This window comes from Pseudomonas sp. 14P5.3.2 (assembly GCF_057799175.1).
Window position 1 is genome coordinate 1 of sequence record NZ_JBYOKU010000017.1, and the last position, 111,360, is coordinate 111,360.

The window sequence follows — 111,360 nt, forward strand, 5'->3', positions numbered from 1 at the left end:
CCCCCCCCCCCCCCCCCCCCCCCCCCCCCCCCCCCCCCCCCGCTCCCACAGGGGAATATGTATGGCCAAAAAAAGCCCCGCCTGACTCAGTCAGGCGGGGCTTTTGCGTTACTGCGTGACGCTTAGTTCGAGCTGACGGCCGAACGTGGCAGCACTGGCTGGTTGTCGTTGGAAATGGTCACTTCCACACGACGGTTCATCGCACGGCCCGAGACGCTGCCGTTGTCGGCAACCGGGTATTCCTTGCCATAACCCTGAACCACGATGCGCGAAGGATCTACGCCCATCTTGATCAGTGCGACTTGAACCGAGGTCGCACGACGCTCGGACAGCGACTGGTTGTAAGACGCCGCGCCGGTGCTGTCGGTGTAGCCTTCGACGATCACTTTGCGATCAGGGTTTTCCTGGAGGAATTGCGCCAGTTTGTTGATGTTCACCAGACCGCTGGATTTCAGGTCAGCCTTGTTGGTGGCGAACAGCACGTCACCGAAGGTCACCAGGGTACCGCGATCAGTCTGCTTGGCGTTCAGGCTGTTCTGCAGCTGTTTGATCTGCTGATCGCGAGCGTCCAGACGGGCCTGGGCACGTTGCGCGGCAGCGTTCTTCAGGTTGTTTTCAGCGGTGCGCAGGGCGATGGTCTGCTTGGCCACTTCCACGCGCTGGTTGGTCAGGTAGGCCAGTTGGTCAACCTTGGCAGCGTCTTGCTTGTCCAGATAAGCCTTGTCGGCCTTGTCCAGGTAATCGCTGGCGTCCTTGGTTTCCAGGGCAGCGACTTTGCTGGCCTGTGGGTTGGCCTGCAGGCCGGCGTAGTTGGTGCGCGCCTGTTCCAGGTTCGGGTTAGGCGGAGTGGAGCAGGCAGCCAGGGCAACGCTTGCGGCCAGAAGAGCGGGGATCATCAGTTGCTTACGCATAATTTGTCGTCCTTTCTATCGATAAAAGTTTCAGCTTTGCGATTCGGGATGCGCGCTTACTGCACGGTGCGCTGACTTTCCTGACGCAGTTCCTGAACACCTTTCTGGGAATCCTTCAGAGCCTGTTCGGCCTTGGCGGCCTGAGCCTTGCGTTCTGCTACACGCGCATCCCATTCGGCCTGTTCGGCGAGGGTGCGAGCTTGTTCATACTTCTTGTCGTGCATGGCGATTTCGGCTTGTTTCAGCTTGTCCTGCGCCTGCTTCATTTCCACCGCAGCAAACTCGGTACCACCGGCGCTGACGGCGCTGTTGACCGCCGATTGGGTCACGGCGTACTGCTCGGTCGGTGGGTTACCGGCGCAACCGGCCAGAACGAAGCTGGTACCGATAGCCAGAGCAGCCAGTTTCAGACCGCGCAGGTGGGAGAACGAGGTTTGGGTCTTCATGGTCTTCAACTCCATTGTTTAACTCCTGATAAAACTGAAAATCCATCCTGGTCGAGGAGCCGCGAGCGTCGTGTAAAGCGAGTTTTTGAAACGCTCGTTCCAGGCGTGGTTACAGCTTCCGACCGGAGGCGTTTTTCAAAAGTTCAGAAAAGATGGCCTATCGCCAAATTTTTTTTTGACCAAACGGACAAGGCTCTAAACCGGGAACTTTGGAGGCGGGGAGAGGTACGCGCGAGTAAAAAATGTACGATTTTTGAAATTGAACACGATCAATGTGGGAGCGAGCTTGCTCGCGAATGCGGTGAATCAGTCGCTATCAATGTCGGCTGAAATACCGCATTCGCGAGCAAGCTCGCTCCCACAGTTTGATCTTTGTTGTGTCAGTGTTTTTGCTTGCCGGCAGCGGCGGACAAGTCCTGCAGATGCCGGCGAGAAAGCGCCAGAAACCGCGGTGTCGGCCCGACGTCTTCGTACAGCGGATCACCTTCCTCATCGGTGGCGACCACGGTCGAACCTTTCACATACGGCAGGCTCGCCTCGAATTCTTCGAGCGCGGCGCCGATCAGTTCGCCGAGCAGTTCTTCCGGGTGGCGTTTGGGGTACATCTCGGCAATCGCCGCCAGCCGCGCAGCGGCCTCGACGTCCAGATGAATCGTGTAGCCGGTGTCGGTCAGGCGACCCTTGGCGTTTTCTTCCCAATGCTGGGCGAGTTCACGAATTTTCATGATGACCTCATTTCGCGCCTGCTCGTGGCAGGCCTGGGTGAGTGTCCGGCGGGGCCGGGGGCAAGCCGTTGTACGGCTTGCTATTGAGACTAGCTCCAAGCCCCAAGGTTTAAAGTCCCTTCGTCGTCTGCTTGTAAGAAGCGCCGTAGAGCGGCACTCTCTGGGCAAAGCATTCGTTTCTGAGCCGTCCCGATTACCGCTGGAGAACTGCTGATGACCGATATTGATGCACGCTTGCGCGAGGACGTTCACCTGTTGGGTGAGCTGTTGGGCAATACCATCCGCGACCAGTACGGCGAGGAATTTCTCGACAAGATCGAGCAGATCCGCAAGGGCGCCAAGGCCGACCGGCGTGGCTCGATGGACGCCGAACTCAGCGCCAGCCTCAATCAGTTGAGCGAAGACGAACTGCTGCCGGTGGCGCGGGCGTTCAACCAGTTTCTCAACCTGGCGAACATCGCCGAGCAGTATCAATTGATTCATCGTCGCGAAGAGTCGCAGCCGGCGCCGTTCGAATCCCGCGTGCTCCCGGAACTGCTCGCCCGCCTGCGCAATGAAGGCCACAGCGCCGAATCCCTGGCCCGGCAACTGGCGCGCCTGGAAATCGAACTGGTGCTGACCGCACACCCGACCGAAGTGGCGCGGCGCACGCTGATCCAGAAGTACGACGCGATCGCCGCGCAACTCGCCGCGCAGGATCATCGCGACCTGACCAGCGCCGAGCGCGAACAGATCCACAACACCCTGCAACGGCTGATCGCCGAAGCCTGGCACACCGAAGAAATCCGCCGCACCCGGCCGACCCCGGTCGACGAGGCCAAGTGGGGGTTTGCGGTGATCGAACACTCGCTGTGGCAGGCGATTCCCAACCACATGCGCAAGGCCGATCAGGCGTTGTTTGCTGCCACCGGCCTGCGTTTGCCACTGGAGGCGGCGCCGATCCGCTTTGCTTCGTGGATGGGCGGCGACCGTGACGGCAACCCGAACGTCACGGCAGCGGTGACCCGCGAAGTGCTGTTGCTGGCGCGCTGGATGGCTGCCGATCTGTACCTGCGCGATGTCGATCACCTCGCTGCTGAACTGTCGATGCAGCAGGCCAGCGACGCGCTCAAGGCCAAGGCCGGCGACAGCGCCGAACCTTACCGTGCGGTGCTCAAGCAATTGCGCGAACGCCTGCGCGCCACGCGCAACTGGGCACAGGCGTCGCTGACGGCCAACACGCCGGCACCGGCTGACGTGTTGCACAACAACCGCGATCTGCTCGATCCGCTGGAACTGTGTTTCAACTCGTTGCACGAATGCGGCATGGGCGTGATCGCCGATGGGCCGTTGCTCGATTGCCTGCGTCGGGCGGTGACCTTCGGCCTGTTCCTGGTGCGCCTTGATGTGCGTCAGGATTCGACGCGACACAGCTCGGCGATGACTGAAATCACCGACTACCTCGGCCTCGGTCGCTACGAAGACTGGGACGAGGAACAGCGCATCAGCTTCCTCACTCGCGAATTGAGCAATCGTCGGCCACTGCTCCCGGCGCATTTCAAACCGTCCGCCGACACCGCTGAAGTGCTCGCCACCTGCAAGGAAATCGCTGCCGCACCGAGTGCATCGCTGGGTTCCTACGTGATCTCGATGGCGGGCGCCGCCTCCGACGTGCTAGCGGTGCAACTGCTGCTCAAAGAGTCCGGTGTGCTGCGGCCGATGCGCGTGGTGCCGCTGTTCGAAACCCTCGCCGACCTCGACAACGCCGGGCCGGTGATGGAACGTCTGTTGCTGTTGCCGGGCTACCGCGCCAGGCTGCAAGGCCCGCAGGAAGTGATGATCGGTTATTCCGACTCGGCCAAGGATGCCGGCACCACCGCTGCGGCCTGGGCGCAATATCGCGCCCAGGAGCGGCTGGTGGAGATCTGCCGCGAGCAGCAAGTCGAACTGCTGCTGTTCCACGGTCGCGGCGGCACCGTGGGCCGAGGCGGCGGTCCGGCGCACGCGGCGATCCTGTCGCAGCCGCCGGGGTCGGTGGCGGGGCGGTTCCGCACCACCGAGCAGGGCGAAATGATTCGATTCAAATTCGGCCTGCCGGACATCGCCGAGCAGAACCTCAATCTGTATCTGGCTGCCGTGCTGGAAGCGACGTTGTTGCCGCCACCGCCACCGACGCCCGAATGGCGCCACCTGATGGATGAACTGGCCGCCGACGGCGTCGCCGCGTATCGCGCCGTGGTGCGGGAAAATCCGCAGTTCGTCGAGTATTTCCGCCAATCGACGCCGGAGCAGGAACTGGGGCGCTTGCCCCTTGGCAGCCGTCCGGCCAAGCGCCGTGCCGGTGGGATCGAGAGCCTGCGGGCGATTCCGTGGATCTTCGGCTGGACCCAGACCCGTCTGATGCTGCCGGCCTGGCTCGGCTGGGAAACCGCGTTGAGCAAGGCGCTGGAGCGTGGCGAGGGCGAACTGCTCGGGCAGATGCGCGAACAGTGGCCGTTCTTCCGCACCCGTATCGACATGCTGGAAATGGTTCTGGCCAAGGCCGACGCCGACATCGCGCTGTCGTACGATCAGCGTCTGGTCGAGCCGGACTTGCTGCCGTTGGGCGCGCAGTTACGCGACCTATTGTCGCAGGCGTGCGCGGTGGTACTCGGCCTGACCGGCCAGTCGCAGCTGCTGGCACATAGCCCGGACACCCTGGAATTCATCCGTCTGCGCAACACCTATCTCGATCCGCTACATCTATTGCAGGCCGAGCTGTTGGCCCGTTCGCGGCAACAGAATGTCGAGCAGGGCAGCCCGGTGGAACAGGCGCTGCTGGTGTCTGTGGCGGGGATCGCCGCCGGTTTGCGTAATACCGGCTAAGGTTTCTGCGCTGGTATCGGGCGCCCGGTGCACAGGCCGGGTGCCGCTTTGTACACAGGGAGAAAGTGCGGTCAGGCGACAGTTAGTGATGGGGTTGCGACTTGGCTCACCGGGTCGCAAGGTCGCGGCAGGCGGCGGTTTCTCCGACTTTTGGCGTCTTGTGTGGGCGCAGCCTGCTGTGTATCTTGATCAGCCTTTGGCCGTTTGTGCGGCCACGACCCATATTTTTAAGATCCGCCCCAAGAGGCGAATCCTGTTGTTTTCTATATAAAAAATTGAGGAGCACATCGATGCGCGTCATTCTGCTGGGAGCTCCCGGGGCCGGTAAAGGTACTCAGGCTAAGTTCATCACCGAGAAATTCGGCATTCCGCAAATCTCCACCGGCGACATGCTGCGTGCTGCGGTCAAGGCCGGCACTCCGCTGGGCGTTCAAGCCAAGAGCATCATGGATGCCGGCGGTCTGGTGTCGGATGACCTGATCATCGCGCTGGTGCAGGATCGCATCGCTCAACCAGACTGCGCCAACGGCTTTCTGTTCGACGGTTTCCCGCGCACCATTCCACAGGCCGAAGCACTGGTAACCGCCGGTGTCGAGCTGGACGCCGTGGTTGAAATCGCTGTTGAAGACGAAGAAATCGTTCAGCGTATCGCCGGTCGTCGCGTTCACGAGGCCAGCGGCCGCGTTTACCACATCGTCTACAACCCGCCGAAAGTGGCTGGCAAAGACGACGTTACCGGCGACGATCTGGTGCAGCGCAAGGACGACACCGAAGAAACCGTGCGTCATCGCCTGTCGGTCTACCATTCGCAGACCAAGCCGCTGGTGGACTTCTACCAGAAGCTCTCCGCTGCCAACGGCAAGCCGAAGTACAGCCACATCCCGGGCGTTGGTTCGGTGGAAGCGATCACCGCCAAGGTGCTCGAAGCGCTGAGCTGAAAAAGCTGATTGGCTGCATCATCCACGGCCCGCTTGCGGGCCGTAGTTGTTTATACTGACGCACTTTTTCCACCACCTGTTTTGGATACATCGATGAGCACCTTGCTGGCCCTGGACACCGCGACCGAAGCTTGCTCCGTTGCCTTGCTGCATGACGGCAAGGTCACGAGCCATTACGAGGTGATCCCGCGTTTGCACGCGCAGAAACTGCTGCCGATGATCCAGCAACTGCTGGCCGATGCCGGCACCACGCTGCAAGCGGTGGACGCCATCGCGTTCGGTCGCGGGCCGGGTGCGTTTACCGGCGTGCGGATTGCCATCGGCGTGGTGCAGGGGCTGGCGTTCGCGCTGGATCGTCCGGTGCTGCCGGTGTCAAACCTCGCTGTACTGGCGCAACGTGCGTATCGCGAACACGGCGTGAGCCAGGTCGCAGCGGCCATCGATGCGCGGATGGATGAAGTGTATTGGGGCTGCTACCGCGAAACGGCGGGCGAGATGCGTCTGGTCGGTGTCGAAGCGGTACTGCCGCCGGAAGTCGCGGCATTGCCGGCCGATGCCAGCGGTGAGTGGTTCGGTGCCGGTACCGGTTGGGGCTATGGTGAGCGGATCGCGGTCAGTCTGTCTGGTCAGGACGCCGGCATGCTGCCTCACGCTGAAGACCTGCTGACCCTGGCGCGGTTTGCCTGGGAACGCGGTGAGTCGATCCCTGCCGATGATGCGCAACCGGTTTATCTGCGCGATAAAGTTGCCACCCCGAAGGCTCGCTGATCACCACAAAACCTGTGGGAGCGGGCTTGCTCGCGAAGAGGCCATGTCAGTCTCTATCCAGGTGCCTGACACACCGCTTTCGCGAGCAAGCCCGCTCCCACATATCCGGTGTTCAATTAAAGTCACTGCCAATCGTCAGTTTCCAACCCCGCGCTTTAAACCTTTTACGCTTTATGTGTTCTAGTTATCACTCGGCAGTTTGCTAAGTCGGTCAAGTGCCGCTAAATTGCCATCATCGATACCGAGCATGAATTTATGCGTATAGACGGCCTCTCCTCTCAGTCCTACCCCATCAAGCGCAAGCCTCGCAAAGGCAATGTGGCGCTGGATGAATCCGTCGACGATATCGACGGCGAGCTGGAATTCCCGACTGAAGAGCAACTGGCCGCCCGCGCTGCCAAAGCCTCCGCACAACGCCTTGCCAATCTGCCTGCCCGTCAGCAAGACATGATTTATCACCGCGCCATGAGCAAAAGCGTAGCAATGGCCCTGGCCAGCTACCTGAGCACCGCCGGTTTTGTCGATTGGGATGCGGATGTGTTGGGCCTCGACTTGTACATCTGATGGATCTGCCTTACTACCTCGGTTGTCCGTCCTGGAGTGAAAACGCCTGGCGCGAGTATCTGTACCCCGAAGACGCCAAGACCTCCGACTTCCTCGCTCTCTACTCCCAAGTGTTCAACGCCGTCGAAGGCAACACGACCTTCTACGCCAGCCCCTCGCCGGTCACTGTGCAGCGTTGGGCCGAGACCATGCCCGAACACTTTCGCTTCACCGCCAAGTTTCCCGGCGACATCAGCCACAGCGGTGACCTGCGCGATCAACTGACCGCCGCCGAAACTTTCGTAAACCTGCTCAGCCCGCTCGGCGAACGTGTTTCGCCGCTGTGGCTGCAATTGTCGAAAAGCTTCACCCCGCATCGACTGCCGGAGCTGACCGCGTTCATCGACGCGCTGGACCGGCCGCTGGCGGTGGAAGTGCGTCACGAACAGTTCTTTGCCAAGGGTGAGAGCGAACGCCTGCTCAATCGCTTGCTGCTCGACCGTGGCGTAGAACGCATCTGCCTCGATCCACGGGCGCTGTTCAGTTGCCTGTCGACCGAGTCTTCGGTGATCCACGCGCAATCGAAAAAGCCCCGGGTACCGACCCGTCCGGCGGCGTTCACCCAGTTCCCGCAGGTGCGCTTCATCGGCCACCCCGAGCTTGAGGCCAACGACCCGTTCCTGGTGCCATGGGTGGCGAAAATTGCCGAGTGGATCGAAGAGGGCCGCACGCCCTACATCTTCCTGCACACCGCCGACAACGTCATGGCGGCGAAGCTGGCGCAACGTTTTCACGCACAATTGATGCAACGTTTGCCTGGCCTGCCATCCCTGCCTGAGCTATACAGAGAACCCGCCGCCGAGCAACTCGGCTTGCTCTGAGGCGGATTTTCCCTGCTCAGGAGCCTGCCGATGGACGCCCACGCCCGTAACGAACAAGCCCGCAAAGCCCAAGCCTTCAAAGCCCTGCATGAAGGTGCGGGGATTTTCGTGATTCCCAACCCGTGGGATGCCGGCTCGGCGAAGATGCTCGCCAGTCTGGGCTATCAGGCGTTGGCGACCACCAGTGCCGGTTACGCATTTTCCCAAGGCAAGGCCGACGGCGCCTTGAGTCTCGATGACACCCTGGCCAATGTCCGGGCAATTGTCGCGGCCACCGATCTGCCGGTGGCGGTGGACCTGGAAAACGGTTTCGCCGATGACCCGGCCGAGTGCGCCAAAAGCTTGCTGCGTGCCGCCGAGGCCGGCGCGGTGGGCGGTTCGATCGAGGACGCCACGGGCCGTGCCGACGCACCGATCTACTGCTTTGAACATGCCGTGGCACGCATCGAAGCTGCTGTCGCCGCCGTGCGCACACTGCCATTTCCCTTCACCCTTACCGCTCGCGCGGAAAACTACCTGCACGGCAATCCCGATATCCACGACACCATTCGCCGCCTGCAAGCCTTCGCCGAGGCCGGCGCCGACGTGCTATACGCGCCAGGTTTGCGTAACGCCGAAGAAGTGCTGGCGGTGGTGCGCGCAGTGGCGCCGAAGCCGGTCAATGTGTTGATGTCCGGCGGTTTGAAACTGACCGTGAAGGAGCTCGAAGAAATGGGCGTGCGGCGCATCAGTACCGGTTCGGCACTGGCCCTGGCGGCGTTCGGTGAGTTCTTCCGCGCGGCAGAAGAAATCCAGCAGCACGGCACGTTCGGCTTCACGTCGCAATCGATGCCGTACGCCAAGGCCAATCAATTTTTCAAAGGCTGAGCATGGGCCGCTGGATCGCGCTGTCGGTACTGTTGGTGATTGCTGGCGCCGTGGTCAGCGTCTGGCGCGGCTGGCTCGACGTACCGGCCGAGTGGAATCCGTGGGCGCCGCTGGACGTGAAGGCCGCGCCGAACTGGCTGACCGGTTTCAAACTGATGCGCCTGCGCGGCAATCCCGAGTTATGCGCACAAGTCCTGAGCAGCTCGGGTCTGCGCGTCACAGCGCAAGCCGACAGCCCCGACGCCAAGTGTCCTTTGGTTGACGCCGTGCGCGTGCAGGGCGGCGAGGTGGCGCTGAGCAGCAGCTTCCTCGCCAGTTGCCCGCTGGCGGTGGCTTACGCGATGTTTGAGCGGCATACCCTGCAACCCGCCGCGCAATCTGTTTACGGGCAGAGGGTGGCGCGGCTTGATCACCTCGGCAGCTTTGCCTGTCGCAATGTCTATAACCGCGAGAGCGGGGCGCTCAGCCGGCATGCCAGTGCCGATGCGCTGGACATTGCCGGTTTTCGTCTGGCGGACGGGCGCAGCATCAGCGTGCTCAAGGACTGGCCGAAGCAGAATCAGGACGCACGGTTTCTGCGGCAGGTGCGCGACGGCGCCTGCGAGGCGTTCAGTGTGGTGTTGAGTCCGGATTACAACGCCGCCCATCGCAATCACTTCCATGTCGATGTCGGGCGCTGGAGCGTGTGTCGCTGAGGTGTCAGGCGGCGAGGCGCAGGTTCTGCAGGACGATCGGGCGCGCCCAGCCGTTATCGAAGTTCAGTGCCTTCTGTTGCTCGGCAATTTCTTCCGGCGGGAACGGCGGATAAGGTTTTTGCAGCAGATCGAGATCGAATTCGGCAATCGGCAGGTACAGCGGCTTTTTCTGCGGCGCCGGGCCAGGCTCTGGCACAGGCTGACCGTTGTTGATCACGATCGGCCGGACCCAACTGCTGTCGAAATCCTGCTGCTCTTGCTGAGCCTTGAGTTCTTCTGGCGGGAACGGTGGGAACGGCTTGTCCAGCAGGTCGGTTTCGAACTCGGCGATCGGCAGGAACAGCGGCTCCGGCGGACGCACTTCGGTGTCGACCACGTCGCACTGACGCTGCTCGACGATGTGCGCGTGCAGCTCGCTGCCCAGGGTCGGTTCTTCCGGGCTGTTCAGGTCAACCGGTGGAAAGGTGCCACAGGCCGGCACCACATCACTCGTCTGTTCGGCCAGAGCCTGGGCAAAGAAATCCTGCCACAGGTGACTGACGCCGCCCAATGCTTGAGTGTTATGACGGCTGAAGTCGCCCTTGGGCGAAATGTAGCCAATCGATGTGGGAAGAATGCCTGACATTTTTTTCGGTTGACGCTCAGCTCTGGCAAAATGCGCGTTGATTGTTTTATCGGCCACTTTTTGCCGATCCTTAACTTTTTTGAGCGTGTTTTCATGATTGAGCAACCCGCGGCCTGCCGCATCCATGTCCAGGCCCTTGCCCCGACGTTTGAAGCGCAGGCCGAGCAGTGGGCCGAGCGTCTGGGCCTGCCGCTGCAGGTGGACGACGGCGAGTTTGCCTTGCAGGTCGGCGAGCAGGGTTTGCAGCTGCAACAGCTCGGCCCGGATGCCCCGGGGCCGGTGCGCGTGGACTTCGTCGAGGGTGGCGCGGCGCATCGGCGTCTGTACGGTGGCGGCAGCGGGCAGATGATCGCCAAGGCGGTCGGCATCGCCCAGGGCGTGCGCCCACGGGTGCTGGATGCCACGGCGGGGCTGGGCAAGGATGCGTTCGTGCTGGCCAGTCTGGGTTGCGAGATGAGCCTGATCGAGCGTCAGCCACTGATCGGTGCGCTGCTGGAGGATGGTCTGGCGCGGGCGGCGGAAGATTTCGACGTGGCGCCGATTGTCGCGCGGATGAAGCTGCTCAAGGGCAACTCCATCGAAGTCATGCGCAACTGGGAGGGCGAGCCGCCGCAGGTGATCTACCTCGACCCGATGTTCCCGCACCGCGAGAAAACCGCGCTGGTGAAGAAGGAAATGCGCCTGTTCCGGCCACTGGTCGGGGATGATCCGGATGCACCGGCGCTGCTCGAAGCGGCATTGGCACTGGCGACGCATCGGGTGGTGGTCAAGCGTCCGCGCAAGGCGCCATGCATCGAGGGGCCGAAACCGAGCCATGCGCTGGATGGTAAATCCAGTCGATATGACATTTACCCGAAGAAAGCGTTGAAACCCTGAGACCGAGTTGCGTCCATTCGCGAGCAAGCTCGCTCCCACATCTGAAATGCAATCCAATGTGGGAGCGAGCTTGCTCGCGAAGGCGTCCGCAAAAACACCGCAGAATCAGGGCCGATACGCCCGCATGAACAACCCCACCACTTCCTGCACATGACTCTCTGAAGCCTCTTCGCTCAGCGGCTCACCGCAGCAATACAGCAAGCGAAAATTCCCCGCGCCCTTGATCAGGCAGAAGAAATGCTCGGCCGCATTACGCGGCTGATCGATGCGCAGCGCGCCGGTCTCGTCGATGCGTTTCAGCAGCCGCTCCATCCCTTGCACCATGCGCTCGGGACCGGCTTCGAAGAAAATCTGCGACAGCTTCGGATCTTGCGTACCCAGCGCCATCATCAAGCGGTGCAGATTCACCGACTCGTCGCTGTTGATCAGCTGATGAAAGCCCCGGGCAATGTTCAGCAACACTTTTTCCACGGGGATTCCGGCGGGCAATTCGAAGAACAGCGGCGGTAGCTGCTCCTCGCATTTGGCCATCACGGCGGAGGAGAACAGCGTCTCCTTGTCATTGAAGTGGCTGTAAACCGTCAGTTTCGACACGCCAGCCTCGGCGGCCACCGCGTCCATGCTGGTGTTGGCGTAGCCGTGACTCAGAAACAGGGTTTTCGCCGCATCGAGGATCGCCCGGCGCTTGGCCGGGTCCTTCGGACGGCCCGGGCCGTTTGGAGCTGAAAGATTGTTCGACATTCTTCGCTTTTAATACTGGACTGGTGAGTTTGCTATTAATACCATACCGGCCAGTATAAATATTCCAAGCACCATTAGCGAAAGGTCCGTCACCATGTTCCGCCATGCGTTGTCGTTTGCCGTGCCAGTCAGCCTGGCTTTTTTATTGTCCGCGTGCGGTCAGGAAGAGGCGACGCAAGTCAGCGTTCGACCGGCCATGGTGGTGCAGCCAGAGCCTTCGGCGCAGGCGATGGAAAGTTATCCGGGCGAAGTACGCGCGCGCTACGAACCCGATCTGGCGTTCCGCATTGGCGGCAAAGTCAGCCGACGACTGGTCGAAGAAGGTCAGCGGGTCAAAGCCGATCAGCCACTGGCTGAACTCGATCCGCAGGATGTGCGCCTGCAGCTGGAAGCCACCCGTGCACAGGTCGCCGCCGCTGAAGCCAATCTGAATCTGGTGCGCGCCGAGCGTGACCGCTACAAGACCCTGATGGAGCGGCAGATGGTCAGCCGTTCCGCCTATGACAATGCGGAAAACCTCTACCGCTCCGGCGAAGCCCGTCTCAAGCAGATCAAAGCCGAATTCAACGTCTCGACCAACCAGGCCAGTTACGCCGTGCTGCGCGCACCGCAGGACGGCGTGGTGGCCAAGCGTTCGGTGGAAGTCGGGCAAGTGGTTGCCGCCGGGCAAACCGTGTTCACCCTCGCCACTGATGGCGAGCGCGAAGTGTCGATCAGCCTGCCGGAGCAGAGCTTCGGACGGTTCAAAGTCGGCCAGCCAGTGACCGTTGAACTGTGGACCCAGCAGAACCAGCGCTTCGCCGGGCAGATTCGTGAACTGTCGCCGGCAGCCGATCCGAAATCCCGCACCTTCGCTGCACGCATCTCGTTCACCAGTGGCAAGGTCCCGGCGGAACTCGGGCAGAGCGCCCGGGTGTTTGTGCAATCGGCGGATGCCGTGCCGCTGTCGGTGCCGCTCTCGGCGCTCACCGCGGAAAACGGCGCGACCTACGTCTGGGTCGTCAGCGCCAACAACACCCTGAAAAAGACCCCGGTGCGCATCGGCCCGTTCGGCGAGAAAAGCGTGCCGGTGCTCGAAGGCCTCAACGCCAGCGACTGGGTAGTCGCCGCCGGCGTTCACGTATTGCTCGAAGGTCAGCAGGTGCGGCCTGTGGATCGCTCCAACCGTGTGGTCAATCTGGCGGACAAGGAGTAAGTCCCGATGCGCTTCAACCTTTCCGAATGGGCGTTGCGTAATCGCCAGATCGTACTGTTCCTGATGCTTTTGCTGGCCATCGTCGGCGCCTTGTCCTACACCAAACTCGGCCAGAGCGAAGACCCGCCGTTCACCTTCAAGGCCATGGTCATCCAGACCCGTTGGCCGGGGGCGACCGCGCAGGAAGTCTCGCGTCAGGTCACTGAACGCATCGAAAAGAAACTGATGGAAACCGGCGAGTACGAACGCATCGTGTCGTTCTCCCGCCCGGGTGAATCCCAGGTCACCTTTATTGCCCGCGACTCCATGCATTCGGTGGACATTCCCGACCTCTGGTATCAGGTGCGCAAGAAGGTCAGCGACATTCGCCAGACCTTGCCGCCGGGGATTCAAGGGCCGTTTTTCAACGATGAATTCGGCACCACCTTCGGCAATATCTACGCGCTGACCGGCGACGGTTTCGACTACGCGGTGCTCAAGGATTACGCCGACCGTATCCAGATCCAACTGCAACGGGTCAAGGATGTCGGCAAGGTCGATCTGCTTGGCTTGCAGGACGAGAAAATCTGGGTCGAGCTGTCCAACGTCAAACTCGCCACCCTTGGCTTGCCACTGGCGGCGGTACAGCAGGCGCTGGAAGAGCAGAACGCGGTGTCCACCGCCGGCTTCTTCGAGACCGGCAGCGAGCGTGTGCAGCTAAGGGTCTCGGGGAATTTTCAGACGGTCGACGAGATCAAGAATTTCCCGATCCGGGTCGGTGATCGGACGTTCCGCATTTCCGATGTCGCCGACGTGCGTCGCGGTTTCAACGATCCACCGGCGCCCCGCATGCGCTTCATGGGCGAAGACGCCATCGGTCTTGCGGTGGCGATGAAGGACGGCGGCGACATTCTGGTGCTGGGTAAAGCGCTGGAGGGCGAATTCTCGCGCCTGCAAAAGAACCTCCCGGCCGGCATGCAGCTGCGCAAGGTGTCCGACCAACCGGCAGCGGTGAAAACCGGTGTCGGCGAATTCGTCCAGGTGTTGGTCGAGGCACTGGCGATCGTGTTGCTGGTGAGCTTCTTCTCCCTCGGTGTGCGCACCGGCATGGTGGTCGCGCTGACCATTCCGCTGGTGCTGGCGATGACCTTCGCTTGCATGTATTACCTCGGCATCGGTCTGCACAAGATTTCCCTCGGCGCGTTGGTACTGGCGCTGGGGCTGCTGGTGGACGACGCGATCATCGCCGTGGAAATGATGGCGATCAAAATGGAGCAGGGCTTCGATCGGATCAAGGCTGCGAGCTACGCCTGGACCAGTACCGCGTTCCCGATGCTCACCGGCACGCTGATCACCGCTGCAGGCTTCCTGCCGATTGCCACCGCGCAGTCCGGCACCGGCGAATACACCCGTTCGATCTTCCAGGTGGTGACCATCGCGTTGCTCGCGTCATGGGTGGCGGCGGTGATGTTCGTGCCGTATCTGGGGGAAAAACTCTTGCCGGATCTGGCGAAGATTCATGCCGCCAAACACGGCACGACCGACGGGCAGGCCGACCCGTATGGCACGCCGTTCTATCAACGGGTGCGACGTCTGGTGGAGTGGTGCGTGGCGCACCGCAAAACCGTGATTGTGCTGACGGTGGGGCTGTTTATTGCGTCGGTGATGCTGTTCCGTTTCGTGCCGCAGCAGTTCTTCCCGGCCTCCAACCGGCTCGAATTGATGGTCGATCTGAAACTGGCTGAAGGGGCTTCGCTGGCCAACACCACGGCCGAGGTCAAACGGTTGGAGGCGATGCTCAAGGATCACGCCGGCATCGACAACTATGTGGCGTATGTCGGCACCGGTTCGCCGCGGTTCTACCTGCCGCTGGATCAACAACTGCCGGCGGCGAGCTTCGCCCAGTTTGTGGTGTTGGCGAAAAACATCGAGGAGCGCGAGACCCTGCGCACCTGGTTGATCGACACGTTGAACGAGCAATTCCCGGCGTTGCGTTCGCGGGTCACGCGTCTGGAAAACGGCCCGCCGGTTGGCTATCCGGTGCAGTTCCGCGTCACCGGTGAACACATCGAAGAGGTCCGCGCCTTGGCGCGCAAAGTGGCGGCCAAGGTGCGCGAGAACCCGCACGTGGTCAACGTGCACCTGGATTGGGAAGAACCGAGCAAGGTGGTGTACCTGAACATCGATCAGGACCGTGCCCGGGCGCTCGGTGTGAGCACGGCCAATCTCGCGAAATTCCTCCAGAGTTCGCTGACGGGTTCGAGTGTCAGCCAGTACCGCGAGGACAACGAACTGATCGAGATTCTGCTGCGCGGCACTGTGCATGAGCGCACCGAGTTGTCGTTGCTGCCGAGTCTGGCGGTGCCGACGGATAACGGTCGCAGTGTGGCGTTATCGCAGATTGCCACGCTGGAATATGGGTTTGAGGAAGGCGTCATCTGGCATCGCAATCGGTTGCCAACGGTGACGGTGCGCGCGGACATTTACGGCAAGGAGCAGCCGGCGACGCTGGTGCAGCAGATTCAGCCGACGCTGGATCCGATTCGCGCCGAATTGCCTGACGGGTATCTGCTGGATGTTGGCGGTACGGTGGAGGACTCGGAGCGTGGGCAGAAGTCGGTGAATGCCGGGGTGCCGATGTTCATTGTGGTGGTGCTGACGTTGCTGATGGTGCAACTGCGCAGTTTTTCGCGCACGGCGATGGTGTTTCTGACGGCGCCGCTGGGGTTGATCGGGGTGGTGTTGTTTCTGATGGTGTTCCGCCAGCCGTTCGGGTTTGTGGCGATGCTGGGGACGATCGCGCTGTCGGGGATGATCATGCGTAACTCGGTGATTCTGGTGGATCAGATCGAGCAGGATATTGCCTCTGGTCTTAAGCCTTGGCAGGCGATTATCGAGGCGACGGTGCGGCGGTTTCGGCCGATTGTTTTGACGGCTTTGGCGGCGGTGTTGGCGATGATTCCTTTGTCGCGCAGTGTGTTTTTCGGGCCTATGGCGGTGGCGATTATGGGGGGGTTGATTGTGGCTACGGCTTTGACGCTTTTGTTTTTGCCTGCTTTGTATGCGGCCTGGTTCCGAGTGCGTCGCGACGCTTGATGGTTTTGGACTTGGCGGCCTTTGGGCCGACCAGGTTCTGGGGGGGCTTTGTGAATATCCATTGCTTCGGGTGCTGCCGCTGGCGGTTTCGCTTTTACAGCGACTCCCTTTGGCAAACGCCCCAAAGGAAGCAAAGGTCTTGGCCCCGGCGTACGGCCCTCGCTTAGGCTCGGGTTCCTTCGTTGCGGGGTTCATCCGGGGGCATCGCCTCCGGTTTGCTTCGCTGCACCTCCTCTCGATGCATTTGGCTTCGCCAAACGGTCGCTGCGCTCCCACCCCCGGATGAACCCCTCCACTCAGCCTGCCGATGGGGCCGGCACGGCAAGATCAAGAGCTGCAGCCGAGCTTGCGCTCATCCTGTTGAGTGGTGAAAAGCATGTGGTCGGCTTTTGCTTTTCTGTAGGAGTGAGCCTGCTCGCGATGGCGGCCTACGAGCCGACCAATCTCCAACTACCTGCACCCAATCCAAATGTGGGAGCTGGCTTGCCAGCGATGGCGGCCTATGAGCCGATCAATCTCCAACTGCCTGCACCCAATCCCATTGTTGGAGTGAGCCTGCTCGCGATGGCGGCCTGACAGCCGACCAATCTCCAACTGCCTGCACCCAATCCAACTGTGGGAGCGGGCTTGCTCGCGAAGAGGCCCCCTCAGCCCCCCTACCTCTTTGGTCTGTTTAAAAATCGCTCGCTGAGCTCACGGTTAACCGCGTCCTCGATCAAGTCGATCCGCAAGGCAGACCCACAATAAAAAGCCCGCTGACCTTCACAGGTTCAGCGGGCTTTTTCGTGCCGCGGCAAAAATTACAAGGTGCCGAACACTTTCTTCGCCAGACCCGTCGCTGCAGCGGCGGGATTCTTGCGGATGGTTTCTTCCTGTTTGCCGATCATTTCGAACAGGCCGTTCAGCGCTTGTTCGGTGACGTAGTTTTCGACGTTGGCGCTTTTCGCATCCACCACGCCCAGGGTCGCGGCCTGTCCGGCGAAGGCGTTGTACTTTTGTGCTACGCCGACTTTGTCGGTGGCTTGTTTGACGATGGGCAGGAACTTGGCGCGGATTTGTTCGCGGCTGGTTTTGTCCAGGTATTGGGTGGCCGAGTCGGTGCCGCCGCTGAGGATGCCCTTGGCGTCGGCCACGGTCATTTTCTTCACGGCGTCGACGAGGATCGGCTGGGCCTGGGTCACGGCGCTTTCCGCGGCTTTGTTCATCGCGGTTTCGAGTTCGTCGACCTGGGCGCCCATGCCGAAGGCTTTCATCTTGCCGGCGACTTTACCGAGTTTGCCCGGCAGTTCGATTTTCACTTCCGGGTTGTTGCTGAAGCCGCCCGGAGTGCCGAGTTGTTTGACGGCGATTTGCGCGCCTTGGGTCAGGGCGTCCTTGAGGCCGCCGGTGGCGTCTTGTTGCGAGAGGTCGCTGAGCGACAGTGCCAGGGCGCTGGCAGAGATCATCAAGCCCGCGCACAGGCCGGCGAAGCGAAGGGTAGGGCGGAGCATGGCAGCTTCCTTGAAAGACAATTAGCGAATGGCGTCGACGCGGATTTTCAGCGGCTGCGGATCGTTGCCGTCCAGTTGCACGGCGTGGTTCTCGGTGGTGATGAACATCAGCTCGCCGTTGACTTCGATGCGCGCGCTGACCGAGTAGCGGTGGCCGGGTTTGACCTGGGCCGGATCGTAACTCAAGTGGAACGGCAGTGGCACCTGGCCTTTGACCGGGCCTTTCTGTTCGTCGAGGACCACCGCCGGGGCGTCGGCCAGCGATACGTCCTGCAGGCTCACGCTCAGGGTCGCGCTCGGTGGCAGGGCGATGCGTTGCAGGTAGAACACTTCGCCATCGAGGCCGACCTTGCCGGCGGGGGTGGTCGACTGGCAGGCGCTCAACAGGGTGGCTGCGGCGAGGAGGGTGAGTTTTTTCATTGGGGACCTCTGAGACGTTTGCGCCGGAAGAATCCCGGCGCCGAAGGAAATCTAGCGGATTTTGGCGTCAGCGTCAGTGAACAAACGTAAGGGTTTTTCCAGCCAATGCATCAGGGCCTGAAATGACCACGCCTGTTGTTCGCGTGTGACAGGGGACAGTTCAATCGATCCCGGTGAAACCGGAACCGCTTGGTGGTAGCGGTTTTCAACGGCGCTCAGCACATAACGTTTGCCAGGGATGACACTGTCCGGATCGTATTTCAGATAAAACGAAGTGGCGGTCTGTTCGTCATGGTTGACGCGTACCAGTTCAACTTGCGGCTGCTCGAGTTCATGCAATCTGATGGTCACGGCTTCTTCAGCCGGGACCGTCGTGGGTTCCTGTACTTCGACATAAAGTTGCCCGATCGGGCTCAAGTGCAAGGTCTGGCGATGCGGCGCCTTGTTGACGGTGACGAAGTAGTCCAGCTCGATCAGCAACGGTTGGCGGTTGTGAAGCATCTGGACATTGACCTGATACTTCACGCCCACATCGCTGTAAGGGTGGGGAAAGTCAAACTTCCATCCGGCGTCATAGAGCGAAGCATGGCGCCAGTCCTTGATCGTGACGGGCGCTGCAGAGTTGACGCGTTTGACGCTGACCCGCGTTTCGCTGATGCCGCCCTGTGGGGCAACAAAGTCCGCTGGCAGACTGAAGTTCAAAGTGACGCTGGGGGGTTGTTGATTTAACAGGCTCATCTCGATATCCGTATCGTGATTGGTTGATGGCGCCTATTAATTCATGAATCAACTAACGGGGCCATTGCAGGGCGTCCCCGTTAGTTGTCGGCAAGTTTCAGACTTGCGGCGCATCCGCTGTTTCGGCGGCATCTTCACTGCGATGCAGGGCTACCTGACGAATCGACAAACGAATCTCCGCCGGCAATACGCGTTTGGCCGCGCCTTCGGCCAGTTCGCCGAGCAGTTCGTGGTAGCTCAGCTTGCCGGCTTCGTCGCGGCGCAGCACGTCGAGGTCGAGCAGGGTCTGGATGAAGTGGCGGAACAGGCTCTTGTCGAAGAACTCCGGGGCGTTCAAACCGTGGAGGATCGACAGGCGCTGGGCCATGACCGTGCACAGGTCTTCCAGCTCTTCGGCGCTGATGCTGTGCTGGCCGCTGTTGAGCAGCAAGGACACGGTCATGTAGAAGCGCTGCAGGGTCTGGGCGATGCTTTTCGACAGCAGGGTCAGCAGCACAAAGTGCCGCGAACTTGGCGCCGGACGCATATACACGTCCTTCTCGAAGCGCAGCAGGCCTTGCTCGACGAAGGCTTCCAGCCATTGATCGACCACGGCGTCGAGTTCGTCCAGGCTCCAGCGAATGAACAGCTCCGCCTGCAAGTACGGATACAGCGCGCGGGTGTAGCGCAGGATCTGTTCGCGGCTCATGCGCGAGGTGCTCTGGAAGAAGCTCGCCAGCAGCGCCGGCAGGGCGAAGATGTGCAGCACGTTGTTGCGGTAGTAGGTCATCAGGACGGCGTTCTGCTCGTCCAGATAGAGAATCTTGCCCAGCGCATCGTTCTGCTCGGACAGCAGATCCATGTCCTTCACGTGTTCGATCAGCGCACGGCCATCGCCTTCCGGCAGGGTCGTGTGTGGCGAGTACGGGACTTTGCGCAGCAGCGCCAGATACAGATCCAGCACCCGCGCCATGGCCCGATCGTCCAGTGCCAAGCGAGTGGTCGAGAGCAGCGCCAGCGCCACCAGATTGACCGGGTTGATCGCCGCCGCTTCGTTCAGGTGCTGTGCGACTTTCTCGCCGAGGCGATTGGTGGCTTCGTTGAGCCACGCCGGTTTGTACTGAGGGCCGAGTTCCTGTTGGCGCCAATCCGGCTGTTCGCTGTCGAGGAACTCCGCGAGTTTGATCGGCTCGCCGAAGTTCACCGCGACCTGACCGAAGCGCTGCTTGAGCGCGCCGATGACTTTGAAGATGTCGAAGATCGACTCTTTCTTCTTGCTCGCGCCACGCAGTTCGCCGAGGTAAGTACGACCTTCAAGCACGCGCTCGTAACCGATGTACACCGGCACGAAGACGATCGGCATGCGCGACGAGCGCAGGAAGCTGCGCATCGTGATCGCGAGCATCCCGGTTTTCGGTTGGAGCATGCGCCCTGTGCGCGAGCGGCCGCCCTCGACGAAGTATTCGACCGGGAAGCCTTTGGTGAACAGGGTGTGCAGGTATTCGTTGAACACCGAGGTGTACAGCGGATTGCCCTTGAACGTCCGGCGCATGAAGAACGCGCCGCCACGCCGCAGCAGGCTGCCGATCACCGGCATGTTGAGGTTGATCCCGGCGGCGATGTGCGGTGGGGTCAGGCCGTTGCGGAACAGCAGGTACGAGAGCAGCAGGTAGTCGATGTGGCTGCGGTGGCACGGCACGTAGATCACTTCGTGACCCTGAGCGACCTTCTGCACGCCTTCGATGTGGTTGACCTTGATCCCGTCGTAGATCTTGTTCCAGAACCAGCTCAGCACCACTTCGAGGAAGCGGATCGCGGTGTAGGTGTAGTCCGAGGCGATTTCGTTGCCGTAGCGCAACGCCTGGGCCTTGGCTTTTTCCAGAGAGATGTTCTCGCGCTCGGCCTCTTCAACGATTGCTTGCTTGACCAGTGGCTGGTTGAGCAGGCCCTTGACCAGATTGCGCCGGTGGGAAATGTCCGGGCCGATCACCGCGGCTTTGAGGTTGCGGAAATGCACGCGCAGGATGCGCTGGGCCATGCGCACGGTGCGCTCGTGGCCCTTGTTGTGGTCGATCAGTTCGCGCAGGTGGATTGGCGCTGAGAACTGCACGCGCGTCTTGCGCCCGAGGACGATGATGCTCAGCAGCCGGCGCAAACGCCCGGTGACCGCCCAGCTGTCGGCGAACAGCAGCTTCCACGGGCTGTTTTCGCTGTCCGGCGACTGGCCCCAGAACACGCTGACCGGAATGATCTGCGCGTCTTCGGCGGCGTTCTGGGTCAGGGCGCTGACCAGGCGGGTCAGGGTCGGCGGTGCGCCGCGCTTGTCTTGACGGCCGAGCCAGTCCGGGTCCGGCGTCAGGTAGAAAAACGCCGCCGGTTCGATCAACGGCCCGACCGACACCGGCAGCACCGGACGCGGCAGGCCGGCCTTGGTGCACTCGGTGTCGACTACTGCCAGATCGGTGAGCGATGGATTTTGCAGGACGTAGAACACCGGACGACTGCGGTCGAGGTTGAGGGTGAACGACGACTGGTTGATCGTCTCCGAGCGAACCCAGAGATACAACAGTCGGCGCAAGGTGCCAAACACAAGACGGCGGAACGGGGAACGGGTCATACGGCTTCTGCGTGAGTTGATAAAACCGAGCAGATGCTCGGGGGCGGACAGTGTGCCGGATTCATCGAAAATCGGCAAAAAAGCGGCGAAGTAAACTCCTGTTGAGAGTTTTCGTGCCTGTCATATACTCGGCAATCTGTCGCCGGGGCCCTTTATGGACGTCGGGCGCAGTCTGACGTTCCGCAAAGGCTTTCCTGCGAAAAGCCTGTTCAATAATAAAAAAGGAGTATGAACAGATGGCAACACGTGAAACCGGCAATGTGAAGTGGTTCAACGACGCCAAGGGCTACGGCTTCATTCAGCGCGACGACGGCGTGGACGTGTTCGTGCACTACCGCGCGATTCGCGGTGAAGGGCATCGCTCGCTGACTGAAGGTCAGCAGGTTGAATATGCGGTGGTGACGGGGGAGAAGGGGTTGCAGGCTGAGGATGTGGTAGGTCTGTAATACAACGCTCCAAAACACCCCAAAACCAAATGTGGGAGCGGGCTTGCTCGCGAATGCGTCGTGTCATTCAGCATATCTGTAGCTGATACACCGCAATCGCGAGCAGGCTCACTCCTACATGGGATCTTCGTTTAAGCGGTCTTCCAGGTGATCTCTTCTTCACCGTCTTCGCTGATGCGAATCCAGCGATCCGCCGTCTCTTCGCCTTCTTCCTCGACCCACGTGCCCGGTGCGCAACGCACTTCGACGTTCAGCGCGGCAAAGGCTGCGCGGGCGCAGGCGATGTCGTCGTCCCATGGGGTCGCATCGCTTTCCAGGTACAGGCTGTTCCACTTGCCCACGGCTTTCGGCAACCAGGTCACCGGCACATTGCCGGCCTTGCATTTGTAGGTCTGGCCTTTCTGTACCCAGTCGCTGCACGGGCCCAGGGCTTCGCCGAGCCAGGCGGAAATCGCCTTGTGGTCGACGTCGGCGTCTTTCAGGTAAATCTCGATATCCGGTTGGCGCATGGATGTCCTCACTGCGGGTCTGAAAAATCCATTCGCGGATTTAGCCGGCCCCGGGCACTCGCCCGAGACCCAAAGTTATTGAAGAACGAAATAATCGTAGCGCATCGACACGGTGGTCACGAACGGCTCGGCCTGTTCGATCACTGCGGCGCGGCGTTCGGCACTGGCGCGCCAGCCGTGGGGTGTCATCGCCAACAGGTTGGCGCGATCCTCGGGCTTGTCCAGCGTCAGTTTGAATTCCAGGGTTTCGCTGTGCGCCAGCGCCATGCCTTCCGGCACCAGGGCCAGATGCTTGTCGTCGGTGTATTCGCGCACTTCGTCGTACAGGCGTTCGCGCAGTTCCATCAGGTGGCCGCTGGTCGGGCCGACCTTCATCAGGCCGCCGCCGACGCTGAGCAGACGCTTGGCTTCTGCCCAGTCCAGCGGACTGAAAACGCTGGCGAGAAACTGGCAACTGCCCGACGCCAACGGCACGCGGGCCATGCTGGCAATCAACCAGGTAAGCGCCGGATTACGTTTGCAGGCACGTTTCACCGCCTCGCGCGAGATGTCCAGCGCGTAGCCATCGGCTTCCGGCAGGGCCTCGGCGATCTGCGCGGTGTAGTAACCCTCACCGCAACCAATATCGACCCATCGTGCCGGCGCATAACTCGCCGCCAGCTCGGCCAGACGCTTGGCCACCGGCGCGTAATGCCCGGCGTTCAGGAAGTCGCGGCGCGCCTCGACCATCGCCTGATTGTCGCCAGGGTCGCGACTGTTCTTGTGCTGCACCGGCAACAGGTTCAGGTAGCCCTGACGCGCACGGTCGAAGCGGTGGCCGGCGGGGCAGACCACGCCGTTGTCGAGGCTGTTCAGCGGTTCACTGCAGATCGGGCACGCGAGCATCAGGCGAGCAACTTGATCAGGGTCTGGTAGTAGATCTCGGTCAGCACGTCGAGATCGGCCGCCAGCACACGCTCGTTGACCTGGTGAATGGTCGCGTTGACCGGGCCCAGCTCAACCACTTGCGTACCCATGGTCGCGATGAAACGACCGTCGGAGGTACCGCCGCTGGTCGACGCCTTGGTCTCGCGGCCGGTGATGTCCTTGATGCTCGACGACACCGCGTCGAGCAGCGCGCCCGGCTCGGTGAGGAACGGCAGACCGGACAGCGCCCAGTCGATGTGCCAGTCCAGATCGTGTTTGTCGAGGATGTCGGCCACGCGCTTCTGCAGGCCTTCGACGGTGGATTCGGTGGAGAAGCGGAAGTTGAACACCGCCACCAGATCACCCGGGATCACGTTGGTCGCGCCGGTGCCGGAGTTGAGGTTGGAAATCTGGAAACTGGTCGGCGGGAAGAAATCGTTGCCGTGATCCCAGTGCTCGGCGGCCAGTTCGGCCAGCGCCGGAGCGGCGAGGTGAATCGGGTTCTTCGCCAGATGCGGGTAGGCCACGTGGCCCTGCACGCCGCGCACGGTGAGCTTGGCGCCGAGCGAGCCGCGACGACCGTTTTTCACCACGTCACCGACCAGCGTGGTGCTCGACGGTTCGCCGACGATGCACCAGTCCAGACGCTCCTTGCGCGCCACCAGACGTTCCACCACCGCTTTGGTGCCGTGGTGCGCCGGGCCTTCTTCGTCGCTGGTGATCAGGAACGCGACCTTGCCCTTGTGGTTCGGGTAGTCGGCGACAAAGCGCTCGGCGGCGACGGTCATCGACGCCAGGCTGCCTTTCATGTCGGCCGCGCCGCGACCGCAGAGCATGCCGTGTTCATCGATCACGGCGTTGAACGGTTCGATCTGCCAGGCAGTCACCGGACCGGTCGGTACCACGTCGGTGTGGCCGGCGAAGCACAGCACCGGGCCGTCGTCGTTGCCGTGGGTGGCCCAGAAGTTGTCCACGTCCTCGATGCGCATCGGCTCCAGGGTGAAACCGGCATCGCCCAGGCGCTGCATCATCTGCTTCTGGCAATCGGCGTCGACCGGCGTCACGGACGGACGGCGGATCAGGTCGATGGCGAGTTGGAGGGTCGGCGAAAGGTCGGCGTGGGCCGTCATGGAAAACTCCGGAGTCATGAATGTGGGCTGGGGCCACTGTGGGAGCGAGCTTGCTCGCGAAAGCGGTGTATCAGGCAACTTAAGGGTTGAATGTTACAAAGCCTTCGCGAGCAAGCTCGCTCCCACAGGGATTGGGTTCGGTCGGTTACACCGTGTATCCCGCCAAGCCCTGCAAAATGGCGGTTATCTTAAAGCAAAACGGCGACCATTGGCCGCCGTTTAGTACTTCGTCGAGGAATTAGACGACAGGCGCCGGTTCAGGCGCTGTCGCAGGTTTTGGCAGCGACGAGAGGAACGCCATGATCAACGCGGCCAGGTACGGCAGCGACTGCACCAGCAGCATTGCGACCCAGAAGCGCATGTCGTTGCTCGGAATGCCCTGCACCAGGTAGATCCCCAGCGCTGCGCCCCACAACAGCAGCATGATGAACAGCTCTTCGCGCGCTTCGGAAATCGCCACCCAGAAGCCATGGTTGTCGGCGTTTTTCGGCGTGCGGAAGAACGGAATGCTGCTGGTGAAGAAGCCGTACAGCACCGCTTTGGCGATGGTGTGCGACAACGCCAGGCCAGCCAGTGCCGCGCAGAACGCATCCTTGAGGTTCACGCCCACGGCGCGACGGTAGAGGAAGATGATCTTGCCGACCTTGAACACGAACAGCGCCAGTGGCGGGATTGCGAAGATCAGCAGCGGCGGATCGACCCGTTGCGGCACGATGATCATCGCCGCCGACCACAGCAGGGCGCCGACGGTGAAGAAGATGTTCATGCCGTCCGCGACCCACGGCAGCCAGCCCGCGAGGAAGTGGTAACGCTGGCCACGGGTCAGCTCGGTGTCCTTGCCGCGCAAGAGACTGCGGGTGTGGCGCTTGATGATCTGGATCGCGCCGTAGGCCCAGCGGAAACGCTGTTTCTTGAAGTCGATGAAGGTGTCCGGCATCAGACCCTTGCCGTAACTGTCGTGGTAATACGCCGCCGACAGGCCTTTCTCGAACACGCGCAGACCCAGCTCGGCGTCTTCACAGATACACCAGTCGGCCCAGCCCAGTTCTTCCAGAACTGAACGGCGGGTCATGGTCATGGTGCCGTGCTGGATGATCGCGTCGCGGTCGTTGCGGGTGACCATGCCGATGTGGAAGAAACCTTTGTATTCGGCGTAGCAGAGCTTCTTGAAAGTGCTTTCGTTCTGGTCGCGGTAATCCTGTGGTGACTGCACCACGGCGATTTTCGGATCGGCGAAGTGCGGCACCATGTGCTTGAGCCAGTTCGGATGCACGCAGTAGTCGGAGTCGATCACCGCGATCACTTCGGCGTCCTTGGCGGTATGCGGAATCAGGTAGTTCAGCGCGCCGCCCTTGAAACCGGCCAGGGGCGAGACGTGGAAGAACTTGAAACGCGGGCCGAGGGTTGCGCAGTAGTCGCGCACCGGCTCCCACACGGCTGGGTCTTTGGTGTTGTTGTCGATGATCAGGACTTCATAGTCCGGGTAATCGAGGGCGGCCAGGGCGTCGAGGGTCTGTTTGACCATCTCCGGCGGCTCGTTGTAGCACGGTACGTGGATCGAGACTTTCGGTCTGTAGTCCGAGTCGCCCACCACCGGCAGGAATTCACGCCGGCGCTTGTGGGTCCAGACTGCTTCGGCCAGTTCATGCGCCTCGGTCAGCAACACGATAAACACCCCGAGCGCACCCAACGCCAGCAGGAAACCCACCGTCAGGCTGAACCACGTGCTGTATTGCTGGCTGTAGTCGTAACCGATCCACACCAGCACCGAACCGCAGAGGAACGCGATAAAGGTCAGGAAGGTGCGGCCACGCTGGCGCAGGGCCGAGCCGTCGATCATCAGCAGGGTCAGCGACAGCAGCGCCAGCACCACCGAACCGATGGCCAGCACGCGCCATTGCGGTATGGCGACGACCGGGCCTTCGAAGTTGAATTTCTGCTGGCGGGCGGCGTTGAACACGCCCCAGTAGGCGCCCACCGAACCTTCGTCACTGGCCTTCCACGGCTGGTCGAACGCTTCGATCACGAAGTAGTTGAAGCCTTGGCGGTTGAGCTTGTTGACCAGTGTGCGCAGGTAGATCGCCTGATCCGCCGGCGACGCGTCGGCGCCACCGCGCATGCGACCGTTGCTCGGCCAGCCGACTTCGGACAGCAGCAGCGGCTTTTTCGGGAACAGCTTTTTCAGGTCGCGGGCGCGGTCGAAGACGAACTGCCCGGCCTTGTCGACCGGGATGAATTCCCAGTACGGCAGGACGTGCGCAGCGATCAGGTCAACGTGCTTGGCCAGTTCCGGGTGTTCTTCCCAGACGTGCCACTGCTCGGAGGTGGTCACCGGCACTTTCACCGCCGCGCGCACCCGATCCAGCAGCACGCTCAGTTGCTCGGCAGTGATTTCCTTGCGGAAAATCGCCTCGTTACCGACCACCACACGAACCACGCTGCGCGAAGTGTTGGCCAGTTCGATGGCGCGCTGGATTTCCCGCTCGTTGCGTTCCTGATCGGGGCTGATCCAGATCCCGAGGGTCACGCGCAGACCGAATTCTTCCGCCAGTTTCGGGATGTCCTGCAGCGAACCGTCGACCGAGTAGATGCGGATGTTGTCCGTCAGCTTGCTCATGATCTCCAGGTCGCGGCGCATTTCGTCGTCAGTCGGATACTGATCCTTCTGCGGGAACTGGCCCTGCTGGAATGGCGAATAGGAAAAACCGGAGATCTGTTCCGGCCAGTTGGGCGCGGAGACCGGGCGGTTGATCAGCGCCCAGAAACCGGTGAACAGGGCGGCGATTGCCAGAACCACCACCAGGTTGAGACCAAATTTACGCGATGACATAGCTATTTCGGGTTCCAAAGGCTGTGGAACGAAGGAACGGATCGGCTTACGCCAAAAGGGCGCGAATCCTACACCGGCAGTTCACTGCTCGTACACCGGGCAGGAAAATGCCCGACATTGGGCAGTCCAACCTGATTTAAGTTCTTTAGTAACAGCTTGTAAGAGAAAACTTTGTTATTCAGTTATAGCAATTCCCGTGGCGAGGGAGCTTGCTCCCGCCGGGTCGCGAAGTGGCCCTTCAAAAAGCGGCCTGCTTCGCAGTCCAGCGGGAGCAAGCTCCCTCGCCACAAAGGTTGTGTGAAAACGGCTGCGTGCACCGTTCATAGCGTCAAAGATGCTCTTGGCCGCCGACGGCCCTATAATGCGCGCCGGTTTTTGGGGTAATGGTCATGAGTACAGAAGATCCGCGGTTTGCAGGCATCGCCCGTTTGTATGGCATCGAGGGCCTTGAGCGCCTGCGTGCGGCCCATGTGGCGATTGTCGGCGTCGGTGGCGTCGGTTCCTGGGCGGCGGAAGCCATGGCCCGCTGTGGTGTGGGCGAGATTTCGCTGTTCGACCTCGACGACGTCTGCGTCAGCAACGCCAACCGCCAGTTGCATGCGCTGGACAGCACCGTCGGCAAACCCAAGGTCGAAGTGATGGCCGAACGCCTGCGCGGGATCAATCCGGATTGTACGGTGCATGCGGTGGCGGACTTCGTGACGCGCGACACCATGGCCGAGTACATCACGCCGAACATCGACTGCGTGATCGACTGCATCGACGCGGTCAACGCCAAGGCTGCACTGATCGCCTGGTGCAAACGCCGCAAGATCCAGATCATCACCACGGGCGGTGCGGGTGGGCAGATCGATCCGACGTTGATTCAGGTCTGCGACCTCAACCGGACCTTCAACGATCCGCTGGCTTCGAAAGTGCGCTCGACCCTGCGCCGCGACTACGGTTTCTCGCGCACCGTGACCCGCCATTACAGCGTGCCGTGCGTGTTCTCCACTGAACAGCTGCGCTATCCGAAACCGGACGGCAGCATCTGCTTGCAGAAGAGTTTTGTCGGCGATGGCGTGAAGCTCGACTGCGCCGGCGGGTTTGGCGCGGTGATGATGGTCACGGCGACGTTCGGCATGGTCGCTGCGACCAAGGCTGTGGACAAGATTGTGGCGGGTGTGCGGCGGCCGGCGGATCGGGTCAAACCTCAGATCTGAGGTTGTCAGTGATGGCCTCTTCGCGAGCAAGCCCGCTCCCACGTTGGATCTGTGGCGTTCACAAATCCCCTGTGGGAGCGGGCTTGCTCGCGAAGGCGATCAGCCTGCCAACTCATTCATGCGCTTGAGCACGGCATTCAAGCCATTACTGCGCGACGGCGACAATTGCCGCGACAGCCCCAGTTGATTGAACCAGTCGGGCAAATCCACCTGCTGCAACTCGGCAGCGCTCAAACCGTTGACCCGCAACAGCAGCAACGCTACCAACCCGCGAATCATCCGCGCATCGCTGGCTGCGCTGAACTGCCAGTGACCGTCCTGCAATTCCCCCACCAGCCACATCTGACTTTCACAGCCATGCACGCGGTTGGCTTCGCATTTGTCTGCGTCATCCAGCGGCGGCAGACGATCGCCAAACTGCATCAGCAACCGTGCGCGCTGTTCCCAACCGGCAGCATTCTGAAAGGTCTGCAGCGCTTCGGCGGCGGCGAGCGGCAGGCTCATCGCAGCAACTCCAGGGCCTGATCCAGCGCTTCGAAGAAACGCTCCAGATCCTCGGAGTCGTTGTACAGCGCCAGCGACACACGAATAGCACCGGCCAGCTCAAAGCTTTTCAGCAATGGCATGGCGCAGTGATGCCCGGCGCGCACGGCGATGCCTTGTTCGGTCAGCAGATGTGCCAGATCGGCGTTATGCACGCCCTCGACGACGAAACTCGCCAGCGCCAGTTGCGGCTTGCCGAGCAGACGAATGCCGTTGCGCGCGGCCAGGCCTTGCAGCAGATAGGCGTGCAGCGCCGCTTCGTGGGCCGACACCGCGTCCTGATCCAGCCCTGCCAGATAATCGAGAGTGGCGCCGAGGCCGATTACGCTGGCAATCGGCGGCGTACCGGCCTCGAAACCCAACGGGGCAGGGCGGAAGCGCGCATCGTGATAATTGGCTTCCAGCACCATTTCGCCGCCGAACTGCCACGGCTGCAGTTGCTCAAGCGCCTTGTTGCGCCCGAACAACACACCGAGACCATCGGGGCCGTACAGCTTGTGGCTGGAAAATACATAAAAGTCGCAACCCAGCGCTTGCACGTCGTGGCGACCGTGCACCACACCCTGGGCGCCATCGACCACGGTCAGCGCGTTCTGCGCCTTGGCCATCGCCAGCAGCGCCGGCAGCGGTTGCCAGGCGCCGAGCACGTTGGACAGCTGACTGACCGCCAGCAAGCGAGTGCGCGGGGTGATCAGACGCACAGCGGCGCCGAGGTCGATCACGCCGTCGGCGTCCAGCGGCAGGATCACCAGTTTCAGCTCGCGCCGTTGTGCCAGTTGCTGCCACGGCAGCAGGTTGGCGTGATGCTCCAGGGCGCTGATGACAATTTCATCGCCCGGATGGAAAAGATGCTCAAGGCCATAGGCCAGGAGATTCAGCGCGCTGGTGGCGCCGTGGGTGAAGATGATCTGCCCGCTGTCACCGGCATTCAGCCACTGGGCAACTTTCAGCCGACTGTCTTCGAACGCCTGCGTCGCGTGGGCGCCGGGCAGATGCTGCGCACGATGCACATTGGCTGCGCCGTTGGTGTAGTAGTGCGCTAGCGCGTCGAGCAGGGCCTGGGGTTTTTGCGTGGTGGCGGCATTGTCCAGATAGGTCTGGTCTTGCCGTTGCAGGGCGGCGATGGCCGGAAAGTCGGCGCGCCAGGGGGAGGGAATCATCATCTGTTCAGCCCTGTGAACTTGGGCGGGTGTACACCGAACCTTGTGGGAGCGGGCTTGCTCGCGAAAGCGGCGTGTCAGTCGACATCAATGGTGACTGACGCACCGCTTTCGCGAGCAAGCCCGCTCCCACAGGGGGATTGGGTGGCTGCTTAGTTGTGAGCGTGCAGCGCTTCGTTCAGCTCGATCGCCGATTTGTGGGTTTTGCACTCCACGGCACCGGTTTCCGAGTTGCGACGGAACAGCAGGTCGGTCTGACCGGCCAGTTCACGCGCCTTCACCACCTTGACCAGGTTGTTGTGCTCGTCCAGCAGCGCCACCTTGGTGCCGGCGGTCACGTACAGGCCCGACTCGACGGTGTTGCGGTCGCCCAACGGAATACCGATACCGGCGTTGGCGCCGATCAGGCAGCCTTCGCCAACCTTGATCACGATGTTGCCGCCGCCCGACAGGGTGCCCATGGTCGAGCAGCCGCCGCCCAGGTCCGAACCCTTGCCGACGAATACGCCAGCGGACACGCGGCCTTCGATCATGCCCGGGCCTTCGGTGCCGGCGTTGAAGTTGATGAAGCCTTCGTGCATCACGGTAGTGCCTTCGCCCACGTAAGCGCCCAGACGCAGGCGAGCAGCGTCAGCGATACGCACACCGGCCGGCACCACGTAGTCGGTCATTTTCGGGAACTTGTCCACCGAGAACACTTCCAGCAGCTCGCCGCGCAGACGGGCTTCGAGTTGCATTTCGGCCAGTTCGCTCAGGTCGATTGCGCCCTGGCTGGTCCATGCCACGTTCGGCAGCAGCGGGAAAATCCCGGCCAGGCTTACGCCGTGCGGCTTGACCAGACGATGCGACAACAGGTGCAGCTTGAGGTACGCCTCAGGCGTCGAGGTCAGTTGTGCGTCTTCGGCCAGCAGGGTGGCGACCAATGGCTTGTGGCTCTCGGCCAGACGGGTCAGCAGCTTGCCTTGAACGGCGTCGATGCCTTTGACCGCTTCAGCCAGTTGCGCAGCCTGTGCAGTGGTGAAGGTGATGGCCTGGTTGCCTTCGGTGTAACCGAGGATCGGCGCAACAGCGGCGACCAGTTCGGCCGACGGGTTGAGCAGTGGCTGAGCGTAGAACACTTCCAGCCAGGCGCCTTGACGGTTTTGCGTGCCGACACCAAAGGCGATGCTGAACAGAGACTTGGACATGTGAATACCTCTAGCAATAAGTGACGGGCTGCTTACTTGAGTGCGGCCGCGTAGATGTCTGGCTTGAAGCCAATCAGGGTTCGGTCACCGAGATCGAGCACCGGGCGCTTGATCATCGAGGGTTGAGCGAGCATCAGTTCGATGGCTTTCGACTGGTCGAGATCGGCTTTACGTTCGTCGTCGAGTTTGCGAAAGGTCGTGCCTGCACGGTTCAACACCGTTTGCCAGCCGTGCTCGTCACACCATTGGGTCAGGTGCTCACGGTCGATACCGGCGGTTTTGTAATCGTGGAAGTCGTAGCTGACAGCGTGTTCATCGAGCCAGGTGCGCGCCTTCTTCATGGTGTCGCAGGCTTTGATGCCGAAAAGGTGCAACGTTTTACTTGAAACGGTCAAGGAATCGCCCCCTTTACAGGTGCTGGAAAAAAATGGTGTCGGATTATGCCATGACCAAACGGTTTCGCGGCGCCCGGCTTCATTTGGCAATGCAAAACCCTGTGGGAGCGAGCTTGCTCGCGAAGGGGCCGTGTCAGTCAAAATCTCTGTTAATGACACACCGTATTCGCGAGCAAGCTCGCTCCCACATTGGAATGGCGTTGCGGGCGTGCGACATAGGTGCAACGGTCAGACGCATCCTAAGCGGCTAATATGGCAGTTCAACGCTGTCGATTGCCTGAGATTTCCGCTTTATGCAAACCGCTTACACCGTCCTTATCCTGCTGATGCTGGTCAGCGTTTCGCGTCTGGTTGGACGGGTCATCCCGCTGCCGCTACCCCTCGTGCAAATCGCCGCCGGTGCCTTGCTGGCCTGGCCGACGCTGGGCCTGCACGTGGCGCTGGATCCGGAACTGTTCCTGTTTCTGTTCCTGCCGCCGCTGCTGTTTTCCGACGGCTGGCGCATGCCCAAACGCGAATTCTGGCATTTGCGTGGGCCGATCCTGACGCTGGCGGTGGGCCTGGTGCTGTTCACCGTGGTCGGCGCCGGGTACTTCATTCACTGGCTGTTGCCGAGCATTCCGCTGCCGGTAGCCTTCGCGCTGGCCGCCGTGCTGTCGCCGACCGACGCCGTGGCCGTCTCGGCGATCTCGCAGAACCGTTTGCCGACGCCGCTGATGCACATGTTGCAGGGCGAGGCGCTGATGAACGACGCCTCGGGTCTGGTGACGTTCAAGTTTGCCCTCGTCGCGGCAGTGACCGGGGTGTTCTCGCTGGCCAACGCCAGCCTGACCTTCGTGCTGGTGGCGGTCGGCGGGCTGGCGGTCGGTGTCGCGCTGAGCTGGCTGGTCGGGCGTTTGCGCGCATGGATGATTGCCCGTGGCTGGGACGATCCGGCCACCCATGTGGTGTTCATGTTGCTATTGCCGTTCGCCGCTTATGTACTGGCTGAGCGACTGGGTGCATCGGGGATTCTTTCGGCCGTCGCGGCGGGGATGATGCAGAGCTGGCTCGATCTGTTGCCACGGCAGACCAGCACCCGTCTGCTCAACCGTAGCGTCTGGTCATTGCTGGAGTTCGCCTTCAACGGTCTGATCTTCCTGCTGCTGGGCCTGCAATTGCCGGACATCATCAAGGCTGTGGTCAGCCACGAACCGACGTTGTGGCCGACCCTGCTGTATCGCGGCCTCGACGTGGTGGCGATTTTCCTCGCGCTGGTGCTGCTGCGCTTTATCTGGGTGCAGAGCATCTGGCGTTTGTCCGTGCTGCTGCGGCGGTTGCGCGGCAAGGGTGACCTGACGCAAGTACCCACGGCGCGCTCCTGCTGGTTGCTGACCGTTGGCGGTGTGCGCGGCGCGGTGACGCTGGCCGGTGTGATGTCGGTGCCGATGCTGATGGGGGCTGAGGCGTTTCCCGAGCGTGATCTGCTGATCTTTATTGCCGCCGGGGTGATCCTGTTGTCGCTGATTGTGGCGTGCATCGCCTTGCCGTTGCTGTTGCGCGGTATCGAAAAAAGTCCGGACGACAAGCGTCGTCAAGAAGTGCGCGATGCCTGGCGCAAGACCGCCGAAGCGGCGATCCATGCGTTGGAAACCGAAGAAGTTGCGCCGCAGGATGCCGCGCAGGCGGCGCTTTCGGCTGAACTCAAGGCGCGGATCATGTCCGAATATCGGCATCAGCTTGAGGTGTTCAACGATTCGGCTGAAGCCCAGGCGCTGGCGTTCCAGATGGATCTGCTGGAACGCCGTTTGCGCTTGAAGGCACTGCGCGCGCAGCGCCTGGAGTTGTATAGCCTGAGCCGTCATCACCAGATTGGTGATGACGTGCTCAGAGAAGTATTGGGCGAACTTGATTTGAGCGAGGCGAATCTGGGGCAGGTCAAATAGCCTGAGGGGGTGGGTTCACTCACACACCGGGTAAGGATAAGCGTTCGACATGAAGATCTTGTCCTGTTCGCTGAGATCCAGATTAATGAAGAGCTGAAAGTCACCGAGGGTCCAGGACTGCTTGATGCGATAGTGCATGATCGACGTTCGATCGTACGCCGAATAGATGCTTTCGTCGGGATTGCCGCGATCAAAGTACCAGTCGTGCAGGCGTTTGCGCGTCACGCTGGCCCGGTAGTCGTCTTCTTCCGGGTTGGCAGTTAATTCATGTTCCTCATAAATGGCTGGCATGTCCCAGGGGATGTTTGCCGTCGGGTTGGTTTGCTCATGCTCTGCGCCAAGCATGTGGCCGAACTCGTGCATTACATTGGCTGCGAAGTAACGTGCGCTGTCGGCTGGGTGGGGCCAGAGTCTCATGGTCGGCTCATCGGGGAATAACCGGGCATCGGTACCAATAAATGAAGAAAACGTTCCTTCCTGGCTGAGTATGCGGATATCGCCCGCTTCACCTTCGACGAAATCAAACTTCAAATTAATGTGCGGCAACCAGTTGCTGGCGGCGGCGATGGTCGCGTCCTTGAATTCTTGCGTGCCATTGAGGAAGGCGATGCGAAGTGTGCAGCCGGGTGTCCAGAATTTCGCCGGATTGTTTTTAGCCCACATGTTTCTGAAACTCCCGAGCGTGTTTCAGAGGCCGGGATATCTGTGTGTTTTCAGATTTTCTGCGTGGGTGAAGCCATGTTGAGTGCATAACTGAACATCCGTGTTTTCATTCTTCAGGTTTAACTTGTCGGGTTGCTTAGTGTTCCCGGCAAGTCGCTTTGAATGAGGGATGCTAGTGACTGAACTTGAGTGGGTAAATTGAATATGTGTGCGGTTTTATGACGGGTCACCGTGCCAGCAGAACTGGCACGGTAAAGGTGCTTATGACTGGCGAGCGACGAACGCGCGAATCCGCTCTGCGGCCTCGACACACTCGGCCAGTGGCGCGACCAGTGCCATGCGCACACGCCCGGCCCCCGGATTGACGCCGTCCACATCTCGCGACAAATAAGAGCCCGGCACCACGGTCACGTGTTCCTGTTCGAACAGGTCGCGGCAGAAGGCGGCATCGTCGCCGGCCACGTTCGGCCACAGGTAGAAGCTGCCATCCGGGCGCTGCACATCCATCACCGGGCTGAGAATTGCCAGGACTGCGTCAAACTTCTCGCGGTACAGCGCACGGTTGGCGCGTACATGCACTTCGTCATTCCATGCGGCAACGCTGGCCAGTTGGGTTTGCACCGGCATCGCGCAGCCGTGGTAGGTGCGGTACAGCAGGAAACCCTTGAGGATATCGGCGTCACCGGCGACGAAACCGGAGCGCAGGCCCGGCAGGTTGGAGCGCTTGGACAGGCTGTGGAACACCACGCAACGCTTGAAGTCCTTGCGGCCCAGTTCGACGCAGGCGCTTAGCAGGCCTGGCGGCGGGGTCTGTTCGTCGAAGTACAGTTCGCTGTAGCACTCGTCGGCGGCGATCACGAAATCGTATTCGTCGGCCAAGGCGATGAGTCTTTTCAGCACGTCGACCGGGATCAGTGCGCCGGTCGGGTTGCCCGGCGAGCACAGGAACAGGATCTGGCAGCGTTTCCAGATGTCCGGCGAGACCGCATCGAAATCCGGGTTGAAGCCGTTTTCGTCCAAGCATGGCAGGTAGTGCGGCTTGGCCCCGGCGAGGAACGCTGCGCCTTCGTAGATCTGATAGAACGGGTTCGGGCTGACCACCAGTGCATCGTCACCGCGATTGACCACGGTCTGGGTGAAGGCGAACAGCGCTTCGCGGGTACCGTTGACCGGCAGCACATTGCGCGCCGGATCAATCCAGCCGCTTGGCACGCCGAAGCGACGTTCGCACCAGCCGGCGATGGCTTCGCGCAGGGCCGGGATGCCAAGGGTGGTCGGATACACTGCCATCTGATCCAGATTGTTCGCCAGCGCTTCGGCGACAAAGCTTGGCGAGCGGTGTTTCGGCTCGCCGATCGACAGGGCGATCGGGCGTTTGTCCGGGTTCGGCGTGACCGTGCCAAGCAGGGCGCGGAGCTTTTCGAACGGGTAGGGCTGGAGCTGGTTCAGAGCGTTGTTCATGGGGGCCTCGTTCAATGTGGGAGCGGGCTTGCTCGCGAAAGCGGTGTGTCATTGAATGATGTGTTGCCTGACACACCGCTTTCGCGAGCAAGCCCGCTCCCACAGGGGGGAAGTTGCTGGATCAAATACTGATGCGCGAAAGCTTGATATCCGGTTCCTGATTGACGCTCAGTTGCTCGACGATTGCGTCCTGCAAGCGGCTGCACAGCAGCGGGTCGGAGAGCGGCTGGTTGTGGGCGTCGGTGATGAAAAACACGTCTTCCACGCGTTCGCCCAGGGTCGCAATCTTGGCGTTCTGCAGCGACAGGTCGAACTCGAGGAAGATCCCGCCAATCCGCGCCAGCAGGCCCGGGCGGTCAGGGGCGGTGAGTTCCAGCACCGTCACCGGACGCTGGGCATCGTTGTGGATCGTCACCTGCGGCGCGAAGGCGAAGTGCTTGAGCTGGCGCGGCACCCGGCGCTGGATGATCGTCGGGTAGTCGTCGGGATTGCGCAGGGCTTCGGTCAGACCGTCGCGAATCTGTTTGACCCGCGCCGGGTTGTCGCCGATCGAGTCGCCGTCGGTGTCGAGCACGATGTAGGTGTCGAGGGTGAACTGGCTGCTCGAGGTGATGACCCGGGCGTCGTGAATGTTCAGGTTGAGCTGGTCCATCGCGGCCACGGTCACGGCGAAAAAATCGTGCTGATCCGGGGCATAGATGAAGATCTGCGTGCCACCCTCGAATTCGCGTTGGGTGGTTTCCTTGATCAGCACCAGCGGGCCGCCATCGGCCGGCTGCTGCAGGATCGCGTCACTGTGCCAGGCCACGTCGCCGGCGGTATGACGGAGGAAATAGTCATCGCCCAACTGCGCCCACAACTGCTCGACGTCGTCCGGGTCGGTGCCGCCGCGCACCAGAATGTCCAGTGCCGCGCTCTGGGTCTGGCGGATCTGCTCTTCGCGATCCACCGGGTTTTCCAGGCCACGGCGCAGCGCGCGTTTGGTCTCGGTGTAGAGCTGGCGCAACAGGCTCGCGCGCCAGGAGTTCCACAGCGTCGGATTGGTCGCGTTGATGTCGGCCACGGTCAGCACATACAGATAGTCCAGACGGGTTTCGTCGCTGACGATCTGGGCGAAATCGTGGATCACCTGCGGATCGGACAGATCCTTGCGCTGTGCGGTGGTCGACATCACCAGGTGGTTCTGCACCAGCCAGACGATCAGGCGGCTGTCCCACACCGGCAACTGATGGCGCTGACAGAACGCTTCGGCATCGACCGCGCCGATGTCCGAATGATCGCCATGCCGGCCCTTGCCGATGTCGTGGTACAGACCGGCCATGTAAATGAGTTCGGGCTTGGGCAGTTTGGCCATGAGTTTGGCCGCCAGCGGGAATTTTTCCGACACCTGGCTGTACTGCAACTTACGCAGGTGCTTGATCAGGTTCAGGGTGTGCGCATCGACCGTATAGATGTGGAACAGGTCATGCTGCATCTGTCCGACGATAAAACCGAACTCCGGCAGGTAACGCCCGAGAATGCCGTAACGGTTCATCCGCCGCAGGTTGCGATGGATGCCGATCTTGCACTTGAACAGCTCGATGAACAGGCTGGTATTGCGGATGTCGTTGCGGAAATTGTCGTCGATCAGATGCCGGTTTTCCCGCAGCAGACGAATGGTGTCGGCGCGCACGCCTTTGATTTCCGGCTGCAGGGCCATCAGCACGAAGATCTCGAGCATGGCGAACGGCGTGCGGCGGAACACGTTGTCGTTACGTGCTTCGATGTAGCCGTCGTGCAACTGGAAACGCGAGTTGATCGGCTGCGGCGGTGCTTCGTCTTCCGGGGCGAGGATCACTTCCTCGAAGTGCTGGATGATCAGGTCGCTGAGCTGGGCGATGCTCATGACCACGCGGAAGTACTGCTGCATGAAATTTTCGACGGCCTGTTTGGCGTCGTCACCTTCAAAACCCAGCAGGCCGGCAATGGTCCGTTGATGATCGAACAGCAGGCGGTCTTCCGAGCGGCCGGCGAGCATGTGCAGGGCGTAACGCACTTTCCAGAGGAATTCCTGGGAGGAGGCCAACAGGGCGTTTTCGCTCTCGACCAGGAAACCCTCGCCGGCGAGGGCGCGCAGGTTCAGGGTGCCGTACTGACGCCGGGCCACCCACAGAATCGTCTGGATATCCCGCAGGCCGCCGGGCGAGCCTTTGACGTTGGGTTCCAGGTTGTATTCGGTGTCGTTGTACTTGTGGTGGCGAGCCTTCTGCTCGGCGCGCTTGGCCAGGAAGAACTCCTTGGCCGGCCACATGTGTGCGGTGCTGGTGACATCGAGCATGCGCTGGCGCAGACGCTCGGGGCCGCAAATGGTGCGGCTTTCCATGAGGTTGGTGACCACGGTCAGGTCGGCGCGGGCCTCTTCGGCGCATTCGTCGACCGAACGCACGCTCTGCCCGACCTCCAGACCGATGTCCCACAGCAGCGTCAGAAAACGCTCGATGGAATCGCGGAAAACTTCGTGGTCGGCGCTGTCCAGCAGGATCAGCAGGTCGATGTCGGAATAGGGGTGCAACTCACCACGGCCGTAGCCGCCGACCGCGACCAGCGCGATGTCGGCGTCTTCGCTCCAGTTGAACTGCTCCCAGGCCTTTTGCAGGATGTTGTCGACGAACCATGCACGGTCTTCGATCAGCCGGCGGATGTCGCGGCCGCTACGAAAGCGCGTGTCGAGGACCTCGCGCGCCTGGCGGATCGCCTTTTTGAACGCCGCAATGGGACTCGCTTTCAGGGCCAGTTCAGCCTGGAACTGGCCGCGGTCGAACAGTTCGGGATCCACCTGCGGCATCGATTGGCTTTCCTTCTATAAGGCTGGGAGCGTTCTTGGGATCAGGCCGAGACGCGCGGGATGGTGTCGTCGGCGCGCAGGGTGAAGATCTCGTAGCCAGTGTCGGTCACCAGCAGGGTGTGTTCCCACTGTGCCGAGAGCTTGCGGTCTTTGGTGATCGCGGTCCAGCCGTCACCCAGTACCTTGGTGTCGGCCTTGCCCTGGTTGATCATCGGTTCGATGGTGAAGGTCATGCCGGCCTTCAGTTCCATGCCGGTACCGGCGCGACCGTAATGCAGGATCTGCGGCTCTTCGTGGAACACCTTGCCGATGCCGTGGCCGCAGAACTCGCGAACCACCGAGAAACCGTTCTTTTCCGCGTGCTTCTGGATGATTTCACCGATGTCGCCAAGGCGGCAGCCAGGTTTGACGATTTCAATCGCCTTGTACATGCATTCCTGGGTGACCTGCGACAGACGTTCGGCCCAGACCGGCACTTCACCGACGTGGAACATGCGGCTGGTGTCGCCGTGGTAGCCATCCTTGATTACGGTGACGTCGATGTTCAGCGTGTCGCCATTTTTCAGCGGCTTGTCATTCGGGATGCCGTGGCAGACCACGTGATTGATCGAGGTGCAGATCGACTTCGGAAAACCCTTGTAGTTGAGCGGGGCAGGGATGGCCTGCTGCACGTTGACGATGTAGTCGTGGCAGATCTGGTTCAGTTGATCGGTGGTAACACCCGGTTTGACATGTTCGGCAATCATTTCCAGCACATCGGCGGCCAGTTTGCCGGCGACTCGCATGCCAGCGATGTCCTCGGGGGTTTTGAGGTTGACGGTCATACAGGCTCTCTCTGCGCTCGGCGGCGCTTACTGATACGGAGAGGGTGGCAAGTGTTGGATTTGCGACCCTGAAAAACGCGATTCTATCAGACGGAAGGAGCAAATCCGCGCCTGCGTGCATCGCGTCTGTCTATACAATGGTGCGCCTGAAGGCGATTCCAAGGGGGCTGCGCCCATGTCCTTGGTGCGATTACAGATTCCGGGTTCCGTTTCTGCGCACCCTGTGGTATAAAATGCGCCGCTTTCCGGGGATACCCCGAAAAGCTTAAATCCACACACGTGTCGACACGATGACCTGGGTGCTTTTGGCTTTATGCCACTGGTTGGTCATTGGGATACGTGGAGGCCAAACCCGACTTATTAAGGAACTATCATGTCCCAAGTCAACATGCGCGATATGCTGAAGGCCGGTGTGCACTTCGGTCACCAAACCCGTTACTGGAATCCGAAAATGGGTAAGTACATTTTCGGCGCGCGTAACAAGATTCACATCATCAACCTTGAAAAAACCCTGCCAATGTTCAACGAAGCTCTGACTTTCGTAGAGCGTCTGGCCCAGGGCAAAAACAAGATTCTGTTCGTCGGCACCAAGCGTTCCGCTGGCAAGATCGTTGCTGAAGAAGCAGCACGTTGCGGTTCGCCGTACGTCGATCACCGCTGGTTGGGCGGCATGCTGACCAACTTCAAAACCATTCGTGCTTCCATCAAGCGTCTGCGTGACCTTGAAGTTCAAGCCGAAGACGGTACTTTCGCCAAGCTGACCAAGAAAGAAGCGCTGATGCGCTCCCGTGACCTGGAAAAGCTGGATCGCTCCCTGGGCGGCATCAAGGACATGGGCGGTCTGCCAGACGCACTGTTCGTGATCGACGTTGACCACGAGCGCATCGCGATCACCGAAGCCAACAAGCTGGGCATCCCGGTCATCGGCGTTGTCGATACCAACAGCAGCCCGGAAGGCGTTGACTACATCATCCCAGGCAACGATGACGCAATCCGCGCTATCCAGCTGTACATGGGTTCGATGGCTGACGCAGTGATCCGTGGTCGCAACAATGTTGCTGGCGGCACTGTTGAATTCGCAGCTGAAGAAACTCAGGCTGCAGCTGAGTAATCGACGCCCTGGCGTTGACTCAGTAAGCAAAAAGGGGGCTTGGCCCCCTTTTTGCCACCTCGAAAACCGTTTGTTGGCGCCCGTGTCTGGTGGCGCAGCCCCTGCATCTGTAACGTGCGGCGGGTACAAGGTGATTCGGGAAGAATTGAACGCCCGTTCGATCGGGTGGAATGGTTGAAAACCTATCCAAGAGGAATTTGAAAATGGCAGCAATTACTGCAGCGTTGGTTAAAGAACTGCGCGAGCGTACCGGCGAAGGCATGATGGACTGCAAGAAAGCCCTGGAAAAGGCTGACGGCGACATCGAAAAAGCCATTGATGACATGCGTGCTTCGGGCGCGATCAAGGCTGCGAAAAAGGCTGGCAACGTTGCCGCTGAAGGCGCAATCGCAATCAAGGACGACGGTAAAGCTGCCGTTATCCTGGAAGTGAACTCGCAGACCGACTTCCTGGCTCTGCAAGACGACTTCAAGAACTTCGTTGCTGCCAGCGTTGAAAAAGCTTTCGCTGACAAGCTGACCGACGCAGCTCCGCTGATCGCTTCGCAAGAAGCTGCTCGCGAAGCACTGGTTGCCAAAGTAGGCGAAAACGTCAACATCCGTCGTCTGACCCGTATCGAAGGTGACGTTGTAGGTTCTTACCTGCACGGCAACAAGATCGGTGTTGTTGTGGCTCTGAAAGGCGGTGACGTCGAGCTGGCCAAAGACATCGCGATGCACGTCGCTGCGAGCAACCCTGAGTTCCTGCTGCCTTCGCAAGTTTCGGCTGAAGCGATCGAGCGTGAAAAAGCTGTGTTCCTGCAGCTGAACGAAGAGAAGATCAAAGGCAAGCCAGAAAACATTGTTGAGAACATGGTCAAAGGCCGTATCAGCAAGTTCCTGGCAGAAGCGAGCCTGGTTGAGCAGGCGTTCGTCAAGAACCCTGAAATCAAGGTTGGCGAGCTGGCCAAGAAAGGCGGCGCAGAAATCGTTTCCTTCACCTACTTCAAAGTAGGCGAAGGCATCGAGAAGCCGGTCGACAACTTCGCTGAAGAAGTTGCTGCCCAGCTGGCTGCCGCCAAGCAATAAGACGGTTTTTCAACTGTCGCCCGAAAGAGGCTGCCCGCTCACGCGCGCAGCCTCTTTTCAGATGGGGTTACCAATTTTTTATTGGTTTCCACTGGGAACTGACTTACAAAGCCAGGTTCCGATGGCGCTGAAGCAGCGCCAAGCTAGAGTGAACGCCAGCTGTAAAACAGCTTGCACAGAATTTTTTAAATACGCCGCAGGAGAGATTCGCAATGGCTCAGCAGGGCAGTGGTTATCAGGCTCGCTATAAACGCATTCTACTCAAGCTTAGCGGCGAGGCCCTGATGGGCTCGGAAGAGTTCGGGATCGATCCAAAAGTGCTGGATCGGATGGCGCTGGAAGTCGGCCAACTGGTCGGCATCGGCGTACAGGTCGGTCTGGTGATCGGCGGTGGCAACCTGTTCCGTGGCGAGGCCTTGAGCAAGGCTGGCATGGATCGGGTGACAGGCGACCACATGGGCATGCTGGCCACTGTGATGAACGCCCTGGCCATGCGTGATGCGCTGGAACGTGCCAATATCTCGGCCATCGTGATGTCGGCCATTTCCATGGTTGGCGTGACCGATCACTATGATCGCCGCAAAGCCATGCGCCACCTGAACTCCAAGGACGTGGTGATTTTCGCCGCCGGTACCGGTAATCCGTTCTTCACCACGGATTCGGCAGCCTGCCTGCGCGCCATCGAGATCGACGCTGACGTCGTGCTGAAGGCGACCAAGGTCGATGGCGTCTATACCGCTGACCCGTTCAAAGACCCGCATGCCGAGAAGTTCGATCATCTGACTTATGATGAAGTACTGGATCGCAAGCTGGGTGTAATGGATCTGACAGCGATTTGCCTGTGCCGCGACCACAAAATGCCGCTGCGCGTATTCAACATGAACAAGCCCGGCGCCCTGCTGAACATCGTGCATGGCGGCGCTGAAGGCACTCTGATCGAGGAAGGTCAACAATGATCAACGAAATCAAGAAAGACGCTCAAGAGCGCATGCAGAAATCCCTGGACTCTCTGGCCCATGCATTCGGCCAGATTCGTACCGGCAAGGCTCACCCAAGCATCCTGGGCAGCGTGATGGTGCCGTACTACGGCGCAGACACTTCCATCACTCAAGTGGCCAACATCACTGTAAAAGACTCCCGCACCCTGCAAGTCGTCGCTTTCGAGCGCAACATGCTGGCGGCCGTCGACAAAGCGATCCAGAGCGCCGGTCTGAACCTGAACCCGACCAACCTGGGTGAACTGCTGCTGATCTCCATGCCTGCCCTGACCGAAGAAACCCGTAAGGGCTTCACCAAGCAGGCGCGTGCAGCAGCCGAAGATGCGCGTGTTGCTGTGCGCAATATCCGTCGTGATGCGCTGGGCGATCTGAAAAAACTGGTCAAGGATAAAGAAATCAGCGAAGACGAAGAGCGTCGTGCCACCGCTGATATCGACAAGCTGACCAAGGACTTCGAGGCCCAGATCACCAAGGCCACGGACGAGAAAGAAAAAGACCTGATGGCCGTATAAGGGTCGAGTTTCAAATGGACAAGACCAAGCAGTCTGCGCCGTCCGCGGTGCCGCGCCATGTCGCGATCATCATGGATGGCAACAATCGCTGGGCGAAAAAACGCTTTATGCCGGGTGTCGCCGGGCATAAAGCCGGCGTGGATGCTGTGCGGGCGGTAATCGAGGTGTGCGCCGAGGCCAAGGTCGAAGTGCTCACCCTGTTCGCCTTTTCCAGTGAAAACTGGCAGCGCCCGGCCGATGAAGTCAGTGCCTTGATGGATCTGTTCTTCAAGGCGTTGCGTCGTGAGGCCAAGCGCCTCAACGACAACAACATCAGCTTGCGCATCATCGGTGATCGCTCGCGCTTCCACCCTGAGCTTCAGGCGGCGATGCGCGAGGCGGAAGCCATGACGGCCGGTGCCAACCGCTTCATCCTGCAGATCGCCGCCAACTACGGCGGTCAGTGGGATATTGCCCAAGCGGCGCAGCGTCTGGCGCGTGAAGTCCAGGCCGGGCATCTGCGTCCGGAAGATATCACTCCGGATCTGCTGCAGACCTGTCTGGCCACCGGCGACCTGCCGTTGCCGGATCTGTGCATCCGCACCGGTGGCGAGCACCGCATCAGCAACTTCCTGCTGTGGCAACTGGCGTACGCCGAGTTGTACTTCTCCGACCTGTTCTGGCCGGACTTCAAACACGAAGCCATGCGCACCGCGCTGGCCGATTTCGCTTCGCGCCAGCGTCGCTTCGGTAAAACGAGCGAACAGGTCGAAGCTGGAGCCCGGGTTTAATGCTTAAACAACGAATCATCACTGCGCTGATCCTGCTGCCGATCGCTCTGTGCGGGTTTTTCCTGCTCGAAGGATCTGGTTTTGCGCTGTTCATCGGCCTGGTCGTGAGCCTTGGCGCCTGGGAATGGGCGCGTCTGGCTGGCTTTACCGCGCAGTCGTTCCGTGTCGGCTTTGCCGCTGTCGTCGCGCTGATGCTGTTCGTCATGTATGTCCTGCCGGGCCTTGCCCCTTGGGTGTTGGGCGCCTCGGTGTTGTGGTGGGCGGTGGCGACCTATCTGGTGCTGACCTATCCGCGTTCGAGCGAGTACTGGTCCACGGCGGCCACCAAACTGGTGATCGGCTTGCTGATCCTGCTGCCGGCCTGGCAAGGGCTGGTGCAGATCAAGCAGTACCCGCTGGGTAACTGGTTGATCATGGCGGTGATGGTGCTGGTCTGGGGGGCCGATATCGGTGCCTATTTCTCCGGCCGTGCCTTTGGCAAGCGCAAACTGGCGCCGCAAGTCAGCCCTGGCAAAAGCTGGGAAGGCGTTTACGGTGGTCTGGCGCTGAGCCTGGTGATTACCGCGATCGTCGGCCTGGTGCGTGACTGGACCGTTGGCGAGCTGCTCAAGGGCCTGATCGGCGCTGCGTTGATCGTATTCATTTCGGTGGTGGGCGACCTCACCGAGAGCATGTTCAAACGTCAATCCGGCATCAAGGACAGCAGCAACCTGCTGCCCGGTCATGGCGGTGTGCTTGATCGCATCGACAGTCTGACCGCCGCGATCCCGATTTTCGCTGTATTGCTGTGGATGGCTGCGCCGTGAGCCGCCCTCAACAGATTACCGTTCTGGGGGCTACCGGCTCGATCGGTCTGAGCACCCTCGACGTCATCGCTCGTCATCCTGAGCGTTATCAGGTTTTCGCGCTGAGCGGCTTCACGCGCCTGAGCGAGTTGCTGGCCTTGTGCGTGCGCCATGTGCCGCAATTCGCAGTCGTGCCGGAAGTGGCGGCGGCGCGTGGTTTGCAGGACGACCTGCGTGCTGCCGGTTTATCCACTCGCGTATTGGTCGGGGAGGAGGGCCTGTGCCAGGTCGCCTCCGCGCCCGAAGTCGATGCCGTGATGGCCGCCATCGTTGGCGCCGCGGGTCTGCGTCCGACCCTGGCAGCGGTGCAGGCCGGGAAGAAAATCCTTCTGGCCAACAAAGAAGCGTTGGTGATGTCCGGCGCGCTGTTCATGCAGGCCGTGCACAAGAGCGGTTCGGTATTGCTGCCGATCGACAGCGAACACAACGCGATCTTCCAGTGCATGCCGCAGGATTTTTCCCGTGGTCTGGGCGCTGTTGGCGTGCGGCGGATTTTGCTGACGGCTTCGGGCGGTCCTTTCCGTCAGACGCCGATGAGCGAACTGGCGCATGTTTCGCCTGATCAGGCATGTGCTCACCCGAACTGGTCCATGGGTCGCAAGATCTCGGTGGATTCGGCCAGCATGATGAACAAGGGCCTGGAGTTGATCGAGGCTTGCTGGCTGTTCGACGCCAAGCCGTCGCAGGTCGAGGTGGTGATTCATCCGCAGAGTGTGATTCACTCGCTGGTCGACTATGTGGATGGCTCGGTATTGGCGCAGTTGGGCAACCCTGACATGCGCACGCCGATTGCCAACGCATTGGCCTGGCCTGAGCGGATCGACTCGGGTGTGGCGCCGCTGGACCTGTTTGCCATTGCCCGCCTGGATTTCGAAGCACCGGACGAGCAGCGCTTCCCTTGCCTGCGCCTGGCGCGACAGGCGGCAGAGGCTGGCAACAGCGCGCCGGCCATGCTCAATGCGGCCAACGAAGTGGCGGTCGCGGCGTTTCTCGACGGACGCGTTGGTTATCTGGAAATCGCGAGTATCATCGAGGATGTGCTGAATCTCGAGCCAGTGGTTGCGCTTGAGGATCTGGACGCGGTGTTTACCGCTGACGCGAAAGCGCGGATTCTGGCCGAACAATGGCTTGATCGTCACGGCCGATAGCCGTTGCAGGACCATGGCTTCACGCGGCACTGAACAGGATTGCGGAGAAAGTAGATGAGCGCGCTCTATATGATTGCCGGCACCCTGATCGCTTTGGGTGTGCTGGTCACCTTTCACGAATTCGGCCATTTCTGGGTCGCGCGTCGCTGTGGCGTCAAGGTTTTGCGTTTCTCCGTGGGCTTCGGCATGCCCTTGCTGCGCTGGCACGACAAGCAGGGTACCGAGTTTGTCGTCGCCGCGATTCCGCTGGGTGGCTACGTCAAAATGCTCGATGAGCGTGAGGGCGAAGTCCCGGCCGATCAGCTTCATCAATCCTTCAATCGCAAATCGGTTCGCCAGCGTATCGCTATTGTTGCAGCGGGGCCGATCGCCAACTTCCTGTTGGCCCTGGTGTTTTTCTGGGTGCTGGCCATGCTCGGCAGCGAGCAGATCCGTCCGGTCATCGGTGCTGTCGAGTCCGGGAGCATTGCGGCCAGGGCTGGCTTGAGTGCCGGTCAGGAAATCGTCGCCATTGATGGCGAGCCCACTTCTGGCTGGGCGGCCGTCAATTTGCAGTTGGTTCGTCGTCTTGGGGAAAGCGGGGCCCTGCAATTGCTCGTGCGTGAGCAGGGCTCTACAGCGGATACGCCGCGCGAACTGGCGCTCGATCATTGGCTCAAAGGGGCGGACGAGCCCGATCCGATTCGCTCGCTGGGAATTCGCCCATGGCGACCGGCTCTGCCGCCAGTGCTGGCCGAGCTCGATCCAAAAGGTCCAGCGCAAGCCGCTGGTCTGAAAACCGGCGACCGTCTGCTGTCGCTCGATGGCCAGGCGCTGGGTGACTGGCAGCAAGTGGTCGATACCGTTCGTACGCGTCCTGATACCAAAATCTTGCTGCGCGTGGAGCGTGACGGTGCTCAAATCGACGTCCCGGTGACCCTGGCGGCGCGCGGCGAAAGCAAAGCGCCGAGTGGTTATCTGGGCGCCGGCGTGAAAGCTGTGGATTGGCCGCCGGAAATGATCCGCGAGGTCAGTTATGGCCCGTTGGCCGCGATTGGCGAGGGTGCCCGACGTACCTGGACCATGAGCATCCTGACGCTGGACTCACTGAAGAAAATGCTGTTTGGCGAGCTCTCGGTAAAAAACTTGAGTGGGCCGATAACCATTGCTAAAGTGGCGGGCGCTTCTGCCCAGTCGGGCGTTGCTGATTTCCTGAATTTCCTTGCTTATCTGAGTATTAGCCTGGGAGTTCTGAATTTGCTGCCCATCCCTGTACTGGATGGGGGGCATTTGTTGTTTTATCTGATTGAGTGGGTGCGTGGTCGCCCCTTGTCGGATCGGGTGCAAGGTTGGGGGGTGCAGATCGGTATCAGTTTGGTGGTCGGAGTGATGTTGCTTGCTCTGGTCAATGATCTGGGCCGTCTGTAAAGCTTCGCTGAATTGCGAATCTGCCGCATTTTGCGGCAGTTTGTTTATTGCCAGTTGGAATAAGAAAGGACTTCATGAAACGTCTGCTGCTAACTGCGGTTCTCACCGTATTGATGATCGCCGAAGTTCACGCCGAGTCCTTCACTATCTCTGATATTCGCGTCAATGGCCTCCAGCGGGTCTCCGCGGGTAGCGTCTTTGGTGCCTTGCCGTTGAACGTCGGCGAGCAGGCGGATGATCGTCGCCTGGTGGAATCCACTCGTGCGTTGTTCAAAACCGGTTTCTTTCAAGATATCCAGCTGGGCCGCGAAGGCAACGTTCTGGTGATCACGGTCGTCGAACGCCCGTCGGTCGCGAGTATCGAGATCGAAGGTAACAAGGCGATCTCTACCGAAGACCTGATGAAAGGCCTCAAGCAGTCCGGACTCTCGGAAGGCGAGATCTTCCAGCGCGCCACCCTCGAAGGTGTGCGTAACGAGCTGCAGCGCCAGTACGTTGCGCAGGGCCGCTATTCGGCCACGGTTGATACCGAAGTGGTCTCGCAGCCGCGTAACCGCGTAGCCCTGAAAGTGAAGATCAACGAAGGCACTGTGGCTGCCATCCAGCACATCAACGTGGTGGGCAACACGGTTTTCCCTGACGACGACCTGATCGACCTGTTCGAGCTGAAAACCACCAACTGGCTGTCGTTCTTCAAGAACGATGACAAGTACGCCCGTGAAAAACTCTCCGGTGACCTGGAGCGTCTGCGTTCCTACTACCTGGACCGCGGCTATATCAACATGGATATCGCTTCGACCCAGGTGTCCATCACCCCGGACAAGAAGCACGTCTACATCACCGTCAACATCACCGAAGGCGAGAAGTACACCGTTCGTGACGTCAAGCTCAGCGGTGACCTGAAGGTGCCTGAAGACCAGGTCAAGTCGTTGTTGCTGGTGCAGAAAGGCCAGGTGTTCTCGCGCAAGCTGATGACCACCACCTCCGAACTGATCACGCGCCGTCTGGGTAACGAGGGTTACACCTTCGCCAACGTCAACGGCATACCTCAGCCGCACGACGACGATCACACCGTGGACATCCTGTTCGCCGTCGATCCGGGCAAGCGCGCCTACGTCAACCGCATCAACTTCCGTGGCAACACCAAGTCCGAGGACGAAGTGCTGCGTCGCGAAATGCGTCAGATGGAAGGTGGCTGGGCTTCGACCTACCTGATCGACCAGTCCAAGACCCGTCTTGAGCGTCTGGGCTTCTTTAAGGAAGTGAACGTCGAGACACCGGCTGTTCCGGGTGTCGACGACCAGGTTGACGTGAACTACGCCGTTGAAGAACAAGCCTCCGGCTCGATCACCGCCAGCGTCGGTTTCGCGCAGAGCGCCGGTCTGATCCTCGGCGGCTCGATCACCCAGAACAACTTCCTGGGTACCGGTAACCGTGTGAGCGTGGGCCTGACCCGCAGCGAATACCAGAGCCGCTACAACTTCGGCTACGTTGACCCCTATTGGACCGCCGACGGCGTGAGCCTGGGTTACAACGCGTTCTATCGCACCACCGACTACAAAGACCTCGACGTCGACGTAGCGAGCTATGCGGTAGACAGCCTGGGTGCAGGCGTCAACGTTGGCTACCCGATCAGTGAGACTTCGCGTCTGACCTTCGGTCTGTCCGCGCAGCAGGACAAGATCAAGACCGGTACCTACACCGTCGACGAGATTTTCGACTTCGTTAAAAAGGAAGGCGATCAGTACCTGAACTTCAAGGCGTCGGCCGGCTGGTCCGAATCGACCCTGAACAAAGGCGTGTTGCCGACCCGTGGTCGCTCGCAGAGCCTGACCCTGGAAACCACCATTCCAGGCAGCGACCTGTCGTTCTACAAGCTCGACTACCGTGGCCAGTTGTTCCAGCCGATTACCGAGAACTACACCCTGCGTCTGCACACCGAACTGGGTTATGGCGACGGTTACGGTTCGACCGATGGCTTGCCTTTCTATGAAAACTACTATGCTGGTGGTTTCAACTCGGTTCGCGGCTTCAAGGACAGTACCCTCGGCCCACGCAGTACTCCGAGTAAGGGTACCAACCCGGGGACGCTGGCAGACCCGGACCAGGATCCGCTGCCGTTCGGTGGTAACGTCCTGATCCAGGGCGGTGTGGAAGTTCTGTTCCCGCTGCCATTCGTCAAGGATCAGCGCTCCCTGCGTACCTCGGTATTCTGGGATGTGGGTAACGTGTTTGACTCGCAGTGCAAAGATACTGTGAACGCCGACGGTTCGAAGTCCAACACCAAGTGCAATGACATCAGCCTGACCAACATGGCAAGTTCCGTCGGTGTTGGCGTGACCTGGGTCACCGCACTGGGTCCTCTGAGTTTTGCTCTGGCGATGCCGGTCAAGAAACCGGATAACGCTGAAACTCAAGTGTTCCAATTCTCCCTCGGCCAGACGTTCTAAGCGTCTGACCCAAGACAACGACAATGGATTTTGTAGGAGTGCATCGTGCGTAAGTTGACTCAATTGGTTCTCCTGGCCTCCGTACTGGTGGCAGGCCCGGCGTTCGCCGACATGAAAATCGCCGTGCTGAACTATCAGATGGCACTGCTGGAATCCGACGCGGCCAAGAAGTACGCCGTGGATGCCGAGAAGAAATTCGGTCCGCAACTGACCAAGCTCAAGACGCTGGAAAGCAGCGCCAAGGGCATTCAGGATCGCCTGATGGCCGGTGGCGACAAGATGCAGCAGGGCGAGCGTGAGCGTCTGGAGCTTGAATTCAAGCAAAAGGCCCGTGACTTCCAGTTCCAGTCCAAGGAGCTGAACGAAGCCAAGGCAGTTGCCGACCGCGAAATGCTCAAGCAACTGAAGCCGAAACTGGATAGCGCAGTGGAAGAAGTCATCAAGAAAGGTGGTTTTGACCTGGTGTTCGAGCGTGGCGCAGTCATCGATGTCAAACCGCAGTACGACATCACGCGCCAGGTTATCGAGCGCATGAATCAGCTGAAGTAACCCATGACCGTGACTATCAAGCTCGGCCAGTTGGCCGAGTTCCTCGGCGCCACCCTGCGTGGCGACCCCGAGACGCAAATTACTGGGCTAGCCACCTTGCAGGAGGCTGGCCCAGCTCAGTTGAGCTTTCTGGCAAATCCTCAATATCGCAAATACCTGGCAAGTTCCCAGGCGGCTGCGCTGTTGCTCAAGGAAGCCGATGTCGAAGGTTTTGCCGGCAATGCGCTGGTGGTGCCGGATCCTTACCTGGCTTATGCGCGTATCTCTCACCTGTTCGATCCCAAACCGAAAGCCACCGCGGGTGTTCATCCCACGGCGGTGATTGCGCCGGATGCGGTGGTTGATCCAAGCGCCAGCATCGGCCCGTTCGTGGTGATCGAGACTGGTGCGCGCATCGGTGCGCAGGTCACCCTGGGCGCTCATTGCGTCATCGGTGCCCGCAGTGAAATCGGCGAGGGCGGCTGGCTCGCTCCGCGGGTAACGCTTTATCACGACGTGCGCATCGGCAAGCGGGTGGTGATCCAGTCCGGTGCCGTGCTCGGTGGTGAAGGCTTCGGTTTTGCCAATGAGAAAGGTGTCTGGCAGAAGATCGCCCAGATCGGCGGCGTGACCATCGGTGACGATGTCGAGATCGGCGTGAACACCGCTATCGACCGTGGCGCGCTGGCGGATACCGTGATCGGCAATGGCGTGAAGCTCGACAACCAGATCCAGATCGCGCACAACGTCCAGGTCGGTGATCACACCGCCATGGCGGCGTGTGTCGGTATCTCCGGCAGCACCAAGATCGGCAAGCACTGCATGCTCGCCGGTGGCGTCGGCCTGGTGGGGCACATCGATATTTGCGACAACGTTTTCCTGACCGGGATGACCATGGTGACCCACTCGATTACCGAGCCAGGCGCCTATTCTTCCGGCACAGCCATGCAGCCGGCGGCCGAATGGCGCAAAAGCGCGGCCCGCATCCGTCAGCTCGATGATATCGCGCGACGTTTGAAGCAGTTGGAAAAGCGCGCTGGGGAAGTGACCCCCGGCAGTAATGCTTCATCTGATGGCTGATACCATTTCCATATCAAGTGTGCACAGCCTCTAGACTGCCTCCTTGATTTGCTAGAGGAGTGCGCGTCAGTCGCGCTCCCAATCTTTACATAGGCTTCCCCCCGAAATGATGGACATCAACGAGATTCGCGAATACCTGCCTCACCGTTACCCGTTCCTGCTGGTGGACCGGGTGGTGGAACTGGACACTGAAGGCAAGCGCATTCGCGCCTACAAGAATGTCAGCATCAATGAGCCATTCTTCAATGGTCACTTCCCTGCGCATCCAATCATGCCAGGCGTGCTGATCATCGAGGCGATGGCCCAGGCTGCCGGGATCCTCGGTTTCAAAATGCTCGACGTGAAACCGGCCGATGGCACGCTTTACTACTTCGTCGGTTCCGACAAGCTGCGTTTCCGTCAGCCAGTGCTGCCGGGCGATCAATTGATCCTTGAAGCCAAGTTCATCAGCTGCAAGCGTCAGATCTGGAAATTCGAATGCCAGGCTTCGGTCGACGGCAAACCGGTCTGCTCGGCTGAAATCATCTGTGCGGAACGCAAGCTATGAGTTTGATTGACCCTCGCGCAATCATCGATCCGTCGGCCGTTCTGGCTGACGGCGTCGAGGTCGGCCCGTGGTCGATCATCGGCGCAGGTGTGGAAATCGGCGAGGGTACTGTGATCGGGCCGCACGTGGTCCTCAAAGGCCCGACCCGCATCGGCAAGCACAATCGCATCTACCAGTTTTCCTCGGTCGGTGAGGACACTCCCGACTTGAAGTACAAGGGTGAAGAAACCCGTCTGGTGATCGGTGATCACAACGTCATTCGCGAAGGCGTGACGATTCACCGTGGCACCGTTCAGGATCGTTCGGAAACCACCCTTGGCGATCACAACCTGATCATGGCCTATGCCCACATCGGACATGACAGCGTGATCGGCAACCACTGCATTCTGGTCAACAACACGGCTTTGGCCGGGCATGTACATGTCGACGACTGGGCGATCCTTTCCGGGTTCACCCTGGTGCATCAGTACTGCCACATCGGCGCCCACAGCTTTTCCGGCATGGGCACTGCCATCGGCAAGGACGTTCCGGCGTTTGTGACCGTGTTCGGCAACCCGGCCGAAGCACGCAGCATGAACTTCGAAGGCATGCGCCGTCGTGGTTTCAGCGAAGACGCGATTCATGCGCTGCGCCGCGCCTATAAAACGGTGTATCGCCAGGGTCTGACCGTGGAGCAAGCGTTGGCCGAGTTGGCCGAGCCTGCTGCGCAGTTCCCGGAAGTCGCGGTGTTCCGTGACTCGATCCAGTCGTCGACTCGCGGCATCACCCGCTGATCATGGCCAGTCTGCGTATTGCGCTGGTGGCGGGAGAGGCTTCCGGTGATATTTTGGGCGCTGGTCTCATGCGCGCCCTCAAGGCTCAACACCCGGCAGTCGAGTTCATCGGTGTCGGCGGTCCGTTGATGCAGGCCGAGGGCCTGACGTCCTATTTCCCTATGGAGCGTCTGTCGGTCATGGGGCTGGTGGAAGTGCTCGGGCGGCTGCGCGAGTTGCTCAAGCGCCGCAAGGACCTGATCGCCACGTTGATTGCCGAGAAACCGGATGTGTTCATCGGCATCGACGCTCCCGATTTCAACCTCAACATCGAACTCAAGCTGCGTCAGGCCGGGATCAAGACCGTGCATTACGTCAGCCCTTCGGTGTGGGCGTGGCGCCAGAAGCGTGTGCTGAAGATTCGCGAAGGTTGCGATCTGATGCTCACCCTGTTGCCGTTCGAAGCAAAATTCTACGAAGAGAAAGGCGTGCCGGTGCGGTTCGTCGGTCATACGCTGGCCGATACCATTCCGCTGCAGGCCGATCGCGCCGCAGCGCGTGCCGAACTCGGCTTGCCCGACGGGCCGCTGGTGGCGTTGATGCCCGGCAGTCGCGGTGGTGAAGTCGGTCGTCTCGGTGCGCTGTTCCTGGATACGGCCGAGCGTCTGCGGGCCATGCGCCCGGGGCTGCGCTTCGTCATACCGTGCGCGAATGCCGAGCGTCGCGCTCAGCTCGAAGAACTGCTGGTTGGCCGTGATCTGCCGGTAACCCTGCTCGACGGCAAATCGCATCTGGCCTTGGCGGCGTGCAACGCGGTGTTGATCGCCTCCGGCACGGCGACACTTGAAGCCTTGCTGTACAAGCGGCCAATGGTCGTTGCGTATCGCCTGGCGCCGCTGACCTTCTGGATTCTCAAGCGCATGGTCAAGAGCCCGTACGTGTCGCTGCCGAACCTGCTGGCCCAGCGTCTGCTGGTACCGGAATTGTTGCAGGATGATGCGACAGTCGAAGCATTGGCCCAGACCCTGGCGCCGCTGATCGAAGGCGGCGAAGAGCAGACCCGAGGCTTCGACGAGATCCACCGCACGTTGCGGCTGGATGCTTCCAATCAGGCGGCGGATGCCGTCCTCAACCTGATCGGTCAGAAACCATGAGCAAGACGATGCAGATGGGCCTGGATTTCACTCTGGTCGCCGAAGTCGAAGAACTGGTGGCCGGTGTCGACGAAGTCGGTCGCGGCCCGTTGTGCGGAGCAGTGGTGACGGCGGCGGTGATTCTCGATCCGAACCGGCCGATTCTCGGTCTCAACGACTCGAAGAAACTCACCGAAGCCCGGCGCGAGAAGCTTTACGACGAGATCATCGAGAAATCCCTGAGCTGGTGCATCGCCCGCGCCGAAGTCGAAGAAATCGACGAGCTGAACATCCTGCACGCGACCATGCTCGCCATGCAGCGTGCGGTGGCCGGGCTGCATATTCAGCCGAAACTGGCGATGATCGACGGTAACCGCTGCCCGAAACTGCCGATGCGCGCTGAAGCGGTGGTGAAGGGCGACAGCAAGGTGCCGGCGATTGCCGCCGCATCGATTCTGGCCAAAGTCAGTCGCGACCGGGAGATGTCGGCGTTCGAATTGATCTACCCGGGTTACGGCATCGGCGGTCATAAAGGCTACCCGACGCCCGTTCATCTGGAAGCGTTGGTGCGGCTTGGCCCGACGCCGATTCACCGGCGCTCGTTCGCCCCGGTGCGTCAGGCTTACGAGGCGCTGGAAGGTCTGACGCAGGTTTAGGCGCAAGGCTGATGTTTTGTTCGAGGCCCGGTACAATCCGGGCCTTGTTGTCTCTATGTAACTGGACAGGATCACTATGCCGGCTTCATTCGTTCATCTACGCCTGCACACTGAATACTCCCTGGTCGACGGGCTGGTGCGGATCAAGCCACTGGTCAAGGCGCTGACCGGCATGAACATGCCGGCGGTGGCTGTCACCGATCAGAACAACATGTGTTCCCTGGTCAAATTCTATAAAAACGCCATGGGCGCGGGCATCAAGCCGATCTGCGGCGCCGACCTGTGGCTGTCGAACAAGGATCCGGACGCGCCATTGAGCCGGATCAGCCTGTTGGTAATGAACGCCAAGGGCTATCGCAATCTCACCGAGCTGATCTCGCGTGGCTTCATCGAGGGCCAGCGTAACGGCATGATCATCATCGAGCGCGAATGGGTCGCCGAGGCCAACGAAGGCCTGATCATGTTGTCCGCCGCCAAAGAAGGCGAGATCGGCATGGCGCTGATCGGCGGCAACCCGGCCGAGGCCGAAGCGCTGGCGCGTGAATGGATGGCGGTGTTCCCGGATCGTTTCTATCTGGAAATCCAGCGCACCAACCGTCCCAACGACGAAGAACAACTGCACGGTGCGGTGGCCCTGGCCGACAAGCTCGGCGCGCCGCTGGTAGCGACCAACGATGTGCGCTTCATCAAGCAGGAAGACTTCGCCGCTCACGAAACCCGCGTGTGCATCGGCGAGGGCCGCGCGCTCGACGATCCGCGGCGTTCGAAGAATTATAGCGATCAGCAATACCTCAAAAGCGCCGAGGAAATGGCCGAGCTGTTCAGCGACATCCCCGACGCCATCGAAAACACCGTCGAAATCGCCAAACGCTGCAACATCGAAGTGAAACTGGGCACGCACTTCCTGCCCAACTTCCCGATTCCCGATGGCATGACCATCGACGAATATTTCCGCAAGGTGTCCTTCGAAGGTCTCGAAGAACGCCTCGCGGTGCTGTTGCCCAAGGACACCACCGAAGACTACGAAGCCAAGCGTCAGGTCTATGTCGATCGCTTGAATTTCGAGCTGGATATCATCATCCAGATGGGCTTCCCCGGTTACTTCCTGATCGTGATGGACTTTATCCAGTGGGCCAAGAACAACGGCGTGCCGGTAGGTCCTGGCCGGGGGTCGGGTGCCGGCTCGCTGGTGGCTTACGTGCAGAAGATTACTGACCTCGACCCGCTGGAATACGACCTGCTGTTCGAACGTTTCCTTAACCCGGAACGGGTATCGATGCCCGACTTCGACGTCGACTTCTGCATGGACGGTCGTGACCGGGTGATCGACTACGTGGCCGAGAAGTACGGCCGCAACGCGGTGAGCCAGATCATCACTTTCGGTTCCATGGCCGCGAAGGCTGTGGTGCGTGACGTGGCGCGGGTGCAGGGCAAGTCCTATGGTCTGGCGGATCGTCTGTCGAAGATGATTCCGTTCGAAGTCGGCATGACCCTGGAAAAAGCCTACGAACAGGAAGAGATCCTGCGTGACTTCATCAAGGTCGATGAAGAAGCGGCGGAAATCTGGGAGATGGCGCGCAAGCTCGAGGGCGTGGTGCGTAACGTCGGCAAGCACGCCGGTGGTGTGGTTATTGCGCCGACCAAGCTGACTGACTTCTCGCCGATCTATTGCGACGAGGCCGGTGACGGTCTGGTAACGCAGTTCGACAAGGACGACGTGGAGGCGGCCGGTCTGGTGAAGTTCGACTTCCTCGGCCTGCGAACCCTGACGATCATCGACTGGGCACTGAAAACGATCAACCGCGACCGCGCCAAGGTCGGCGAAGAGCCGCTGGACATCGCGTTCATCCCGCTCGACGACAAGCCGACGTACAGCCTGTTGCAGAAAGCCGAAACCACCGCGGTGTTCCAGCTTGAATCGCGCGGCATGAAAGAGCTGATCAAAAAGCTCAAGCCCGACTGCCTGGAAGACTTGATCGCACTGGTGGCCCTGTTCCGTCCGGGCCCGCTGCAGTCCGGCATGGTGGACGACTTCATCAACCGTAAGCACGGTCGCGCCGAGCTGGCGTACCCGCACTCGGACTACCAGTACGAAGGCCTCAAGCCGGTATTGGCGCCGACTTACGGCATCATCCTGTATCAGGAACAGGTGATGCAGATCGCCCAGGTCATGGCCGGTTACACCCTCGGTGGTGCGGACATGCTGCGTCGAGCCATGGGTAAGAAAAAGCCCGAGGAAATGGCCAAGCAACGTGGCGGCTTCATTGAAGGCTGCGCGACCAACAACATCGACGCCGACCTCGCCGGTAACATTTTCGACCTGGTAGAGAAATTCGCCGGTTACGGCTTCAACAAATCCCACTCCGCCGCCTATGGCCTGGTGTCGTACCAGACCGCATGGTTGAAGGCGCACTACCCGGCGCCGTTCATGGCCGCGGTACTCTCGGCGGATATGCACAACACCGACAAGGTCGTGACCTTGATCGAGGAAGTGCGCACGATGAAGCTGCGCCTCGACGCGCCGGACGTGAACACTTCCGAGTTCAAGTTCACGGTGAACGACGACGGCCGCATCGTCTATGGCCTGGGCGCGATCAAAGGCGTCGGTGAAGGCCCGGTGGAAGCGATCACCGAAGCGCGTCAGGCCGGCCCGTTCAAGGATCTGTTCGACTTCTGCGCCCGGGTCGACCTCAAGCGCATCAACAAGCGTACGCTGGACGGCTTGATCCGTAGCGGTGCACTGGATCGTCTCGGGCCTTATTTCCACGACGAGCAAAAGGCTTATCAGGCCAACATCGACCGCAACCGCGCCGTGCTGCTGGCGGCGATGGAAGAGGCGATCAAGTCTGCCGAACAGACCGCACGCACCCACGACAGTGGCCACGCCGACCTGTTCGGCGGGCTGTTCGTCGAGGAAGATGCCGACGTTTACGCGACCCATCGCAAGGCCAAGGAACTGACCCTCAAGGAACGCCTCAAGGGTGAGAAAGACACTCTGGGCCTGTACCTCACCGGTCACCCGATCGACGAGTACGAGGGCGAAATTCGCCGTTTCGCCCGGCAGCGCATCATCGACCTGAAGCCGGCCCGCGACACGCAAACCGTGGCCGGGATGATCATTGCCCTGCGGGTGATGAAGAACAAGAAGGGCGACAAGATGGGCTTCATCACCCTCGATGACCGTTCGGGACGGATCGAAGCGTCGCTGTTCGCCGATGCGTTCCACTCCGCGCAGTCGCTGTTGCAGACCGACGCGATGGTGGTGGTCGAAGGTGAAGTCAGCAACGATGACTTCTCAGGCGGCTTGCGTCTGCGGGTCAAGCGGGTGATGAGCATGGAAGATGCACGCACCAATCTGGCCGAGAGCCTGCGCCTGAAGCTGCACACTCAGGATTTGAAAGGCGATCAGCTACGCTGGTTGGGTGAACTGCTCAAGCGTCACCGCGGGGCGTGCCCGATCACCATGGAGTACACCAGTCCCGATGCGAAGACCTTGCTGCAGTTCGGCGAGACCTGGCGAATCGACCCGGCGGATGCGTTGATTCAAGCCCTGCGTGACCAGTTCGGGCGAGACAACGTCTTCCTCCAATACCGTTGACCGGCAAGTGCCATCATTGCGCTTGCCCACAACCTGAATTTTTAATCTCGACCTCAGCGCGCCTCTCCCTTAAGGTAGGGCGCGAATAGACAACCGGCCGGCCCAAGCTCATTTGGGACACGACCCAAGACGGACGCCTATGAACCCGAATTTTCTAGATTTCGAACAGCCGATCGCCGACCTGCAAGCCAAGATCGAAGAGTTGCGCTTGGTCGGTAATGACAATTCGCTGAATATCGGCGATGAGATCTCCCGCCTGCAGGACAAGAGCAAGACGCTGACCGAAGACATCTTCGGCAAGCTGACCAGCTGGCAGATCGCACGCCTGGCGCGTCACCCGAAACGCCCGTACACCCTCGACTACATCGAGCACATCTTCACCGAGTTCGACGAACTGCACGGTGACCGTCACTTCTCCGACGACGCCGCCATTGTGGGTGGCGTGGCACGTCTGGAAGACCAGCCGGTGATGATCATCGGTCACCAGAAGGGCCGTGAAGTGCGCGAGAAGGTACGCCGCAACTTCGGCATGCCGCGTCCGGAAGGCTACCGCAAGGCCTGCCGTCTGATGGAAATGGCCGAGCGCTTCAAGATGCCGATCCTGACCTTCATCGACACCCCGGGTGCTTACCCCGGGATTGACGCTGAAGAGCGCAACCAGAGCGAAGCCATCGCCTGGAACCTGCGCGTGATGTCGCGCCTGAAGACCCCGATCATCGCCACCGTTATCGGTGAAGGCGGTTCCGGCGGTGCGCTGGCGATCGGTGTCTGCGATCAGCTGAACATGCTGCAATACTCGACCTACGCGGTGATCTCGCCGGAAGGTTGTGCTTCGATTCTGTGGAAAACCGCCGAAAAAGCACCGGATGCCGCTGAAGCGATGGGCATCACCGCCGAGCGCCTGAAAGGCCTGGGCATCGTCGACAAGGTGATCGGCGAGCCACTGGGCGGCGCTCACCGTGATCCGGCGGCTGCCGCTGCGTCGATCCGTGCCGAACTGAGCTCGCAACTGGCGATGTTGAAGAAGTTCGACAACGAAGCGCTGCTCAAGCGTCGTTACGATCGTCTGATGAGCTACGGTCTCTGACAGATCTCGCAATACCCAATGTGGGAGCGGGCTTGCTCGCGAAAGCGGTATAACATTCGACAGATGTGTTGAGTGTTGAAACGCCTTCGCGAGCAAGCCCGCTCCCACATTTGATTTGGGCCAAGAGAAAGATATGGGTCAGTCCGTGAGTGATCTGCCTTCCCGGCTTCTGCGCAATCTTGCAGCTTGGCGCAATGCCAAGGCTTGGCGCGTGGCTTTCTCCGGCGGTCTGGATTCCACCGTCCTCCTGCATCTGCTGGCCCATCTCGCTCAACACCACTCTCTGCCGGCGCTCAGCGCCATCCATATCCACCACGGCCTCCAGGCTGCGGCCGATGCGTGGCCGGAGCATTGTCAGTCGGTCTGCGACGCACTGGACGTCCCGTTGCAAGTGGTGCGGGTGACGGTGCAACCCGGCGCCAGCCTGGAGCGGGCAGCGCGGGAGGCGCGGTATGCGGCGTTCACCTCGCTGACCGAGGCTGGGGATTTGTTGCTGACCGGTCAGCACCGGGATGATCAGGCGGAGACTTTGCTGTTTCGCCTGATACGCGGTGCCGGCGTTCGCGGACTGTCGGCGATGCCGGCGCAGCGCCCGTTGGGGCAGGGCACGCTGCTGCGCCCATTGCTCGACGTGACGCGCACCGAGCTTGAGGCTTACGCCCGCGCGCACCAGTTGCGCTGGGTCGACGACCCGTCGAACGAAGATCGGCAATTCTCGCGCAACTATCTGCGCCATCAGGTGTTGCCATTGCTCACGGCGCGCTGGCCGCAGGCGCAGGCGAGCATGGCTCGCAGCGCGGCGCATCTGCGCGAGGCGCAAGGTTTGCTCGATGAGTTGGCGCAGCTCGATCTGGCACAAGCCGCCACGCCGAGTGAGTTTGCATGGCTGGGCCTGCCGTCGCTGGAACTGGCGCCGCTGGCCGCCCTGTCCGCCGCTCGTCAGCGCAATGCGCTCAGTCACTGGCTCGAGCCCCTGACCCGACTGCCTGACACCGACCATTGGTCGGGTTGGGACAACCTCTGCGGCGCTGCCAGTGATGCATCGCCGGTCTGGCGTCTGGCCGATGGCGAGTTGCAGCGCAGCGCCGGCCGGCTATGGTGGCTGAGCGGCGACTGGCTGCGCGCGCCAGCGCTCGGCGTCGATTGGCCTGACCCGTCGAAAGCGCTACGTTTGGCGAATAACGGGCGTGTCATGTTCAGCGGGCAGACTCCCGACGGGCCGTTGCGGATTGGCTATCGGCTGGGCGGCGAGCTGATGCATCTGGCGGGGCGCGGCCATCGTGATCTCAAGCGCCTGCTCAATGAGCGCGCGGTGCCGGGCTTCGTCCGTGGCAGATTGCCGCTGCTGTTTCGCGGCGCAGAATTGCTCGCCGTGGCGAACGTGCCGGGCCTTGACGGGCAGGGGCCGGACGGCTGGAAATTGCATTGGCAGCCAACAGACGAAGATCAAGGTTTGAGATGAAAGGGGCATTCCGGTAGACTACGCTCCCTTCTTGATACAACTTCTGTGGATTCGCCTGAATTGCAGGAGTTGCCGATTACCAAGCAGTCTTTGCTGGGCGATTCCAAAAAATGTGTAGCGAGCAACGTACCGGTGTTTCATCTGCCGGTCTGTCCCAACGCGGCGGTTTTTTTGAAAGGTGCACTGTGATTAATGCAGGTGATCGGGGGCTTCGGCCTTCCTTCGCTTTCCCCGGCGGCTCGTACCGCTTTAACGCAGACTTCTAGGGTTTTTCATGACGCGCTACATATTCGTCACGGGCGGTGTTGTTTCTTCATTGGGGAAAGGCATTGCCTCGGCTTCATTGGCGGCCATCCTGGAGGCGCGGGGGCTTAAGGTCACCATGCTTAAGCTGGATCCGTACATCAACGTCGACCCGGGCACCATGAGCCCGTTCCAGCACGGTGAAGTGTTCGTCACCCACGACGGCGCCGAGACCGACCTGGACCTGGGCCACTACGAGCGGTTCATCCGCACGACCATGACCCAGAACAACAACTTCACCACCGGTCGTGTCTACGAGCACGTGCTGCGCAAAGAGCGCCGTGGTGACTACCTGGGTGCAACCATCCAGGTGATTCCGCACATCACCGACGAAATCAAGCGTCGCATCATCAAGGGTGCCGGCGATGCCGACGTGGCCCTGGTGGAAATCGGCGGTACCGTTGGCGACATCGAATCGCAACCGTTCCTCGAAGCCATCCGTCAACTGCGTGTGGAAGTCGGTTCCAAGCGCGCGATGCTGATGCACCTGACGCTGGTTCCGTACATCGCCACCGCTGGCGAGACCAAAACCAAGCCAACCCAGCACTCGGTTAAAGAGCTGCGTTCGATCGGCCTGCAGCCAGACGTGCTGATCTGCCGCTCCGACCATCCGGTGGATGTGTCGTCGCGTCGCAAGATCGCGCTGTTCACCAACGTTGAAGAGCGTGCGGTGATCTCCCTGGAAGACGTCGACACCATCTACAAGATCCCGGCCGTGCTGCACGCTCAGGGTCTGGACGATTTCGTCGTCGAGCGTTTCGGCCTGCAATGCAATGGCGCCGACCTGTCCGAGTGGGAAAAGGTCGTCGATGCCAAGCTCAACCCAGAGCACGAAGTCACCATCGCGATGGTCGGCAAGTACATGGAGCTGCTGGACGCCTACAAGTCGCTGATCGAAGCGATGAGTCACGCCGGCATCACCAACCGTACCAAGGTCAACCTGCGTTACATCGATTCCGAAGACATCGAGAACCAGGGCACTGCGCTGCTCGAAGGTGTCGACGCGATCCTCGTTCCGGGCGGCTTCGGTCTGCGCGGCGTGGAAGGCAAGATCACTGCCGTTCAGTACGCTCGTGAAAACAAGGTTCCATACCTGGGTATCTGCCTGGGCATGCAAGTGGCGGTCATCGAGTTCGCCCGTAACGTGCTGGGCTGGAAAGACGCCAACTCCACCGAGTTCGATCGCGCCAGCGGCCATCCGGTCGTGGGTCTGATCACCGAGTGGGAAGACGCCACCGGCGCCGTTGAAGTGCGTACCGAAGCGTCCGATCTGGGCGGCACCATGCGCCTTGGCGCTCAGGAATGCCTGCTCGAAGCCGGCTCCAAGGTGCACGATTGCTACGGCAAGGACGTGATCGTTGAACGTCACCGTCACCGCTACGAAGTGAACAACAACCTGCTGCCACAAATCATCGAAGCCGGCCTGAAAATCTCCGGTCGCTCCGCTGACGCCGCGCTGGTTGAAGTGGTCGAAGCCCCGGATCATCCATGGTTCGTCGCTTGCCAGTTCCACCCGGAGTTCACCTCGACGCCACGTGACGGTCACCCGCTGTTCAGCGGTTTCGTGAAAGCTGCGTTGGCTCAACACCAGAAGAAGGCGTAACCCGATGGCACAGAAGATCATCCGCGTTGGCAACATCGAGATCGCCAACGACAAGCCCATGGTGCTGTTCGGCGGCATGAACGTGCTGGAAAGCCGTGACATGGCCATGCAGGTTTGCGAAGAGTACGTGAAGGTCACCGAGAAACTCGGTATCCCTTACGTGTTCAAGGCCAGTTTCGACAAGGCCAACCGATCTTCTGTGACCTCGTATCGCGGTCCTGGCCTGGAAGAAGGCATGCGCATCTTCCAGGACATCAAGCAAGCCTTCGGCGTGCCGATCATCACCGACGTCCACGAGCCTGATCAGGCCGCGGTCGTCGCTGAAGTCTGCGACATCATCCAGCTGCCGGCCTTCCTGTCGCGCCAGACCGATCTGGTCGTGGCGATGGCCAAGACCAACGCTGTGATCAACATCAAGAAAGCCCAGTTCCTCGCGCCTCAGGAGATGAAACACATCCTGAACAAGTGCGTGGAAGCGGGTAACGATCAATTGATCCTCTGCGAGCGTGGTTCGAGCTTCGGCTACAACAACCTCGTGGTCGACATGCTCGGCTTCGGCATCATGAAGCAGTTCGAGTACCCGGTATTCTTCGACGTGACCCACGCGCTGCAAATGCCTGGCGGTCGTGCCGACTCCGCCGGCGGTCGCCGTGCGCAGGTTCTGGATCTGGCCAAGGCCGGCATGAGCCAGGCGCTGGCCGGTCTGTTCCTCGAAGCGCATCCGGATCCGGACAACGCCAAATGCGACGGCCCTTGCGCCTTGCGTCTGGACAAACTGGAGCCATTTCTGGCCCAGCTCAAAGCTTTGGACGAACTGGTGAAGAGTTTTCCGACGGTAGAAACCGCGTAAACCTCATTTCTCCGGTAAAGTACCGCACGATTTGTCGCACATGCCCTCGGGCATGTGCGTTGTCGTCTGCAAGCTGCCCGCTGCACACCACTTGCCGACGGTAAAAAGATTTCCTCTAGCTGCGTCGTTTTCGTCAACTTTGGAGTGTTTACAACAATGGCAAAAATCGTCGACATCAAAGGTCGTGAAGTTCTCGACTCCCGTGGCAATCCCACCGTGGAAGCGGACGTGCTTCTCGACAACGGCATCATCGGCAGCGCTTGCGCGCCGTCCGGTGCATCCACTGGCTCGCGTGAAGCGCTCGAGCTGCGTGATGGCGACAAGAGCCGTTACCTGGGCAAGGGCGTGCTCAAGGCGGTAGCCAACATCAACGGTCCGATCCGCGATCTGCTGCTGGGCACTGACCCAAGCGATCAGAAAGCCCTCGACCACGCGATGATCAAGCTCGACGGTACCGAAAACAAGGCAACCCTGGGCGCCAACGCCATCCTCGCGGTGTCCCTGGCTGCGGCCAAGGCGGCTGCACAGGATCAGGATCTGCCGCTGTACGCACACATCGCCAACCTGAACGGCACACCGGGCGTCTACTCGATGCCGGTGCCGATGATGAACATCATCAACGGTGGCGAACACGCCGATAACAACGTCGACATCCAGGAATTCATGGTGCAGCCGGTTGGCGCCAAGACCTTCTCGGAAGGTCTGCGCATGGGCACCGAGATTTTCCATCACCTCAAAGCCGTGCTGAAGGCCCGTGGCCTGAGCACCGCCGTTGGCGACGAAGGCGGTTTCGCACCGAACCTGGCCTCCAACGAAGACGCGCTGAAAGTGATCTCCGAAGCCGTGGCCAACGCCGGTTACAAGCTGGGCACCGACGTGACCCTGGCGCTGGACTGCGCAGCCAGCGAGTTCTACGAAGACGGCAAGTACAACCTGTCCGGCGAAGGCCAGGTGTTCACCGCTGAAGGTTTCGCCGACTACCTGAAAGGTCTGACCGAACGTTATCCGATCATCTCGATCGAAGACGGTCTGGACGAGTCCGACTGGGCTGGCTGGAAGATCCTCACCGACAAGATCGGCGAGAAGACCCAACTGGTTGGCGACGACCTGTTCGTGACCAACACCAAGATCCTGAAAGAAGGCATCGATAAAAAGATCGCTAACTCGATCCTGATCAAGTTCAACCAGATCGGCACCCTGACCGAAACCCTGGAAGCCATCCAGATGGCCAAGGCTGCCGGTTACACCGCCGTGATCTCGCACCGTTCGGGCGAAACCGAAGATTCAACCATCGCCGACCTGGCTGTGGGCACCTCGGCTGGCCAGATCAAGACCGGTTCGCTGTGCCGTTCCGACCGCGTTTCCAAGTACAACCAACTGCTGCGTATCGAAGAGCAGTTGAATGGCAAAGCCAAGTACAACGGTCGCTCCGAGTTCCGCGGTTAAGCAGTAGATGTTAAAAAGACACCGGATTGTGTCGGAAAAGTCGTGACAGCGATGGATTTGCCACTAATCTGATGCCTTATATGCACAAGCCTGGATCTTCCAGGCTTCGTGCTATCAGACGTTTCAAAGTTTTCGCGTGGCTGTCTTTTTTCACTGGATACCTGATATTCGATGCGCAGTCCTTACTGGTTGTTTCTCGTTTTGCTCTTGCTGCTGGCCGGTCTGCAGTACCGCCTGTGGGTGGGCAATGGCAGTCTGGCGCAGGTCGCCGAGCTGAATCAGCAGATTGCTGATCAACACGCCGAGAACGAAGCCCTGCTGGAGCGCAACCGGGTGATGGACGCTGAAGTCAGCGAGCTGAAAAAAGGCATGGAGACCGTAGAAGAGCGGGCTCGCCATGAGCTGGGCATGGTCAAGGACGGTGAAACCCTTTACCAGCTAGCGCAATGATCGATTCTCTGCCGGCCTTCTGGGCCGTGATTCCTGCCGCGGGCGTCGGTGCCCGAATGGCCGCGGACCGTCCCAAGCAATACCTGCAACTGGGCGGGCGCACAATTCTTGAACACAGCCTCGGCTGTTTCCTCGATCACCCGAGCCTCAAAGGCCTGGTGGTCAGTCTTGCTGTTGATGATCCCTATTGGCCGAACCTCGCCTGCGCCAGCGACTCGCGAATTCAGCGTGTCGAGGGCGGCTCCGAGCGTTCCGGGTCGGTGCTCAATGCCTTGCTGCATTTGCATGCGCAGGGTGCCGATGACGATGACTGGGTGCTGGTCCACGATGCGGCCCGACCTAACCTGAGCCGTGACGATCTCGACAAGTTGCTGGTTGAACTGGCGGACGATGCCGTTGGCGGTTTACTGGCCGTGCCAGCACGCGACACCCTGAAGCGGGTCGACAAGCACGGTCGTGTGCTCGAAACCGTTGATCGCAGCGTGATCTGGCAGGCGTATACACCGCAGATGTTCCGCCTCGGTGCGTTGCATCGAGCGTTGGCTGACAGTCTGGTGGCGGATGCGCTGATTACCGATGAAGCCTCGGCGATGGAGTGGGCCGGTCTGGCGCCACGACTGATCGAAGGGCGGGCGGACAACCTCAAGGTCACCCGGCCGGAAGACCTGGAGTGGTTGCGTCAGCGTTGGGCCAATCGCCGCTGAATGCTGCGGCGCCTGTCAGATTGCCTTCGCGAGCAGGCTCGCTCCCACCTTTGATTCGCGCCTGACACCCAATCTGCATCCACTGAGGATCCCCTGTGGGAGCGAGCTTGCTCGCGAAGACGGCTGCTCAGGCACCGCATAACTCAGCTTCGATACTCCGGCCGCTCGGCCAATCCTTCCTTCAAAAAATCCACCAGTTTGCGCACCTTCGGCGACAAATGCCGCTGCTGCGGATACAACGCCCACACCGCCGTATTCGGCGGCTGATGCGCCTCCAATAAAGAAATCAGTGCCCCACTGTGCAAATGTTCGAGCACGTAATAGTCCGGCAACTGGCACAGCCCGACCCCTTGCAACGCCGCATCCAGCACCGCTTGCCCGCTGTTGCAGCGCCAGTTTCCCTGCACGCGCTGGGAAAATTCCCGCCCGTTCTGTTCCAGTTGCCACAGATCCGAGCTGCCGATCAGGCAATTGTGGCGGCTCAGTTCCGACAAACTGTGTGGGCGGCCATACCGTTCAACGTAGGACGGGGACGCGCACAGATACATCCGACGCGGCGCCAGGCGGGTGGCGACCAACCGCGAATCCTGCAGCCGACCCAGACGAATCGCCAGATCCAACCCTTCATGCACCAGATCGAGCTGGCGGTTGGTCAGCTCGATATCGATCCGCAGTTGTGGGTAATGCCCCATGAACCGCGTCACCAGCGGCACGATAAACCGTTCGCCATACGCCACGGCACAGGTCATGCGCAGCATGCCTTTCGGTTCGCTGGTCAGATCGCCGACCGCGCGCAGGGCTTCTTCGCGACCATCCTGCAGGCGCTGACAATGTTGCAGAAAGGTCTGTCCGGCTTCGGTCAGAGCCACGCGACGGGTACTGCGATAGAGCAGACGCGTCTGCAATCGCTCCTCCAGTCGTACGATTTGTCGACTGATGTGCGAGGACGAAACCCCGAGGCGTTCTGCTGCGGCGGTGAACTGGCTGCATTCGGCGACGGCGACGAACTCGTCGATACCTTCCCAGCGGTTTTCCGACATCGGGATTATCCCTGTATGGCAATAATGTTTTGCTTTTGCCCGGATTATTCATCAGATCGCGCTGTACTACACTGCCGATCTGGTTTTTTTATTCAATGGATTCACTGGAGAGTCAGCATGATCAAGTCGCGCGCCGCCGTTGCCTTCGAGGCCAAGAAGCCGCTGGAAATCGTAGAAGTCGATGTGGCCATGCCCAAGGCCGGTGAAGTGTTGCTGCGCGTAGTGGCTTCCGGGGTTTGCCACACCGACGCCTACACCCTGTCCGGTGCTGACCCGGAAGGCATCTTCCCGTCGATCCTCGGCCACGAAGGCGGTGCGATCGTTGAAGCCATCGGCGAGGGCGTGACGTCTGTTGCGGTTGGCGACCACGTAATTCCGCTGTACACCCCGGAATGCGGTCAGTGCAAATTCTGCAAGTCGGGCAAGACCAACCTGTGTCAGGCGATTCGCGCTACTCAGGGCAAAGGCCTGATGCCGGACGGCACTTCGCGCTTTTCCTACAAGGGCCAAACGATTTTCCACTACATGGGGACTTCGACCTTCTCCGAGTACACCGTGCTGCCGGAAATCTCCGTGGCGAAAATCGCCAAGGATGCGCCGCTGGAAAAAGTCTGCCTGCTCGGTTGCGGCGTGACCACTGGTATCGGCGCGGTGATCAACACTGCCAAGGTCAAGCCAGGTGACACCGTGGCGATCTTCGGTCTCGGCGGCATCGGTCTGTCGGCAGTCATTGGCGCAGTGAAAGCCAAGGCTGCGCGGATCATCGCCATCGACATCAACCCGGCCAAGTTCGAAATCGCCAAGCAGCTGGGCGCCACCGATTGCGTCAACCCGAAAGACTTCGATCGTCCGATCCAGGAAGTGATCGTCGACATGACCGATGGCGGCGTCGACTTCTCCTTCGAATGCATCGGCAACGTGCAACTGATGCGCGCCGCGCTGGAATGCTGCCACAAGGGCTGGGGCGAGTCGGTGATCATTGGCGTTGCCGGTGCCGGCCAGGAAATCGCCACCCGTCCGTTCCAACTGGTGACCGGTCGCGTCTGGCGTGGTTCGGCGTTCGGCGGCGTGCGTGGTCGTACCGAGCTGCCAAGCTATGTCGACATGGCGCAGAGCGGCGAGATTCCGCTGGATACTTTCATTACCCACACCATGGGTCTGGAAGACATCAACAAGGCCTTCGACCTGATGCATGAAGGCAAGAGCATTCGTACCGTCATTCATTTCTGATCAATCGCGACGCCCCAGCTACAGACCTTGAAGGTTTGTAGCCGGGGCCGCGTAGGAGTCTTTACATGAGTCTGGAAAACATCTCCTGTCAGAAAAGTTTCGGCGGCTGGCACAAGCGCTATCGCCACCGTTCCGACGTGCTCGGCTGCGACATGGTGTTTGCCGTGTATCTGCCGCCGCAAGCGGAGCAGGGGGGCAAGCTGCCGGTGCTGTATTGGCTGTCCGGCCTGACCTGCACCGACGAGAACTTCATGCAAAAGGCCGGTGCGATGCGCATGGCCGCTGAACTCGGTCTGATCATCGTCGCGCCGGACACCAGTCCGCGTGGCCCGGATGTGCCGGGTGATCCGGATGGCGCCTGGGATTTCGGCCTCGGAGCCGGGTTCTACCTGAATGCCACGCAGGAACCGTGGTCGCGACACTATCGGATGCATGACTATGTCGTGCAGGAATTGCCTTCATTGGTTGAAGCGCATTTCCCGGCGTCGGATAAACGCAGCATCAGCGGCCATTCCATGGGCGGCCACGGTGCACTGGTTTGTGCGCTGCGCAATCCGGGGCGTTACCAGTCGGTGTCGGCGTTTTCGCCGATCAACAACCCGATGGATTGTCCGTGGGGGCAGAAAGCATTCTCCCGCTATCTGGGTGAAGACCGTTCCAAGTGGAAAGAATGGGATGCCTGCGCGCTGATCGCTGAAGCCGACGAGAAACTGCCGTTGCTGGTCGATCAGGGTGATCGCGATGACTTCCTCGCCACGCAGCTCAAACCCGAAGCCCTGCAACAAGCGGCAAAACAAGCGGATCATCCGCTGACGTTGCGCCTGCAACCGGGCTACGACCACAGCTATTTCTTCATCTCAAGCTTCATAGACGACCACTTGCAGCATCACGCACGCGCTCTGCGCGGCTAATGCAGGTAGAATCACGCCCTGACAAAAATCGGGGCGTTTTTTTATGCGTATTGGCCACGGCTACGATGTTCACCGTTTCGCTGAAGGCGATTTCATTACTCTGGGCGGCGTGCGCATTGCACACAGCTTCGGGCTGCTCGCTCATTCCGACGGTGACGTCCTGCTGCACGCCTTGAGCGATGCGTTGCTCGGCGCGGCCGCGCTGGGCGATATCGGCAAGCACTTTCCGGACACCGACCCGCAATTCAAGGGCGCCGACAGCCGCGTGCTGCTGCGTCATGTGGTCGCGCTGATTCACGCCAAAGGCTGGAAAGTCGGTAACGTCGACAACACCATCGTCGCCCAGGCACCGAAAATGGCCCCGCATATCGAAGCGATGCGCGCGTTGATCGCCGCCGATCTGCAAGTTGAGCTGGATCAAGTGAACGTGAAAGCTACCACCACCGAAAAACTCGGCTTTGTCGGTCGCGAAGAAGGCATCGCCGTACACTCCGTTGCCTTGTTGCTGCGCGCATGAACGAACTGCAATTGCTCGGCCCGCGCGCTTATGGCGAACCACTCGGCACTGCGGTACTGAAAGCCATCGCCGAAGATTTCCAGGTCGATGAAGTGCTCGATATCCCGTTCAGCGGCGATGGCGAACACCTGTGGATCTGGGTCGAAAAGCGTGGTCTGAACACCGAAGAAGCAGCACGGCGCATCGCCAAGGCCGCCGGCGTGCCATTGCGCACCGTCAGTTATGCCGGGCTCAAGGATCGTCAGGCACTGACCCGTCAGTGGTTCAGCGTGCAACTGCCGGGCAAGGCCGACCCGGATCTGTCGGCGGCGGAAAACGACACGTTGAAGATCCTCAAGACCACGCGCCACAAGCGCAAGCTGCAACGCGGCGCGCATTCGGCCAACGGCTTCACCTTGCGCCTGACCCAGTTTGCCGGCGACAAGGACGCGATCGAGCAGCGTCTGCAACTGATCGCCAGGCAAGGCATTCCCAATTATTTCGGCGCTCAGCGTTTTGGCCATGACGGCGGCAACGTCGTCGATGCGCGTGCGTGGGCGGCGCGCAAGGCACTGCCGGAGCAGCGCAATGTGCGTTCGCGGCTGCTGTCGACAGCGCGCAGTTTTCTCTTCAATCAGGTGCTGGCCGCCCGGGTGGCCGATGGCACCTGGCAGCAGGCGCAGGTCGGCGACCTGCTGGCGTTTACCGACAGCCGCAGTTTCTTCCCGGCCGGTGAGGCCGAATGCAGCGATCCGCGCCTGGCGATTCTCGACCTGCACCCGACCGGCCCGCAGTGGGGCGAAGGTGACTCACCGACTGCCGGCGCTGTCCATGATCTGGAGCAGGGGATTGCCGAGCGCGAGGCGGATCTGCGCGATTGGTTGATCAATGCCGGAATGAGCCACGAACGTCGCATCCTGCGACTGCCCATTGGCGGGTTGTCGTGGCATTATCCCCAGCCTGACATTCTGCAACTGGAATTCGTCCTCCCGGCCGGATGCTTCGCCACCGTATTGGTGCGCGAACTCGTTGATCTGGTGCCGGTGGGGCAGACGGACAGCCCATGCGTATTCTGATTTCTAACGACGATGGGGTAACCGCACCCGGTCTCGCCGCGCTTTATGCTGCGCTGGCGGATTACACCGAATGCGTGGTTATCGCCCCGGAGCAGGACAAAAGCGGCGCCAGCAGTTCGCTGACGCTCGACCGTCCGCTGCACCCGCAATACCTGGCCAACGGTTTCATCAGCCTCAACGGTACGCCGACCGACTGCGTGCACCTGGGCCTTAACGGCCTGCTGGAGCGCGAGCCGGACATGGTGGTTTCCGGGATCAACCTCGGTGCCAATCTTGGCGATGACGTGCTGTATTCCGGCACTGTGGCGGCAGCCCTCGAAGGACGCTTTCTCGAGCGCCCTTCGTTTGCGTTCTCGCTGTGTTCGCGACAGGTGGACAATCTGGCGACAGCAGCACATTTCGCGCGCAAACTGGTCGAGGCCCATGCCGGGCTGGACCTGCCGCCGCGTACGGTGCTGAACGTGAACATTCCCAATCTGCCGATCGACCATATTCGTGGCATTCAGCTGACCCGTCTGGGCCATCGCGCTCGTGCGGCAGCGCCGATGAAAGTGGTCGATCCGCGGGGCAAGGCCGGTTACTGGATTGCTGCTGCCGGCGATGCCGAAGACGGCGGCCCGGGCACTGATTTTCATGCGGTGATGCAGGGCTATGTCTCGATCACGCCGTTGCAGCTCGATCGCACCTTCAACGATGCCTTCAGAAGCCTCGACGGCTGGCTGGAGGGACTGCGCTGATGGCTCGTGAACACGAAGACAGACTGCGCAGCGGCATCGGCATGACGTCGCAGCGCACGCGCGAACGTCTGATCCAGCGTCTCTACGAAGAAGGCCTGTCCAACGCCAAGGTGCTGGAAGTGATCCGCCGTACGCCGCGTCATCTGTTTGTCGATGAAGCGCTGGCGCACCGTGCCTACGAAGATACCGCGCTGCCGATCGGCCACAACCAGACCATCTCCCAGCCTTATATGGTGGCGCGCATGAGCGAGCTGCTGCTGGAGGCGGGGCCGCTGGACAAGGTGCTGGAGATCGGCACCGGTTCGGGTTACCAGACGGCCGTGCTGTCGCAACTGGTCGAACGGGTGTTCTCGGTCGAGCGCATCAAGGTCTTGCAGGATCGGGCCAAGGAACGTCTGGTCGAACTCAACCTGCGTAACGTGGTGTTCCGCTGGGGCGATGGCTGGGAAGGCTGGCCGGCGCTGGCGCCGTACAACGGCATCATCGTCACCGCGGTTGCGACCGATGTGCCGCAGGCGTTGCTCGATCAGCTGGCACCGGGTGGGCGGATGGTGATTCCGGTCGGCTCGGGGGAAGTGCAGCAACTGATGCTGATCGTGCGTGAAGAACACGGCTTTTCTCGTCACGTTCTGGGGGCGGTGCGCTTCGTGCCATTGCTCAATGGCCCACTGGCCTGAGCATTTGTTTGCGGGCGCTGAATTCCTGGCGCTGGCTTCGGTCTTACAGCGGCGGCGAGCGTTTAAACGCAGTCGATCGGTTCTTGGCAAACGTGTGCGTGCAGCGATTTCGCTTCATTAAAGGTAAAGACGGCGCGGCCCGTTATACTTGCGACACCTCATGCCTGAATGGGCATTCCAAATTTTTTCAGCCACCACAAAGGGAGCGGCGGGTGAGTCTCACAGTCATTGCGCAGCGTATGGGTAACACGAGCTTTCAGCGCCTGGTGACTGGCCTTGTCTTGAGCACCTTGCTGGTCGGTTGCTCCAGCACCAAATCGAGCAACGTGCGGGTGGTCGATCGCAACAGTGCGGCGGCCCAGCGTCCGGCCGTCACGACCGGGCAGTATGTAGTCCGTCCGGGCGATACGCTGTTTTCCATCGCTTTTCGCTACGGCTGGGACTACAAAGCCCTCGCTGCCCGGAACAATATTCCTACGCCGTATACGATCCACCCGGGTCAGACAATTCGCTTTGACGGCCGTACCGGTTCAACGCCGACGGCGGTTGTGAGCAACGGTGGTTCCGCGCCATCATCGTCGAGCAAAACTACGGTAATCCGGCGCCAGGCGAATGGCACGACGACCACCACGGTGACCGGCTCCGGTGCTGGTTCTGCGGGGGCTGCACCGTCCGTCGCCAGTAAATCGGCACCTGCTCCACTGCCTCCACCGGGTCCGGCCCCGACCGGCTGGGGATGGCCATCTAATGGCATTCTGATTGGAAAATTCTCTTCAAACGGTAGTTTGAATAAAGGAATTGATATCGCCGGAGATTTGGGACAGCCTGTTTTAGCTGCGTCTGATGGGACGGTGGTTTACGCCGGGAGTGGCTTAAGGGGCTACGGCGAATTAGTCATCATCAAACACAGCGAAACCTACGTCAGTGCCTACGGACATAACCGCAGGCTGTTGGTACGGGAGGGGCAGCAGGTCAAGGTCGGACAGACAATTGCCGAAATGGGGTCAACGGGTACAGACCGGGTGAAACTGCATTTTGAGATTCGCCGACAAGGTAAACCTGTAGATCCGCTGCAGTTCCTGCCCAAACGTTGATTTGAGGCCAGCCTGTTCCGTCGCGTAGAGGGGACAGGCTCCAGCGCTGCCAAGGATAAAGGCGTCGCTTGAGCTTGGGGTCGAACTCACCAAAGGACTATAACAATGGCTCTCAGTAAAGAAGTGCCGGAGTTTGACATCGACGATGAGGTTCTCCTTATGGAGACCGGCATCGATTCGGATTCGATGTCGAATGATGAAGGGGCTGCTCCACCTTCCGTTCGTTCCAGATCCAAACACTCCGCTTCACTTAAGCAACACAAGTACATCGACTACACTCGGGCACTCGATGCCACGCAGTTGTATCTCAACGAAATCGGCTTTTCTCCACTGCTCTCCCCCGAGGAAGAAGTTCACTTCGCGCGTCTGTCGCAAAGTGGCGATCCGGCGGGGCGCAAGCGCATGATTGAAAGTAACCTGCGGCTGGTCGTGAAGATCGCCCGGCGTTACGTCAATCGAGGGCTGTCGCTGCTGGATCTGATCGAAGAGGGCAACCTCGGCTTGATCCGCGCGGTGGAAAAGTTCGATCCCGAGCGCGGCTTCCGCTTCTCGACCTACGCTACCTGGTGGATTCGTCAGACCATCGAGCGCGCGATCATGAATCAGACCCGGACCATCCGGCTGCCGATTCATGTGGTCAAGGAACTCAACGTGTACCTGCGGGCGGCACGGGAACTGACGCAAAAGCTCGATCACGAACCTTCACCCGAAGAAATCGCCAACCTGCTGGAAAAACCGGTGGGCGAGGTCAAGCGCATGCTTGGCCTGAACGAGCGGGTTTCTTCGGTCGACGTCTCGCTGGGTCCGGATTCGGATAAAACCCTGCTGGACACCCTGACGGATGACCGTCCGACCGATCCATGCGAACTGCTGCAGGATGACGACCTGTCGCAGAGCATCGATCAATGGCTCTCGGAACTGACCGACAAGCAGCGCGAGGTGGTTGTACGCCGCTTCGGCCTGCGCGGGCATGAGAGCAGCACGCTGGAAGATGTAGGCCTGGAGATCGGCCTGACCCGGGAACGGGTGCGGCAGATCCAGGTGGAGGGCCTGAAGCGCCTTCGGGAAATTCTCGAGAAGAATGGCCTGTCGAGCGAGTCGCTGTTTCAGTAAGCGCCTTTAACCACCGCCCATAAAGCCCCGACTGGTTCGGGGCTTTTTTATTGCTCGGATATTGGCTGATGACTGTCTGTGGCGAGGGCGCTTGTTCCCGCCGGGTTACGCAGCAATCCCAAAGACTCATGAGCGCTGCGCACTCAAGCGAGAGCAAGCTGCCTCGCCACAAAGTTCACTGTCGGACATACGGTCAGCATTTCCATCGTTTGTAGTCTCACGGTGTAAGCCTTGGCTTACTCTTTCGTAAGTGTTCCCTATTTTTGCAGGACGGCAGACGTCGATTGCTCAGAGTGATCGAGTTTAACTAGTTGATTTAAAAGCTTATTTTTTATTGTGAAGTGCTTATTACAGGGTTTTTCAGCCCGCAACGCCGATTGCTCTCGGCTGGGAACTCTTTAGTATCAGCACTGTGTCGACGGACAGACACGCCCTTCAAGGAAGAGGGGAATGGACATCGCAGGACGCGATTCATCAGGACGATGAAAAGGAATACAGGGAATAGGGAAAAAATGTGGGCGGGTCAAACCGCCCCTTTTTTTGCCTGTAGAAAAGTAAAACCCGCAAAAGCAAAAAGGCCCGCAAAGGGCCTTTTCGTAACGCGCGACAGATCAGCGTTCGAGGTCTTTGATCTTGCCTTTGACGCCATCCCACTCTTCGGCATCCGGCAGCGATTCTTTCTTCTCGGTGATGTTTGGCCAGATTTCGGCCAATTCAACGTTCAGTTGAATGAACTCCTGCATATCCTCCGGAACTTCGTCCTCGGAGAAAATCGCGACGGCCGGGCATTCCGGTTCGCACAGGGCGCAGTCGATGCACTCATCCGGGTGAATCACCAGGAAGTTCGGGCCTTCGTAAAAGCAGTCCACCGGACAGACTTCTACGCAGTCGGTGTACTTGCACTTGATGCAGTTGTCGGTGACGACGAAGGTCATTTCTAATTTTCTCCTCAGGCGGCGGCAGCGTTGCCCCTTCACGGTTGGGGTCGCCAGGTTCGGGAGCGATGTCTGCCAGCCAGGCTATTAGCCAGCAGCATCCCAAACCGCGCGAGATTCTAACAGCTTGAAGCCGTTTGCGTTATATCCGGTTCTTTAGTGCTTAGATCCGGTTCTTGAGTGCATATAACAATTCGAGCGCTCGACGCGGGGTCAGGTCATCGAGATCCACTTTGGCCAGCTCATCGAGCACTGGGTGCGGCAGGCTGGCAAACATATCGCTTTGCTGCGGAGCGGCCGGTTTGCCTTTGACGGCAGGCTTTGGCGCTTCATGCGGCAATGCGGTGTCTTCCAGTCGGCTCAAGTGCTCACGGGCACGCACGATCACTTCACTCGGTACGCCGGCCAGTTGCGCTACCGCCAGGCCGTAGCTCTGGCTGGCAGGCCCCGGCAACACATGGTGCAGGAACACGATGCGCTCGTTGTGCTCGGTGGCGTTCAGATGCACGTTGGCCACCAAAGGCTCGGCTTCCGGCAACACGGTGAGCTCGAAATAGTGCGTAGCAAATAGAGTATAGGCACGCAGATGCGCCAGACGCTCGGCGGCCGCCCATGCCAGCGACAGGCCGTCGAAGGTGCTGGTGCCGCGCCCAACTTCGTCCATCAGCACCAGGCTGCGTTCGGTAGCGTTGTGCAGGATGTTGGCGGTTTCGCTCATCTCGACCATAAAGGTCGAACGGCCACCGGCCAGGTCATCGCTGGAGCCGATCCGGGTGAAGATCCGGTCCACCAGCGACAACTCGCAACTGGCCGCCGGCACGAAGCTGCCGATATGCGCCAGCAGCACGATCAATGCGGTCTGGCGCATGTAGGTGGATTTACCGCCCATGTTCGGACCGGTGATCACCAGCATCCGGGTGTTGTCATCCAGGCTCAGGTCGTTGGCCACGAACGGCGTGGTCAGCACTTGCTCGACCACCGGGTGACGACCCTGGGTGATGCGCATGCACGGCTCGCTGACGAAGCGCGGGCAGTTCAGGTCTAGGTTCAGCGCACGTTCGGCGAGGTTGCTCAGCACATCCAGTTCGGCCAGTGCGCCGGCGGTGTCCTGCAGTGGTGGCAGCTGGCTGATCAGGTCTTCCAGCAGCGCTTCGTACAGCATTTTCTCGCGGGCGAGGGCACGGCTCTTGGCCGATAGCGCCTTGTCTTCGAACTCTTTCAGCTCCGGCGTGATGAAGCGCTCGGCGCCCTTGAGCGTCTGGCGACGGATGTAATCGGCCGGAGCGGATTCCGCCTGCTTGCTCGGCAGCTCGATGAAGTAGCCGTGAATGCGGTTGTAGCCGACTTTCAGGTTGGCCAGGCCAGTGCGGGCCTTTTCCCGGGCTTCGAGATCGATCAGGAACTGGCCGGCGTTCTCGCTCAGCGATTGCAGCTCATCGAGTTCGCTGTCGTAACCGGTTTTCAGCACGCCGCCGTCGCGGATCACCGCTGGCGGGTTGTCGATAATGGCTTTTTCCAGCAGCGCCGCCAGTTCCGGGTAGGTGCTGGTGGTGGTTGCCAGGCGTTGCAGGTGCGGCGCTTCCAGGTCGGTCATCGCCACTTGCAGTTGTGGCAGGGCGCCAAGAGCATCACGCAGTCGAGCAAGGTCGCGAGGGCGCGCATTGCGCAGGCCGATCCGCGCCAGAATCCGCTCGATGTCGCCGATTTCCTTCAGCTGTGGCTGGAGTTTTTCGAAGCGGTAGCCATCGAGCAGACAAGTGATCGAGGTCTGCCGCGCCAGCAGCACGGTCAGATCACGCAGCGGACGGTTCAGCCAACGAGTCAGCAGGCGGCTGCCCATCGCGGTCTGGCAGCGATCGACCACCGACTGCAGGGTGTTGTCGCGACCGCCGGCCAGGTTGGTATCGAGTTCCAGGTTGCGGCGGCTGGCGCCGTCGAGCACCACGGTGTCATCCAGGCGCTCATGACGCAGGCTGCGCAGATGGGGCAGGGCGGTGCGCTGGGTTTCCTTGGCGTAGGCCAGCAGGCAACCGGCGGCGCCGATGGCCAGGGTCAGGGTTTCGCAACCGAAGCCTTTCAGGTCTTGCGTGGAAAACTGCTGGCAGAGACTTTTCAGCGCCGAATCACGCTCGAAATCCCACGGCGCGCGACGACGCACGCCACGGCGTTTTTCTGCCGGCAGGTCTTTTGGCCAGTCGTCCGGGATCAGCAGCTCTACCGGGTTGACCCGCTCCAGTTCCGCCAGCAGGTTCTCCCAGCCCTTGATCTCGAGCACGGTGAAGTTGCCACTGGTGATGTCCAGCACAGCCAGACCGAACAGACGCTCGTCGCCCAGTACCGCCGCAATCAGATTGTCGCGGCGCTCATCGAGTAGCGCCTCGTCACTGACCGTGCCCGGGGTAATGATCCGTACCACCTGACGTTCTACCGGACCTTTGCTGGTGGCCGGATCGCCGACCTGCTCGCAGATCACTACCGACTCACCGAGCTTGACCAGTTTCGCCAGATAACCTTCCGCCGCGTGGTAAGGAATCCCGCACATCGGAATCGCCTGCCCCGCCGACTGACCGCGCGCGGTCAGGGTGATGTCGAGCAACTTGGCAGCCTTCTTCGCGTCTTCATAGAAGATCTCGTAGAAGTCGCCCATGCGATAGAACATCAGCTGGTCCGGGTGCTGGTTCTTCAGGCGCCAGTACTGCTGCATCATCGGGGTGTGGGAGGACAGGTCGGAGACGGCTTTATTCATCGGATTGTCAGGTAACTCGTTAAATGATGTAGGGCAAAAGCAAGGGCAACCGCCGGGCTTTTCCGCGATGGGCGCAAGGTTACCATGGGCGGTCTGCTTGACGCAGGCATGACAGTCCGCTGGCACTTTCTGCGTTTAATTGTGATATATGCACGATTTATGCAAATCAGCATTTGTCTTCGGAAAAAACTTCAAGCACTATGCGCGTTATGCAAAAACGCAACGTATCCTCCGTCTTAAGAGCACTGCTCGACCAGCACGGGATCTCCCCCACGGAGCTCCACCGTCGCACCGGCGTGCCTCAATCAACGCTCTCGCGGATTCTCAGCGGGAAGATCGTCGATCCTTCGGATAAACACATTTCGAAGATCGCCGAATACTTCAATGTGAGCACTGATCAATTGCGTGGTCGCGCAGACGTCGCACCAGCGATGGGCGGCGCGCGTGATGACGTGCATGCGGAACTCAAGGACATAAGCCTGTGGGACGACGATACCCCTGTCGATGACGACGAGGTGTCGGTGCCCTTTCTTCGTGAGGTTGAATTGGCTGCTGGATCAGGAAGATTCGTCATCGAAGAGAGCGAACGCTCTAGCCTGCGCTTCGGCAAGCGCAGCCTGCGCCACAACGGTGTGCAGTTCGACCAGGCCAAATGCGTGACGGTGCGCGGTAACAGCATGATGCCGGTACTGCGTGATGGCGCCACGGTCGGGGTGAACGCCGGCAAGTGCGGGATCGGCGACATCATCGATGGCGACCTGTACGCGATCAATCACAACGGTCAGTTGCGCGTGAAGCAGCTCTATCGCCTGCCGACCGGCATCCGTCTGCGCAGCTTCAATCGTGATGAGCATCCGGACGAGGACTACAGCTTCCAGGACATGCAGGAAGAGCAGATCGTCATCCTCGGTCACGTCTTCTGGTGGGGCATGTACGCCCGATAGGCTTCCCCTTCACTGAAAACCCGCCCTCTGGCGGGTTTTTTTTCGCCCGAGTAAAACCCCCAACGCCTTGATTTATGCGGCCTTCATGCGTCGGTGCATTTCTTGCGCATAAATAAATGCATTTATGCATTGACTGTATATGCATCCATGCATATCCTTGCCACCAAGCCGCTCGACAAAGCGGCTGGCAACAACAGCTCTTTAGTTCCACAAGAACAGGCAGCGATGAACCGGCCTCAACGGTTCAGAGGGTTGGCAACTGACCCGGGTGTGCAGCGTAAAGCACCAAGAGCAGTTATCCGGCGGGCAGGGACCGCGGTCGGAAAAACAATTTGAATGGACTCGTACCGCGCCAGTAGCGCCGAAAAGTCAGCTTCCTTCTCGAACACAGGATTTGAAGGAAGGCGAAGGAGCGCATTACTGAAAAGCCCGGCGTAGTCCCGGGCTTTTTGGAATGCCTGCCAGGTTTCATCGCGGCATTCATGAGCAAAAAACTGGGAGTATGAAATGAATCTCTATGCATTGGTCGAATACAACAAAGTTACCCGGCTCCAAGAAAGTGAAGTCGCTCCGGATGCGCCTGCTTCGCCATCCGCTTTTTGGGTTGATGTCACCGGCAATACTGAAATCCGTGTCGGCTGGGGGGCGACGTTCAATGAAGTCTGGACGTTTACACCGCCATCCGACGAAGACCTGCGCAACGCGGCCGAAGAGCAGAAATGGCAACTGCTGAATGTGGCAGCTGCCTGGCTGCAGCTTAACTCGCTGCAATTCAAAGTGGATGTCGCCGTCGCCACTCCTCAAGAGCAGGCGCTGCTGATTGCACACAAGAACTACTGCATCGCCGTCAGCGATATCGACAAGCAGGCGGGCTACCCGGTGACCATCGACTGGCCAGTCGTTCCGTACTGATTCCGTAAAGATCTTCACGCTGATCCGAAGGCAGACAAATGCGCTGTCTGCCAAACATCAAACAAGTTACGTGTGTTCCCAAGTGCGGATCGCAAGAAAACTGCTGTCTGTCATTTGTTATCAGGAGAAGTAAATGAGCCGTTTTGCTTTTGTTAAGTACTCTTATGTAGACGTCATCCGCAAAGTTATGGAAATTCTGGAAGCGGATGAGAAACCCACCTACTACCCAAATGATGTTTATGGTTTTTGGGTTGATATCACGGACAACCCGGCTGTGCAGGTGGGCTGGAAGGCTACCACTGTAAATACGGTTGATTGGGTCTTCAGTGAGCTGACCTATCAAGACCACGCCGATGAGGCCGCCGCGAAAAAACAGGAATTGCTGACCGCTGCTGTCAACTGGCTGAAGTTGAATCCACTGCAATACTGCGTCGATCTTGGCCTCGCCACGCCTGAAGAGGAAGCGCTGTTGTTGGCATATAAGCAGTTCTACGTGGGTGTCGCCCGAGTAGAAAAACAGTCCGGTTATCCATACACCATTAACTGGCCAGTCGTGCCTTTCTGATCCTGACGCGTGCGTCAACCCCGTCAGCGGGAGCGCATTACTGAAAAGCCCGGTCTCACCACCGGGCTTTTTGGAATGCCTACCTGAAGAGACATCGCTTGAACCCAACACACAACACTCATCAACTGAAACCAGGAGGCGTGACATGACAAACGAGCAACAAGCGTTGGCGGACATGCCGATCTGGCTGGTCATCCTCCTCGCTGTAGTGGGCGGGGTGTCCGGCGAAATGTGGCGCGCCGACAAGGAGGGCGCCCGTGGCTGGTCATTGCTGCGGCGTCTGGCCCTGCGCTCCGGCGCCTGCATGATCTGCGGCGTCTCGGCGATCATGCTGCTGTACGCCGCCGGACTATCCATCTGGGCCGCCGGTGCCTTCGGTTGCCTGACCGCCATGGCCGGTGCCGACGTCGCCATCGGTCTGTACGAACGCTGGGCCGCCAAGCGCATCGGCGTTTGCGAAGTTCCCCCGCCGCGCGATCCACAGTAACTCAACACTTTCCTGCCTCGCTGCAACTGATGCGGCGGGGCTGCGCGTGGACATTTGAAAAGGAGGTCAATGCATGCCCGCACCGATCCAGCAGCCTTCGCAGCTGTTCACGGCGATGGCGACAACCTTGCGCAACAGCGCCGGCCTGAACCTGCAGGTCGGCAATCACGACGACTTCACGGCACCCGGCGCTCAAGCCTGGGCGTTGATCGACTTCGACCGTAATGCACCGGGCGCACGTGCCGCTGACGGGCGTATCGCCCACGTCATGACGGTGTCGCTGCAAGTCATTCCGGCACTTTCTGCGAGCGCATTTGCCGCCTGCGATCTGATCGCCGTACTGAAAAACCTGATCACCGACAACCGTTGGGGACTGCCCGGCGCTCAATGTGATCTGCCGATGAACCTTGATGGTCTGCCGTCAGTGCTGATCCGCGCCGACCAGCCATACAAGGCGTGGACGCTGACCTTCACCCAGACCCTCTATCTCGGCCCGACGTTGCTCGACGACCCGCTCGGTACGCCGAAATTCGCCCGCACCTGGGAAGTCAGCAACATCGATGACCCCGACCAATACACCGCGCTGGAGGCCTGACCGATGTTCGACGCATTACTGCGCATGCAACTGGGGCCGATCATCGAGCGGCTGGCGGAGATGGAAGCGGAAATCGACGACCTGCACCGACGTGCCGAGAGTTTTTGTCGCATCGGCGTCTGTCAGGCAGTCGATGCTGCGAGCAACACTTGCCAAGTCAGCCACGGAGGATTGCTCACGCCGTCGATCAAGTTCTTCAACCCCAGCGCCGGAGCGCAGAGCGAGTCGCGGATTCCGAGCGTGGGTGAGCAGTGCCTGCTGTTCAACTACGGCAGCGGTGAAAGCGGCGCGCAAAGCGTGGCGTTGTTCGGCCTCAACAGTGACTGCTTTCCGCCGACGGCGACGGTACCGACGCTGACGCGTCGGGTGCATGTCGACGGCAGCGAAAGCGGCTACGACGACGCCACGCACACCTTGCACTGGCAGAACGGCCCGGCCGCATTCAGTGGCTCTCGCGAGTCGCTTGCACTGAGCGTCGGCCCGGCGCAACTGACGATGACGCCACAGCTGATCAGCCTGCAACTCGGCGCCGTCGGCCTGAGCATTGACGCCTCGGGCGTGCACTTCAGCGGCCCGTTGGTGGATCACCAGGGCCGCGTCATCAGCCCCTGAATCAAGAGCTTCCCATGATCGGAATCGATAGAAACTCCGGGGCTACGGTCGACGACTGGCTGCAGTTTGTGCAGCGCGCGACACGAGCCCTAACCACGCCGCTGGGCACCCGGCAAAAAAGGCCCCTTTATGGCTCGCTGATCCCCACGCTGCTGGGGCAGAACCTCGGTGACGACGTTCTGCTTCTGGCCCAGAGCCACGCGGCTCAGGCGTTCTACAACGCGCAGAACGGGATCAGCGATTTTCAGCCGAGCGTGATCGTCGCCAGCCGTCAGGGCGCCGGTCTGCTGCTGCGTTTCGCCGGCACCTGGAAAAACCGTCAACAGACCTTCGAGGTAGTGACATGAGCATGTTGATTCCCGGCCAGAACCAATTGGCCGAACCGGCGCTGATCACCGTCGACGCCTTCGAAGACCTGCTCGCCGAGTTCAAGACCTTCGTCATCGAATACGTCGGCGCCCGCGCACCGGACAGCGCGGCGAAACTCAAGACCAGCCTCGACAACGAAAGCGAGCTGCTGACCCTCGCGCTGGAAGCCTTCTGCGTACGCCTGCAAACTCATGAACGCAAATACAACGCCCGCATCAAGCAGATGCTGGCGTGGTGGGCGACCGGCAGCAACCTCGATGCACGGCTGGCGGACATGGGCCTGGAGCGGCAGTTGCTCGATCCGGGCGATCCTGCAGCCTTCCCGCCGGTACCCGCGATTTACGAAAGCGACGACGACGCCCGGCTGCGCTATTACCTGGCACCGCATGCCCCGGCAGCGGGCTCGCGAATGCAGTATCGCCGCGAAGTGTTCACCCTCGGTGAACGGCCAACGGTGAAGGTCGAATCCACCGATGCCGGTGTGGTGAACGTCACCTACACCTTCAACCCGGACGGCTTGGCGGCACAGGTCAAGGACGGCAATGGTCGGCGCACGGCGCCGGGCGAAGTGCAGGTCACGGTGTTGTCGCGAGACGGCGATGGCACGCCATCCGCCGCATTGCTCGATGGCGTGCGTCAGCACTTCGCCCGCCCTGATGTGCGACCGGAAACCGACCTGGTCACGGTCAAGGCTGCGGACATTCAACGCTACAAGATTCGTGTCGTGGCCAAGATCAATTCCGGCCCCGACTCGGGCCTGACCAAAGTCGCCGCACAGCAGCAATTGCAGGCCTACGCCGACAGTTGCCATCGCCTCGAGGGGCGGGTCGATCCGAGCTGGATCGACTACACGCTGCACAGTGCTGGCGCCGTGCAACTGCAGATTCTTGAACCGCTGGCGCCGATCGTCACCACGGCGTTTCAGGCGCCGTACTGCACGGCGGTCGAGGTCGAGGTGCTGACGTTATGAGTGAGTCAACGCATAGCCCGACGTTGCTGCCGGCCAACAGCTCGGCACTCGAACGTGGACTGGATCTGGGCTTTGGCGCATTGCTTGATCGCATCGCGCCGCCGTTCCCCGAACTGATGAATCCGAGCGAAACACCGGTCGCGTTTCTACCTTATCTGGCAGCGGATCGCGGTGTCGCCGAATGGAGCACCAGCGCACCGGAAGCGGAAAAGCGCCTGACCGTCGAACTGGCCTGGCCCACCGCGCGGCAGGCCGGCACTCGCAAGGCGCTGGAAAACGCAGCCAAGGGTTTGCAACTGCGCCCTGAAGTCCGCGCCTGGTACGAACAGACACCGCTCGGCGTGCCTTACAGCTTCTCCGTGCGCGCCTTCAGCGAGCAACCCTACAGCGCAGAAATCGATGCCCGTCTCGACCGACGCCTGGCCGATGCCAAGAGCGAGCGAGACATTCTTTCGGTGACGGTTGGCTTGAGCGCATTCGGAAGCCACTCCATCGCCGCCGCGACTTTCTGCGGTGAGCTGACGACGGTTTATCCGGTGTTCATCGAAGGGCTTGAAACCTCTGGCGAGGCGTTCAAGGCCGCTGGCATGTACACCGTAGAAACATCCACTATTTATCCTCAGGGGGCCTGAATGGCTGACTATTACACCCTGCTCACCAACGCAGGGATTGCCTACGAAACGGCGTGCAAGGCTGCGGGCACACCGATCAAGCTGACGCAGATTTCTGTCGGCGACGGCGGCGGCTCGGTCTACAACCCGGCCGCGACCGCCACCGCGCTGAAACGCGAAGTCTGGCGCGGGCCGCTCAACGCCCTGTTCCAGGACGAGAAGAATCCGAGCTGGCTGCTCGCCGAAGTCACCATTCCGCCGGACGTTGGCGGTTGGTATGTGCGTGAAGCCGGGCTGTGGACTGATACCGGGATTCTTTACGCCATCGTCAAATACCCGGAGTCGTTCAAACCGGTTCTGGCGACGTCGGGCTCGGGCAAAGAGTTCTACATTCGCTCGATTTTCGAGACCAGCAATGCGTCGCTGGTAACGCTGCTGATTGATGACACGGTGGTCAAAGCCACCCGTGCCTGGGTCATGAGTTACCTCGCCGAAGAACTCGGCAAACTCGATGGCAAGCAATCGGTGCGCGTTGCGGCCTCTACCAACATCGTGTTGAACGGTGCGCAACAGATCGACGGCGTGGCCGTGATTGCCGGTGACCGCGTGCTGCTGGCGAACCAGACCCTGGCCAAGGACAACGGCCTGTGGATCGTCGCCAATGGCGACTGGGTGCGGGCGACGGATGCCAATACCAGTGCAAAGGTCACGCCGGGCCTGACGGTGATGGTCGAGGAGGGCACGGCCAACGGCGATTCGCTGTGGCACCTGACCACCAATGCGCCGATCACCCTCGGCACTACCGCGTTGGCGTTCAAGATGCTGGCCGGGCGAACCGGGATTGCGGCCGGGACTTACAAGAGTCTGACGGTTGATGAATATGGTCGCGCGACTGCGGGTGCCAATCCTGAAACGCTGGCAGGGTTTGGGATTAAGGATTCCTATACCAAGGCTGAAGTCGAGGCGTTGATTGCCAAGGCATCGGCATTGCCGGTGGGTTCGATTGTCGCGTTCCCGGTAGATGCACCGCCGCCGGGTTTTCTGGAGCTGGATAACAGCGTCAAGAGCAGTGCGACTTACCCGGACTTGAGCGCTTATCTGGGCGGCAAGTTCAATAAGGGTGATGAGGGCGTTGGGAATTTCCGTTTGCCTGAAGCGCGTGGCGAATTTTTGCGCGGTTGGGATCATGGGCGTGGGGTGGATGCTGGACGTGGTCTTGGTAGTTGGCAGGCGGACGACAACAAATCCCATATTCACGGGACGACCTACGACGTTATCGCCGATATTTTCATGGCAGGCGACGTCAGGCGGAACTATCTCCAGCAATACAACAATACGGACGATGTTGTGACAAAGGCATCGGGTGGGGCGGAAGCACGCCCACGCAACATCGCCGTCATGTGGTGCATCAAAGCCTGGAACGCCCCGGTCAATCAGGGAACCATCGATGTAGCCGCACTGGCCAAGGAAGTCGAACGACTAAAATCCGCTGTTCCGGTAGGTGCTGTTTTGGCCTTCCCGACGGGGATCGTTGCGCCCGGTTATCTGGAGCTGGATGGCAGTGTGCAGAGCATTGCGACATACCCGGACCTGGCGGCTTTTCTCGGTACCACTTACAACAAAGGTAATGAGGGGGCGGGTAACTTCCGCTTGCCGGAGTCGCGCGGTGAGTTCCTGCGTGGTTGGGATCACGGGCGTGGTGTGGATGCTGGAAGGGGTGTCGGCACAAGTCAAGCTGAGGCATTTGCTGCGCACAACCACCGCTATTTTGATAGCACTGCTGCGACCTTTGATCCCGCAGGCAATTGGCAGGCAGGAAATATTAATGGTGCGGCAGCGAGTATCTCAGTGGGTGCATTTCTTTCCCCGGTAGATAGCGGTTCCACTATGCAGATGGTGAACGCCCAGAATACGGTGAACACTGGCGGAACTGAAACCCGTCCCCGCAACATCGCCGTCATGTGGTGCATCAAGGCCTGGAACGCACCGGTCAATCAGGGAAGCATCGACATCTCCGTGCTTTCTGAACAGCTACAACAGCTTTCGTTGAATGGACCCCTTGCAGGGGACATTCGAAACGCTCGGGTCTCGATTCCGGTTGCTGCTCCGACTGCGACATTCACAGCTTCCGAGATCGTTCTGGGAGATGGGAATGGGAAAAGGGTGGTTATTTCCAACTTCAACCAGAGCCTCAACCTGTCGGCTTCGGTCAAGGGCCTGGGGGCAATGGATGCGGGCGCAGCACCGGTCAATGGGTTTGTTGCGCTGTACGCGCTTTACAATCCTGCGTCCAAATCCACCGGCATTATTGCCGTCAATGCCACAGCTGTAATCGCTCCGAAACTGTTGGCGGGTGTTGCTCCTGATGGCTATACATTTTCCGCGCTTCTCAGCATTTTGCCGACGAATGCCAGCGCTCAGTTTGCTGTAGCTGAACAAATTGATCGTCAGGTGTTCTATGGCGCTCAAGTGTTGTCGACAACCGTCTCGGTTTCGACTCTCACAGGGTTGTCGATCTCTGCCGCTGTCCCATTGAATGCCAAGTCGGTTTCCGGAAACTTTCAAGGCTCGGTGTCGGCCAATGGATACAGCATGGCGCTTGCCGGGTCGGCTGCCGCCATAGGTCTTCAGACCTTTATCGTGAACTTTACAGGAACCGGCGGCGGATCATTTCTGGATGTTCCCTTGTTGTCGCCGCAAACGCTGTTTTATCGCCTGACCAGCGCTGGAACCTTTAGTGCTTTTGCGATCACGACGAATAGTTACAGATTTTGAGGGTGAAACCAGTGGAAGATAAACCACGCATAAACGTCATGTTCTCGGATGAGGCGCAAACGAAGATAGTTGCGGTTTTTTCCTGCCCTCAAGAGGAGGGGAATTACGCCAATCTTGGGGTGGTCGAACCGCAGGATCAACGCTATCTGACTTACATGTCGGAGTCTCCGGTTGATCCGCAGCTGAGCCCTTCACAGATAATTGCGTCCGAGAGATATCGTCGGGAAGGTCTCGGTATAGTTGTGGGATCAATGGCTGTCGAAACATCTCGCGACAGCCAGGCACTAATCGCCAGCACCGGTCTGTCCGCCATTCTCGACCCCGATTACCGCTGCAACTTCAAAACCCTCAAGGGTTTTGTCGAGATCGGTGCCGAACAGATTCTCGCCATTGCCAAAGCCGTAAGGGCGCACGTACAGGCTTGCTTCGACCGAGAGCTTGAGTTGCTCCGGGCCATTGAAGTGGGCAGCTACACCGAGGAAATGCTCGAAGAAGGTTGGCCGGATTCTCTACCAGCGACATCCGTCTCGGCTCCCCAGTAAACGCCCCGCACCCCGGGGCGTTTTCTTTCCCGCAAAAAACACCCAACACCCGCCAAGCCCCTCCCCACGAGGGGCTTTCCCGTTTATGGAGAAACGAAAAATGGCAACCCGCCAAACCTACACCGTGCTCGTCCCATTCCCCACCGGCGGTGGGCACTGGTCGAGCGTCGGTCAAGACCTTGATCTGCTCGACGTCGAAGCCAGTGCCTTGCACAGCGCCGGTCGACTGGAACTGAAAACACCTACCACCCAGGCCAAAAAGGCCGCTGCCAAGAAGGCTGACTGAACATGGCTGAGGTTTTGAACTTCGAGCACAACGGCATTACCGTCAATGCCACTGAATCCCCCGAGGCCATGGGTGGCCTGGGTGACAACGTCATCGGTCTGGTCGGCACCGCGCCGAAAGCCGATCCGCTGATTCCGCGTAACGCACCGTTCCGCATCAACAGCTTCACCACCCACGCGCTGCTCGATCCGACCGGCGCCGAAGAGGGCACGCTGTACCACGCGGTTTACCAGATCCTCAAAGTGGTCAAGGTGCCGGTCTATGTGGTGATCGTCGAAGCGGGTACGACTCCGGCCGACACCGTCAACGCGGTGATCGGCGGCGTCGATCCAACCACCGGCCGCAAGCTCGGTCTGGCGGCACTGGGCAGTGTCCCGGAAGACCTGACCATCATCGGTGCGCCGGGCTTCACCGGCACCAAAGCGGTGGCCAGCGAGTTCGCCTCGTTCGGCAAGCGCATCAAGGCCCGTGTGGTACTGGATGGCAAAGACGCTTCGGTCGCTGATCAAGTGGCTTACAGCCAGGAACTGGGCGGCGCCGATCTCGGTTTCGACCGTTGCCTGGTGGTGCACAACATGCCGGCGGTGTACTCGAAAGCCGCGAAGAAAAACGTCTTCCTCGCACCGTCCAGCCTGGCGATTGCCGCGCTGGCCAAGGTCAAGCAGTGGGAGAGCCCGGGCAACCAGGTGACCTATGCCGAAGACGTGTCCCGGGTCGTCGAATACAACATCCTCGACACTTCCACCGAAGGCGATCTGCTCAACCGCTACGGCGTGAGCTACTACGCCCGCACGGTGCTCGGTGGCTTCTCGCTGCTGGGTAACCGTTCGATCACCGGCAAGTTCATCAGCTACGTCGGCCTCGAAGATGCGATCAGCCGCAAGCTGGTCAAGGCCGGCCAGAAAGCCATGGCCAAGAACCTGACCAAATCCTTCATGGATCAAGAGGTCAAGCGCATCAACGACTGGCTGCAGACCCTGGTCGCTGACGAAACCATTCCTGGCGGCAGCGTCTACCTGCACCCGGAACTCAACAGCGTCGAGAAGTACAAGAACGGCACCTGGTACGTGGTCATCGACTACGGCCGCTACGCGCCGAACGAACACATGGTTTATCAACTCAACGCCCGCGATGAAATCATCGAGCAGTTCCTGGAGGACGTTCTCTAATGTTTACCAACCGCGTAAGACAGGCCATCGCGGCCACCCTGCAAGGCCTGCCGCTGTCGGCGACCGTGGAAGAATTTACTCCGCCGAAAATCGATTTCGACATGGAAAGCATGACCGGCGGGCGCTTCATCGTTGAGGAAATGGCCAAGAGTGCCAAGGCTCTGAACGCCACGCTCAAGCTGCAAGGCACCGGTGCTGAAGTGTTGCTGGCGATGGGTGTGAAGCTGGGCGACGACATCCTGCTGAACGTGCGTGAAGCCGGTCAGGATCAGGACGGCAATACCTGGTTCACCTATCACACAGTAGGCGGCAAGCTGAAATCTCTGGCTGAGGATGCGCTGAAAATGGGTAGCAAAGCCATCACCACACTGGAGCTTTCCTGCCGCACCTACAACCGCCTGGAAAACGGCATCCCGGTGATCGACATCGACGTACGAACCCAGAAGTTCGTGCTCAACGGCGTCGACATCCTCGGTGATGCGCGCCGTGCGGTGCTGATGCCGTAACCCCCGGCTTACAGGCAATTACAAAACCCTGTGGGAGCGAGCTTGCTCGCGAAAGCGGTCTGTTGTTCAACATTGATGTTGACTGACCCGACGCCTTCGCGAGCAAGCTCGCTCCCACAGTGGATCTAAACGAATCACCAAGGAATTCATACATGTCGTGGATGCCACCCAAGCATGACCTGCTGTCGCCGATCAGCGGTGACGACGGCGCGCAGATCGAGCAGATCCAGCTCAAGCCGCTGTTCTACGCCGCACAGAAAGAAGCGCTGGAACGCGCCGGCGATGATGAAGACGATCAGTTCTTCGAACTGGCGCTGCTCGCCACCGGCCTGTCGGTCAAGGAACTCGACCAGCTGAAACGCCCGGACTACGTGAGCATCGCCCAGTACGTGCACGAGATGTCGACCCGTCCGACGGCGTACTTTCTGGAGCAGGTCGAGGACGCGGAAAAGTCCGACGATCCTGACGAAGTGCAACTGCTGCAACCGCTCGCCGTGACCGGTCGCACCGTGACCTCGCTGTCGCTGGAAATGCCCGCACTGCGCGCCACCAAAGTGATGAAGAAACTGAAAACGCCCAAGGAACGCGCCGAGTTCATCACTGCCCACTGCACCGGTCTGATGATCCCCGATCTGGCCCATTTGAGCGTCCCGGACTGGACCCAGTTGCAGGTGCGCATCGACGATTTTTTAAACCAGCCGGCGGCCTACTTTCGGAACGCGACATCGAAGTAATCCTCGATATCGTCCCGCTCATTTACCCGGTAAGTGAGGCGGAGATTCTGGAATGGGACGCCGAAAAGGCGTTGCGCCGCTACGACATAGCGATCACTCGCCTTGGCGTGAAACAGGAGTAGAGCGGCATGGCAGACACATCGTTTTCGCTGATGTACGCCGCGCAAACCGGCGGCGCGGGTTCCGGTTTGTCGGCAGGGGGGGCGGCCACAGACAGCCTGATCAAACCACTGTCCGAATTGAAAGAGGCGCTGCTCACGGCCAGCCTGGACATCCGCAGTCTGGTGCGTGAACAGATCAAACTCGGCGCCGTTGTCCTGGGGCTGAACACGGCCCTGGCATCGTTCAAGGTGCCAATGGTAACAGCCGCACCGGCGGCTGGCGGCGAGAGCAAGTCAAAGCTCAAGGCTGAGATTGAACAACGCTCGCCTCCGGCCTACCTGCAATCGGACATGGCCCTGGAAACCGCCATGGCCCAGATCAAGCAGGTTCAAGGCCTGAGTGGCGACCTCGACACGCTGTCGAAAGCCAACCTTAAACTGGCCACCGACAAACGAGTTGCCGGCAGTGGTGCGACGGTCGTGGATCTGGTGCAGGTCGAAGTCGCGGCAGGCCGATCCGGGATTGGCGCGGGTCTCAAGGGCGCCGACAAGGAACAGGTGCTGCTGGACTTTGCCCAGGATGCAGCGGTCAATGCGTCGGCGTTCGGCATCAGCCTGAAGTCGGCCGGTGAAATGCTGTCGGCCTGGCAATTGTCGATGAAACTGGATCGCACTCAAGGTCAGCTGCTGGCCGATGCGACTCAGCATCTGGGCAACAGCGGACTGAATGCGACGGCTGCCGACATCGGCTCGGTCGTGCAGCAATCCGGCGAGTCGGCCGTTGCAGTGGGGATCCTGCCCGAGCAGTTGGCGGCGCTGTCAGCCGCGTTGCTCAACGCTGATGTCGACAAGGCCAGTGCCGGCGCGGCGGTGAAAAGTATCAGCGCAGCCCTGGGCAAAGGCACCCAAGGCTCGGCGGCCGAGCAGTCGGCGTGGAAGGCGTTGGGCCTTGATCCCGGCAAGTTGACTGAAAACGTACCGGACAACCTTGTCAAAGCGTTGGCGGCATTGAAGCAACAACCGGCAGAGCAGCAAACGGAACTGGTCAAGACACTTTTCGGTGGCGACGACGGTGTTCGCAAACTGCTGGCGAAACCCGAAGACCTGCAAAAAGCGTTTTCGCTGGTCGCGCCGGCCAGACTGGAAGGAACGTCGACGCTTGTGCCATCGCAAGCGACCCAGAGCAGCCTCGCATCGCCATTCAAGGGTGAAGGGGGCGTGCGCCAGTGGATGGGCAAGCCCGGGGAGGCTCAGACGCCGCTTTCATTGCTCGAGCCTGATGACCCATTGACACCGGCTTACAGCGGCGCGATTGAACGCAGCGCCGAGCCTGCGGGCAAAGATCCTCAGCGAAGCTGGAACGCGTTCGATGCCAGTCTCAATCGTCTGATCACGGCGTTGGCGCCGGATGCGACCGGCACGCTGGACTCGCTGACGAATATGACTAACGGCGTGGCCGATATGGCTGAAGCCCATCCCAAGACCTCGACGGCGTTGGCCCTTGCGGGCGTTGGACTGTCGGCCATCGTGGTGGCGGTGATGGCCAAGGCATTCGGCAATTTCACCGACAAGCTGCTCAAGGGCGTCGCTTCAAAATTGCCGCTTGGTCTTGGCGGTTTGGTTGCCGATATTGAAGACCCGAAAGCCAAGAAAACGTCTGCCGGAAATGGCGCGGGCCATGACTGCTGCTGTAAACCGCTGGGCGGCGGGACAGGCGACAAACTCAAGCCTCGCCGGTCAAGCACCAAGCCTCGAGTCAGACGTGAACAAACCGGTCGAGGCGGGAAAAGCCCCCGCACGGTGCCTCCTCGGCCACTACGGATCAGTGCACCGCCGGCGTCGCCGACACGACCCGTTCTGCCCCGCATGTCCGGCACGTCCTGGCCGGCAAGCATGACGGCATTTGCAGGGTCATCAGCCGTCAGTCCTGCCCCGGCCGCTTCACTGTCCGGTTCTTACGCCAAGGCAGGCAGACTGCTTGCCAAACGGGCACCGCCGCTGCGGTTGCTCAGTGCCGGATATGAAATGGTCACCGGCGTCATGAAGGGCGATACGCGTGCCGTCGTGTCGTCCGGTGCCTCGTTGGCCGGGTCTTCTGCTGGGGCCGCCGTCGGTGCAGCACTTGGCACGTTGATTTTGCCCGGTGTGGGCACGGCAATTGGCGGGTGGCTCGGAAGCATGGCGGGGGGCGCGATCGGTGATTCCCTGGGCGACAAGCTAGGGACACAAGTCGATCGTCTCGGCTCACCTGCACAGGTCAGTAAAGACCTGATCGCGACCTCGGCGATTTCCTCGATCCCCGGGGCACCTGCCACCACAGCCGCCAGCCAGCCGGTCACGTTCAACTCAACCATTAACATCAATGGTCAGGATCAGACCAGCGCCCAGGCACTGGCCAATCTGGTGGTGCAAACAACCATGGGGCAATTGGGCCAGATCATGCCGACCAATCCCCTCGCCACACGACGTGACGCAGCCTTGACCGATGGAGTCGCCACATGAAACAACAAATGGCCCTGGGCAGTTTCATCTTTGGCCTGTCACGCGGCTTCGCCTACAGCAGTTTTCTGCGCAAGTCCGACGGCGGCTGGACGGAACTGCAGATTCTCACCAGCAAACCCAAGTCCCATCAAATTGGCCAGAAACCCGAAACCCTGACCATCACCGGTAAATCAATGTACGCGGTGGCCATGGATCGGCTGGATGAGCTGCGGGCGCTGCAAGCCCTTCGTGTGCCGCTACCGCTGATTGATGGCATCGGCCGTAATTGGGGCCTGTGGCGAATCACCATGGTTCAGGAAATCCAGACCTGCATCATCGATGATGGTACGGCGATGGTGGTCGACTGGACCCTTGAACTGGCGGAGTTCAACAATGCGTAAGGTACGAAGCGTGGCCGGTGACTCGGTGAATCTTTTGCTCTACCGCGAAACCGGGCGCAGCGATGACAGCGCCGAAGAAGCCCTGTGGAAACTCAACCCGACCCTGGCCGAACGTGGTCCGATTCTCCCGGCAGGTGTCTGGGTGACACTGCCGGAACTCGACAGCAAACCCGCCGCGATCAAACCGGTTCTGGCCTGGGACTAAGGAGGTTGCATGACACAGGGATTTACCCCGGCGATCGAAATCTACGGGGCCAACAAAGACTTGCTGAATCAGCGTCTGATCAGTTGGGAGCACGTTGATGCTGCCGGGATGGAGTCCGATCAACTGACACTGGTGATCGACCTGGAAGGCCTCGAAGGCTTGCCGACCCTGGGCGGAACCATAGGCCTGCGGGTGGGTTATCTGGAGTCCGGGATGGTCGAAAAGGGCCAATTCAAGGTGACTAGACTGACACCAACGCTGTTCCCGCTGCGCCTGACGCTGGTCGCTACGGCCGCGCCTTTCAGCGGCAAGGACGAAACCGGATTCAAGGAGCGGCGTACGGCCAGTCATGGCCCCACCACCCTTGGCGCACTTTTTCGCGAACTGGTCTCGCGGCACGGTTTTTCGCCGCGCGTCGATCCTGAACTGGCGCTGATCCGGATTGCTCATGTCGACCAGTCGAACGAGACCGACATGAGCTTTATCACGCGACTGGCAAAGAAGTACGACGCGGTGGCCAAACCGTTCAACGACCTCTACGTGCTGGCGAAACCGGCGCAGCTGAAAAACCTCTCGGGCCAGGTGATACCGGACGTCAGGCTGTCGGTGACCAGCAACAATCGACCGGGTGATCACGCCTTTATCAGCGCCACACTGGAAGAGACTGCCCGCACCCAGAATCAGGGTTGCAAGACCTGCTTCTGGGACGGTGCTCTTGGCAAGCTGCAGGAGGTGATCACCGGTTCCGCACCCTACAAGGTCATTCGCCAGAAACAGGCGAGTGAAGAAGAAGCCAAGGCCATCGGCGAAGCCGAGGTGCGCAAGATGCTGCGCGAGAAATACAAGCTGAAGGTCACTTGCCCGGGCGATCCGCTACTGGCTGCCGAAGGCCTGTTGGTACTCGATGACACCTGGCCAGACTTCATGCGCGGTCGCTGGTCGATCGAAAAAGTCACCGCCAGCGGCAAGCGCGAGGAAAGCTATCGCTGCCTGATCGAAGCAACCGGCGTCGATCCCAAGGCGGACGCCAAAGCCTGATCTCACAGCCCACGAGTCCCCTGTAGGAGTGAGCCTGCTCGCGATAGCGGTGTGTCAGGCACATTGATTGTGAATGTGGCACCGCCATCGCGAGCAGGCTCACTCCTACAGTGGATTCGCGGTGTTTTCTGCAACTCATTTCAACTCTGGAACACCACCATGAAGATCACCCCGATCCTCACGCAACTGCGTGGGCAATGCCCAAGCCTTGCCAATCACATTGCGGTGGGCGTCGATCTGGCGTTGCTGCAAGGCAACGCGGATCTGCCGACACCCTCGGCCCACGTGCTGGTGCTGGCCGATCTGGCCAGCACCAGCACCGCGCAAAACCTCACCGCCCAACCGATCCGCGACCGCTTCGAAATCGTCCTCGCGCTTGACGCAACCGACGCTACAAAAGCGCTGGATCTGTTGCACGACCTGCGTGCCGAACTGTGGCGCGCACTGGTGGGGTTCAAGCCTGGCAACGACTACAGCGCCATCGTTTATGACGGCGGCGAGATGGTCTCGATCAACAGCAGCCGGGCCTTCTATCGGCTGCGCTTTTTTGCCGAGTTCCAGCTCGGCCGCAATCTGCCGAGTCAGCCTGCGGAGAGTTGGCACGAACGTGAACTGGACGGTTTGTCGTCCTTTACCGGGGTCACCGTGCGGGTCGATGCGATCGATCCGGCCGACCCCAATCTGAAACACCCGGGCCCTGACGGGCGCGTGGAACTGACTTTCTCTGGAGACGTAACCCCATGAGCAATCGCATCACCGTACTGCCGGCCGCTGGCCGTGCCGTGCCTGACCCGGAAGCGGGCGATCTGCTGCCCCTCGAAGGCCGTGAAGTGCTGGACAGCGCCTGGTGGCGCCGACGTCTGGCCGACGGCGATATCACAATCAAAACCGTAAAAGTCAAAGCACAGGGAGCCAAATAATGGCGATCGGATTCAGCAACATCCCCGCGGACATTCGTGTACCGCTGTTCTATGCCGAAATGGACAACTCGGCCGCCAATAGCGCGACTTCGACCATGCGCCGTTTGATCGTCGCTCAGGTCAACGACAATATTGCCCCGAGCGAAGTCGGCAAACTGGTGCTGGTCTCCAGCGTCGCGCTGGCAAAAAGCATCGGTGGTCAGGGCTCGATGCTCGCCTCGATGTACGAGACCTTCCGCAAGGCCGACCCGATCGGCGAGATCTGGTGCCTGCCGCTGCACAACGCTGAAGGCGCGATCGCCAAAGGCGTGCTGACTCTGACCGGCACCGCGACCCAGGCTGGCGTGCTCAACCTGTACGTCGCTGGTGTGCGGGTGCAGGCCACCGTGGTCAACGGTGCCACCGCTGCTCAGGCAGCCACCGCACTAGCACAGAAAATCAACGCCACGGCCGATCTGCCGGTCAGCGCTGCCGCTGCCGAAGGTGTAGTGACCCTGAGCGCCAAGTGGACCGGCGACAGCGGTAACGACATCAGCCTGCAGTTCAATCGCCTGGGCAAGAGCAACGGCGAAGAAACCCCGGCCGGCCTGACCACCGCGATCACCGCCATGACCGGTGGTGCCGGTGTGCCTGACCAGGTCGCAGCTGTGGCTGCACTGGGCGACGAGCCGTTCGAGTTCATCGCACTGCCGTGGTCGGATCTGTCGACCCTCAACACCTGGCAAGCGGTGATGGATGACAGCACCGGTCGCTGGTCGTGGGCCAAGCAACTGTTCGGTCACGTCTACAGCGCCAAGCGTGGCACCGTTGGCACTCTGGTCGCCGCAGGCCAGGGCCGCAACGACCAGCACATGACCATTCAGGCGCTGGAGCCGGGCGTACCGCAACCGTTCTGGGTACAAGCTGCCGCACTGGCTGCGCGCACCGCGGTGTTCATCTCCGCCGATGCCAGCCGTCCGACCCAAAGCGGCAGCCTGCCGGGCGTCGACCCTGCACCGGCCAGCGAACGTTTCACCCTGACCGAGCGTCAGTCGCTGCTCAACTACGGCATCGCCACTGCGTACTACGAAGGCGGTTACGTGCGCATCCAGCGTTCGATCACCACCTACCAGAAGAACGCTTACGGTCAGGCCGACAACTCCTACCTGGACAGCGAAACCATGCACCAGTCGGCGTTCATCGTGCGTCGTCTGCAAAGCGTGATCACCAGCAAATACGGGCGCCACAAACTGGCCTCCGATGGCACCCGTTTCGGCGCCGGTCAGCCAATCGTGACGCCAGCGACCATTCGCGGCGAGCTGATTGCGCAGTACGCCAAGCTGGAACTGGAAGGCCACGTGGAGAACGCCGAGCTGTTCGCCGAGCACCTGATCGTCGAGCGCGACGTGCAGGACCCGAGCCGCGTGAACGTGCTGTTCCCGCCGGATTACATCAACGGTCTGCGCGTGTTCGCACTGCTCAACCAATTCCGTCTGCAATACGACGACGCGGCCTGATCGCCGCGTTTGGCCGTAAGCATTCAGCCCACCTCGGTGGGCTTTTTTATATGAAGGGAGTAACACCATGGGTCAAGTGATTGCAGGCACCTGCTACGTCAAAGTCGACGGTGCACAACTGACTATCAATGGCGGCTGCGAAGCCCCGCTGATGGCCGTCAAACGCGAAACCGTCGTACCGGGTTTCTACAAGGAAACCGACGTTGCGCCGTCGTTCAAAGTGACCGCGCTGCACACCGCCGACTTTCCGCTGAAGAAGCTGATCGAAGGCACCGACATCACCGTCACCTGCGAATTCAGCAACGGCAAGGTCTACGTGCTGGCCGGTGCCTATCTGGTCGAAGAACCGGTTTCCAAGGGTGATGACGCCACCATCGAACTGAAATTCGAAGGCATCAAGGGGACCTGGCAATGAGCGGCGCCGTGAAGCTTCAGGTTGCGATCGAAGCTCACGGCGAGCCCCTGACCGAACTCGTCCTGCGCCGTCCGACGGTGCAGGAAGTGCGAGCGATCAAGGCGCTGCCGTACAAGATCGACAAGAGCGAAGAAGTCAGCCTCGACATGGACGTGGCGGCCAAATACATCGCCGTGTGCGCCGGCATCCCGCCGTCGTCGGTCAACCAGCTCGATCTGGCTGACCTCAACGCGCTGAGCTGGGCCGTTGCGAGTTTTTTCATGAGTGCGGCGTCGGAGCCATCACCGACCTGATCGCAGTCGCCTATGACCTGGCCTGGTTCTGGAAGGTTGACCCCGAACAGATGATGGCCAGGCCACTGGATGTGCTCCGCGAATCGCTGGAGCACGCGCAACGGATCAATGCGATGCAGCAGGTGCAGTGATGGCAGACGAAGAAAAGAAAGTGCAAACACCGGTGCTGATCACGGGCATCGATGAACTGTCGCCCAAACTCGGCGCCCTGCGAGTAAAGGTCGAGAGCTTCAAGAAAAATCTCGAACAGACCGGACTTGGCAAGCTCGATATCAGTGGTCTGTTCAAGGGCGGCAGCGTGATCACGCCGTTCGTGGACGGGATCAAGTCGGCGGCGGCGTTTCAGGGCAAATTGACTGAAGTCAGCGAGACGGCGAAAACCGTCGACCTGCCCGCCGCACCGAAAGTCGCTGCGCAGAACATGAACGTGTTCAGTGCGTCGATGGAGAAGGTTTCCAATGCGGTGAATGCCGCATTGGTGCCGGCGGTCGGTGCTGTGGTCGTTGGGCTTGAGCCGATGCTGACCGGTTTCGGCAGTTTGCTCGATGACAACCCGGAACTGGTGCAAGGTCTGGCGGCGGGGGCGATCGCGTTTTCGGCGATGCAAACCGCCGTGGCCGGTGCGACCCAGGTGTTCGACGTGATGAGCATGGTGATGAAGGCCAATCCGATCATGCTGATTGCCACGGGCATTGCCTTGGCCGCCGGTTTGATCGTGGCTTACTGGAAACCGGTCTCGACGTTTTTTATCGGGCTCTGGCAGGAGATTGCTCCGGTGGTCATGCCGATGGCCGAGTTTTTCAAGACAATGTTCAGTTACACGCCTTTGGGGATGCTGATCAGCAATTGGGGCCCGGTCACCGAGTTCTTCAGGGCATTCTGGCAAGGTCTAAAGGCCGTGGCGGTGCCTGTGATCGAGTTCTACAAGTCGATGTTCGCGTGGACTCCTCAAGGCATGATCCTCAATAACTGGGGAACAATCAGCCCGATATTTGCGGCAATTTTCGGGCGCATCAAGGAAAACGTGACCTCGACCTTCGCCGCCCTCAAGGAGGGCTTTGGCTGGACTCCGCTGGGTTTGATAGTAAATAACTGGGGACCTGTCACCGGATTGTTCGCGGCCATTTGGGACTTGCTGGCAGCGCTGGTCGTGCCGCTCAAGGAGACGTTGCGCAGTGTCTTCAACGACTACGTTCCCATGGACAAGATCAACGAACTCTGGGGCCAGGTGCCTGCGTTCTTTGCCGAAAAAGCGGAGTCCATTCGTGCGGTGATGATGGCGCTGGGCGCGATTTTCGGTCTGCCGTTCATGGGGTCACCGCTGGAAATGTTTGACTTGAAGTGGTCGCCGCTGACCGATCGCATCCGAGAGTTTGCGGACAAGATCGAGTCGTACATGGCGCCGATCAGGGAAATGCTCGGTGGCAGTTTTGGTGGGTTCGTCACCAAAATCACTGGCAAGATCGAAGGCCTGTCCGAAGCTCAGAAAAAAACCAATGCCGAAGGTAAGGGTGAGCTGGCGCCGGCGTTCTTTGGCGGCAACAGCGAGCCAGCGTCGAATGCATTGTCGGGCTCCGACATCGCGCAGGATAAACCTGCTCTGCAGGGCGGCTCACTGTCGCAAACCTCCAACACCCTGATCCAGCAAAGCGCCGCCAATAACCGTACGCAACTCGAAGGCGGCCTGACCGTGCGCTTCGAAAATGCGCCGGCCGGGCTGCGTACCGATCAACCACAAACCAATCAACCGGGGCTGGCGCTGTCTTCGCGCATCGGCTATCGCTCGCTGTCGGCAGGAGGTTCCAATGAACTGGCGTGACCGTTTGTTGCCGGCATCGTTTCGCGGTGTCGGGTTCTGGATCGATCAGGCGAAAACCCCGGTCGGTCGCAAAGGTCAGTTGCACGAGTATCCGCAACGCGACCTGCCGTATTTCGAGGATCTCGGCCAGCAGGCCAAGACCCACGACATCACGGCGTTCATCATCGGCGCCGATTGCCTGGAGCAGCGCGACAAGTTGCTCAAGGCACTCGAGGCCGGCAGCGGCGAGCTGGTGCACCCTTGGCTGGGACGCCTGCAAGTCAAGGTCGGCGAATGCGACATGACCCACACCCGCCAGGACGGCGGGTTGGTGACGTTCAGCCTGAAGTTCTATCCCGATCGGCCGCTGCCGTTTCCGACCGCCACGGTCAGTACGCAAAAAGTCCTGTTGGCCAAGGCCGACACGCTGCTGGGTTCGGCAGTGGCGCGCTTCGAACAGGCGATGACGTTGATCAAGGCTGCGCGGATCGGCATCGCCAATCTGCGTAACAGCCTGACCGGCGTCTATGAGGTGATCAAAGAGCAGCTCAAACCGCTGATCGAGCAGTACAAGCAGATCACTGAACTGGTCAAAGCCGTGAAGGAATTGCCCAAGGAAGTGGCGGCGGAGTTCAAGGGCTTGCTCGGCGATATCAAGGAACTGAAGGCGTTCGCGAAGGAGGGCTACCGTGGCGTGATTGCCGACGTGTCCCAACAACTCGAAGCCATCCGCAAGTTGGATGCGCCGAAGATCACCACCGGCAAGGACACCAATGCTGCAGCGCAAGCCATGGCTGATCTGGTGCAGGACACCATGCTGGTGAAAGTGGCGCAATGGGTGGCGTCGATGCCGGTAGCGACCCCTCCGGTCAAACTGACGTCGACCGCTTCGGTGGCGCATCAGGCGGATCAACCGGTGACCCGTCAGGAAGTGCCGGTGACCGACGAAATGAAAGCGCTGCAGAAGGCGGTCGGGGTGGCAATTGACCCGATGCTGGATAAGGCCGATCCCAAACATCACCAGGCAATCAACGATGTGAAGGAAGCGCTGATGGCGCATCTCAAGGCCGTGGCGTCATCCGGTGTGCGACAGGTCACCAAATCGTTCCAGGAAAGCCTGCCGGCGCTGGTTGTGGCCTACAAGCAATTTGCCGATGCCACACGGGTGACTCAAGTGACGCAGAGCAACGCGATGAACCATCCGGGCTTTTCACCCAACGACGTGAAAGTGTCCAGGGAGTGAGCCATGAGCGAGATGGATAACCATGTCACGCTGACCGTTAACAACATGGAATACGGCGGCTGGAAAAGCGTGGAAATCACCGCTGATCTGGAGCGCCAGTTCCGCACCTTCAAACTCGATATCACCTGGCAGTGGCCGGGGCAGACGGTGGATCAACGGATCAAACCGGGTGACCCTTGTGAAGTGAAAATCGGCCAGGATCTGGTGCTCACCGGCTACGTGTTCAAGGCACCGATCAGTTACGACGGACGCCAGATCAGCCTGAGTATCGAGGGCAGCTCCAAGACTCAGGATCTGGTCGATTGCGCAGCCACCAACCGCCCGAACCAATGGCAAGAGCAACCGCTGCTGAGCATCGTCCAGGCTCTGGCGGCGGAATACTCGCTGTACGTGGTCAACGAAATTCCCGAGACCGCGCGGCTCGCCAAACACACCATCGTGCCGGGCGAAACAGTGTTCCAGTCGATCGACCGATTGCTCTCGCTGTTTCGGGTGTTTTCCACCGATGACGAGCAGGGCCGGCTGGTGCTGGCCAAGCCCGGCAGCGGTGGTCGGGCCAGTGACGCGCTGGAGTTGGGCAAGAACATTCTGTCGGCGAACGCGCCGATGGATCAGAGCCAGGTGTTTTCCGAATACCGGGTGATCGGTCAGCAGAAAGGCTCGGACAAGAAGAGCGGGGCGGCCGTCAGCGAGGTTCAATCCAGCGCGGCTGATCTCAGCTTCAAGCGCCGCCGCACCACGATCATCAACGAGGGTACCGCACTCACGTTCGAGCTGGCCCAGCAGCGCGCCCAATGGGAAAGCGCCACCCGCATGGGCCGGGCCCAGACCACGACCTATCAGGTACAGGGCTGGCGCCAGACCAATGGCGACCTGTGGCGCCACAACACGCTGGTCAAGGTCACGGATCCGGTGCTCGGTTTCGACGGCGACATGTTGATTTCCAAAGTCACGTATTCACTGTCGGCGCAGGGCTCGGTGACCACGCTGCAAGTGGCGCCGCCGCATACCTTCGATCCTGATCCCACGCCTCCGAAAAAAACCTGAGCCTGACACCGAACCCCTGTGGGAGCGGGCTTGCTCGCGAAAGCGTCAGCAGCTCCAACATCCCATTGACTGACCCACCGCTTTCGCGAGCAAGCCCGCTCCCACATGTTGTCCGTGTCGGGTCTGCTCCCTGAGGACAATTCATGAGCCTACTGACACGCCTGCTGGCGCGCGGCACTGTCGTGCTCGCCAACTCGGCATCCAAGCTGCAATCGCTGCAAATGCGCCTCACCGCCGGCGAGGTAAACGACGACATGGAGCACTTCGAACCCTACGGTTTCACCAGCAACCCGCTGGCCGGCGCCGAAGGCATCGTCACTTTTCTCGGCGGTGACCGTTCTCATGCCATCGCCCTGGTGGTCGCCGACCGCCGTTATCGCCTGCAGGCGCTGGCCTCGGGCGAAGTCGCGATCTACACCGACGAGGGCGACAAAATTCACTTCAAGCGCGGGCGGATCATCGACATCGAGACCGCCACCCTGAACATCCGCGCCAGCAGCGCGGTGAACTTCGACACGCCGGTGATCAACCAGACCGGCAAGATCGTCTCCACCGGCGATCAGCTCGCCGGTGGCATCAGCCAGATCAAACACGTGCACGTCGGCGTGCAGGCCGGCAGCGGCCAGACCGGTGCGCCGGCAGGAGGCAAATGATGTTCATCAGCCAGAACCTCCACGCCGCACTGACCCGCGCCGTGCTCATCAGTCTGTTCACCTGGCGCCGCGCCGCCGATGACGACGCACTCGACGACGAAGAGCGCTTCGGCTGGTGGGGCGACAGTTTTCCCACCGTCGCCGACGACCGCATCGGCTCGCGGCTGTGGCTGTTGCGTCGAGTCAAGCTGACCCGACAGACCCAGATGGACGCCGAGTTCTATGCCCGCGAAGCCCTGCAATGGCTGATCGACGACGGCCACTGCAGCGCCATCGACATCATCAGCGAACGCCTCGACGCCCAGCGCCTGAACCTGCGCACGGTTCTGACCCTGGCCGATGGCGAACGTCTGGACATCAACCCCGATAACAGTTGGCAGGTGATCTATGCCGTTTGAAACCCCTTCGCTGCCGGTGCTGATCAAGCGCACCCAAAGCGACCTGGCCGGCGATTCGCTGCGCCAGTCCGATGCGCAAGTGCTGGCCCGCACCTTGGGTGGCGCGGCTTATGGTCTGTACGGTTATCTCGACTGGATTGCCGAGCAGATCCTGCCGGACAAGGCCGACGAGTCGACCCTGGAACGCATCGCCGCGCTGCGCCTGAACCAGCCGCGCAAACCGGCGCAAGTGGCGACCGGCAGCGTCAGCTTCACCGCGACCGCAGGCGCCGTGCTTGACGTCGACACGCTGCTGCAAGCGAGCGATGGTCGTACCTATAAAGTCACCGCTTCACGCACCACCGCCAATGGCAGCAACAGCACCACCATCGCCGCGCTCGACGCCGGCAGCCTGGGCAATGCCGACGCCGGCCTGGCACTGACCCCGGTGCAACCGATCGCCGGCGTGGTCGGCAACAGCTTCGTGGTGCTCGCGCCCGGCCTCAGCGGCGGCGTGGCGCGAGAAAGTCTGGAGTCGTTGCGCTCGCGGGTGATCCGTTCCTATCGTGTGATCCCCCACGGCGGTGCGGCCAGCGACTACGAGACCTGGGCGCTGGAAGTGCCGGGTGTGACGCGGGCCTGGTGCCGTGGCGGCCTGCTCGGGCCAGGCACGGTGACGGTGTTCATCATGCGTGACGAAGACCCGCAACCGGTGCCCAACGATGAGCAACTGGCGGAGGTCCAGGAGTACATCGAACCGCTGCGTCCGGTGACAGCAGAAGTGCATGTGCAGCGACCGATTCAGGTGCCGGTGGTGTATCGCTTCAAGAGCGTCAATCCAGACACCACCGCCGTGCGCGCCGCCGTTGAAGCGCAGTTGCGCGACCTGCATAACCGCGAGGCCGATCTGGGTGTGCCGCTGCTGATCAGCCATATCCGCGAAGCCATCAGCAGCGCCGGCGGTGAGTACGATCACACGCTGACCGCGCCGGCCGCTGACGTGCCTGCGGGGCAAAGCGAACTGCTGACCTTCGGAGGTTGCGTATGGGGGGCATAAGAACCGCCGCGCAATATCAGGCGCAACTGCGCGCGTTGCTGCCCAGCGGCCCGGCGTGGGACCCGGAACGCGTACCGGAACTCGAGGAGGTGCTGCAAGGCGTCGCCGTCGAACTGGCACGCCTCGACGCCCGCGCCGCCGACCTGCTCAACGAGATGGACCCGGCGGGCGTCAGCGAACTGGTGCCGGACTGGGAACGGGTGATGGAACTGCCCGACCCGTGCCTGGGCGCCACGCCGCTGTTCGACGACCGCCGCCTCGCCGTACGCCGCCGCTTGCTCGCGGTCGGCAGTCAGGCCGTCGGTTATTACCTCGACATCGCCAAAAGCCAGGGCTACCCCAACGCCAGCATCACCGAGCACGAAGCCCCCCGCATGGGCCGCGCGCGTTTCGGCGCGGCACACTGGGGCACCTGGGAGGCGCAATTCATGTGGACGCTCAACACCGGCGGCCGCCTGCTGCTCGGTCGGCGCTACGGCGCGAGCTACTGGGGCGAGCGCTTCGGCGTCAACCCGGGCTCAGCACTGGAGTGTCTGATCCACCGCAGTGCCCCGGCGCATACCAAGGTGCACATCAATTATGACTAGGGAGGAATGACGGGATGGATTATCCGAAGAGTGTGCCCAGTGCCGGTTTGGTGAATGGGAAGTTTGTCGATGAAAACCCGCTGACCGGGACGCCGGGATCATTGATCCCGGCGGACTGGGGCAACGGGGTGACGCAGGAAATTCTCAACGTGATCAAGGCCGGGGATCTGACTCCGGACGAGAAGAAATACGATCAGTTGTTGCAGGCAATTCAGAGCGTTTCGGCCAAGGGCTGGAATCTGGATTCGGCGTTGCCGATCGGGTCGTTGCCAACCGCTACCGTTGCTACGGCAGACGGGCGACTGCCGATCACGCCAGCGGCTGTTGCCACCAGTGGCGGGAGGGTGTCGATTCCGGCTGGCGTGCTGATCAGCCTCGGCCAAGAAGTGATAGCGGGGCAGTTGGGACGCTCGCGTACGTTCACTACACAGTTGTGGAGCAGTCCCGATTTGCTGCCAAGTACCGGCTACTTCCTCCGGGCGCAGGTGATCAGTGGTGCGCTGACCTTTTACATGCAGCGCGGCACGATCTACGACGCTACGCCTGACGGTTTGAAAGGGACGGTCAATGGTGCGGCGGGCGGTGGTTTCCAGTCTACGCCGCTGGACATCTGTCTGGCCTGGGTCGTTACGGCGGGGCCTGGGTCGATACCCATTGTCAGGGCGATCTACAACCGTAACCGATTGTCGTGGACGCAGACCGTCAATGGCAATGGCGTGGTTTACCTGCCACTTGATCCGCATGCCCGAGCGGCACGGTTGGTGGTGGGTAACCCGACCCCACATCCGACCGGTATTACCACGGTGGCCTTTGCCCCGGGAGGATGGCTGGGGGGAAACTATTCTTACCTAAATCCGACAGTTACTACTTCCAGCAACTGGGATGGCTGGAGCACCGTCGGTGCTTCGGTAGGAATCTTCACGAGTAACGTTGTCAACGACACGACGGTTTCCACACTATCGGCCAGTTTCGACCATGCAGAGTTGCGTTCGCTTTGGCAGGTCTTTCAATGCGAACACACCCTCGGCTCGGGGAATGCCTCAAGTGATGAGTTGTTATTTGGTATGGGAATCAAGAGTTTTTCTCAAGCCGATTACGCCAACGGTATTGCGATCAACTTTGCCTCAGCCATCAATGTGCATTTGTCCTGGGAGTTGATCCGATGATCATCATTCAAGAACTGCATCAGTTCGAGGAAGGCTTGCGTCCGGCCCAGCCGTCCGGTGCCCATGATTGGGATGGAGAAAAATGGCAGCTGAATGCGTCCAGAGTCGCCGAGCTGGAGATTCAGGAAGCCGAGCAGTTATGTTCCAAGGTCGACGCGGCGGCCGACAGTGCTCGTACCCTATTGGCCGGCGACCCGCTCAAAGCCATGGAGTACGCCCAGGCAGCCGCCGACGCCCAGGCCTATCAGGACGCTGGTTACCCGAAAAAAGAGGTGCCACTGTCGGTTGCTGCGTGGGTGGTTAAAGGTCGTACTGCCAAACAGGCCGCCGATCAGATCCTGAGCAAGGCCGACCAACTCACTGACCATCTGCTGACCCTGCGCACCTTGCGCCTGAAGGCCAAAAACCAGATCCGCGCGCATGCGGCCAAAGGCAATCTCGATCTGGCGCGCCGTGCTGGCGATGACGCGTTGGCGGCGATTCGCGAACTGGTCAGCAGCCAGAATCTCTAGTCGCAACGCTTTCGTTCTGCATCACCCAAGCCCACTTCGATGTGGGCTTTTTATTTTCAGAAAACAGACCGCCACTGGCTCGCATCAGCGATAGCCGCGACGCGGTTCATTTGTATTTCAGAGGAACGAAAAACCTATGGATTATCCAAAAAGCGTCCCCAGCGTTGGCCTGGTCGATGGCCGGTTTGTCGATGAAAACCCGGTGGCAGGAACCCCGGGTTCGTTGATTCCGGCGGTGTGGGGCAACAGCGTGACTCAGGAGATCCTGAGTGTGATTAACGGCGGCGGGTTGGTGGCTTCTGAAGCCGATACCGGTCAGTTGTACAAGGCGATTCAGTCGATCATCGGCAGAGCGAGTCCGATGCGTTCGGTGGTCACTCGTCTGGCGACATCCAGATCGCTGACTGAAGCTGAGTTGGGACTCGTTTTGATCGACGGCAGCTCCGCGCCGATGACGGTGACATTGCCATCGGCCGACTCGGCCTTGGGTATTCGCGACGTCATTGTCCGGCGGATGGACAACAGCGGCAATCGACTCGTTGTGCAGACCTCCGACGCTGACAAGGTTCGTTTTCACACACACCTCTCGCCTGGCGGTTACCCCTTTCTGGTGCTGATGGGCAACGGGGACTGGTGGCATCTGCGCAGTGACGGGGCGGGGAGTTGGTGGCCGATCGGTCGCTTTGATAACAGCGCTTTGGGGCGGCCGTTTTTTGAAACCACTCTGTCGCTCAATCCAGGTGGCTATGGCTTTCCCAGCGGTGATCTGTTCAAGCGCGCCGAATGGCCTTGGTTGTGGGATTTTGCTCAGGCGTCCGGCGCATTGACGACCGAAGCGGCCAGAACTGGCCGGGAAGGCGGATGGACCAGTGGCGATGGTGCCTCGAATTTCCGGATTCCCGAGATTCGCGGCGAGTTTCTGCGAGTGCTCAGTGAAACCAGAAACGTTGATCCCGGTCGCGTGTCCGGCAGCCTGCAAATGCATGCGTTGCAGAGTCACAACCATTATCTGCCGACGGGAACAGGGGCTTCTTTCAAACCGGCCCCGGCGATTCCAGACGGTGTCTGGGATGTCGGCACCAATGTCAACTTTTCACCGACGACAACGACCGTGGCAACAACGTACCCCAACCCTGCATTCGACTCGGACACTTACATCGGCAACATCGGCAATTTTTCGGCTGAAACCCGTCCGCGAAATATTGCCTATCCCGCGCGTATCAAACTGATCTGAGGTGCACATGTTCAATTATCTGATAGACGATAGCGGTGCATTAACCGGCCCTGTCGAGTTTCCACTAGTGCCGGGGATCGGTCTGCAACTGCCGAGTAACGCCGTGACGCTGAGCATCGAACTTTCCCCGGCCCCAAGCGGTTATGCCTGGGCTTATGTCAATGGTTCTCTGCAACAGCAAGCGGACTATCGCGGCGATGTTTACCGCACTGACACCGGCATGAGGCAAACCTGGACGGCATTGGGCGAGTTGCCGGAAGGCTTCACCACGTTGCCATGGCCGGGCGGCTTCCATGCCTGGGTGGCCAATGCGTGGCAAGTCGATGACGTCGCGCAGTTGGCGGATTGCAAACGCGTCGTTCTTGCTCAAAGAGATGTGTTGCTGCGCGATGCCGTCCTGCGCATCGCCCCGCTGCAATACGCTGAAGACATCGGCGATGCCAACCACGACGAACAACTGCTGCTGATCGAATGGAAGCTCTACAGCGTCGAGCTGAACCGCATCGAAAAGCAGGCCGGTTTCCCCGACGAAATTACCTGGCCGGTCGCTCCCGGCGCAGTCGTAGCCAACTGATTTCAGCACAGGGAGCAGTGCAATGGATTATCCAAAAAGTATTCCCGGCGTTGGTCTGGTCAACGGCGGCTTTGTCGACGAAAACCCGATCGCCGGTTCACCGGGATCGTTGATTCCGGCCGCGTGGGGCAACAGCGTCACGCAGGAAATTCTCAACGCGATCAAGGCTGCCGGGCTGACGCCTGATGAAGCCAGAACCGACCAATTGGCAACGGCCATCGGTGCGTTGGTCGACTTCACCAAACTGAAAAACCTCCCGACCACATTGGCCGGTTACGGCATCACCGATGCGGTGGGGCGGTTGTTGGCAGTTCGGCAGATCGAGACGGTCGGGATCACGGTTTACAAGCCCAACCCCAGGGCCAAGCGGATTCGCGTGCGGTTGGTGGGGGCGGGTGGTTCGGGTGGTGGGTGTGAGCCTGTGCCGGCAGGTAGCCAGATGCTTGGTGGCGGTGGTGGTTCCGGTGCTTACGCGGAAAGCCTGTATGACGTTACCGCCCAAATGCTGGCTGGCGTACCGGTCTCGTTGGGCGCGGGCGGTGCAGTCAGCAACACCACCGGTCTGGCGGGTGGTGGTGCTTCTTTTGGCGCCTACATGAGCGTTTCGGGAGGCGGCGGTGGGCAAAAACTGGCGATCGTGACTTCGGCTACATCGTCCGGATTCATTCAGGGCGGGGTCGGCGGGACGGTAACAGGCGGCAACTTGTGCAGCGCCCGCGGCATCACGGGGGGATTCGGGATGAGTAACGCCAATTGGGGGCTGCTCTCAGGTTGCGGGGCTCCGAGTCCGTTCGACGGCGGGGCATCTTTTACCGGGTCCAACACAGCTGGTAACGCAGGTATCCGTGGTTCGGGCGGCAGCGGTTCGTGCTCGGTCAGCGCGTCGGCTTCAATCATCAGCGGCGCTGGTGGCAACGCCTTCTGTGAAATCTGGGAGTACGAATAATGGCCCGTTATGCACGAGTGGAAAATGGTGTCGCGGTCGAACTGATCGACACCGGCGACTACGCGATCACCCAACTGTTTGCCCCCGCTTTCGTTGAGACAATGGTGCAGGTGCCGGAGGGTATGCAGATCGAAATCGGCGCGCCCATCGGCGAACTGCGCCAGGAGATTGCGCCGTTGCCTGTAACGAGCAGTCCGGTCATTACCCCTGAATCAGTCCCCGATGAGCAAGAGCCTCTGGCGGCAGCGCGGCTTTGGCGCCAGTCCAGTCTGTCGGCCACCGAATGGTGGGTGACGCGACATCGTGACGAGCAGGAACTGGGGCGCGGGACGACGCTCAAGGCGGCGCAGTATCTGGAATTGCTGGAGTACCGCCAGGCGCTGCGCGACTGGCCTGATTCAAGTCATTTCCCGGCATTTGCTTTCCGTCCGTCAGTGCCGGAATGGCTGGGGGGCGTACATGTCTGAGGCCATGTTTTATGTTTTCAAACAGGGAGAAGAGTGATGGATTACCCAAAAAACATTCCCAGCGCAGGTTTGGTGAACGGCAGGTTTGTAGATGAAAACCCTCTCACCGGAACCCCGGGTTCATTGATTCCGGCGAGCTGGGGAAACGGCGTAACTCAAGAGATTCTTGAAGTCATCAAAAGTGCGGGCGCAGCCGCCGATGAAAGTGATAACACTCAGCTCAAAGCGGCAATCGATACGCTGATCTCGAAGAAACAAAGCGACAGTCTGGCCAGTCAGGAAGAAGCAGAGGCGGGCGCCAGCAATACGCGGTTGATGACGCCGCTACGAGTGTTTCAATCCATAGCGAAAAAGATGCAACAGGCGACAGAGTCGCTGATGGGGATTGCAAAGCTTGCTTCTCAGGCAGAGGTCAACGCCGGTGTCAGTGATACCTCTGTCGTGACCCCTAAAAAACTCAGGCTCGGGTTCATGGTGAGACTGGGAGCATCCGGTTATATCGTATTCCCCTCTTGGATGGGCGGGGTGATTATCCAGTGGATCACTGGAGGCGCGAGCCAGGCGGGCAACAATGGTTACGGCGATCTGAATCTATGGCCGCTGGTCTTTCCAAATGCACTATTTCTTGCCGTCGCGACCCATGAGGGCACGTCACCCGGAACACAGCTGATCTGGAACAACAACGCGACCGTGAGTCGCCAGGCAGGCATCAATGTTCGTTGTCCTGAATGGCCGTCAGGCTCCATTTCCGCTCGGGTCATCGGAATAGGGTATTGAGCATGTATTACTTTTCTCCGAAAACTTCCGGCTTTTATCACGCCGATCTGCATGGCGCCAATATCCCCGCGGACGCGTTCGAATTGAGCGAGGGCGAGTATTGCGCGCTGGTCTCGAACGCTCCAAAGGGAACCGTTCTTTCCCTGACCGTCAGCGGGCGCCCTGAACGGGTGCTACTGGCAGAACAAACCCCCGATGTCATGGAACGGACCTGGCGAGACAAGGTATTGGATCGTACCCAGTGGCTGGTTCTTCGCGATGCCGAAGAACTGGAAATGGGCGAGGGCACAACCCTGCGTACCGAGGAGTTCAAACAACTGCTGGCCTATCGGCAGGCGCTGCGCGACTGGCCCAATCATCCAGACTTCCCGGATGCCCGTTCGCGTCCGATCGAGCCAGACTGGCTGGAAGGCTTGCTGCGGGCAAACGGCTGAGGAATCAAAATGGATTATCCAAAAAGCGTTCCCAGCGTAGGGCTGGTGAACGGCAAGTTCGTCAATGAAGACGCCGTCGCCGGCCTGCCCGGATCGCTGATCCCGGCAACCTGGGGCAACAGCGTCACCGATGAACTGTTGAATGTCGTCAAATCTGCAGGTCTTGAACCCAGCGAAACCGATACCACGCAACTGTTGCAGGCGCTGAAAAAAATCAGTCAGGCCGGTGAAGACAAGCATGCTGCGGACATTGGGGCGGCCAATCTGTACATGGCCAATTACGTGCCCGCCATCGCTACGTTGAAGGACGGTCTGGCGCTGCGCTTTACCGCTGGCAACGCCAACACCGGGGCGAGTACGTTTGCGCCGAACGGGTTGCTGCCCAAGCCGCTGGTGAGCCTGGCGCTGAGTGCGTTGCGACCTGCCGAGATTGTCGGCGGCAGTGTGTGTTCGGTGGTGTACAGCGCGGCGCTGGACAGTTGGGTGCTGGTGTATGCCAGCGGTGGCGGTGCGGCGAGTGGACGGTTATTGGGAGTGAAGACGTTTACCTCGTCTGGCACTTATGTGCCGACGGTGGGGATGAAGAATGTGCTGGTGAAAATGGTCGGTGGAGGTGGCGGGAGCGCAGGGATTGCCGCGACGAATGCCAGTCAGATCTCCGTCTCGGGAGGTGGCGCTTCAGGCAGTTATGCCGAAGCCTGGATCCCTTCCTCAAGTGTCGGCACTAGCCAGATCGTCACAGTCGGCGCAGCAGGTGCTGGCGGCGTAATTGGTGGTAATGCAGGGCCCGGTGGAACGAGTTCAATCGGATCCTTGGTCTCCGCACCAGGTGGTGGCGGCGCACCAAACGTCGGTGTGGTTGGACTCGCTGATTTTGGCTTGTTTGTCGGTGGTTTCCCCAGCACTGTGGCCACTGGCGCAAATATTATCAGCAGCGCAGGAGCTGCGGGCAGTCCTGGAATCAGCGTCAGCAGTTCGATTCTTCCGGGACATGGTGCGCTTTCCCCTTTGGGGGCGGGCGGCGCTGGCACCAGTGCCGCCGGAGCTGTGGCTTCACCCGGCTCGGGTTATGGTTCCGGCGCGGGCGGCATCGCCAATGCCATGAATCAACCGGGCAGAC

109 protein-coding genes (1 of these 109 only partly in view) are annotated in these 111,360 nt (G+C 60.3%); 85 read left to right on the forward strand and 24 right to left on the reverse strand.

Annotation, left to right across the window (positions count from 1 at the left end):
• Positions 1 to 122 precede the first annotated feature (122 nt).
• The 3 genes from lptF to AC27VU_RS15445 form a co-directional block, all read right to left on the reverse strand.
• The gene (gene lptF, locus AC27VU_RS15435; RefSeq protein WP_003222060.1) at positions 123 to 911 is read right to left on the reverse strand and encodes a lipotoxin F family OmpA-related lipoprotein LptF; all 789 of its coding nucleotides are present in this window, start codon (positions 909 to 911) and stop codon (positions 123 to 125) included.
• 56 nt (positions 912 to 967) lie between these two features.
• Positions 968 to 1,372, reverse strand: coding sequence for a DUF4398 domain-containing protein (locus AC27VU_RS15440; RefSeq protein ID WP_003222062.1), 405 nt, complete (start codon positions 1,370 to 1,372; stop codon positions 968 to 970).
• A 365-nt stretch (positions 1,373 to 1,737) separates the two neighbouring features.
• Positions 1,738 to 2,082 carry a hypothetical protein gene (locus tag AC27VU_RS15445; RefSeq protein ID WP_003222064.1) on the reverse strand — a complete coding sequence of 115 codons (345 nt, stop codon included), beginning with the start codon at positions 2,080 to 2,082 and terminating at the stop codon, positions 1,738 to 1,740.
• Between the two features lie 213 nt (positions 2,083 to 2,295).
• Between AC27VU_RS15445 and ppc the strand changes: the two genes are divergently transcribed.
• From ppc to AC27VU_RS15480, 7 genes are all read left to right on the forward strand, one after another.
• On the forward strand, positions 2,296 to 4,926 hold the full coding sequence (gene ppc / locus AC27VU_RS15450; RefSeq protein ID WP_488724385.1) for a phosphoenolpyruvate carboxylase: 2,631 nt from the start codon (positions 2,296 to 2,298) through the stop codon (positions 4,924 to 4,926).
• A gap of 290 nt (positions 4,927 to 5,216) precedes the next feature.
• Entirely contained in the window at positions 5,217 to 5,864 is a 648-nt protein-coding gene (adk, locus tag AC27VU_RS15455; RefSeq protein ID WP_003222067.1) for an adenylate kinase, read from the forward strand.
• Positions 5,865 to 5,957: 93 nt separating this feature from the next.
• The gene (gene tsaB, locus AC27VU_RS15460) at positions 5,958 to 6,632 is read left to right on the forward strand and encodes a tRNA (adenosine(37)-N6)-threonylcarbamoyltransferase complex dimerization subunit type 1 TsaB (RefSeq protein WP_103485391.1); all 675 of its coding nucleotides are present in this window, start codon (positions 5,958 to 5,960) and stop codon (positions 6,630 to 6,632) included.
• A 255-nt stretch (positions 6,633 to 6,887) separates the two neighbouring features.
• The gene (locus tag AC27VU_RS15465) at positions 6,888 to 7,196 is read left to right on the forward strand and encodes a hypothetical protein (protein ID WP_003222071.1); all 309 of its coding nucleotides are present in this window, start codon (positions 6,888 to 6,890) and stop codon (positions 7,194 to 7,196) included.
• A complete protein-coding gene (locus tag AC27VU_RS15470; protein ID WP_488724386.1) occupies positions 7,196 to 8,056 on the forward strand; it encodes a DUF72 domain-containing protein in 861 nt (286 codons plus the stop codon). Before AC27VU_RS15465 ends, AC27VU_RS15470 begins: the two co-directional genes overlap by 1 nt.
• 30 nt (positions 8,057 to 8,086) lie before the next feature.
• The gene (locus tag AC27VU_RS15475; protein ID WP_226500552.1) at positions 8,087 to 8,923 is read left to right on the forward strand and encodes an isocitrate lyase/PEP mutase family protein; all 837 of its coding nucleotides are present in this window, start codon (positions 8,087 to 8,089) and stop codon (positions 8,921 to 8,923) included.
• A gap of 2 nt (positions 8,924 to 8,925) precedes the next feature.
• A complete protein-coding gene (locus AC27VU_RS15480; RefSeq protein ID WP_473018906.1) occupies positions 8,926 to 9,618 on the forward strand; it encodes an extensin-like domain-containing protein in 693 nt (230 codons plus the stop codon).
• 4 nt (positions 9,619 to 9,622) lie between these two features.
• Here the strand turns inward: AC27VU_RS15480 and AC27VU_RS15485 are convergent, their stop codons facing one another.
• On the reverse strand, positions 9,623 to 10,243 hold the full coding sequence (locus AC27VU_RS15485; RefSeq protein WP_473020048.1) for an energy transducer TonB: 621 nt from the start codon (positions 10,241 to 10,243) through the stop codon (positions 9,623 to 9,625).
• 93 nt (positions 10,244 to 10,336) lie between these two features.
• Here AC27VU_RS15485 and AC27VU_RS15490 point away from each other — a divergent pair, with 93 nt between their 5' ends.
• On the forward strand, positions 10,337 to 11,119 hold the full coding sequence (locus AC27VU_RS15490; RefSeq protein ID WP_003222076.1) for a class I SAM-dependent methyltransferase: 783 nt from the start codon (positions 10,337 to 10,339) through the stop codon (positions 11,117 to 11,119).
• 105 nt (positions 11,120 to 11,224) lie between these two features.
• On the opposite strand, the gene AC27VU_RS15495 is transcribed toward AC27VU_RS15490, so the two are convergent.
• Entirely contained in the window at positions 11,225 to 11,860 is a 636-nt protein-coding gene (locus tag AC27VU_RS15495) for a TetR/AcrR family transcriptional regulator (RefSeq protein WP_045122312.1), read from the reverse strand.
• A gap of 94 nt (positions 11,861 to 11,954) precedes the next feature.
• Between AC27VU_RS15495 and AC27VU_RS15500 the strand changes: the two genes are divergently transcribed.
• The 3 genes from AC27VU_RS15500 to AC27VU_RS15510 all read left to right on the forward strand — a co-directional run bounded on the left by AC27VU_RS15500 (position 11,955) and on the right by AC27VU_RS15510 (position 16,706).
• On the forward strand, positions 11,955 to 13,055 hold the full coding sequence (locus AC27VU_RS15500; RefSeq protein WP_103520602.1) for an efflux RND transporter periplasmic adaptor subunit: 1,101 nt from the start codon (positions 11,955 to 11,957) through the stop codon (positions 13,053 to 13,055).
• Positions 13,056 to 13,061: 6 nt separating this feature from the next.
• Entirely contained in the window at positions 13,062 to 16,130 is a 3,069-nt protein-coding gene (locus AC27VU_RS15505; RefSeq protein WP_003222078.1) for an efflux RND transporter permease subunit, read from the forward strand.
• Between the two features lie 282 nt (positions 16,131 to 16,412).
• Positions 16,413 to 16,706: a hypothetical protein gene (locus AC27VU_RS15510; protein WP_488724387.1), complete on the forward strand. Its 294-nt coding sequence runs from the start codon at positions 16,413 to 16,415 to the stop codon at positions 16,704 to 16,706.
• Positions 16,707 to 16,930: 224 nt separating this feature from the next.
• On the opposite strand, the gene AC27VU_RS15515 is transcribed toward AC27VU_RS15510, so the two are convergent.
• The 4 genes from AC27VU_RS15515 to plsB form a co-directional block, all read right to left on the reverse strand.
• Positions 16,931 to 17,620 (reverse strand): DUF4197 domain-containing protein, encoded by a 690-nt coding sequence (locus tag AC27VU_RS15515; RefSeq protein WP_086792179.1) that lies wholly within the window; start codon positions 17,618 to 17,620, stop codon positions 16,931 to 16,933.
• 21 nt (positions 17,621 to 17,641) lie between these two features.
• The gene (locus AC27VU_RS15520) at positions 17,642 to 18,040 is read right to left on the reverse strand and encodes a YbaY family lipoprotein (RefSeq protein ID WP_003222082.1); all 399 of its coding nucleotides are present in this window, start codon (positions 18,038 to 18,040) and stop codon (positions 17,642 to 17,644) included.
• A 51-nt stretch (positions 18,041 to 18,091) separates the two neighbouring features.
• Positions 18,092 to 18,778, reverse strand: coding sequence for a hypothetical protein (locus AC27VU_RS15525; RefSeq protein ID WP_488724388.1), 687 nt, complete (start codon positions 18,776 to 18,778; stop codon positions 18,092 to 18,094).
• Positions 18,779 to 18,875: 97 nt separating this feature from the next.
• On the reverse strand, positions 18,876 to 21,374 hold the full coding sequence (plsB, locus tag AC27VU_RS15530) for a glycerol-3-phosphate 1-O-acyltransferase PlsB (RefSeq protein ID WP_003222085.1): 2,499 nt from the start codon (positions 21,372 to 21,374) through the stop codon (positions 18,876 to 18,878).
• 236 nt (positions 21,375 to 21,610) lie between these two features.
• Between plsB and AC27VU_RS15535 the strand changes: the two genes are divergently transcribed.
• Positions 21,611 to 21,820: a cold-shock protein gene (locus tag AC27VU_RS15535; protein ID WP_003222087.1), complete on the forward strand. Its 210-nt coding sequence runs from the start codon at positions 21,611 to 21,613 to the stop codon at positions 21,818 to 21,820.
• A 131-nt stretch (positions 21,821 to 21,951) separates the two neighbouring features.
• Here AC27VU_RS15535 and AC27VU_RS15540 read toward each other — a convergent pair whose 3' ends face one another.
• The 4 genes from AC27VU_RS15540 to AC27VU_RS15555 form a co-directional block, all read right to left on the reverse strand.
• The gene (locus tag AC27VU_RS15540; RefSeq protein WP_003222089.1) at positions 21,952 to 22,329 is read right to left on the reverse strand and encodes a hypothetical protein; all 378 of its coding nucleotides are present in this window, start codon (positions 22,327 to 22,329) and stop codon (positions 21,952 to 21,954) included.
• 75 nt (positions 22,330 to 22,404) lie between these two features.
• Positions 22,405 to 23,214 (reverse strand): putative RNA methyltransferase, encoded by an 810-nt coding sequence (locus AC27VU_RS15545; RefSeq protein ID WP_488724389.1) that lies wholly within the window; start codon positions 23,212 to 23,214, stop codon positions 22,405 to 22,407.
• Complete coding sequence (gene dapE, locus AC27VU_RS15550; protein ID WP_003222093.1) at positions 23,214 to 24,365, reverse strand: succinyl-diaminopimelate desuccinylase; 1,152 nt, start codon at positions 24,363 to 24,365, stop codon at positions 23,214 to 23,216. Before dapE ends, AC27VU_RS15545 begins: the two co-directional genes overlap by 1 nt.
• 238 nt (positions 24,366 to 24,603) lie before the next feature.
• Positions 24,604 to 27,195, reverse strand: a complete 2,592-nt coding sequence (locus tag AC27VU_RS15555; RefSeq protein ID WP_003222095.1) for a glycosyltransferase — start codon at positions 27,193 to 27,195, stop codon at positions 24,604 to 24,606.
• A 383-nt stretch (positions 27,196 to 27,578) separates the two neighbouring features.
• Between AC27VU_RS15555 and tcdA the strand changes: the two genes are divergently transcribed.
• Entirely contained in the window at positions 27,579 to 28,397 is an 819-nt protein-coding gene (gene tcdA / locus AC27VU_RS15560) for a tRNA cyclic N6-threonylcarbamoyladenosine(37) synthase TcdA (RefSeq protein ID WP_102900544.1), read from the forward strand.
• Positions 28,398 to 28,496: 99 nt separating this feature from the next.
• Here the strand turns inward: tcdA and AC27VU_RS15565 are convergent, their stop codons facing one another.
• The 4 genes from AC27VU_RS15565 to AC27VU_RS15580 form a co-directional block, all read right to left on the reverse strand.
• Positions 28,497 to 28,901 carry a SufE family protein gene (locus AC27VU_RS15565; protein ID WP_103486506.1) on the reverse strand — a complete coding sequence of 135 codons (405 nt, stop codon included), beginning with the start codon at positions 28,899 to 28,901 and terminating at the stop codon, positions 28,497 to 28,499.
• Complete coding sequence (locus tag AC27VU_RS15570; RefSeq protein ID WP_488724390.1) at positions 28,898 to 30,103, reverse strand: aminotransferase class V-fold PLP-dependent enzyme; 1,206 nt, start codon at positions 30,101 to 30,103, stop codon at positions 28,898 to 28,900. Before AC27VU_RS15570 ends, AC27VU_RS15565 begins: the two co-directional genes overlap by 4 nt.
• Before the next feature lie 149 nt (positions 30,104 to 30,252).
• Positions 30,253 to 31,287, reverse strand: a complete 1,035-nt coding sequence (dapD, locus tag AC27VU_RS15575; RefSeq protein WP_488724391.1) for a 2,3,4,5-tetrahydropyridine-2,6-dicarboxylate N-succinyltransferase — start codon at positions 31,285 to 31,287, stop codon at positions 30,253 to 30,255.
• A 32-nt stretch (positions 31,288 to 31,319) separates the two neighbouring features.
• Entirely contained in the window at positions 31,320 to 31,682 is a 363-nt protein-coding gene (locus tag AC27VU_RS15580) for an ArsC family reductase (protein WP_003222107.1), read from the reverse strand.
• 293 nt (positions 31,683 to 31,975) lie between these two features.
• On the opposite strand from AC27VU_RS15580, the gene AC27VU_RS15585 reads away from it, so the two are divergent.
• Positions 31,976 to 33,607 carry a Na+/H+ antiporter gene (locus tag AC27VU_RS15585; protein ID WP_201135694.1) on the forward strand — a complete coding sequence of 544 codons (1,632 nt, stop codon included), beginning with the start codon at positions 31,976 to 31,978 and terminating at the stop codon, positions 33,605 to 33,607.
• Between the two features lie 15 nt (positions 33,608 to 33,622).
• Here the strand turns inward: AC27VU_RS15585 and AC27VU_RS15590 are convergent, their stop codons facing one another.
• The 4 genes from AC27VU_RS15590 to map all read right to left on the reverse strand — a co-directional run bounded on the left by AC27VU_RS15590 (position 33,623) and on the right by map (position 39,379).
• Positions 33,623 to 34,270, reverse strand: coding sequence for a zinc metalloprotease (locus AC27VU_RS15590; RefSeq protein ID WP_473018919.1), 648 nt, complete (start codon positions 34,268 to 34,270; stop codon positions 33,623 to 33,625).
• A 261-nt stretch (positions 34,271 to 34,531) separates the two neighbouring features.
• Positions 34,532 to 35,731, reverse strand: a complete 1,200-nt coding sequence (gene dapC, locus AC27VU_RS15595; RefSeq protein WP_488724392.1) for a succinyldiaminopimelate transaminase — start codon at positions 35,729 to 35,731, stop codon at positions 34,532 to 34,534.
• Positions 35,732 to 35,852: 121 nt separating this feature from the next.
• On the reverse strand, positions 35,853 to 38,555 hold the full coding sequence (locus AC27VU_RS15600) for a [protein-PII] uridylyltransferase (RefSeq protein ID WP_488724393.1): 2,703 nt from the start codon (positions 38,553 to 38,555) through the stop codon (positions 35,853 to 35,855).
• Positions 38,556 to 38,596: 41 nt separating this feature from the next.
• The gene (gene map / locus AC27VU_RS15605; protein ID WP_103486500.1) at positions 38,597 to 39,379 is read right to left on the reverse strand and encodes a type I methionyl aminopeptidase; all 783 of its coding nucleotides are present in this window, start codon (positions 39,377 to 39,379) and stop codon (positions 38,597 to 38,599) included.
• Positions 39,380 to 39,752: 373 nt separating this feature from the next.
• On the opposite strand from map, the gene rpsB reads away from it, so the two are divergent.
• The 23 genes from rpsB (at position 39,753) to ispD (ending at position 65,886) form a co-directional block, all read left to right on the forward strand.
• Positions 39,753 to 40,490 (forward strand): 30S ribosomal protein S2, encoded by a 738-nt coding sequence (rpsB, locus tag AC27VU_RS15610; protein ID WP_003222119.1) that lies wholly within the window; start codon positions 39,753 to 39,755, stop codon positions 40,488 to 40,490.
• A gap of 203 nt (positions 40,491 to 40,693) precedes the next feature.
• Positions 40,694 to 41,557: a translation elongation factor Ts gene (gene tsf, locus AC27VU_RS15615; protein ID WP_003222121.1), complete on the forward strand. Its 864-nt coding sequence runs from the start codon at positions 40,694 to 40,696 to the stop codon at positions 41,555 to 41,557.
• 212 nt (positions 41,558 to 41,769) lie between these two features.
• A complete protein-coding gene (pyrH, locus tag AC27VU_RS15620) occupies positions 41,770 to 42,513 on the forward strand; it encodes a UMP kinase (RefSeq protein ID WP_003222124.1) in 744 nt (247 codons plus the stop codon).
• Positions 42,510 to 43,067 (forward strand): ribosome recycling factor, encoded by a 558-nt coding sequence (gene frr / locus AC27VU_RS15625; RefSeq protein ID WP_003222127.1) that lies wholly within the window; start codon positions 42,510 to 42,512, stop codon positions 43,065 to 43,067. Before pyrH ends, frr begins: the two co-directional genes overlap by 4 nt.
• A 14-nt stretch (positions 43,068 to 43,081) precedes the next feature.
• Positions 43,082 to 43,837 (forward strand): polyprenyl diphosphate synthase, encoded by a 756-nt coding sequence (uppS, locus tag AC27VU_RS15630; RefSeq protein ID WP_003222128.1) that lies wholly within the window; start codon positions 43,082 to 43,084, stop codon positions 43,835 to 43,837.
• Positions 43,837 to 44,643: a phosphatidate cytidylyltransferase gene (locus tag AC27VU_RS15635; protein ID WP_488724394.1), complete on the forward strand. Its 807-nt coding sequence runs from the start codon at positions 43,837 to 43,839 to the stop codon at positions 44,641 to 44,643. The genes uppS and AC27VU_RS15635 overlap by 1 nt, the downstream gene beginning before the upstream one ends.
• On the forward strand, positions 44,640 to 45,830 hold the full coding sequence (gene ispC / locus AC27VU_RS15640) for a 1-deoxy-D-xylulose-5-phosphate reductoisomerase (protein ID WP_262142717.1): 1,191 nt from the start codon (positions 44,640 to 44,642) through the stop codon (positions 45,828 to 45,830). The genes AC27VU_RS15635 and ispC overlap by 4 nt, the downstream gene beginning before the upstream one ends.
• A gap of 54 nt (positions 45,831 to 45,884) precedes the next feature.
• Entirely contained in the window at positions 45,885 to 47,237 is a 1,353-nt protein-coding gene (rseP, locus tag AC27VU_RS15645) for a sigma E protease regulator RseP (RefSeq protein WP_003222134.1), read from the forward strand.
• A 74-nt stretch (positions 47,238 to 47,311) separates the two neighbouring features.
• Complete coding sequence (gene bamA, locus AC27VU_RS15650) at positions 47,312 to 49,687, forward strand: outer membrane protein assembly factor BamA (protein WP_262142718.1); 2,376 nt, start codon at positions 47,312 to 47,314, stop codon at positions 49,685 to 49,687.
• A 45-nt stretch (positions 49,688 to 49,732) separates the two neighbouring features.
• Positions 49,733 to 50,236, forward strand: coding sequence for an OmpH/Skp family outer membrane protein (locus tag AC27VU_RS15655; RefSeq protein ID WP_003222140.1), 504 nt, complete (start codon positions 49,733 to 49,735; stop codon positions 50,234 to 50,236).
• 3 nt (positions 50,237 to 50,239) lie between these two features.
• Complete coding sequence (gene lpxD, locus AC27VU_RS15660) at positions 50,240 to 51,295, forward strand: UDP-3-O-(3-hydroxymyristoyl)glucosamine N-acyltransferase (RefSeq protein WP_488724395.1); 1,056 nt, start codon at positions 50,240 to 50,242, stop codon at positions 51,293 to 51,295.
• Positions 51,296 to 51,401: 106 nt separating this feature from the next.
• The gene (gene fabZ, locus AC27VU_RS15665; protein WP_003222142.1) at positions 51,402 to 51,842 is read left to right on the forward strand and encodes a 3-hydroxyacyl-ACP dehydratase FabZ; all 441 of its coding nucleotides are present in this window, start codon (positions 51,402 to 51,404) and stop codon (positions 51,840 to 51,842) included.
• On the forward strand, positions 51,839 to 52,615 hold the full coding sequence (gene lpxA / locus AC27VU_RS15670) for an acyl-ACP--UDP-N-acetylglucosamine O-acyltransferase (protein WP_103486496.1): 777 nt from the start codon (positions 51,839 to 51,841) through the stop codon (positions 52,613 to 52,615). Before fabZ ends, lpxA begins: the two co-directional genes overlap by 4 nt.
• Positions 52,616 to 52,617: 2 nt before the next feature.
• Positions 52,618 to 53,748, forward strand: a complete 1,131-nt coding sequence (gene lpxB / locus AC27VU_RS15675) for a lipid-A-disaccharide synthase (RefSeq protein WP_260525077.1) — start codon at positions 52,618 to 52,620, stop codon at positions 53,746 to 53,748.
• A gap of 8 nt (positions 53,749 to 53,756) precedes the next feature.
• Positions 53,757 to 54,383: a ribonuclease HII gene (rnhB, locus tag AC27VU_RS15680; protein ID WP_003222148.1), complete on the forward strand. Its 627-nt coding sequence runs from the start codon at positions 53,757 to 53,759 to the stop codon at positions 54,381 to 54,383.
• 76 nt (positions 54,384 to 54,459) lie between these two features.
• Positions 54,460 to 57,981: a DNA polymerase III subunit alpha gene (gene dnaE, locus AC27VU_RS15685; protein WP_003222149.1), complete on the forward strand. Its 3,522-nt coding sequence runs from the start codon at positions 54,460 to 54,462 to the stop codon at positions 57,979 to 57,981.
• A gap of 139 nt (positions 57,982 to 58,120) precedes the next feature.
• Positions 58,121 to 59,068, forward strand: coding sequence for an acetyl-CoA carboxylase carboxyltransferase subunit alpha (locus tag AC27VU_RS15690; protein WP_045122315.1), 948 nt, complete (start codon positions 58,121 to 58,123; stop codon positions 59,066 to 59,068).
• Positions 59,069 to 59,201: 133 nt separating this feature from the next.
• Entirely contained in the window at positions 59,202 to 60,530 is a 1,329-nt protein-coding gene (tilS, locus tag AC27VU_RS15695; protein ID WP_488724396.1) for a tRNA lysidine(34) synthetase TilS, read from the forward strand.
• A gap of 274 nt (positions 60,531 to 60,804) precedes the next feature.
• On the forward strand, positions 60,805 to 62,436 hold the full coding sequence (gene pyrG, locus AC27VU_RS15700; RefSeq protein WP_003222153.1) for a CTP synthase: 1,632 nt from the start codon (positions 60,805 to 60,807) through the stop codon (positions 62,434 to 62,436).
• Between the two features lie 4 nt (positions 62,437 to 62,440).
• Positions 62,441 to 63,286 (forward strand): 3-deoxy-8-phosphooctulonate synthase, encoded by an 846-nt coding sequence (gene kdsA, locus AC27VU_RS15705; protein WP_003222154.1) that lies wholly within the window; start codon positions 62,441 to 62,443, stop codon positions 63,284 to 63,286.
• A gap of 156 nt (positions 63,287 to 63,442) precedes the next feature.
• On the forward strand, positions 63,443 to 64,732 hold the full coding sequence (gene eno, locus AC27VU_RS15710) for a phosphopyruvate hydratase (protein ID WP_003222156.1): 1,290 nt from the start codon (positions 63,443 to 63,445) through the stop codon (positions 64,730 to 64,732).
• Between the two features lie 171 nt (positions 64,733 to 64,903).
• Positions 64,904 to 65,182 carry a cell division protein FtsB gene (gene ftsB / locus AC27VU_RS15715; protein WP_003222158.1) on the forward strand — a complete coding sequence of 93 codons (279 nt, stop codon included), beginning with the start codon at positions 64,904 to 64,906 and terminating at the stop codon, positions 65,180 to 65,182.
• On the forward strand, positions 65,179 to 65,886 hold the full coding sequence (gene ispD / locus AC27VU_RS15720; protein ID WP_262142721.1) for a 2-C-methyl-D-erythritol 4-phosphate cytidylyltransferase: 708 nt from the start codon (positions 65,179 to 65,181) through the stop codon (positions 65,884 to 65,886). The genes ftsB and ispD overlap by 4 nt, the downstream gene beginning before the upstream one ends.
• Before the next feature lie 143 nt (positions 65,887 to 66,029).
• Here the strand turns inward: ispD and AC27VU_RS15725 are convergent, their stop codons facing one another.
• Positions 66,030 to 66,926: a LysR family transcriptional regulator gene (locus tag AC27VU_RS15725; RefSeq protein WP_103486008.1), complete on the reverse strand. Its 897-nt coding sequence runs from the start codon at positions 66,924 to 66,926 to the stop codon at positions 66,030 to 66,032.
• Positions 66,927 to 67,043: 117 nt separating this feature from the next.
• On the opposite strand from AC27VU_RS15725, the gene AC27VU_RS15730 reads away from it, so the two are divergent.
• The 8 genes from AC27VU_RS15730 (at position 67,044) to rpoS (ending at position 74,260) form a co-directional block, all read left to right on the forward strand.
• Positions 67,044 to 68,156, forward strand: coding sequence for an S-(hydroxymethyl)glutathione dehydrogenase/class III alcohol dehydrogenase (locus tag AC27VU_RS15730; RefSeq protein ID WP_003222162.1), 1,113 nt, complete (start codon positions 67,044 to 67,046; stop codon positions 68,154 to 68,156).
• Between the two features lie 65 nt (positions 68,157 to 68,221).
• Positions 68,222 to 69,067: an S-formylglutathione hydrolase gene (gene fghA, locus AC27VU_RS15735; protein WP_488724397.1), complete on the forward strand. Its 846-nt coding sequence runs from the start codon at positions 68,222 to 68,224 to the stop codon at positions 69,065 to 69,067.
• A gap of 43 nt (positions 69,068 to 69,110) precedes the next feature.
• Positions 69,111 to 69,584, forward strand: a complete 474-nt coding sequence (ispF, locus tag AC27VU_RS15740; RefSeq protein WP_007964300.1) for a 2-C-methyl-D-erythritol 2,4-cyclodiphosphate synthase — start codon at positions 69,111 to 69,113, stop codon at positions 69,582 to 69,584.
• On the forward strand, positions 69,581 to 70,639 hold the full coding sequence (gene truD, locus AC27VU_RS15745; protein ID WP_003222168.1) for a tRNA pseudouridine(13) synthase TruD: 1,059 nt from the start codon (positions 69,581 to 69,583) through the stop codon (positions 70,637 to 70,639). Before ispF ends, truD begins: the two co-directional genes overlap by 4 nt.
• Positions 70,627 to 71,376 carry a 5'/3'-nucleotidase SurE gene (surE, locus tag AC27VU_RS15750; RefSeq protein WP_003222170.1) on the forward strand — a complete coding sequence of 250 codons (750 nt, stop codon included), beginning with the start codon at positions 70,627 to 70,629 and terminating at the stop codon, positions 71,374 to 71,376. The genes truD and surE overlap by 13 nt, the downstream gene beginning before the upstream one ends.
• 41 nt (positions 71,377 to 71,417) lie before the next feature.
• Positions 71,418 to 72,053, forward strand: a complete 636-nt coding sequence (locus tag AC27VU_RS15755; protein ID WP_169841266.1) for a protein-L-isoaspartate(D-aspartate) O-methyltransferase — start codon at positions 71,418 to 71,420, stop codon at positions 72,051 to 72,053.
• 212 nt (positions 72,054 to 72,265) lie between these two features.
• Positions 72,266 to 73,147 (forward strand): peptidoglycan DD-metalloendopeptidase family protein, encoded by an 882-nt coding sequence (locus AC27VU_RS15760; RefSeq protein WP_003222174.1) that lies wholly within the window; start codon positions 72,266 to 72,268, stop codon positions 73,145 to 73,147.
• Positions 73,148 to 73,252: 105 nt separating this feature from the next.
• The gene (gene rpoS / locus AC27VU_RS15765; protein ID WP_103486013.1) at positions 73,253 to 74,260 is read left to right on the forward strand and encodes an RNA polymerase sigma factor RpoS; all 1,008 of its coding nucleotides are present in this window, start codon (positions 73,253 to 73,255) and stop codon (positions 74,258 to 74,260) included.
• A gap of 611 nt (positions 74,261 to 74,871) precedes the next feature.
• Here rpoS and fdxA read toward each other — a convergent pair.
• Together fdxA and mutS are read right to left on the reverse strand one after the other, a co-directional pair.
• Positions 74,872 to 75,195 carry a ferredoxin FdxA gene (gene fdxA, locus AC27VU_RS15770; protein WP_003222178.1) on the reverse strand — a complete coding sequence of 108 codons (324 nt, stop codon included), beginning with the start codon at positions 75,193 to 75,195 and terminating at the stop codon, positions 74,872 to 74,874.
• Between the two features lie 163 nt (positions 75,196 to 75,358).
• Positions 75,359 to 77,941 carry a DNA mismatch repair protein MutS gene (gene mutS, locus AC27VU_RS15775; RefSeq protein ID WP_007964305.1) on the reverse strand — a complete coding sequence of 861 codons (2,583 nt, stop codon included), beginning with the start codon at positions 77,939 to 77,941 and terminating at the stop codon, positions 75,359 to 75,361.
• A 209-nt stretch (positions 77,942 to 78,150) separates the two neighbouring features.
• Between mutS and AC27VU_RS15780 the strand changes: the two genes are divergently transcribed.
• From AC27VU_RS15780 to AC27VU_RS15975, 40 genes are all read left to right on the forward strand, one after another.
• The gene (locus tag AC27VU_RS15780) at positions 78,151 to 78,885 is read left to right on the forward strand and encodes a LexA family transcriptional regulator (RefSeq protein ID WP_262142726.1); all 735 of its coding nucleotides are present in this window, start codon (positions 78,151 to 78,153) and stop codon (positions 78,883 to 78,885) included.
• A 507-nt stretch (positions 78,886 to 79,392) separates the two neighbouring features.
• A complete protein-coding gene (locus AC27VU_RS15785; protein ID WP_258678633.1) occupies positions 79,393 to 79,797 on the forward strand; it encodes a tail fiber assembly protein in 405 nt (134 codons plus the stop codon).
• A gap of 133 nt (positions 79,798 to 79,930) precedes the next feature.
• Positions 79,931 to 80,362: a tail fiber assembly protein gene (locus AC27VU_RS15790; RefSeq protein WP_400509429.1), complete on the forward strand. Its 432-nt coding sequence runs from the start codon at positions 79,931 to 79,933 to the stop codon at positions 80,360 to 80,362.
• A gap of 145 nt (positions 80,363 to 80,507) precedes the next feature.
• Positions 80,508 to 80,849, forward strand: coding sequence for a phage holin family protein (locus tag AC27VU_RS15795; protein ID WP_003222183.1), 342 nt, complete (start codon positions 80,508 to 80,510; stop codon positions 80,847 to 80,849).
• Positions 80,850 to 80,922: 73 nt separating this feature from the next.
• A complete protein-coding gene (locus tag AC27VU_RS15800; protein WP_488724398.1) occupies positions 80,923 to 81,444 on the forward strand; it encodes a hypothetical protein in 522 nt (173 codons plus the stop codon).
• A gap of 3 nt (positions 81,445 to 81,447) precedes the next feature.
• Positions 81,448 to 82,056, forward strand: coding sequence for a phage baseplate assembly protein V (locus tag AC27VU_RS15805; RefSeq protein ID WP_488724399.1), 609 nt, complete (start codon positions 81,448 to 81,450; stop codon positions 82,054 to 82,056).
• A 14-nt stretch (positions 82,057 to 82,070) separates the two neighbouring features.
• Entirely contained in the window at positions 82,071 to 82,403 is a 333-nt protein-coding gene (locus AC27VU_RS15810; protein ID WP_488724400.1) for a phage baseplate protein, read from the forward strand.
• A complete protein-coding gene (locus tag AC27VU_RS15815; protein ID WP_488724401.1) occupies positions 82,400 to 83,395 on the forward strand; it encodes a baseplate J/gp47 family protein in 996 nt (331 codons plus the stop codon). The genes AC27VU_RS15810 and AC27VU_RS15815 overlap by 4 nt, the downstream gene beginning before the upstream one ends.
• Positions 83,392 to 84,027 (forward strand): phage tail protein I, encoded by a 636-nt coding sequence (locus AC27VU_RS15820; protein WP_488724402.1) that lies wholly within the window; start codon positions 83,392 to 83,394, stop codon positions 84,025 to 84,027. Before AC27VU_RS15815 ends, AC27VU_RS15820 begins: the two co-directional genes overlap by 4 nt.
• On the forward strand, positions 84,028 to 86,781 hold the full coding sequence (locus AC27VU_RS15825) for a phage tail-collar fiber domain-containing protein (protein WP_488724403.1): 2,754 nt from the start codon (positions 84,028 to 84,030) through the stop codon (positions 86,779 to 86,781).
• Between the two features lie 11 nt (positions 86,782 to 86,792).
• The gene (locus tag AC27VU_RS15830; RefSeq protein WP_488724404.1) at positions 86,793 to 87,323 is read left to right on the forward strand and encodes a DUF4376 domain-containing protein; all 531 of its coding nucleotides are present in this window, start codon (positions 86,793 to 86,795) and stop codon (positions 87,321 to 87,323) included.
• Positions 87,324 to 87,423: 100 nt separating this feature from the next.
• The gene (locus AC27VU_RS15835; RefSeq protein ID WP_047291936.1) at positions 87,424 to 87,609 is read left to right on the forward strand and encodes a hypothetical protein; all 186 of its coding nucleotides are present in this window, start codon (positions 87,424 to 87,426) and stop codon (positions 87,607 to 87,609) included.
• A 2-nt stretch (positions 87,610 to 87,611) separates the two neighbouring features.
• Positions 87,612 to 88,778 (forward strand): phage tail sheath protein, encoded by a 1,167-nt coding sequence (locus AC27VU_RS15840; protein ID WP_488724405.1) that lies wholly within the window; start codon positions 87,612 to 87,614, stop codon positions 88,776 to 88,778.
• Positions 88,778 to 89,284 carry a phage major tail tube protein gene (locus tag AC27VU_RS15845; protein ID WP_103520481.1) on the forward strand — a complete coding sequence of 169 codons (507 nt, stop codon included), beginning with the start codon at positions 88,778 to 88,780 and terminating at the stop codon, positions 89,282 to 89,284. Before AC27VU_RS15840 ends, AC27VU_RS15845 begins: the two co-directional genes overlap by 1 nt.
• 152 nt (positions 89,285 to 89,436) lie before the next feature.
• The gene (locus tag AC27VU_RS15850) at positions 89,437 to 90,018 is read left to right on the forward strand and encodes a phage tail assembly protein (protein ID WP_488724406.1); all 582 of its coding nucleotides are present in this window, start codon (positions 89,437 to 89,439) and stop codon (positions 90,016 to 90,018) included.
• Positions 90,019 to 90,146: 128 nt separating this feature from the next.
• Positions 90,147 to 92,621, forward strand: coding sequence for a phage tail tape measure protein (locus AC27VU_RS15855; protein ID WP_488724407.1), 2,475 nt, complete (start codon positions 90,147 to 90,149; stop codon positions 92,619 to 92,621).
• Complete coding sequence (locus AC27VU_RS15860; RefSeq protein ID WP_488724408.1) at positions 92,618 to 93,001, forward strand: phage tail protein; 384 nt, start codon at positions 92,618 to 92,620, stop codon at positions 92,999 to 93,001. The genes AC27VU_RS15855 and AC27VU_RS15860 overlap by 4 nt, the downstream gene beginning before the upstream one ends.
• Positions 92,994 to 93,206 carry a tail protein X gene (locus tag AC27VU_RS15865; RefSeq protein ID WP_401280919.1) on the forward strand — a complete coding sequence of 71 codons (213 nt, stop codon included), beginning with the start codon at positions 92,994 to 92,996 and terminating at the stop codon, positions 93,204 to 93,206. Before AC27VU_RS15860 ends, AC27VU_RS15865 begins: the two co-directional genes overlap by 8 nt.
• 9 nt (positions 93,207 to 93,215) lie before the next feature.
• Complete coding sequence (locus AC27VU_RS15870) at positions 93,216 to 94,244, forward strand: phage late control D family protein (protein WP_488724409.1); 1,029 nt, start codon at positions 93,216 to 93,218, stop codon at positions 94,242 to 94,244.
• A 159-nt stretch (positions 94,245 to 94,403) separates the two neighbouring features.
• On the forward strand, positions 94,404 to 94,988 hold the full coding sequence (locus AC27VU_RS15875; RefSeq protein WP_488724410.1) for a phage tail terminator protein: 585 nt from the start codon (positions 94,404 to 94,406) through the stop codon (positions 94,986 to 94,988).
• Positions 94,985 to 95,164, forward strand: coding sequence for a DUF2635 domain-containing protein (locus AC27VU_RS15880; protein WP_103484531.1), 180 nt, complete (start codon positions 94,985 to 94,987; stop codon positions 95,162 to 95,164). Before AC27VU_RS15875 ends, AC27VU_RS15880 begins: the two co-directional genes overlap by 4 nt.
• Positions 95,164 to 96,660, forward strand: a complete 1,497-nt coding sequence (locus AC27VU_RS15885) for a phage tail sheath subtilisin-like domain-containing protein (RefSeq protein ID WP_201135668.1) — start codon at positions 95,164 to 95,166, stop codon at positions 96,658 to 96,660. The genes AC27VU_RS15880 and AC27VU_RS15885 overlap by 1 nt, the downstream gene beginning before the upstream one ends.
• Before the next feature lie 67 nt (positions 96,661 to 96,727).
• Positions 96,728 to 97,075: a phage tail tube protein gene (locus tag AC27VU_RS15890; protein WP_007964335.1), complete on the forward strand. Its 348-nt coding sequence runs from the start codon at positions 96,728 to 96,730 to the stop codon at positions 97,073 to 97,075.
• Positions 97,072 to 97,368: a phage tail assembly protein gene (locus AC27VU_RS15895; RefSeq protein ID WP_003222226.1), complete on the forward strand. Its 297-nt coding sequence runs from the start codon at positions 97,072 to 97,074 to the stop codon at positions 97,366 to 97,368. The genes AC27VU_RS15890 and AC27VU_RS15895 overlap by 4 nt, the downstream gene beginning before the upstream one ends.
• A gap of 130 nt (positions 97,369 to 97,498) precedes the next feature.
• Positions 97,499 to 99,187, forward strand: a complete 1,689-nt coding sequence (locus AC27VU_RS15900; RefSeq protein WP_488724411.1) for a phage tail tape measure protein — start codon at positions 97,499 to 97,501, stop codon at positions 99,185 to 99,187.
• Complete coding sequence (locus AC27VU_RS15905) at positions 99,174 to 100,409, forward strand: DNA circularization protein (protein WP_226500515.1); 1,236 nt, start codon at positions 99,174 to 99,176, stop codon at positions 100,407 to 100,409. The genes AC27VU_RS15900 and AC27VU_RS15905 overlap by 14 nt, the downstream gene beginning before the upstream one ends.
• Before the next feature lie 3 nt (positions 100,410 to 100,412).
• A complete protein-coding gene (locus AC27VU_RS15910; RefSeq protein ID WP_003222231.1) occupies positions 100,413 to 101,456 on the forward strand; it encodes a phage baseplate assembly protein in 1,044 nt (347 codons plus the stop codon).
• Between the two features lie 143 nt (positions 101,457 to 101,599).
• On the forward strand, positions 101,600 to 102,109 hold the full coding sequence (locus AC27VU_RS15915) for a phage baseplate assembly protein V (RefSeq protein WP_338800945.1): 510 nt from the start codon (positions 101,600 to 101,602) through the stop codon (positions 102,107 to 102,109).
• Positions 102,109 to 102,507 (forward strand): phage GP46 family protein, encoded by a 399-nt coding sequence (locus AC27VU_RS15920; RefSeq protein WP_047601236.1) that lies wholly within the window; start codon positions 102,109 to 102,111, stop codon positions 102,505 to 102,507. Before AC27VU_RS15915 ends, AC27VU_RS15920 begins: the two co-directional genes overlap by 1 nt.
• Positions 102,497 to 103,543 (forward strand): baseplate J/gp47 family protein, encoded by a 1,047-nt coding sequence (locus tag AC27VU_RS15925; RefSeq protein ID WP_488724412.1) that lies wholly within the window; start codon positions 102,497 to 102,499, stop codon positions 103,541 to 103,543. Before AC27VU_RS15920 ends, AC27VU_RS15925 begins: the two co-directional genes overlap by 11 nt.
• The gene (locus tag AC27VU_RS15930) at positions 103,531 to 104,130 is read left to right on the forward strand and encodes a YmfQ family protein (protein ID WP_003222238.1); all 600 of its coding nucleotides are present in this window, start codon (positions 103,531 to 103,533) and stop codon (positions 104,128 to 104,130) included. The genes AC27VU_RS15925 and AC27VU_RS15930 overlap by 13 nt, the downstream gene beginning before the upstream one ends.
• Before the next feature lie 14 nt (positions 104,131 to 104,144).
• Positions 104,145 to 105,296, forward strand: a complete 1,152-nt coding sequence (locus AC27VU_RS15935) for a phage tail protein (protein WP_488724413.1) — start codon at positions 104,145 to 104,147, stop codon at positions 105,294 to 105,296.
• The gene (locus AC27VU_RS15940) at positions 105,293 to 105,808 is read left to right on the forward strand and encodes a phage tail protein (protein ID WP_488724414.1); all 516 of its coding nucleotides are present in this window, start codon (positions 105,293 to 105,295) and stop codon (positions 105,806 to 105,808) included. Before AC27VU_RS15935 ends, AC27VU_RS15940 begins: the two co-directional genes overlap by 4 nt.
• Before the next feature lie 136 nt (positions 105,809 to 105,944).
• Entirely contained in the window at positions 105,945 to 107,042 is a 1,098-nt protein-coding gene (locus tag AC27VU_RS15945; RefSeq protein WP_488724415.1) for a phage tail protein, read from the forward strand.
• Positions 107,043 to 107,049: 7 nt separating this feature from the next.
• Positions 107,050 to 107,616, forward strand: a complete 567-nt coding sequence (locus tag AC27VU_RS15950) for a tail fiber assembly protein (protein ID WP_488724416.1) — start codon at positions 107,050 to 107,052, stop codon at positions 107,614 to 107,616.
• A 22-nt stretch (positions 107,617 to 107,638) separates the two neighbouring features.
• Positions 107,639 to 108,562, forward strand: a complete 924-nt coding sequence (locus AC27VU_RS15955) for a glycine-rich domain-containing protein (RefSeq protein ID WP_488724417.1) — start codon at positions 107,639 to 107,641, stop codon at positions 108,560 to 108,562.
• Positions 108,562 to 109,029 (forward strand): phage tail assembly chaperone, encoded by a 468-nt coding sequence (locus AC27VU_RS15960; RefSeq protein ID WP_488724418.1) that lies wholly within the window; start codon positions 108,562 to 108,564, stop codon positions 109,027 to 109,029. Before AC27VU_RS15955 ends, AC27VU_RS15960 begins: the two co-directional genes overlap by 1 nt.
• Before the next feature lie 36 nt (positions 109,030 to 109,065).
• Positions 109,066 to 109,806: a gp53-like domain-containing protein gene (locus AC27VU_RS15965; RefSeq protein WP_003222254.1), complete on the forward strand. Its 741-nt coding sequence runs from the start codon at positions 109,066 to 109,068 to the stop codon at positions 109,804 to 109,806.
• A gap of 2 nt (positions 109,807 to 109,808) precedes the next feature.
• Positions 109,809 to 110,240, forward strand: a complete 432-nt coding sequence (locus tag AC27VU_RS15970; protein ID WP_003222256.1) for a phage tail assembly chaperone — start codon at positions 109,809 to 109,811, stop codon at positions 110,238 to 110,240.
• 9 nt (positions 110,241 to 110,249) lie between these two features.
• Positions 110,250 to 111,360 carry the 5' portion of a hypothetical protein gene (locus tag AC27VU_RS15975; protein WP_488724419.1) on the forward strand. 50 nt of this gene lie beyond the right edge of the window, so the window shows 1,111 of its 1,161 coding nt (coding positions 1-1,111); its start codon is at positions 110,250 to 110,252; the stop codon falls past the right edge of the window.

What these genes read in the sequence shown, in the direction of transcription:
- AC27VU_RS15690 (WP_045122315.1), top strand. Translation starts at nt 58,121, where the DNA reads ATGAACCCGAATTTTCTAGATTTCGAACAGCCGATCGCCGACCTGCAA.
- eno (WP_003222156.1), top strand. Translation starts at nt 63,443, where the DNA reads ATGGCAAAAATCGTCGACATCAAAGGTCGTGAAGTTCTCGACTCCCGT.
- AC27VU_RS15970 (WP_003222256.1), top strand. Translation starts at nt 109,809, where the DNA reads ATGTATTACTTTTCTCCGAAAACTTCCGGCTTTTATCACGCCGATCTG.
- lpxA (WP_103486496.1), top strand. Translation starts at nt 51,839, where the DNA reads ATGAGTTTGATTGACCCTCGCGCAATCATCGATCCGTCGGCCGTTCTG.
- AC27VU_RS15520 (WP_003222082.1), bottom strand. Translation starts at nt 18,040, where the DNA reads ATGAAAAAACTCACCCTCCTCGCCGCAGCCACCCTGTTGAGCGCCTGC.
- mutS (WP_007964305.1), bottom strand. Translation starts at nt 77,941, where the DNA reads ATGAATAAAGCCGTCTCCGACCTGTCCTCCCACACCCCGATGATGCAG.
- dapD (WP_488724391.1), bottom strand. Translation starts at nt 31,287, where the DNA reads ATGTCCAAGTCTCTGTTCAGCATCGCCTTTGGTGTCGGCACGCAAAAC.
- AC27VU_RS15850 (WP_488724406.1), top strand. Translation starts at nt 89,437, where the DNA reads ATGTCGTGGATGCCACCCAAGCATGACCTGCTGTCGCCGATCAGCGGT.
- tilS (WP_488724396.1), top strand. Translation starts at nt 59,202, where the DNA reads ATGGGTCAGTCCGTGAGTGATCTGCCTTCCCGGCTTCTGCGCAATCTT.
- plsB (WP_003222085.1), bottom strand. Translation starts at nt 21,374, where the DNA reads ATGACCCGTTCCCCGTTCCGCCGTCTTGTGTTTGGCACCTTGCGCCGA.
- AC27VU_RS15885 (WP_201135668.1), top strand. Translation starts at nt 95,164, where the DNA reads ATGGCGATCGGATTCAGCAACATCCCCGCGGACATTCGTGTACCGCTG.
- lptF (WP_003222060.1), bottom strand. Translation starts at nt 911, where the DNA reads ATGCGTAAGCAACTGATGATCCCCGCTCTTCTGGCCGCAAGCGTTGCC.
- frr (WP_003222127.1), top strand. Translation starts at nt 42,510, where the DNA reads ATGATCAACGAAATCAAGAAAGACGCTCAAGAGCGCATGCAGAAATCC.
- AC27VU_RS15475 (WP_226500552.1), top strand. Translation starts at nt 8,087, where the DNA reads ATGGACGCCCACGCCCGTAACGAACAAGCCCGCAAAGCCCAAGCCTTC.
- tsf (WP_003222121.1), top strand. Translation starts at nt 40,694, where the DNA reads ATGGCAGCAATTACTGCAGCGTTGGTTAAAGAACTGCGCGAGCGTACC.
- AC27VU_RS15500 (WP_103520602.1), top strand. Translation starts at nt 11,955, where the DNA reads ATGTTCCGCCATGCGTTGTCGTTTGCCGTGCCAGTCAGCCTGGCTTTT.
- AC27VU_RS15725 (WP_103486008.1), bottom strand. Translation starts at nt 66,926, where the DNA reads ATGTCGGAAAACCGCTGGGAAGGTATCGACGAGTTCGTCGCCGTCGCC.
- AC27VU_RS15915 (WP_338800945.1), top strand. Translation starts at nt 101,600, where the DNA reads ATGAGCCTACTGACACGCCTGCTGGCGCGCGGCACTGTCGTGCTCGCC.
- AC27VU_RS15585 (WP_201135694.1), top strand. Translation starts at nt 31,976, where the DNA reads ATGCAAACCGCTTACACCGTCCTTATCCTGCTGATGCTGGTCAGCGTT.
- AC27VU_RS15505 (WP_003222078.1), top strand. Translation starts at nt 13,062, where the DNA reads ATGCGCTTCAACCTTTCCGAATGGGCGTTGCGTAATCGCCAGATCGTA.
- AC27VU_RS15870 (WP_488724409.1), top strand. Translation starts at nt 93,216, where the DNA reads ATGACACAGGGATTTACCCCGGCGATCGAAATCTACGGGGCCAACAAA.
- ispF (WP_007964300.1), top strand. Translation starts at nt 69,111, where the DNA reads ATGCGTATTGGCCACGGCTACGATGTTCACCGTTTCGCTGAAGGCGAT.
- AC27VU_RS15795 (WP_003222183.1), top strand. Translation starts at nt 80,508, where the DNA reads ATGACAAACGAGCAACAAGCGTTGGCGGACATGCCGATCTGGCTGGTC.
- adk (WP_003222067.1), top strand. Translation starts at nt 5,217, where the DNA reads ATGCGCGTCATTCTGCTGGGAGCTCCCGGGGCCGGTAAAGGTACTCAG.
- AC27VU_RS15865 (WP_401280919.1), top strand. Translation starts at nt 92,994, where the DNA reads ATGCGTAAGGTACGAAGCGTGGCCGGTGACTCGGTGAATCTTTTGCTC.
- fdxA (WP_003222178.1), bottom strand. Translation starts at nt 75,195, where the DNA reads ATGACCTTCGTCGTCACCGACAACTGCATCAAGTGCAAGTACACCGAC.
- AC27VU_RS15930 (WP_003222238.1), top strand. Translation starts at nt 103,531, where the DNA reads ATGGGGGGCATAAGAACCGCCGCGCAATATCAGGCGCAACTGCGCGCG.
- AC27VU_RS15935 (WP_488724413.1), top strand. Translation starts at nt 104,145, where the DNA reads ATGGATTATCCGAAGAGTGTGCCCAGTGCCGGTTTGGTGAATGGGAAG.
- AC27VU_RS15810 (WP_488724400.1), top strand. Translation starts at nt 82,071, where the DNA reads ATGATCGGAATCGATAGAAACTCCGGGGCTACGGTCGACGACTGGCTG.
- AC27VU_RS15835 (WP_047291936.1), top strand. Translation starts at nt 87,424, where the DNA reads ATGGCAACCCGCCAAACCTACACCGTGCTCGTCCCATTCCCCACCGGC.
- map (WP_103486500.1), bottom strand. Translation starts at nt 39,379, where the DNA reads ATGACCGTCAACCTCAAAACCCCCGAGGACATCGCTGGCATGCGAGTC.
- AC27VU_RS15790 (WP_400509429.1), top strand. Translation starts at nt 79,931, where the DNA reads ATGAGCCGTTTTGCTTTTGTTAAGTACTCTTATGTAGACGTCATCCGC.
- rpsB (WP_003222119.1), top strand. Translation starts at nt 39,753, where the DNA reads ATGTCCCAAGTCAACATGCGCGATATGCTGAAGGCCGGTGTGCACTTC.
- kdsA (WP_003222154.1), top strand. Translation starts at nt 62,441, where the DNA reads ATGGCACAGAAGATCATCCGCGTTGGCAACATCGAGATCGCCAACGAC.
- AC27VU_RS15965 (WP_003222254.1), top strand. Translation starts at nt 109,066, where the DNA reads ATGGATTACCCAAAAAACATTCCCAGCGCAGGTTTGGTGAACGGCAGG.
- AC27VU_RS15855 (WP_488724407.1), top strand. Translation starts at nt 90,147, where the DNA reads ATGGCAGACACATCGTTTTCGCTGATGTACGCCGCGCAAACCGGCGGC.
- AC27VU_RS15730 (WP_003222162.1), top strand. Translation starts at nt 67,044, where the DNA reads ATGATCAAGTCGCGCGCCGCCGTTGCCTTCGAGGCCAAGAAGCCGCTG.
- AC27VU_RS15635 (WP_488724394.1), top strand. Translation starts at nt 43,837, where the DNA reads ATGCTTAAACAACGAATCATCACTGCGCTGATCCTGCTGCCGATCGCT.
- dapE (WP_003222093.1), bottom strand. Translation starts at nt 24,365, where the DNA reads ATGACGGCCCACGCCGACCTTTCGCCGACCCTCCAACTCGCCATCGAC.
- AC27VU_RS15945 (WP_488724415.1), top strand. Translation starts at nt 105,945, where the DNA reads ATGGATTATCCAAAAAGCGTCCCCAGCGTTGGCCTGGTCGATGGCCGG.
- AC27VU_RS15465 (WP_003222071.1), top strand. Translation starts at nt 6,888, where the DNA reads ATGCGTATAGACGGCCTCTCCTCTCAGTCCTACCCCATCAAGCGCAAG.
- AC27VU_RS15880 (WP_103484531.1), top strand. Translation starts at nt 94,985, where the DNA reads ATGAGCAATCGCATCACCGTACTGCCGGCCGCTGGCCGTGCCGTGCCT.
- AC27VU_RS15780 (WP_262142726.1), top strand. Translation starts at nt 78,151, where the DNA reads ATGCAAAAACGCAACGTATCCTCCGTCTTAAGAGCACTGCTCGACCAG.
- AC27VU_RS15600 (WP_488724393.1), bottom strand. Translation starts at nt 38,555, where the DNA reads ATGCCGCAGGTGGATCCCGAACTGTTCGACCGCGGCCAGTTCCAGGCT.
- AC27VU_RS15470 (WP_488724386.1), top strand. Translation starts at nt 7,196, where the DNA reads ATGGATCTGCCTTACTACCTCGGTTGTCCGTCCTGGAGTGAAAACGCC.
- AC27VU_RS15485 (WP_473020048.1), bottom strand. Translation starts at nt 10,243, where the DNA reads ATGTCAGGCATTCTTCCCACATCGATTGGCTACATTTCGCCCAAGGGC.
- rnhB (WP_003222148.1), top strand. Translation starts at nt 53,757, where the DNA reads ATGCAGATGGGCCTGGATTTCACTCTGGTCGCCGAAGTCGAAGAACTG.
- AC27VU_RS15860 (WP_488724408.1), top strand. Translation starts at nt 92,618, where the DNA reads ATGAAACAACAAATGGCCCTGGGCAGTTTCATCTTTGGCCTGTCACGC.
- AC27VU_RS15955 (WP_488724417.1), top strand. Translation starts at nt 107,639, where the DNA reads ATGGATTATCCAAAAAGTATTCCCGGCGTTGGTCTGGTCAACGGCGGC.
- AC27VU_RS15570 (WP_488724390.1), bottom strand. Translation starts at nt 30,103, where the DNA reads ATGATGATTCCCTCCCCCTGGCGCGCCGACTTTCCGGCCATCGCCGCC.
- lpxD (WP_488724395.1), top strand. Translation starts at nt 50,240, where the DNA reads ATGACCGTGACTATCAAGCTCGGCCAGTTGGCCGAGTTCCTCGGCGCC.
- AC27VU_RS15800 (WP_488724398.1), top strand. Translation starts at nt 80,923, where the DNA reads ATGCCCGCACCGATCCAGCAGCCTTCGCAGCTGTTCACGGCGATGGCG.
- pyrG (WP_003222153.1), top strand. Translation starts at nt 60,805, where the DNA reads ATGACGCGCTACATATTCGTCACGGGCGGTGTTGTTTCTTCATTGGGG.
- AC27VU_RS15590 (WP_473018919.1), bottom strand. Translation starts at nt 34,270, where the DNA reads ATGTGGGCTAAAAACAATCCGGCGAAATTCTGGACACCCGGCTGCACA.
- AC27VU_RS15565 (WP_103486506.1), bottom strand. Translation starts at nt 28,901, where the DNA reads ATGAGCCTGCCGCTCGCCGCCGCCGAAGCGCTGCAGACCTTTCAGAAT.
- AC27VU_RS15840 (WP_488724405.1), top strand. Translation starts at nt 87,612, where the DNA reads ATGGCTGAGGTTTTGAACTTCGAGCACAACGGCATTACCGTCAATGCC.
- AC27VU_RS15495 (WP_045122312.1), bottom strand. Translation starts at nt 11,860, where the DNA reads ATGTCGAACAATCTTTCAGCTCCAAACGGCCCGGGCCGTCCGAAGGAC.
- AC27VU_RS15445 (WP_003222064.1), bottom strand. Translation starts at nt 2,082, where the DNA reads ATGAAAATTCGTGAACTCGCCCAGCATTGGGAAGAAAACGCCAAGGGT.
- tsaB (WP_103485391.1), top strand. Translation starts at nt 5,958, where the DNA reads ATGAGCACCTTGCTGGCCCTGGACACCGCGACCGAAGCTTGCTCCGTT.
- AC27VU_RS15940 (WP_488724414.1), top strand. Translation starts at nt 105,293, where the DNA reads ATGATCATCATTCAAGAACTGCATCAGTTCGAGGAAGGCTTGCGTCCG.
- AC27VU_RS15845 (WP_103520481.1), top strand. Translation starts at nt 88,778, where the DNA reads ATGTTTACCAACCGCGTAAGACAGGCCATCGCGGCCACCCTGCAAGGC.
- AC27VU_RS15515 (WP_086792179.1), bottom strand. Translation starts at nt 17,620, where the DNA reads ATGCTCCGCCCTACCCTTCGCTTCGCCGGCCTGTGCGCGGGCTTGATG.
- AC27VU_RS15875 (WP_488724410.1), top strand. Translation starts at nt 94,404, where the DNA reads ATGAAGATCACCCCGATCCTCACGCAACTGCGTGGGCAATGCCCAAGC.
- AC27VU_RS15960 (WP_488724418.1), top strand. Translation starts at nt 108,562, where the DNA reads ATGGCCCGTTATGCACGAGTGGAAAATGGTGTCGCGGTCGAACTGATC.
- AC27VU_RS15815 (WP_488724401.1), top strand. Translation starts at nt 82,400, where the DNA reads ATGAGCATGTTGATTCCCGGCCAGAACCAATTGGCCGAACCGGCGCTG.
- AC27VU_RS15540 (WP_003222089.1), bottom strand. Translation starts at nt 22,329, where the DNA reads ATGCGCCAACCGGATATCGAGATTTACCTGAAAGACGCCGACGTCGAC.
- ispD (WP_262142721.1), top strand. Translation starts at nt 65,179, where the DNA reads ATGATCGATTCTCTGCCGGCCTTCTGGGCCGTGATTCCTGCCGCGGGC.
- AC27VU_RS15785 (WP_258678633.1), top strand. Translation starts at nt 79,393, where the DNA reads ATGAATCTCTATGCATTGGTCGAATACAACAAAGTTACCCGGCTCCAA.
- AC27VU_RS15755 (WP_169841266.1), top strand. Translation starts at nt 71,418, where the DNA reads ATGACGTCGCAGCGCACGCGCGAACGTCTGATCCAGCGTCTCTACGAA.
- AC27VU_RS15440 (WP_003222062.1), bottom strand. Translation starts at nt 1,372, where the DNA reads ATGGAGTTGAAGACCATGAAGACCCAAACCTCGTTCTCCCACCTGCGC.
- AC27VU_RS15895 (WP_003222226.1), top strand. Translation starts at nt 97,072, where the DNA reads ATGAGCGGCGCCGTGAAGCTTCAGGTTGCGATCGAAGCTCACGGCGAG.
- AC27VU_RS15525 (WP_488724388.1), bottom strand. Translation starts at nt 18,778, where the DNA reads ATGAGCCTGTTAAATCAACAACCCCCCAGCGTCACTTTGAACTTCAGT.
- rseP (WP_003222134.1), top strand. Translation starts at nt 45,885, where the DNA reads ATGAGCGCGCTCTATATGATTGCCGGCACCCTGATCGCTTTGGGTGTG.
- AC27VU_RS15950 (WP_488724416.1), top strand. Translation starts at nt 107,050, where the DNA reads ATGTTCAATTATCTGATAGACGATAGCGGTGCATTAACCGGCCCTGTC.
- fabZ (WP_003222142.1), top strand. Translation starts at nt 51,402, where the DNA reads ATGATGGACATCAACGAGATTCGCGAATACCTGCCTCACCGTTACCCG.
- AC27VU_RS15820 (WP_488724402.1), top strand. Translation starts at nt 83,392, where the DNA reads ATGAGTGAGTCAACGCATAGCCCGACGTTGCTGCCGGCCAACAGCTCG.
- AC27VU_RS15480 (WP_473018906.1), top strand. Translation starts at nt 8,926, where the DNA reads ATGGGCCGCTGGATCGCGCTGTCGGTACTGTTGGTGATTGCTGGCGCC.
- tcdA (WP_102900544.1), top strand. Translation starts at nt 27,579, where the DNA reads ATGGTCATGAGTACAGAAGATCCGCGGTTTGCAGGCATCGCCCGTTTG.
- dapC (WP_488724392.1), bottom strand. Translation starts at nt 35,731, where the DNA reads ATGAACAACGCTCTGAACCAGCTCCAGCCCTACCCGTTCGAAAAGCTC.
- AC27VU_RS15805 (WP_488724399.1), top strand. Translation starts at nt 81,448, where the DNA reads ATGTTCGACGCATTACTGCGCATGCAACTGGGGCCGATCATCGAGCGG.
- truD (WP_003222168.1), top strand. Translation starts at nt 69,581, where the DNA reads ATGAACGAACTGCAATTGCTCGGCCCGCGCGCTTATGGCGAACCACTC.
- uppS (WP_003222128.1), top strand. Translation starts at nt 43,082, where the DNA reads ATGGACAAGACCAAGCAGTCTGCGCCGTCCGCGGTGCCGCGCCATGTC.
- AC27VU_RS15490 (WP_003222076.1), top strand. Translation starts at nt 10,337, where the DNA reads ATGATTGAGCAACCCGCGGCCTGCCGCATCCATGTCCAGGCCCTTGCC.
- AC27VU_RS15925 (WP_488724412.1), top strand. Translation starts at nt 102,497, where the DNA reads ATGCCGTTTGAAACCCCTTCGCTGCCGGTGCTGATCAAGCGCACCCAA.
- ftsB (WP_003222158.1), top strand. Translation starts at nt 64,904, where the DNA reads ATGCGCAGTCCTTACTGGTTGTTTCTCGTTTTGCTCTTGCTGCTGGCC.
- rpoS (WP_103486013.1), top strand. Translation starts at nt 73,253, where the DNA reads ATGGCTCTCAGTAAAGAAGTGCCGGAGTTTGACATCGACGATGAGGTT.
- AC27VU_RS15910 (WP_003222231.1), top strand. Translation starts at nt 100,413, where the DNA reads ATGAGCGAGATGGATAACCATGTCACGCTGACCGTTAACAACATGGAA.
- AC27VU_RS15825 (WP_488724403.1), top strand. Translation starts at nt 84,028, where the DNA reads ATGGCTGACTATTACACCCTGCTCACCAACGCAGGGATTGCCTACGAA.
- AC27VU_RS15900 (WP_488724411.1), top strand. Translation starts at nt 97,499, where the DNA reads ATGGCAGACGAAGAAAAGAAAGTGCAAACACCGGTGCTGATCACGGGC.
- AC27VU_RS15920 (WP_047601236.1), top strand. Translation starts at nt 102,109, where the DNA reads ATGTTCATCAGCCAGAACCTCCACGCCGCACTGACCCGCGCCGTGCTC.
- AC27VU_RS15890 (WP_007964335.1), top strand. Translation starts at nt 96,728, where the DNA reads ATGGGTCAAGTGATTGCAGGCACCTGCTACGTCAAAGTCGACGGTGCA.
- AC27VU_RS15545 (WP_488724389.1), bottom strand. Translation starts at nt 23,214, where the DNA reads ATGCTCGCGTGCCCGATCTGCAGTGAACCGCTGAACAGCCTCGACAAC.
- AC27VU_RS15510 (WP_488724387.1), top strand. Translation starts at nt 16,413, where the DNA reads ATGAACCCCTCCACTCAGCCTGCCGATGGGGCCGGCACGGCAAGATCA.
- lpxB (WP_260525077.1), top strand. Translation starts at nt 52,618, where the DNA reads ATGGCCAGTCTGCGTATTGCGCTGGTGGCGGGAGAGGCTTCCGGTGAT.
- dnaE (WP_003222149.1), top strand. Translation starts at nt 54,460, where the DNA reads ATGCCGGCTTCATTCGTTCATCTACGCCTGCACACTGAATACTCCCTG.
- AC27VU_RS15555 (WP_003222095.1), bottom strand. Translation starts at nt 27,195, where the DNA reads ATGTCATCGCGTAAATTTGGTCTCAACCTGGTGGTGGTTCTGGCAATC.
- AC27VU_RS15905 (WP_226500515.1), top strand. Translation starts at nt 99,174, where the DNA reads ATGAACTGGCGTGACCGTTTGTTGCCGGCATCGTTTCGCGGTGTCGGG.
- pyrH (WP_003222124.1), top strand. Translation starts at nt 41,770, where the DNA reads ATGGCTCAGCAGGGCAGTGGTTATCAGGCTCGCTATAAACGCATTCTA.
- ppc (WP_488724385.1), top strand. Translation starts at nt 2,296, where the DNA reads ATGACCGATATTGATGCACGCTTGCGCGAGGACGTTCACCTGTTGGGT.
- fghA (WP_488724397.1), top strand. Translation starts at nt 68,222, where the DNA reads ATGAGTCTGGAAAACATCTCCTGTCAGAAAAGTTTCGGCGGCTGGCAC.
- bamA (WP_262142718.1), top strand. Translation starts at nt 47,312, where the DNA reads ATGAAACGTCTGCTGCTAACTGCGGTTCTCACCGTATTGATGATCGCC.
- AC27VU_RS15535 (WP_003222087.1), top strand. Translation starts at nt 21,611, where the DNA reads ATGGCAACACGTGAAACCGGCAATGTGAAGTGGTTCAACGACGCCAAG.
- surE (WP_003222170.1), top strand. Translation starts at nt 70,627, where the DNA reads ATGCGTATTCTGATTTCTAACGACGATGGGGTAACCGCACCCGGTCTC.